Below are 111,761 nucleotides of genomic sequence, written 5' to 3'. Positions count from 1 at the left end.
GACGATGGGGGAGGCGGGTCGGAAGGTCAAGCGCAGATCCGGTCAATTGTGACCGGTCGCCGCGTTATTCGACGATGAGTTGCGTAACGTTCCAGCCTGCGCCCGGTCCCTGATGCAACACATCGGCAAGCCAAGGCAGAACCAGCCGCATTTCATCGGCAAGTGTGTAAGGCGGATTGACCAGAGTCATGCCGGACCCCAGCATTCTCGTGTCGGGGCCGCTCCTGCCGGTGCTCAGTTCCAGCGTCAGCACATCCCGCAGGCCCGCTTCGCTGAGGCTTGCGTGCATCCGGCGGATCTCCCGGACATCTTTCAGCGGGTACCAGAGCGCATAGGTCCCGCCCGGCCACTTCCTGAAGGCCCTGACCAGCGCATCGCCCATACGGTCGAACTCGTCCGTCACCTCAAAGGCCGGATCGATCAGAACCAGACCGCGTTTTTCCTTCGGCGGCAGAAAACCGGCCATGGCCAGCCAGCCGTCCAGATGGATCGTCTTGACCTGGTGGTCACCGGCAAACTGCTCCGAGAGGACCCTGAAATCCTCCGGATGGAGTTCCGTCAGCGTCAGACGGTCAGTCTTTCGCAGCAGCTGGCGTGCGACGACCGGGGAACCGGGATAATACTGGAGTTTGCCGTCCGGATTGAGGTCACGCACGACGCCGAGCCAGGGCCCCAGCAGGGCGGCGACAGGCTCCGGGGTATCCGCCGAGAGCACCTTGGCAATGCCCTGTTGCCACTCGCCGGTCTTCTGGGTTTCCACTGACGTCAGGTCGTACAGGCCGATGCCGGCATGGGTGTCCAGGACGCGGAAGGGCTTGTCCTTGCGCTGGAAATAAACGATGAGCCGGGACAGAACGATGTGTTTCAGGACATCGCCGATATTGCCGGCGTGATAGGCGTGGCGGTAGTTCACGATGCGATGCCGGACTGGGGTTCGGGCGCCCGCTTCAGGTAGACGACGGCCTTGTCGCCGTGGTCGGCGCGGCCGATCTCCTCAAATCCCAGCCGGTTGTGAAAACGCAGGGACCCCGGATTGGGCGGCCGTTCGTTGACTTCGCAGATGAAACTTCTGCCTGTTCCGGCGAACTTCCGGAACAGCGCGGCATAGAGCGCATCGCCGATCTGGCGGCCGCGCCTGTCCGCGTCCACGGAAATCCGGTCCGTGTAGGCAAAATGGGAAACGCGCTCGCTGAGCCAGCGATAATTGCGGCTGTCGTAGTCCAGTCCGTCGCCAAGGCACAGCAGGGAACCGGCCGGAACGCCATCGATTTCGGCAACAAGGCAGATCAGCGCGCCGTTGATGAGGTCCAGCAGTTCCTCGGCGGTGAGACCGTTCACGTTCGGAACAGCAGCGTTGTTGATTTGCAGAAGCCGGTCGAGATCGCCCGGCAGAAACGGACGGATGATCGGGGAGGAGGGAACGTCTGATGCCATCAAGTCACCTGGTAAAAACGGGTCATGTTCACCGTCGCGGTACGGCGCCTTATAGGCGGTGCGGAACTTCGTGAACAGTGTCCGCGCAGACATGCCTTAAATAAACAAGGGCGCAGCCGATGCCGCGCCCTGAAGTGAAGGGAAAAATCCTGCGTCACGAAGACAGTCCCGTCAGGGCCTATTCTCCGGCAGGCGAAGTGTCCGGCGCGTCGCTGCCGTCTTCCTCGAGAACCTGCAGGTTGACCGCCTTGGGTCCCTTGCCGCGCCGATCCGGCTCGGTCTCGAACGAGATGCGCTGGCCGCTGTCGAGCGAGGACAGTCCGGAGCGTTCCACGGCCGAAATGTGAACGAACACGTCGGTGTCGCCTTCTTCCGGCGTGATGAAGCCGAAGCCCTTGTCGGACTTGAAGAACTTCACAGTTCCGGACTGACGCGGACCGCGTTCCATCGGTGGCCCGTCCTGGCGCGGCTGGCGAAAGCCGTCGCCGCCTTCGCGCTGTCCATAGCCACCGCCGCCTTCACGGTTGCCGCCATATCCACCGCCGCCGCCGTAGCCGCCGCCTTCGCGGTTGCCGTATCCGCCGCCACCCTGACGATTGCCGCCATAGCCGCCACCGCCCGCGCGGTTGCCGCCGTAGCCACCGCCACCTTCGCGCTGTCCGTATCCGCCGCTGCCTTCACGGTTGCCACCGTATCCGCCGCCGCCTTCACGGTTGCCGCCGTATCCGCCGCCGCCTTCACGGTTGCCGCCGTATCCGCCACCGCCTTCACGGTTGGCGCCGTAGCCGCCACCGCCGTCACGGTTGCCGCCGTATCCGCCACCGCCTTGCCGGTTGGCGCCGTAGCCGCCACCGCCGTCACGATTTCCGCCGTAGCCACCGCCATTCCTGTCGTCGCGGCCGTGGCCGCCTCCGAACTCACCGCTTCGTCCACCCCGGTAGCCGCCGTCCCGGCCACCGCCAAAATCACCGCCGAAATCGCTTCCGCCAAAGTCACTGCCGAAGTCTTGCGGACCGCCAAACTCGCGCTTGCCGCCGCGCCGACCACGCGACCTCCGGTCCGAATCGCCATCGTGCATTACCAAATCACCTTAGTTTCTGTGCCGTGATGGCACATAACGACCAATCTCACCCGCCTTCTCAGTCGAGTCGCTTTCCTCATGCGCACGGTGTGCGCCTGATCAACATTCCAGGAGCGGGTTGAAACAAACTTGCCGCATCCCTCTCCAACCGCTGCCCCATCATCATAAGGTCGGAAAAGACGAAATCGCAAGAAAATCCTTGGGCCGCGCGCTAATTCGGGGCCTTTTGGGGAGGCCAGGTGCTTGACCAATTGGACAAGTCGGGTGCCGTACCGTCACATGTCGTTCTGGTGGCCTCCTCCAGAAGCACGAGGCCGGTGCCGTTCCAGACCCAACGGTTCCAGAGGCCGCATTCACCGACACCGGAGCCCTTGAAGTAGCTGATCAGCTGCTGATCGGCAGGGACCCACTTGGCGTTGTAGATCAGATCGGTTGCGACCGGCCCCTTCTCGGACATGCGCGCGACTTGGACCTGCCGGGCCGCGCCATCCTTGCCGGACAGCACCGCGACATAGGGGCTGTTGTAGGCCGTGGGCGCGCCGCACGGGATGATGTAGAGCGAGGCGTCCTCGGCCAGCGGCACCCTGACGGCATTGAGGCTGGTGAAGATGGTCGGATCGATCCGGGAACACAGGCGGTTGGCCGACCAGACCGCCGCGACTTCCGGTGGAAGCTGGTCGGCACTCATGAGAGCGATCGCATGGGGCGCATCCGTGGCAGGGTCAGTGCCGGGAGCGACGATGGCCGACAAGGTTCCGGTGCGGTTCTGGCGATTGTCGAGCCACAGCAGGCTTGCCTTGACGCCTTGCAGCGGGACGGGGATTGCGACCGGGTCGGCGTCCTTGGCGGCAGGCAAGTGGACCGTCAGTTCCCTGCCGGTGCGCATGGCCTCCAGAAGGGTCGTGGTGGCCGGGCCGGTCGGATACCAGAACCCTTCGCCGCCGAGCGGGCGGAAGCCGGCCGGTGTCTTGACGGCCGGCTGCATTTCCCGGAGCTGTTCGATGGGCAGCGCCTCGATGGCGGCGCCGTCAAGCTCGAACCGCAGGGTGCCTTCACTGGGAAGCGGCGTGTTGGTCGTCAGGCGGACGAGAGGCTGAGCTTCCGCCTGCCAGTCCCGGACGATGCGGAGATCGACCCAGACAGACTGACTGCGGGTGAAGGATGAGGAAAAGCAGACGCCGGTATTGCCGCAATCGACTGTCCACCCCTCGAAACTGGGCGCCGTCCTGCCCGGCTGCGCCATGACACCCGTGGCGGTCAGCAGAGCCGCTGCGGCGGAGATCAGCAGTGTCAACAGTCTTGGCGTCATAAGGTCCGGCTACCCGATTGTGTAAGGCATCTTCTCACAGGCCCATTCATCTTGTACGAAATGCACGCGGCAAGGTGAAGCCGCTAGTGAACAGAAACACGACACCGGGTGGCGTTGTCCCGTATTTGTTACAGTTTCGTGTAACGGGAACTGCTCCTGAAAGTTGCGACAAGGAGGCGGTCATGCCGCAAGAAAACGAGAATTCCGGCATGGCCGAGCCGGGCGACAGCGACTTTCCGCCGATCCAGGTGATGGTCATCGTGGTGTCCGCATTCCAGCAGAACTGTTCGCTGATCTGGGACCCGGCCACCCTGCGCGGCACGGTGGTCGATCCGGGCGGCGATATCGACCGGATTCTCGCAGCCATCGAGAAACAGGGTGTCACGGTCGAAAAGATTGTCCTGACCCACGGGCACATCGACCATGTCGGCGGGGCCGCCGATCTGGCCGAAGCACTGAAGGTGCCCGTGGAAGGCCCGCATGAAGCCGACCGGCCGCTGATCGAACGGGTTGCCGACCAGGCGGCGCAGTTCGGTGTCGATGGTGTGAGGCCGGTGACGCCCGACCGCTGGATGGTGGAAGGTGACACCGTCGAGATCGCCGGGCGCCAGTTCGACGTGCTGCATTGTCCCGGACATTCGCCCGGCCATCTGGTGTTCTTCGACAAGGAACTCAGGTTCGCGATTTCGGGAGATGTGCTGTTTGCCGGATCGATCGGCCGTACCGACCTGCCGGGCGCCGATCACGCCACGCTGATCCGCTCCATCAAGGAAAAACTGCTGCCGCTCGGCGATGACGTCTCGTTCCTGCCCGGTCACGGACAGGCCTCGTCGATCGGTCATGAACGCGAAACAAACCCGTTTCTGACATGAGGTCTACAACAGGGCTTGCAGATCCTCGATACGGTCGTTGACCAGCCAGCCGTAGTAGTTTTCCCGGGGCCAGGCCTGGCCGCTGCGCCGGAACCTGGCAGCCCGGCTCCAGGGATCGCCAAGATTGTAGAGCGTGGCCGTCAGGCCGGGATTTCCCGAGATATCGACCTTGCCGACGGACTTGTAGGCGGCGATGGCATCCTGGATGATCGCCGCCATGTAGTGCAGCGAGATGTTTGGATCCATGGTGGCCTTGTAGACCTCCCTGGGATTGGAGGCCTCCAGTTTCCGGTAGTTGCTCTGGCGGGCGACCCGGTCCGTCATTTTCAGCACCGTGAGCGGGCTCAATTGCCCGAGGCCGAAGCTCTGACCTGAAAACAGGGGCTGGAAGAATGCTTCGTTGAAATTCTTTTTCGGGAAGCGCGTGCCATCGACCTTGCGGCCCCGGAACTTGCTGTTCCAGACATTCTCGTAGCAGGACCAGCGCCGGTCGCTGCTCTTTTGAACGTGCTCCTTGCGGCAGCGGTCGAACTGGGGGCGCTCGATGAAGGTGTCGACATGCTCGCCGTCGAGTTCGAATTCAAAGCGGATACCTGCATAGGACAACGCCTTGACGTAATACGACTGGGCACTGTCGAGCGTGTCGTAATTGTAGGTGTGTTCCCCGACAATGGCGCCGATCAGGTGGATCGGCTCGATGCCGTACCGGGAAGCCACACGCTTGATGGATCCGAGCAGGCGCCGGTCACGTTTGAGAACCGCCAGGACCTTGTCGAACTTGGCATCGTAGGAGGATTTCGAGGCGGCGGTCCGGCGGGAAGAGGCGAAGGGAATCTTCGGCTGGGACCGGTACCGGTTGCCCTCGGGTACGGCCCGGACCGATTGCGCCAGCGCGTCGCCGATGAATGCGACCGGCAGCACGAGCGGGCCGGTCAGCATCGCGACAAGCAGACATGTGCTCGCCAGTCGGGCGGCGAAGCTAAGCTGAGGGGTCTTCGTGCACATCTTGACCGTTCTGCGTCTGCCATTGTTGTGTATGACGCGACGGGAACAAACCTTCGCGCCGACGAGCCATAGCTGTCCCCCACAGCCCGCCAATTGCCACCGAAATTCTTTCATCCTGCAAATTGCCCCCAGAAAAGACCACTGCCGCACTCAAGATGCAACAGGTTCCTTGCTGTAGCGCGGGGGCATCAACAAAGAAGTGATGACGGTCACAACCCTTGCGTTTGACCGGGGTCTTGCGACTTCAGGGTGCTGCTGGCCGGGCCCATGCGCAGACGCACCGCTTTTGGTACACCCATGAAGTCGTAAAAGGCGGTGTGCCCACGCAAGCCGCACAACTCACGCTGAATGCTTACGTGCCAGAGCGCTTCCCCCGCCAAGGCGAGCTGCTTCTGGTACGCGCCTGCGGCCGGACCCTCCGCCGTCTCGATCTCCTTCAGGCCCGCAAGTGCCCGTTCCAGCTTTCCGGTGAGCCTAGCAAGTGTCGATGCCTTCTCGTTCAGGATTTCCTGTTCCAGGGCAGCGGCAAGAGGGTCCGTGCCGGCGGATCCGGCGTTTGCGGGCGGTCGTAAGGTCATGGCGTGCTACCGGTCGTGACGGACATTTCCAAAAATCACACGGGGGTTCTGTTCAGGGCAAGGTCTTTTTCGAACACGATCAGCCCTACCAGCGCCAGAAGCTTGAGCAGGCAGGGTATGCCTGCGTAGGTGAGGCTCAGCCCCAAGGCGAGGCCGGGCGTGACCACGCCATCGGGCTGATAGCCGAACAGTCCGAGCAGGGGCAGGGCAAGGCCGGTTGCGAGCGCGAGAGCGGATTTCGACACGAAAGCCATGATCGAAAACAGACGTGAGGCTTCCCCCTGACGCCGGTCGGCTTCGATGTGATCGGCAAGGATCGCGGGGGGCAGCGCAAGATCGGCGCCCAGCGCGAGCCCGGACAACGCGCAGACCAGCGCATAGGCGATCAGATCCCCCTGCTGCAGAAATGCCGCTCCGCTGAAGGTGAGGATGGCGACGGCGAGGGAGATCTGCCAGGCTCGCACCTTGCCGAGCCCTCGTGCAAGGCGCGTCCACAGAGGCATCGAGAGAACGCCGGACAGGAAATATATCAGCAGAAACAGCCCTGTATATGCTTCGGCATCCAGGCGGTCCCTGATGAAAAACAGGACGAGCACCGCGGGAACAGCACTGGCGAAGGTGTTCAGGCCCGTGAGTGCGAAGAAAAGCCCGCGCCAGCGGTCCCGCAGAAGGGTCCACCAGCCCGTGCCGTCTCGTCCCGCTTCCGGTGGTGTGAGCGGGGCCGTGTGCATCCACCGGACAAGCACTCCGTAACAGATGGCCAGCACCGGGAGGTATCCGAGCGCAAGCCAGTGAAAGGCCCGTGCCGGACTGCCGCCGCTTGCCAGAACGGTCGGCAGGATGGCCGCGATCAGCAATCCGACTAGACCGAAGGCTTCCCGGCTGGCGGTCACACGGGTGCGATCGGCGGGCAGCGCCCGCCAGAGCCCGCCCAGCGCCTGGTAGTTGATCGAGACCACGGAGAAGCCTGTCGTGCAGACCAGGACCGATCCCGCGAACCAGAGCAGCGGCAGCGTGGCGGGAGGATGGAACAGCATCCAGAACCCCAGACCCAGCATCACCGCGCCAATCGCGAGGATTGCGGGGCGCCTGTCATGAAATCTGTCGCTGAGACTGCCGATGAGCGGATCCTGCAAGGCATCGATCAGGCGCAGGACCAGAAGGACGGATCCCAGCGCGGCGACCGGCTGCTGCAAGGTCACGGCATAAAAGTCGGGGGCGTGCAGATAGATCGGCAACCCGGCAAAGGCCAGGGGAAAGGCCATGACGCCATATGCGGCAAGGGTCGCTCGCGTGACCGGGCGCGCCGGTTGATCTGTCACGGAGCCTGCTCCGGGCCTGAGGCGGCCGTCACGCGCCGGCGCCGACCAGCTTTGCCCTCAGGCGCGGATTGCGTGTCGAATTGCCCAGCCAGATCGCAAAGAACTTTTTCGTGAAGGCCGGGTCGTTGATCGTGCCGAGTTTTCTTCTGCCGCTGTAAAAATCCGTGGCCCCGCCGGAGGTACGCACGCCGGTCAGCGACTGACCCCTGGAGACATTCGGCAAGATGAGCCGCAGTTGCTTCTCCCAGGAGGCCAGTTGCCCGCTGGTTGCGCCGCCCTGGCGGCGGATCTCCTTGATCGAGCTTTCGGTGATGTCCTCACCCTTGAAATTGCGCAGGTAAATCAGTTTCAGGGCAAACGGGTCGGCTGCGCGGTAGGTGCCGCCCGGCGCATAGAGTTCCGCGTCGAAGACCTTGAAGCCGAACATGGTCATGCGCCCCTTGCCGACAAGCTCGGCTGACGGCACGGCGCTAGCTACTGCTGCAAGATCGGCGCGCGCATCGGTCGCCGTGAGAGTGGCTGCGAGCAGCAGGCCGCAAAGCACTGCCCTCAGGGGTTTTCGAATGTCAGGCAAGTCGAAGCGGGGCATTTTCCAGTCATCCTCCGGTGGTGACACGACGGTCAGGTGCCACAAGACTACGCATGACGTTCGTTTCCGGATTGCAGGAAGGACGCTGCGCAGGAGGAAATGCCCGATTGCGACGGATTTCCCGCCGGACAACTCAACTGTCACGGGAGCGACTACCCGGAAATCGGGCAGATTGTCTCCGGCCCGCCGCATGAAAGTGCCGTTACGGCCACCGTCATGTTTTCTTCGATTTCGCGATGCATTATACTGTTGGGTGCCGCAGACCCTTTCGAGGCCGTTTCGCGCATGCTCTCGGGGGTGTGCGAACAGCAGCGCGAGGGGCGCGGCAAGCGTTCTCCAGTCAACTATCTTTGGTATTGGGCCAGTGGTCATGAGCAACACCGATCTGAAACCGCGACTGAAGCAGGCCACCAAGGTGCAGCGGCCGAAGCTGTACAAGGTGCTGCTGCTCAATGACGACTACACGCCGCGGGAATTCGTCGTTCTGGTGCTGAAGGCGGAGTTCGGACTTGATCTGGCACAGGCGGAGGTGGTCATGATGACCGCTCATCAGAAGGGCTTGTGCGTGGTCTCCGTCTATCCGAAGGATGTTGCCGAAACAAAGGCGACACGCGCGGTCGATGCCGCGGGCAAGCTTGGCTATCCGCTTCAATTCACCGTTGAGCCGGAATAGTCCGGTCACGCGGGGACAGGATCTCCCGCGATGCCGCTGGCATGAATTCTGCTGAAGCTGCAGTCAGATACTGCAGATTTCAGGAATTGTGCCGATATGGAACCCCGCGAGACACCTCTTGCTCCGAAACAGAACAGTGCCTTGCGCAAGGTGGTCGTGACCGGCGGCCTCGGCTTTATCGGCGCGCGCGTTTTCCGGCATCTCGCCCGGCTTGAGCAGGCCGGCGAAACGTGGATTCTTGACGGCTTTACCCGTGCCGCCGATTTTCGCCGCCTTGCCCCGGCCGGTGAAACCGGCGGACTGCCGGTCATGCGCGGCGACATCCGGTCCAGGCATGATGTCGCGGCGGCGCTTCAAGGCTGCGACACGGTCGTTCACCTTGCGGCGGAAACCGGCATGGCTGGCACCTCCGCCGAGCGGCAGCGCATGTTCGACGTGAATGTGGCCGGTACGGAAACTCTCCTGACCATCGCGCGGGAGCAGGGGGTGAAGCACTTCATTCACGTGAGTTCCAGCAAGGTCTACGGCCCCTCCACCAGAACCTTGAACGAGACCGCGCCGCTGAAGCCGGTGACCCCCTATGCGGTGTCGAAGGCCATGGCGGAGGAGGCGGTCATGCTGGCGGCACATGAGGGCTTGCGGGCAACAATCCTGCGCCCGGCGGATGCGGTCGGACCGGGGCAGCGACCGGACCAGCTGTTGCCCGGACTAGTCATGAATGCGTTGAAAGGCCAACGCCTGGCGATCGAAGGCGCGGGCGTCCGGGAGAGGGAATTTCTGCCGGTCGACGACCTTGCTGCGGCCATCGGCCGTGTCGCAACCAGCGAACCCGGCGATGAGACCCTGACAATATTGAATGTGGCGGGAAAAGAGCGGTTGAGTGCGCTTGAGATTGCCGGCCGCGTGTTCCGGGCAGTGGGGCGGACCACCGGTCTGCACCCTGTGCGTGACGGGTCCCCGACCGAAGCCGGTTGCCTGCTTGACGACAGCCGCATCCGCGCGCTCGGCTATCGTCAGCAAAGCTCGGTCGAGGCAGAGCTGCGCGCCATCTGCGATGGTTTGCGGGCCCGTGCCCGCCGGCTTCACGTCTCTCTCTGACCGGTTTCGATGCACCAAGGTCCCGGACGATGCGCCCGGGGCCTTGTCTCGACAGTCATGTCCGTCAATGCCTTTCGGCCAATCTAGTCGCGCAGTTTGACGATCTTGTCGTCGCCGCCGCCCGGTGCGTCGTCATCGGGGCCATCGTCGCCGTCGGCATCGATGTTCATCGGCTCGAATTCTCTCGGCAGCGGCTCGGTGATACCGAGTTCCACGGCAGGATCGACACCCAGGGTGATGCCGAGCTCTTCCGCCGGTCCCTTGCCTTCCATGGCCATCTGGTAGTTGGTGATGACCGACTTGAGTTGAACGATCTGCTCGTTGGCGGTGTCGACCTGGATCTTGTAGCGCTGCAGGCGCTTGTTTTCCTCGATGAGGTCTTCCAGGTTGTCGGCGAATTTCTGGTTCTGATTGCGCTGGTGGTTCAGGTCCGTCAGGGCTGAGTTGTAACGCAGGTTCAGTTCACGCAGCTTGGCGGTGGTCGCCATCAGCTCGTTGCGGTCCTTCTCGTGGTTCTTCTGAGCGCTGTCGAGCAGGTGTTCGATTTCCTGCATGCGCTTGATAAGGTCCCGGTTGCGCTCCTTGAGAGTGGAATTCTCGCGCGCCATCTCCTGCAATGACTGAGCGCCGATGCGGCGCTGTGAGGAGAGGTTCTCGATTTCAGCATTGAGCGCATAGACCTCGTTGTCGTGCTTGCGCTGTTCTTCCTCCAGCCGGGACTTGGCATAGGCCAGTTCCTGGTTGGTGACGTCCAGATGCGACTTGAGATCGATATTGTCGTTGCGGAACTCGCCGAGTTCGCGCTTGGCCGATTCCAGATCGCTGGAGGCCTGGTTGTTCTTGCGGACTTCGTCTTCCAGCAGCTTGGCGCTTTCGGACAGGTTCTGCTGAAGTTCCTTTTCCCGGTGCCGGACGGCTTCCAGATCGGAACCGAGGCCCTCGGCATGTTTCTCGAGAGTCTCGAACTTGGCCTTGAGGTCGTTGAGCTGACCGGACAAGTCGGAGACCTGGGAATTGGCTTCGACCAGCTTGGCGCTCTGGAGGCGGTATTCCTCGTTGACCTTCTTGTTGTTGTCGCGGATCGAGACGATGTCGTTGCGCGCCGTCTCCAGTGCGGTCCGGGTCTCGGTGGCGCGCTTGCGCAGGGAATGGACTTCCGCCTGGGCGTCTTCCAGCTGGGTGGTGAGCGTCTTCACCTTGTGATGGGCATCGAGCAGGTCGGTGGAGATCTTGGCGTTTTCCGACTTCAGCCGGACCTCGGTCTCGACGCTCGTGCGGGATGCTTCCAGGAATTCCGCCATCATGCGGATCGAGGTCTGGCTTTCCGCCGCGAAGGCTTCCATCTGCTCGAAGGTCTGATTGAGCCCGCCGACACGGGTCTTCAGACCGTCGAGCTGGTTCATCTTTTCCTGCATTCTCAGGGCGAACGGAGACAGATGCTCGACATTGCTCTGACCGGATGTCTCAATGGCGGCCTGGATGTCGGTGTCATCCGTGCCGGTCTCGACCTGCTGCTCCTGACTGTCGCCGGGGCGCGAGGTTTTCGAGAAAATGCCCATTCCTGTCTCCTGACTTCCTCACCGGAGCCGCCGGTGAGAGATACGCAATACGTTCATTCTTTTTTAACCCATAAGACGGGTGGGTTTCAACGACTCAGCGGGATTCTTGTCGAGAATACATTGTTAAGTGTTACCTTCAAAAGACAGATATCCCCGGTATTTTAACGGAATTGCGCCTATGGTTAACGGCGATGACCTGCCCTTGCCCGCGCGGTCCATACCGCCCGTGCGCCATTTCGACCCCAGCCCTCCGGAGCTCCGCATGCGTTCTTTCATTCCCGCCGCCCTGATCTGCCTCGTCCTTGCCGTGCCCGCCTCGGCCTACCAGCAATTCGTGACCTACCGGATCGCCGGCAAGGACATCCTTGCCATTGCGATGCTCGAGCATGTTGACGAGAATCCGGCCGGGTTGACGTTGAAGGTCGCCCCGGGCGGGGGCGCCGCGGATGAAATCCTGATCGAATCCGACGGCGGCCTCGATGATTGCAGGACCGAGCTGGAGTATATCGTGGGATCGGAGTCCGCCTATGCGGAGATCGTCATCGACATGAATGCCCGGACCATGAACGGCGTCATGGTGGTGCAATGCGCGACCTTTCACGGTCTGTTCGGCGACTGACAACCGGAAGGGCCGCTCACCGGGAACAGTCGATCTCAGCCGCCCATTTCGTCGATGGTCCAGTTGAGCGGCCAGCCTTCGGGCGGTCCGGTGACGCCGTCACAGCCGGATTTTTCCAGATATTCGACCAGAGTGTAATTGCCGCTTTCGGCCTCGACTTCGTGGCGTTCGAAGGCGCCGCAGTCGTAATTGGGCGAATAATAGGTGGTGCCGGTGACGTTGCCCGTGTCCGGATCATAGAAAAGATTGTTGACCAGCGCGTGGTTGGGCTGGTTGAAGCCCGGCGGGGTCTCGAATTCCTTCCATTCGTCGAGCGAGGGATCGAACGGGATGTGGATGGCCATGTAGTAAGGCACGTTGGCGTCGGCCATCTGGCAGGGCACGATCCAGGTCTCGACGTCGCCTTCGGCGAAATATTTCGCTCCGAACGCGGGCACGGTCTCCTCAAGCTGGCAGTCGAGCGTGCGGTAACCCATCATCTGGATGGAGTCCGGGATCTCGCTCACCGCATAAACCTGGCCGAGCGCGCCGCGGTCGATGCCGCTGTTGTTCAAGTCTTGCGAGGGCATGATCGGCGGCGGCAGGTCACTCTGCTGGGGCGCCGGGGGAACTGCCGGGGCAGCGGGTTGCGGTTTGGCCGGGCTTGCGGTCTGTGGGGCGGCCGCGATGCGCGTTTCCTGTTCCGCCGGCAGGCCGCCCCAGGCGACAATTGCGTCGAGGCGGCCGATGCGGCCCTGTTCCTCGTCAATTCTCAGAAGGGCGTGGGTGATCCCGGACAGCGACACCCGGTAGGTCAGCGTGCCGGTGGCGCCGCCGAACTCGATCTGGATGGCCGCCACCTCGCCCATGCGCAGCTTTTCCATCAGGTCACGGTCCGCGTCACCGCCGAAGGTCATCTCGTTGCCTTTGTAAACCTTGCTCACCGTGCCGAAATAGCCGTAGTTTTCCTCTTCGATGCTCTCTATCTCGATCCGTGCCGGCAGACCGGTCTGCAGCTTCGTTGCCGGATCGAAGGTCACATACACCTGGCTCTCCGCCTTGGCACCACGCTCGATCTTCAGCCGGAACGCCTCGCCGTTGGAGGCCTCGCCCGCTGTTTCGGCAATGCAGTAATTCTTGGCGTTGCAGGACACCGCCCAGTCGTCAAAGCCGGTTTTGCCGAGTTCCGCAGCCGCGTGACCGCAGGCCAGAGCGCTGACGAGCAACGTCAAGATAAAACGCATGATCGATATCTCCCCCGTGCGATGACCGGTAAACTCCATCGCCTGTCCATGGTTCAGGACCTTCGAAACCGGCCCCTGTCTGTCCCGAATGCTTCACGGCACCTTTGGCGGCGACGACCGGGAAGTCAATGGCTTCCTTTTGGGGGAGGGTCACCGGTTGGCGGGCCGGCCCAGGGGGCGGGCGGCGGAAGCGACCGGACCGCAGTTGCCTCGGCCTTGGCCGAGCGACGGGGATCCAAAGAAAGCGGCGGCGCGGGAATGCGGACCACAGGGCACTTCTGTCATTGACAATCTTCACCGGTCCATTTCATGTGGCCGCGGCGCTCCGAATGGGCGCAGGCGGCCGGACTTTCCGGTCCGCCCCGAGTTTCTTCAATCGATCGATTTTTCATGAGGCAGCCATGCGACTGACACCCCCGTCCTTTATCGTTTTCCTGATTTCCCTGGCACTGTTCGTCATTGCCGTCCTGCCGCTCGCCGGCATCGCCGTGCCCGCCGTCGGCGTGTCCACAATCTACCTCCTGATCGCGTCCTGGGCCGTGCTGGCGGCCGGCGTGCTGTTCAAGGGGATCTGAGGGGAAACGGAGTTCGCTTACGCTCACGCTGATGTGCTGGGTTCCGGGTCGGCGCGCAGCTTCGCTGCACTTGCCCGGAATGATGGTGGAGAGGCTGAAACACCTATCCCACCACCGTCATTCCGGGCGGTCTGCAGCGAAGCTGCATGGCCTGACCCGGAACCCAGCGCATCTGTCATGCCGAAGGCATGTCCAGATCCAGATTGCAAAACACCGCCGCACCCGAAATACTTGAGGCATGCCCGCCCATGTCACCATCCTCGCCTCACGCAGAAACGGCACGCTTTACATCGGTGTGACCACGGACCTGCCGCGGCGGATGTTCGAACATCAAAACGGCCTGATCTCTGGCTTCTCGACGACCCATGGCGTCACCCGCCTCGTCTACGCCGAGGAACACGCCCGCATCGAGGACGCGATCGCGCGGGAGAAGCGGCTGAAGACATGGAAGCGGGCGTGGAAGCTCGACCTCATCGAGGCGAGCAATCCGGACTGGCTGGACCTGACGGCGACAGGGCTGGCGTGAAGTGGAGTTCGCTGCGCTCACGCTGATCCGCTTGGTTCCGGCTCTGGCCATGCAGCTTTCGCTGCAGACCGTCCGGAATGACGGGTGGAGAGGGTTGCGCGAAAATCCAACCACCACTGCACTTGCCCTGTATGACGGTGGAGAGGCTGAAACACACCGCCAACCGCCGTCATTCCGGGCAAGTGCAGCGCAAGCTGCGCGCCGACCCGGAACCCAGCGGGTTCTTCCTGCCGAAGGCATGTCCGCTTTAACTCTTGTCTACTGCCCCGGCCGGGCCTTCGGCTTGACCAGTTTCAGCATGAGGAAGAGGCAAAGGATCGCCGTGACGACAGCCATCAGCGGCCCGACGGTTACAGCGATGCCCATGGCGATGCCGCCGTCCCTGTCCGGGCCGTCTATGGCGACGAAGATCGGATAGGCGACCACAAAGGCTGCGACATATCCGACGACGGCACCAATTATGGCACCCAGAATGGCCAGGATGGCGCGCATGAACTTTTCCAAAAAACTGGTATTCGGGGAAGGTTAGCCTGCGGCGGTAATGATTGAAAGTGGTCGCGGCCCTCTGCGTATTGGTCTCACACGACCGGCATGAGAACGCCGGTGGGCAACATGCTCTCTGGAGACAGTCGTTTCCAGAGCGACCGCTTCACTGCCCCGGCCGTCCACTCTTCTTCGGCCGGCCTCTTTGCCGCTTTTCTTCCGCCGGATCCTCATAGGACCCTGCGCCGATTTTTGCCCGCGCCACCGGCTTCGGATCGTCTGATCCCAATGGCACTTCCGTGCGGCCGACGGTCATCTCGTCGAGGGAATTTTTGCGCACCTTTGCGCTTGGAGCGGGCAGGGCGGTCTTGTCTTTTGCGGCCCGCGCCTTGTCCCGGGCGGTTTGTTTCTTCTTGCCCGACGCGCCTTCCTTGGTGCCGCCGGCGCCGAAGGCGCGGTCGCCGCGGTAGCCGCCGGTCTTGTCGTCGACGGCGGACTGGCGGGCCATGGCGTCGTCGGCAACCGCCAGTTCGGTCTGCTGCAGGCGCTTGATCTCGTCGCGCAGGCGCGCGGCGGTCTCGAAGTCGAGATCGGCGGCGGCGTCGCGCATCTTCTTTTCCAGGTCGGCGATATGGGCGGTGAGGTTGTGGCCGACGAGGGAGCCTTCCTCGGCGAAGCCGGCATCGACGGTGACATGGTCCTTCTCGTAGACGCTGTCGAGAATGTCGGCGATGTTGCTCTTGACGCTTTCCGGGGTGATGCCGTGCTCTTCGTTGTAGGCGAGCTGCTTCTCGCGGCGGCGGTTGGTTTCCGCGATCGCCCGGTCCATGGAGCCGGTCATGCGGTCGGCGTAGAGCACGACCTTGCCGTCGACGTTCCGGGCGGCGCGGCCGATGGTCTGGATCAGCGAGGTTTCGGAACGCAGGAAGCCTTCCTTGTCGGCATCGAGAATGGCGACCAGCGCGCATTCGGGAATGTCGAGGCCCTCGCGCAAAAGGTTGATGCCGACCAGCACGTCGAAGGCACCGAGGCGCAGGTCGCGCAGGATCTCGATGCGTTCCAGCGTGTCGATGTCGGAATGCATGTAGCGCACGCGCACGCCGTTCTCGTGCAGATATTCGGTCAGGTCCTCGGCCATGCGCTTGGTCAGGGTGGTCACCAGGGTGCGGTAGCCCTTCTGGGCCACCTCGCGGACTTCGCCGAGAAGATCGTCGACCTGGCTGGTGGCAGGACGGATTTCCACCGGCGGGTCGATCAGGCCGGTTGGCCGGATGACCTGTTCGGCGAAGACGCCACCGGACTGGTCGAGTTCCCAGGAGCCGGGGGTGGCGGAGACCGCGACCGATTGTGGCCGCATGGCGTTCCATTCCTCGAAGCGCAGCGGCCGGTTGTCCATGCAGGACGGCAGGCGGAAACCGTATTCGGCCAGCGTCGCCTTGCGGCGGAAATCGCCCCGGTACATGGCGCCGATCTGGGGAATGGTGACGTGGCTCTCGTCGGCGAAGACGATGGCGTTGTCGGGCAGATATTCAAACAGGGTGGGGGGCGGCTCGCCCGGCTTGCGGCCGGTGAGGTAGCGCGAATAGTTCTCGATGCCCTGGCAGGAGCCGGTCGCCTCCAGCATTTCAAGATCGAACATGGTGCGCTGTTCCAGCCGCTGAGCCTCCAGCAGGCGGCCGTGGGCGTTGAGCTCCTCCAGCCGGCCTTTCAGCTCGGCCTTGATCGACTTGGCAGCCTGGTTCAGGGTCGGTTTGGGCGTCACATAGTGCGAATTGGCGTAGATCTTGACGCTTTTCAGCTCACCGGACTTCTGGCCCGTGAGCGGGTCGAATTCGGTGATCGCCTCGATCTCGTCGCCGAACATGGAAATGCGCCAGGCGCGGTCCTCGTAGTGGGCCGGGAACAGTTCGATGGTGTCGCCGCGCACCCGGAAGGTGCCGCGCTGGAAGGCGGCGTCGTTGCGCTTGTACTGCAGGGCCACCAGGTCGGTGATGAGCTGGCGCTGGTCCATGCGCTCGCCGACCTCGATGGCGAAGGTCATGGCGGTGTAGGTCTCGACGGAGCCGATACCGTAGATGCAGGACACGGAGGCGACGATGATGACGTCGTCGCGCTCAAGCAGCGAGCGGGTGGCCGAGTGGCGCATCCGGTCGATCTGCTCGTTGATCGAGCTTTCCTTCTCGATATAGGTGTCCGTGCGCGGCACGTAGGCTTCCGGCTGGTAATAGTCGTAGTAGGACACGAAATACTCGACCGCGTTGTCCGGAAAGAACGACTTGAACTCGCCGTAGAGCTGGGCGGCCAGGGTCTTGTTGGGGGCCAGGATCAGCGCGGGGCGCTGGGTCCGGTCGATCACCTGGGCCATGGTGTAGGTCTTGCCCGAGCCGGTGACACCGAGCAGCACCTGGGTCTGTTCACCGCTGGTCATGCCCTCGACCAGGTCGGCGATGGCGGTCGGCTGATCGCCGCGCGGCTCGTAGGCCGATTTCAGGACGATCGGCACGCCGCCTTCCGACTTCTGCGGACGCTCCGGCCGGTGCGGCACCCACAATTCGCCGTTCTTGTGCAGCGGGTTGCCGCTTTCGATCAGCGCGGACAGCGCCTCCACGGTCGCGGTGGCGCCCTGGTTGCCGGTCAGCTCGCCGAACTTGCTTTCCTTCTTTTTCTTGTTGTCCTTCTTGTGCTGCTTGAGCTGCTTTTCGAGGCTTTCGGCCTCTTCCAGCGACATGTCGAGACCTGCGACCGGGTTCAGGCCCCCGGCCGCCCGCTCGCGGGCATTGTCGGCCTTGCCGATGGAGGTGCCGCGGGCCGACCTGGTGGGTTTGGGTTGCTTGGCACTCGCGGTTTTTTTGGCGCTCACGGCCGCGACGGGCTTCGCCCTGGCCTCCGCGGGGGCGGCCTGACCGGCCCCCCGGGTCTTGCCCTTGGCAAGCCCGAGGACAGGCTCTGCGCCGTCGCGCTTGCCTCCGCTTTGCTCCGGAGTTTCTTTTCCCCCAGCAACTTTTTTCGGTGCGGGCTTTTCGGCTTCCTCAGAAATCTCCGCCGCCCAATCGGAAATCGAGCCGGAAAGAGGCGTGCCGGACAGGGGCTTCTGCGGTGCTTCGCCGAAGCCTTGCGGGGAGATCGTGTCGTCGGAAAGGGTTTTGGTGGGGCGTTTGCTCATGCCCTGCAATATGGCTCGGTTGGACGCGTGAGAAAAGGGGCCGGTTGCGGCTTTGTTCCGGAAATGCGGACTTCCTGACGGTCTCCTGACAGGAGGGTGTCAGGAAGCGTGGCGTTCAAACCGGAGCGCCGGGTGTGCGGGATAGCGATCTGCCGTTGGAATGAGGGGGCGTTGCGCTCACTCCCCCCTCGGAAACCTCTGCCCCTCCTCGACCTCGTTTAAATCCATGTGGTTGCGCATGTAGCGTTCGGAGGCTTTTTGCAGGGGCTGGTAGTCCCAGGGGAAATAGGCGCCGTTGCGCAGGGCCTCGTAGACGATCCAGCGGCGGGCCTGGGACTGGCGGACCTCGGCGTCGTAGGCGGACAGGTCCCATTGGCGGCCGGCCAGTTCCGCGAAGCGGACGGCGGTTTGTGCATGGGCGGGGTCGGCGGCGAGATTGACCAGTTCGTTCGGATCGTCGGCCAGGTTGAAGAGAAGCGGCGGGTCGAGTTCGCAGTGGATGTATTTCCAATCGCCCTCGCGGATGCCGACCAGCGGCGCGTAGGACGCCTCGGCGGCGTATTCCATCAGCACGGGGACGGTGCGGGGTGCTCCCCGAGCCAGCGGCACGAGGCTTGTGCCGTCGGTCCAGGGCATGATGCCGCTCATGTCGATGCCGCCGAGGTCGCAGACGGTCGGCAGAACGTCGAGGGTGCTGACCGGTGTCGATATGTTCCCGGGAGCGAGGTCCCTGTCGGCGATCATCAGCGGCACGCGGGAGGCGCCTTCGAAGAAGCTCATCTTGAACCACAGGCCGCGCTCGCCGAGCATGTCGCCGTGGTCGGAAACGAACAGGATCGTGGTGTCGTCGGCCAAGTGCATGGCCTCGAGGGCATGCAGGATCTCGCCGATCTTGTCGTCGAGGTAGGAGATATTGGCGAAATAGGCGCGGCGGGACTTGCGGATGTCGTCCTCGGTGATGTCGAAACTGCGCCAGTCGTTGGCATCGAAAATGCGCTTCGAATGCGGGTCGTGATCTTCATAGGCCATTGCCGGCACGTCCGGCAGCAGGTGGTCGCAATCCTCGTAGAGATCCCAGTATTTCCGGCGCGCCACATACGGGTCGTGCGGGTGGGTGAAACTGACCGTCAGGCAGAACGGCCGGTCGACTTTGCCGCGGCCGTAATCATGGATCTTGCGCACGGCCTGAAAGGCAACGTCGTCGTCATATTCCATCTGGTTGGAAATCTCGGCGACACCCGCGCCGGTGACCGAGCCCATGTTGTGGTACCACCAGTCGATGCGCTCGCCCGGCTTGCGGTAGTCGGGCGTCCAGCCGAAATCGGCCGGGTAGATGTCGGTGGTCAGGCGCTCTTCCAGCCCGTGCATCTGGTCCGGACCGACGAAATGCATCTTTCCGGACAGGCAGGTGGTGTAGCCGGCGCGGCGCAGGTGATGGGCATAGGTGGGAATGTCGGAGGCGAATTCGGCGGCATTGTCATAGACGCCGGTGCGGCGGGGCAATTGTCCTGACATGAAACTGGCCCGGCCCGGTGCGCACAGCGGCGAGGCGGTGTAGGCGTTCTGGAAACGCACGGAGCGTTCAGCAAGTTTCTTCAGGTTGGGGGCATGCAGAAACTCCGCGGGACCGTCGGAAAACAGGGTTCCGTTCAACTGGTCCACCATCAGGATCAGGATGTTCTTGCGGTCCATGGTCAAATGGTCTTTCTCAGGTTCGGAAATCGGCGGAGCTGGCAAAGGACAATGATGCTGTTTTTTTGATTGATTGATCAATCAAAATCGACGCGGAGGCCGGGTCTTGCGGCAGTTTTCCGAAAGGGTGGCGCGAGTAGGGGCTGCAGGGAGACGGGAAAATACTGCTTGACCTGGAGTGCACTCCAACCCGTAAGTCAGGGAAATCGTCCTGTTCGGAGACACACATGCGTATCGGCGATCTTGCGGAAAAGTCGGGGCTTTCCACCGACACATTGCGGTATTACGAGAAGATAGGTCTCATCCCGCGCCCGCTCAGGGACAGCGGAGGGCGGCGGGTCTATGACCGGACCATTCTGCGCTGGATCGAATTTCTGGATCGCCTGAAGGCGACCGGAATGGGCATCCGGGACCGGCTGCGCTACGCCGAGTTGCGGTCATTGGGGGGCGCGTCGCTGGCCGAGCGCCGGAGAATGCTGGAAGACCATCGCAGGAAAGTCACCGCGGATATCGCACGGTTGACCGAAACGCTGGAAGTCCTGGACGACAAGGTTGATCTCTACAGAAGGATGGAGGCGGGTGAGCCCGTCGATCCGGCTTTCGAAAGCTGTGCCCGGACCGAACACGGCGCGCCGCCAAATCAGGACAGCATTCCCCATGACAGCAGCCCCCACGACAGCAGCACTGGAGCGCGGCCGCGCGCTGATAAAGGACCTTAATCCCGACCTCGAATCCATTCTCTCGGAGCGTTATGACGCGCTGCTCCCGGACTTCGCAGAGAGCCTCATTGAATGGGCCTATGGCCGCCACTATGCCCGGCCCGGGCTGGACCTGAAGACACGGCAATTGTGCACCATCGCGGCACTGACCGTCCTGGGCGGACAGACCGGGCCGCAATTGAAGGTCAATATCGAGCATACGCTGGCGGCGGGCGCGGCCCGCGCGGAAATCGTCGAGGCAATCTGGCAGATGGCGGTCTACGGCGGCTTGCCGGCGGCCATCAACGGGCTGAACGCGGCGCAGGAGGTGTTCGACAAGCTGGACGCGGCTGCGTGACGGCGAACTTTCAACCATCAGCGCCCCTGTTGAGTGACGTGCGGGGCTGAGTACCTCCCTCACGACCGTCGTTCCGGACAAGTGAGACGCAAGTCGAACGCAGATCCGGAAACCAGCGCATTATTCGCGCCACAGGCGTTAATTTCCTAAGCGATCACTGTAGAAAAGGCGTGCTCGCTCACGCTCGCGCTGATGCGCTGGATTCCGGGTTGCCGCGCAGCTTACGCTGCACTTGCCCGGAAGGACGCTGGAGGGGAGGTGTGATCGTCTCCCTGTCCACGGTGTCAGTCGCCTGATTGTGGCCGGTCTGAGTGTCCGAGATCCATCTCCGGCCAGAGCAAATCGCGCAGGCGTTGTTTCAGGACCTTGGCTTCCGGGAAACCGCCATCCTGTTTGCGGTCCCAGACCGGTTTGCCGTCGCAAGTGATGGTGAAAGTGCCTCCGGTTCCCGGGACGAGCGTGACGGCGCCGGTTTCTTCTGAAAAGGTGGAGAGAATTTCCTGGGCCATCCAGGCGGAGCGCAGCAGCCAATTGCATTGTCGGCAATATGTGATGATGATGTGGGGAACCGGAACGTCCGTCATGGCGCGCGTTCTCCTTCTTCGGACCATGTGATTTCTCCTGCTTGTGCCACAGTCTCCCACCGCAACACCAGACACCATGAGCGTGGATGTTCTCAAGGCGTTCAACGCCCACCCGGAGTTGGCGGCGATCTGCGGTGTGCTCGAAAAAGCCTTGCCGCAGAAAGGGCTTACCAATCGGGTCTACCGGCTGGAAGCCACGCGCGGTGTCTTCTTCCTGCGCTTGCCCAGACCTGAGAACGCGGGGCTGGTCGACAGGCAAGCGGAGGAGCAGAACCTCGCGCTGGCGGCGCAACTCGGGCTCGCCCCGCCGCCGCTTTTTGTCTTTCCGGGCGCAGGCATACTTCTGACCGCTGCCGTGGATGATGTGGCGTGCGCGCCGGAGGGTGTTCCGGGGCATCTTGGCGACATGCTCGCCAGACTTCACGGCTCCGGCGTGGCGTTCGCAGGGGTTCTCGAACCGGAAGACGTCTACCGGGCACAACGCGGTTTTCTGGATCCTGCGGTGGAACTCGCATCCGAGATCGCCCCCCTCGACCGGGCCATGCGGGATCTTGCCAGGGAGGCCGGCAAGGCCGGGACCATCCGGCGGGTGCCGGTGCATGGCGACCTTTCCCCGGGCAATTGCCTGTGGACGGGGGACCGGCTCTGGCTGATCGACTGGGAATATTCCGCGATGGCGGATCCGGCCTGGGACCTGGCCTATGCGATCCTGGAACACGGGTTCTCAGAGGCTCAGGAAGGCACGTTCCTGGATGCCTACAAGGACCGGCAGGCGCCGATGGGGCCGGTGCCCGGCGCAGGCCGGCTCGAAGCGATGAAAGCCAGATGCGATGCGGTTTCGGCGCTGTGGGCTTTGGAGCAGGTGGCGAGAGGCCGGGACGCGGGCCTCTTCCTGCCGTTCGCACGCAGCCGCAGGGACCGGGCACTCGCCCGGGTGCGCGGATTAATCTAGCTTTTGAAGCATATCCGGATCGGCCAGGCATTGCGCGTACCGGGTGTTCATCCGCTCCCGCAGCGACGCGGTGTCGGGGGCATCGTTGAGCGCGGTCCAGATGCCGTCGCTCTTGAGAGCGGCAACGGTACACCTGCACGCATTCGTGCAGAGGTCGGCGGTGCCGAGCGTGTCCTGGCAGGCAACGGAGCAATTGCGGACAAAGGCATTGGCGGCCCGGTCGACATCGCCCACCAGCAGTGTCGCGGCCCAGACGAGGCCATAGAGGGCGGGCTGGTGCAGCAGGTAAACCGACAGCGAATGGCGGCCGAGGAACCGGGTGGACCGGCCAGGGGGCCCCATTGCCCGGATCGCGGACAGCCTGTCCCAGATGCGCGCCGAGCGAAACAGGCTCGAGACGGCGACACCGGCCAGGGTGACGCCGGCCCAGGGCGCGAGCGGCACATAGTCGACGCTGCCGTATGCCGGGGTGCCAAGTCCCGTCCACAGCCAGAGCTGCCCGTCAAAACCGTCTGAAGCCGCCCACAGGGGCAGTGTTGAAACGACGGCCGCGGCCGCGACCGTGACCGGGAACGGCCAGCGCGTGAAGGGGAGGGCAAGTACGCTGGAAAGGGCGATGCAGTGCAGAATGCCGAAGCGGACATAGGTGTCGCCGAAGGTGAAGAACGTCGCCACGGAGACGGCGGCGGCGGCGGCCGCAATGACCGCCAGGCGGCGTCCGAAGGCGCGCCAGCGCACGCCCTTGTGGTGCGCAAGATCCAGGCTGACACCTGCCAGAAACAGGAAACTGCCCGCGATACACGCGGCAAGGATGCGCCAGCTACCGCCCTGTGCGACCGGCCAGTCGACAAAGCCGAACCAGGACAGGTCCCAGGACAGGTGATAGGCCGCCATGGCGACAACGGCGAGGCCGCGGGCAAGATCAAGCACGGCCAGACGCGTTGCGGGCATTCAGGAAACTTTCCGTATCAAGCCCGGCCAAACGCCGGGGAAAGATCCGCCGCGGGCCGGAACGCCTCTAGCTGCTGAAGGCGACAACCAGCGTGGTGATCAACGCCGAAGCCGCAACCATGGCGCCGACGAAGGGCCACGGTGACGGGCGATGGACGGAATAGGCATCCTGGTTCGCCGGGTCCTGCAGCATTGCCCTTAACTCCCTGGATCAGCGGATGGCCAACCGGGATCGGTCGTGCCTCCAAAGCCCGGCCAGACTGCGGCAAATGACGGGCAGCGGAAAGATGGTAAATCAATTCCTTACAGCTTTTCCCAAGGAAACCGTCAAGTTGTGGAGGAACCGCCAAAGTTTCGCGCCTTCGCTTGACCTTGGCGAAGCTGTTGAAAGCCCGCAAGAAACCGCCTGCTTTCAAAGATCGAGCGCGTCCAGCCCGGCTTCCAGATGATCGGGGAGAAGCGGCATGCCAAGCAGATATTTCGCTGTGGACCCGACCGCGCGTTCACGGGCCTGTTCCACCGCCTGGCCGAAATCCTCGGCGTCGAAGTCGCCGCGCCCGATCCAGGTAATGGCGACAAGTTCAGAGGCTTCGTCGACATTGAGGTCTTCGATCAGTTCGCGCAGCTCCTCGTCGGACAGGTCGTCGTTTTCCTCTTCCGCAAGACCGTCGTGGTTGTGACCCTCCTCCAGCGTGTCGGCGTCGAATTCAACGTCGCCTTCATGGCCGTCCTCGAAGGTGTCCTCGATGGAGGAGGCAACCGCCCGGGCCTTCTGCGCCAGCAGGCGGATCGTGTCCGCGGAAAGTGTGAGGTCGATGTCCATTGTTGCCTCCGACGAGCCTGTCTTATCTTTATCGATCCACTTTTGGCCGTTGGCAATGGTCATGGTGCGAATTCCCTCTGCGATGCGCCCGGTTCTGTTTGCAAGTTATCCCCGGTATCCCGGGTTGGTGAACGAGCTTTCAGTTAACTGCCGGGCTTGTGGCGGGCGTCCTCCGAAAGGGCCTTGCGAAGGACCGTCCCCGTTGCTTTACTTGCCCGACAGAGACATTCCTGTCCTTGACCGGGATCAACACCGGACGGCGTGAACGAATGAATGCGGTGCTGCACACGTGTTCTTCGGACCGGGCTACAATCAGGGCAGACAAGTTCCTGCCGGGGCGGACCGGGCAGTCGGGGCTCGGCATCCATGCTTCTCGCATGGAGCCGGGCCCCGGCGTTCTTGAGGGATAGCCAGAGGTGGATCGGCTTTCGGGGGAACTGCTGTCGCCGGTGCGGGCGCAGGGGACCGATCGCGAACCGCAGGGGCGGTTCGACTCTTTCCCGAATCAGGGATGGGGCGCCTGGGTCCGGGTTACGGGAACCGGCTGCTCCCTGGCATTGCCCGGCGCGTTTGCGCCGGTCAGAACCGCGGCGCCGACCAGGGCTGTCGCCAGCACGATGCCGAGAAAAATCGCCTGCAACAGGGGGCGGGCTTCATGCAGATCGCTGCGCCGGGGGGCGGACCTGGGTAGATTGGTGTTGTCGACACTGGACATGGTCAAATTCAGTCGCGTGGTTCTGGTGAAAGTTGAAGCGTTCCATCAGGGAACGCCGGTTTGATTGTCGGTATGACGACCTGTTTGGGTACCGGATGGATCCCGCAGGGGGCGCCGTTCGTCAGTCCGGCCTGCCGGTGGCGCCGGTCAATTGCTGGAACAGACGCTGGCCCAGCAGCCAGGTCAGTGACGCCATCACCGCAAAGGCCGCCAGCGGCATCGCCAGACGTGGCTCGAAAGCGGACATCAACATCAAGATGCTGACCGCGAGCATGAACATCAAAGCTTGTGGGAAGGTTGCGTGCCGCGTGGTGTGCGTCTGCGTCTCAGTCTTGCCGTGTGCCATCGGGGCCTCCATCCGCTTGAACGATCCCAATGTCGGTTGAAATTGCGCCGGCACGCGGACGCGAATTGGACCGGCGCCGTGTGTTTTCATGTCCATTTTGCGGCATTTGCGAAGGACTTGCAGTTGGCCGGGGGGCGGCACAAACTGTTGTGTGCGGGAGCAGGCGGCGAACTGCGCGGGCTTTCAATCCGGCAGACGAACGGTCAGTTCGAGCTCGATCTGGAAGTCCGGGTCTGCCAGAGCCGAGACGCCGACACCGGTGACAGACGGTTGCGCGCCGTCGAACATTTCCAGGACAGGAGAAAAGGCGAGGTCGAGCCTCTCCGGGGTCAGGTCGGTCACGAAACAGCGGGCAATGGCAATGTCCCGCGGTGTGGCGCCGAGCGCGTCGAGGGCGGCCTTCGCGTTTGCAGCGACAATCCCGGCCTGTTCGGCCAGGCCGGACGGGACAGGGTCTCCGCCGGGGCGCAAGGCGACCTGCCCGGAGACAAATGCGAGCCGACCGGCTTCGACGACGGAAATCTGGGAATAACCGATCGCGCCGGCGTCGGGCAGCGTCGGCGGGTTCAATCGGGTTATGGACTGTGTCATAAGAAATGCGTCCTTTGTAGCGTGTTGTGATACATTGGTATTAAAAATTACTACGTATGTAGAGGAAAAATGTCAAACAAGAAAGCCGCCCGCAGAGACAGCATTCTGGACGGGGTCATCGATCTTCTGGCGGAGCGGGGGCTCGAGGGTGTCACCCATCGCGCCGTCGACATGGCCGCGGGCCTGCCGCAGGGATCGACCTCCTACTATTATCCGAAGAAAGCGGCGCTCCTGGCGGCGGCGGCGCACCATCTGGCAGTTCTTCTGGAAAAAGACTGTGACGACCTTCAAGTCGGTTTTGCCGACAAGGTGGCGAAGGAGGGGATGGATGCGGCCGTCGCTTATGTCGCCGAGCAAATGGTCGATTACACCGACGCCTCGCGGCACCTGTTTCTGGCCCGGATGGAACTGACCATGGCAGCCGCGCGCCGGGAGGATCTCGCCGGTGTCGGCGATACCTTGACCGCCGCTGCCCGCAGGCCGATAGCGTTTTTCCTGAAGCTGATTTCCGAGGACGGCAAGGAGGCTCCTATCGAGACCTGCGCCGGGCTGATCGACGGCATATCGCTGATGTATGCCACAGGGCAGGGGCCGAAACCGACGACAGATCAGGTCGCATCGGTTTTCAGGTCGATATTGTAGTTTCACCCGCAACAAGCGGGCTCCTGTCTGGTGCGGGTGGCATCCGTGCAGTCGGGTATTCTTCGATGGATCTGCCGGGAAAACCTGCGCAAATTAAACTTTGGTAAAAATAACAGTAAAATATCTACAGAATTCAGTTGTGGCATACGTACAATTTGAAAAATCGCGCATTCAACCGCGATTTTACAATGCTGTTTCAGTGTTTGTTTTCTTTTTCTCTGGATACTCGCTCCAGGGAACCAGACAGCAACAAACCGGGCACGGCATGACAATCAACGCAGCGCAGAGTGCAACGGCTGAAACGCCGCGCGAACCCGTGACGCCGGAGGAAACACCACAACAGCCTGGTGAAATCCCGGCATTGTCGCTGGCAGGACTCCAGTTCTTCATTGCCGACATCAGCAAGAAGACCATTTTGTGGCATGAGGTCGGGTCGCAGAGCTTCAACAGCGAAGTGAAGGATCTGCAGGAAGCGCCTTCCAATGAAGCGTTGCGCCACCTGTCGCCGGAGGACCGCAAAACGATCCTGCGCCTTGTGCAAGGGGCGATCCGCGAGGGTCAGGCGGGACCGTTCGATGTCGGCGGGGGACCGGATCACCGCATCCCCGGGATCCCGATCGTCGCCTATCGCTACGAATTGCCGGATGGCCGCATCCTGGCCATCTGTTTTCCCTCCATCGGCGAGAATGACGACAATCCTGGCAATGTCGTGCTCGGTCTCGCGCCGATCCTGCAGCACTTCGTGGCTTCGTCCACGCGTGTGGTGCTGCTGGTCGACAATTTCGGCTACGTGCGTTTTGCGAGCGAAGGCTTCCTGAAGTGTTTCCAGGTCGAGTCCGCACGCATGATTCTCGGACGGAACATCGCTCATATCCAGAACCGTGTCGGCCGCACCATCGTGTCCCTGGCCCTGGCGGCACTGACGCGGCGCGCGAGCGCGAGCGGGCGGGGCAAGTATCTGCTGGCCTCGGGTGAAAGCGTGGAACTCAATTACGAGGCCATGTATTTCCGCATCGACGGAATGGTCGGCGGGGTTCTGTTCTCCGCGGGCCATCCCAGCGGCGACGTCGATTTCGCCCGGGTCTTCGAGGTGTGCAGCGCGCCCATGCTCGTGATCAACACGAAGTCGCGCATGATCATCGCGGCCAATGGCGCCGCCATGAAGACCTATCATCTGACATCCGAAGTCATCGACAGCAAACCAATCACGGAATCGCTGCTGCATCCGAGCAATTATGCGTCCCTGCTGGAATCTGCCAAGCAGGAATCAGATGTGCCGCTCTCAGTGCCGGTGACCACGCTCAACGGCCAGACCAAGAAGAAACGCTTCAAGTGCAGCCTGATCGACGGCGACAAGAAAGAACCGAAGCTGATACTGGAAACCCGGTCATAGTCGCAGACGTTTTTGAAACGGCCTCCCCGCTGCCCTCGGGTTCAGCGTGGAGTTTCCGCCGGCAGGCGCTTCAGCTCCAGGCGGACCCACATTTCGTCGTTCGGCCCGTTGCGTTCCAGACGCGGACCCGTGAAATTCAATCGCGAACCATAGGCGACAAATTCGGGTAGGGAGCCTTTGATCTCGACGGTCCGAACCTTCTTCTTGCCATACAGATAGTCCGCTTCGAGCCTGACCGTGAGTTTGTTGCCGGTGGAAACAAATCCGCGAAAGTTTGCGAAGGGATTCCTGTCGTCGTTCCGGGACGCGCCAGCGTAGTTTTTCCAGTCCAGCAGATAGAACTGGCCTTCCCGAAACCGCAGCCGCGCCGACGAAAGCAAGGTTCTCGAGTTTACCTGGTAAGGGTCTTCCGGATGGGGATTGAAGCGATGCACCTCCAAATCCCAGACACCGTCATAGACCTTTGGCGTTTCCTCAAAAACCTTGATCAGCTGAATCAGTGATTCCTGGTCTACGTATCCGGAGTCCTCGACCTTGGCGGCGATCTGGAATTCGCGCAGGGCCGAGCGGGACTTGTTGCCGAAAACACCGTCCGGTGTCCCCGCGTCATGCCCCAACATGGTCAAAGCGGTCTGGATCTTCGTATATCCGCCGATGTCGAGACCGAGACTTTGTTCGATCAATTCCGGGGAGGTGTTCGTGACCTCAAGGGGCGCCCCCGTTCTACTGGCTTCGTCGATGCGGTCCAGCAGGGTTTGCGTCGACAGCGAGAGTTCGGAACGCTGATCGGAAGAGGCTGACTGATCCGAGATCGTCTGCTGCTGCAAATCCTTCAACAGCTTGTCTGCAACATCGGATGCTACCGTCGTGGGAAAATGCTCGATGATGGCGCGGTAGCCGACGATCGTGTTTTTCTCCACAGCCCCCTTCAAGGCAAGCGCGGCGGCGGCTTCCTGTTCGACATCATTGTCATAGGTGATTACCGGGGCCACAAGCGCACTGTTGTGAAAGAAATAAAACTCGGATGTCATGGAGGCGACCACTTCCGGTCGCTGCCTGTTGCCGGTGAGGTCCAGGACGTCGCGTGTCACCCGCTTGAGCATTGTCGAGACTTCAAGATTGGGGGTCACGATGTGTTTTGCGAGCGAGATGGTGAACGGGGAGTTCCTGCTGTCTCCGTCGAGTGCGACCTCATTCGGTTTCGTGGCAAACGCGACCAGCGAATTCGCGGTTCGTTGCGGAGCGGCCAGACCGCGGCTGAGGCCAAGCGCCCGGGCCCTGCCGGCGAGTTTCTTTCGCAGGGTATCGGCGAAGGGATTGTTTCTGCAGGCATCGATGAAGACCAGGCTGAGCGGGACATGGGCTTCCATCATCCTGATGATCGCGTTCAGGTTCTTACCGCTCGTGACCACGTCCTGCTGATCGATGATTTCGGCGTCGGTTGCCAGAAGGTAATTCTCCTCCAGAAACTGCATGCCATGGCCAGCGTAGTAAAACATGCCCGTCGACGCCGACTGCAGTTCTGCCTCGAACTTTCTGAGTCCCTCGGTAAAGGACTCGAAAGTGGCATCCCTGATCAGATGCACGCTAAACCCGAGATCCGTCAGTTTGCTTGCAATCAGATTTGCGTCATTGATCGGATTTTCCAGTTGAGTGGCATGGTGATAGCTTGAATTGCCAATGACCAGGGCGACCCGGTCGCCTTTCGCGGCAGCCGTCAGTGGACTGAAGACAAGCGCAAGAACCAGAATGAAAAGCAGCGAAATTTTCTGCATGAAGCTCTCCAGGCAATGCTTGGATTCGAATGTGACCGGTTGGAAAAAAACGTCGGGCAGTCGATCATGAAGTTAATGAAGTTGCTGCGTCAAGGCTGGTCCTTCCCGGATCAATCGGCCGGTGCCGCCGAACGGTCTCCGAACCCGGCCGTGCGCCGGTGACGTCTGATCCCGGGCCGACGGGCATTATTTGTTCGCCGGTTCGACAGAATTACCCATTGGGCCTTGTCTTCCGCAGCGCACAGTTCTAGGGTCCGCGCGCTGTTATTCCCGTTTCCCCTGGAGGACATTATGGGCTTTCTTGCTGACGCATTGGCGCGTGTTCAACCATCTGCGACCATCGCCGTCACCAACAAGGCGCGCGAACTGAAAGCCGCAGGCCGTGACGTCATCGGCCTCGGCGCTGGCGAGCCGGACTTCGACACCCCCGACAACGTCAAGGCGGCCGCCATCGAGGCGATCAACGGCGGCAAGACCAAATACACCGCTGTCGACGGCATTCCGGAACTGAAGGCGGCCATTGTCGACAAGTTCAAGCGGGAAAACGGGCTGACCTACCAGACCAACCAGATCACAGTCGGTACCGGCGGCAAGCAGGTGCTCTACAACGCGCTGATCGCGACACTGAACCCCGGTGACGAGGTCATCATCCCGACTCCCTACTGGGTCAGCTATCCGGACATGGTGCTGCTGGCCGGGGGTGAGCCGGTGATCGTGGAAGCGGACAAGTCGACCTTCAAGATCACGCCGGAAGCGCTGGACGCGGCAATCACGCCGCGGACCAAATGGCTGATCTTCAACTCGCCGTCCAACCCGTCCGGTGCCGCCTATTCGGAAGACGAGCTGAAAGCGCTGTGCGCGGTGCTGGTCAAGCATCCGCAGGTCTGGATCATGACCGACGACATGTACGAGCATCTGGTCTATGACGACTTCAAGTTCACGACGCCGGCCCAGGTCGAGCCGTCGCTCTACGAGCGCACGCTGACGGTCAACGGCGTGTCCAAGGCCTATGCGATGACCGGCTGGCGGATCGGTTACGCGGGCGGCCCCGCGGAACTGATCAAGGCCATGGCCAAGGTGCAGTCCCAGTCGACCTCGAACCCGTGTTCGATCGCCCAGTGGGCCGCCATCGAGGCGCTGAACGGACCTCAGGACTTCATTCCGAAGAACAACGAGACCTTCAAGGGCCGGCGCGATCTGGTCGTGTCGATGCTCAACCAGGCGAGCGGCCTGACCTGCCCGGTTCCGGAAGGCGCGTTCTACGTGTTCCCGTCCTGCGCCGGGACCATCGGCAAGACCGCACCGTCGGGCAAGGTTCTCGAGAGCGACGAGGATTTCGTCTCGGAGCTTCTGGAAGCCGAAGGTGTTGCCGTGGTGCACGGCTCCGCGTTCGGTCTCGGCCCGAATTTCCGCATTTCCTATGCGACTTCGACCGAGGCCCTGGAAGAGGCCTGCACCCGCATCCAGCGCTTCTGCGGCAATCTGAAATAGGCAGCGGTTGCCGGAACGGATCGAGAAGGGCCGCGTTCGCGGCCCTTTTTTCGTCAGGGAAGCAGCTCATTTCGCGCCGCCGTGGACCTGAGCAGGAACGTTTCGCCATGACCGAAATTTAATCTGAAACCGCCGCGATTTTGACGCGATGAATGACCATATCCCACGAGGTCACAGACCCGGCCGCCGGCAATGAGGCCCGCGGCGGATCTGTACCTGATTGGGAGTTTCTCGAAATGCGTTTTCTGACATCAGTTGTTGCCGCCGCGCTGCTTGGTACCGCGGCACCTGCCCTGGCCGCCGGGGACAGCCCGAAGGTGGAAATCGGAACATTGCGTTGCCTTGTGGAAGGTGAACACAGCTTCATCGTCGGTTCTTCGGCCACGCTCGGCTGCAGCTTTGCGCCGGTTGATGGCGGTCCGGTGGAATATTACAACGGCAAGGTTCGCGAGTATGGGCTCGACATCGGCAAGACCGAAGAGGCGACCCTGGTCTGGGGTGTTCTGGCGCCGTCGGCCAACCGCAAGCCGGGGCTTCTCGCCGGAACCTACGGCGGGCTGACCGCCGGGGCGAGCGTCGGTGCCGGGATCAAGGCCAATGCCCTGCTTGGCGGGTTCGATCGCTCGATCGCACTCAATCCGTTCAGCCTGGAAAGCCAGACCGGCACCAACCTGACGCTTGGTGTCAGCAAGCTGACCCTTGAACAGATCAACTGACGCACAGGTCTCATGACCGGTCCGGCGTCAATTCCGCTCCCGGCAGGCTTCATTGCCCGCCGGGCACGGCGTCTGCGATGTGTCCGGCCGCGTGTTGAGCCGATTGATCTGATCGGTCCGATTCAGCTTGTTGGCGCCTTCGAGCTGCCGGCGCGTCGAGAAATCCGACTTCTGCTGGTTCAGGTTCTGGTTGAGCTGCTGCTGGGCGGAGGGCAACCGGTTCGGGCTGGAATTGGTCAAGCCACGCAAAGTGTTGTTTTGCGCGGTGGCCTGCCCGGCCAGCACAACCGGCAGCAGAGCGGTCAGTATGACCAGGGGGCGTCTCACCAAGGTTTCTCCATCCGGCTTGCCTGTTCCGTGAACCAGAGAAACTAGTGCGCAGCGCCTGCATTGCCACCCCCTTCTTGTCTCAACTGCCGCCGACGGGGCAAAGACAAATTTCCGGATTATTGCAAGGATCCTGACGGGTGACGGCAGGATTGCGTGAAAACTCGGGAGAGTCCCGGAATGCTGCGCTGCGGCGTAAGATTCCCTTGCGTTACTCGCGGCATTGGCGCGACCATGCAAGACCGCCCAGGGTCGAACGACCGACATCCGGGGTCCGGTGCGACCAGAAGCGCCTGACCGCCTGTCTTCGATCCCAACGGGGCGAGACGCGGCGGGCCTGCGTCCGTTGCATGGGGCCGTGCCGCGTTGTGTCGAGGATATCCTCGAACCAACGGGAGGCTCAACATGGCAATCAACACACATGAGAAGGACTCGTCAGCCGGCACCACGCCGCGCTGTATCGCCCTGGTCGGACCTTACGGCAGCGGCAAGACCAGCCTCCTGGAGGCGTTGCTGGCGCGCACGGACAAGGTGGCCCGACAGGGAACGGTCGCGGCCGGCAACACAGTCGGAGACGGCGCGCCGGAAGCTCGTGCGCATGGCATGAGCGTTGAACTGAATATCGCCGATACCGACTATCTCGGCGACAGGTTCGTCTTTGTGGACTGTCCGGGATCGGTCGAATTCCTGAGCGAAATGGACGGGGCCCTCAGCGGAGCGGATGTGGCCGTCGTCGTGGCGGAGGACGACGAGCGCAAGGTTCCCGCCTTGCAGCTTATCCTGAAAGCCCTTGAAGCCCGCGCCATTCCGCGGGTTTTGTTTTTGAACAAGATCGACAAGAGCACCCGCAGGGTGCGCGATGTCCTGAGCCTACTGCAGCCGGCGTCCGCCGTACCGCTGGTGCTCAGGCAGATCCCGATCTGGGAAGACGGTCAGGCTGCGGGCTTCATCGATCTTGCGCTGGAACGGGCCCATGTCTACCACGACAAGGAGCCGAGCAGCCGGATCGACATGTCCGACGAAGACAGGCTTCGGGAACATGAAGCCCGTTTCACCATGCTGGAGCATCTCGCCGATCATGACGACGATCTGATGGAGGCCCTGCTGGAGGACATCGCGCCCGACCGGGACCAGGTGTTCGCCGATCTTGTCAACGAGATGCGGGACGGTCTGATCTGCCCGGTGTTTTTCGGCTCCGCCGAGCATGGCAACGGCGTCGGCCGGCTGCTGAAGGCATTGCGCCACGAAGGGCCCGGCGTCGACCTGTTGGCGCGCCGGATTCTCGGCACCCGGAAACGCAAGGCGCTGCAGGTGGTCAAGACGCTGCATACGCAGCATGGCGGCAAGCTGTCGGTTGCGCGTGTTCTGGACGGGGAGGTGTGCGACGGCGACAGCCTGTTCCTGAACGGCGACAGCGACATCAAGGTGTCGGGTCTTTTTTCGGTTTTCGGCCAGCAGGCCATCAAGATCGCGACCGCGGGCAAGGGGGATCTGGTGGCCCTGGGCAGACTTGACGATGTGCAGACCGGCGATCTTCTGTGTTTCGAACCGGGCAGGACCTCCAGCCTCGAGGAGTTCGAACAGCGCTGTCCGGTCCTGGCAACGGCCATTTCCGCCTCGCAGCGCAAGGACGAGGTCCGTCTTTCCACCGCGCTTGCAAAGCTGGTGGAAGAAGACCGGTCGCTGACGGTCAGCCAGAACCAGACCACAGCCGAAACGCTTCTTTCAGGGCAGGGCGAGATGCATCTCAGGGTGGCGCAGGAGCGGCTCGCGGGCAAATACGGGATGGATATCGCCGAGCATGCGCCGCATGTCCCCTACGCGGAAACGATCAGGTCGAGCACAAAGGTGCGCGGCCGGCACAAGAAGCAGTCCGGCGGACATGGCCAGTTCGGGGATGTGGTTCTCGAGATCGGACCGCTGCCGCGCGGCGAGGGTGTCCAGTTCGCCGACACGATTTCCGGAGGCGTCGTTCCGAAACAGTATATCGCGTCTGTCAGGGACGGTGTCCTGGACGCCCTAAGGCAAGGACCGCTCGGATTTCCGGTGGTCGACATCGGGGTGTGTCTGACCGATGGATCCTATCATTCCGTCGACAGTTCCGACCAGGCGTTCAAGATGGCCGGGATCCAGGCGATCCGGGAAGGATTGCCGGATTGCAAACCGGTGCTGCTGGAACCGGTCCACAAGGTGGTGATCGCCTGTCCCAGCGACACGACGGCCAGGGTCAACGCCATCGTGTCCGCAAGGCGGGGTCAATTGCTGGGCTTCGACGCCCGGCCCGGCTGGCCCGGCTGGGACGAGGTTCAGGCCCTGATGCCGGAAGCGGAGATCGGCGACCTGATTGTCGAGCTGCGCTCGGCAACGGCCGGTGTGGCCAGTTACACGGCGCATTTCGACCACCTGTCCGAACTGTCCGGCAAGGCGGCGGCACTGGCCCTTCAGCGCTCGGGGAAACAGGCGGCGTGAGCCTGCCGGGACGACGGTCCGCTGCGCCGCCCTTTGCCGGTCACCAGGGCGTTATTTGCCATTGATGGACGTTTCCGGTTTCCTCCGGGACAAACGGGAGACTTGAGATGAATATTTTGAAACGGCGCAGCTGGGAACTCCCCGAACGTGAGGCAACCCCTGAGCACATCTTCCTGAACCGGCGGCAGATCCTGGCGGGCCTTGTCGGCGGTGGCGCATTGCTCGGCAGCGGTCTCGGCATGCGCCCGGCCTTCGCCGAAGACGATCCGAGTGCGGGGCTCTATCCGGTCCAGCGCAATCCGGCCTTCCAGCTCGACCGGGACCTGACGGCCGAAGACGTCGCTTCCAAGTACAACAATTTCTATGAGTTCGGCTCCCACAAGCAGATCTGGTCCGCAGCGCAGGATTTGAAAATCCGCCCCTGGACGGTGACGCTGGACGGGCTGATCGACAATCCGCAAACAATCGGCATCGACGATCTTCTGGCAAAAATGCCGCTCGAAGAACGTCTCTACCGGCATCGCTGCGTCGAGGCGTGGTCCATGGCCGTGCCCTGGTCCGGATTTGCGCTTGCGGATCTGGTCAGGCTCGCGGGTCCGCAGACCGGCGCGAAATACCTGCGCTTCGAAACGTTTCACGACCCATCCGTTGCAAGCGGGCAGAAACAGTCCTGGTATCCCTGGCCCTATGTGGAAGGACTGACGCTTGAGGAGGCCACCAACGAGCTGGCGTTCATGGCCACAGGTGTCTACGGCAAGCCGCTCGCCAACCAGTTCGGTGCTCCGGTGCGCCTGGTCAGCCCGTGGAAATACGGTTTCAAGTCGATCAAGTCGGTGGTGAGGATCACGTTCACCGATCAGCGGCCGGTGAGCTTCTGGGAAGAAATCCAGCCGAAGGAATACGGCTTCTGGGCCAATGTGAACCCGTCCGTGCCGCATCGGCGCTGGCCGCAGGCGTCGGAAAAGCTGCTGGGAACGGACGAGCGCCGCACGACACTGCTGTTCAACGGCTATGAAGAGCAGGTCGCCCATCTCTACAAGGGCATGAAAGGCGAGCTTCTCTACATGTAGGGAATGTCGCGGCCGCCATGCTGCACTGCGGTGCAGACAAAAAAAGAGCCGGGTCTCAAGAGACCCGGCAGTCTGTTTGATTCACTGAAAAACAGTAGAATCACCTTCCAGAGGGGAACAGCTGGTCTGGACATCACTGGGAGGAGGACGTGGTGCCCGTGTGACCAACAGTGATGCTTATATGCAGTGCACAAGTCGCATAAACAAGAGGCAGGGGTGGGTATCTGCTATGCGTTTAATGCAGATCATGACTTTCCAGTCACTTTATCAGATAAAATCTTCATATTTTCAATATCTTGGGGCGATCTTGCCGTGCCCGTCAAACCCGAAAAAAGTTTAACACCGGGTAAAAAAACAGTGGTTGGACGGGAGAAGAGCCCCTTTTCATGAAGGACGCATGTTTGGGCATGCCTAATTTCTGATCCGATTCCGATCCTTCCGACCGGAGAGCTCGCGCATGTCGCAATGAATTGAATTGAAGGAAATCGCGCGACAGCAATTGCACCGCGAATGTTGCCTCGGGCGCTTTCCCGGAACCGGTAATCGGTTTGAACGCGACAGGCCCTAATAGGTCCACTTTTCAGCGCTGGTCAGCAGAAATTCCCGGAATGCGGTAACGCGGGCCGTGTTCTTGAGTTCGGACGGATAGACGAAATAGGTGTCGAAGGAGGGCACCTTGTCTTCCTGTCCGGTCATGACCGGCACGAGGTTGGTGGCCATGTCGATGATGTAGTCCGGCAGCATGGCAATGCCGACCCCGGACAGCACCGCCCGCTTGATCGCGACGATGTTGTTGGCCTTCAGCACGGACCTGCGGGGGCTCGTTGCCGAGCGGCCTGCGGTCTCCAGCCAGTTCATGGACCGGAGATAGGCGGGCGCCTGCTCGCCGAAAGTGACAATGCGGTGATTGTCGAGATCGTCGATGGACTGGGGTGCGCCGAATCTCTGCAGGTATTCGGGTGCCGCATAGACGTGGAAATGCACGGTGAACAGCTTGCGCTGGATCAGGTCGGGCTGGGTCGGCTGGCGCAGGCGAATGGCGACGTCGGCCTCACGCATGCCCAGATCCAGTTCGTCGTCATCGAACAGCAGATGCAGGTCGACATCCGGATAAAGGTCGATGAAATTCTTGATCCGGGAGGTCAGCCATGTGGAGCCGAGACCGACCGTTGTGGTCACTCTCAATGCGCCCGATGGCTTTTCCTTGCTGTCTGTCAGACTGGACTGGACGGCTTCCAGCTTCATCAGAACGTCGCTGGCGGTGCGGTAAAGCAGTTCGCCCTGTTCCGTCAGAAGCAGGCCACGGGCATGGCGGTGGAACAGGGACACGCCCAGATCGTGTTCCAGGGCGCTGACCTGCCGGCTGACCGCGGACTGGCTCATGTGGAGCGCGTCGCCGGCATGTGTGAAACTGCCGGCCTGTGCGGCCGCATGAAAGATGCGCAACTTGTCCCAATCCATGCGTGCCCCTCCGCAGGACGATTTCCGCCGTGCGACCGTTGGCGGCCTTACTCGGCCGCCTGTTTTTCCGATGTCACTTCATGTTCGGCCAGAAACTTCTCCGCTTCAAGCGCAGCCATGCAGCCCATGCCGGCGGCCGTGACCGCCTGACGATAAATGTCGTCGGTGACGTCACCGGCCGCGAAGACGCCCGGGATCGTGGTTCTGGTGGAATCCGGCGCGGTTTCCAGGTAGCCGTTCGGCTTCAGCGTCAACTGATCCTTGAACAGTTCGACCGACGGTGCGTGTCCGATGGCGATGAACACACCATCTGTGGAAATCTCCTGAAGCGCGCCGGTTCTGGTGTTCTTCAACCGTACTCCGGTGACGGCCTTGGGCGTGCCACCGCCCAGAATCTCGTCGACCTGGGAGTCCCAGATGACCTCGATCTTCGGATTGCGGAACAGGCGCTCCTGCAGGATCTTCTCCGACCGCAGGCTGTCGCGCCGATGCACAAGCGTCACCTTTGAGGCAAGATTGGCGAGATAGAGCGCCTCCTCGACAGCGGTGTTGCCGCCGCCGACCACCACGACTTCCTTGTTGCGGTAGAAAAAACCGTCGCAGGTCGCGCAGGCCGAGACGCCCGCGCCCATGTAGTCCTGTTCGGACGCCAGGCCGAGCCAGCGGGCCTGGGCGCCGGTCGCGATCACCAGGGTGTCGGCGGTGAAGACCGTGCCGCTGTCGGCCTCCAGACGGAACGGACGACTGGAAAGGTCGGCCTTGACGATGGTGTCGTAGACAATCCGGGTGCCGACGTTTTCCGCCTGCTTCTGCATCTGTTCCATCAGCCACGGACCCATGATCGGGTCGGCGAAACCGGGATAGTTCTCGACATCGGTCGTGATTGTCAGCTGGCCGCCCGGCTGAATCCCGGCGACGAGGGTCGGTTCGATCATGGCACGAGCGGCATAGATCGCCGCGGTGTAGCCGGCCGGGCCGGAGCCGATGATCAGAAGTTTGCTGTGTTCCGTGCTCATGGGCGCACCCTTGTCCTGTCGTATGTACCGGTCATGACACCGGCAGTCGTTTCCCGGAATATCGTGCCTCCTTGCGAATGCACGATGTCCTGTCGTTTCAATGTCGATCCGCTTCCGGACGCTCATTCAGATCCGGCAAATCCGGATGAACGTCCGTGAGGCAATTCGCCTGTTCCTGTTGCCGCCGGAATGCCGCGTAGTCCGCAAGAATGCGCTCCGCGATGACGGGGGTGGCATCTATCGGCTCGTAGGTAGTGGTTTTCAGCGGGCCTGGGAAGGGGTGAATGGCACCAAGGCGCTGCAAATTTCCCAAAAACCGGTTGATCTTGTTGTGGCCGCCGTTCGGATGAAAGACATGAACAGGTTTTCCGGTCGCCACGGCTTCACCGATCATGTTGGTGGAATCGGCCGTTGCGACGATCGCATCCGCCCTGGCAAGGTAAAGTCCGAGCGGATTCGGCTTGGTGCCGTTCCAATAAAGATGGCCGCCCGACTTGGCGAGGCTGGCGAGGCCGTAGGCGAGGGCCGGTGGCGTGCGGCGTGACGCCGTGATCATCAGGCCCGCTGTTTCCTCCTCTGCCAGCCCGCGCAGGCCGTTCAGGAGCCGGAGCTGGTCATCCTCGGTGAACTTGTGGTGACGGCTGTCGCCGCCGACCAGTACCGCCACGCGCGGTTTCTTCAGCCGGTCGATTTCCGGCGCGGACAGGGAACGCAGGTCACGGAGCTTTTCCCTGGAAAACCGGTGCGGCGAGGTCGGGGTGACCAGGACATTGCGGCCTCGCAGGCTGTCGTGCTCGGGCACCCAGATCAGATCGGCCGCATTGGGGCCGGTGCGCGGGTCCTTCAGAAAGACGGTAAAGGTCCGGCCACCGGACCTGTGCCTGATCCGGCGCAGATATCCGGCCGCGCGCCGGCCCGAGGCAATGGCAATGTCCGGATAGGGGGGCGTGAGCGGACTGCCGGGACGGCTTTCCCATTCCCTGGGATCCGTCGGTCCGAACGGAAGCCACCAGGAAAATGGTGGCCGGGGCGCGACCTGCCGGATTTCACGGGCAAAGCCGAGCGCGTCGGCGACCCCGACGCATTGCGCCAGGTCTCCGGCCTTTCCATCTGTCACGATCCAGACGGTCGGCTGGGCGGTCTCCCGAGAAATCGGCATGTCCGGAGAACGTCCCCTGTCGTAATCTTTCGAAATCGTGCGCAATTTTGTTATAGTCTTGCACAACCGCGCAAAAAATCATAACTCGGCACCGGAAGCACACGTTAGCGCGGGACACTCTGATCCCGCAAGACGCAGACCGTTCCGGTGGCAATGATGTCCATCCCGGTCAAGTGTGAAGTTCGAAGGAGACTGGTTTGAAAGCGCGGCTCGATGCCATTGACTGGCAGATTCTGAAAGAATTGCAAGAGGACGGCCGGATGACCAACGTGGAGCTGGCCCGGCGGGTCGGCATTTCCGCGCCTCCCTGTCTTCGCCGCGTCCGGGCCCTGGAAGAGGCGGGGCTCATTCTGGGCTACCGCACCCTGCTCGATGAAAAACAGCTGGGTTACGATGTGACCGCTTTTGCCATGGTCGGGCTGCACAGCCAGACCGAAGCCGATCTGATTGCGTTCGAGCAGACGGTGCAGAGCTGGCCGCTGGTGCGCGAGAGCTACATGTTGTCCGGCGAGGTCGATTTCCTGCTGAAATGCGTGTCACCCGACCTGCAGACGTTCCAGAACTTCATCATCCGCGATCTGACCGCAGCAACAAATGTGGACAGCGTGCGCACCGCGCTGACGATCCGGCGCACCAAGGACGAACCGGTGGTGCCGATCGACTGACCGGTCCGGCGCGCACAAGGCCGCAGACGCTATGTGGGCATTTCTGTTCCCAGGCGGGTCTGAAGTTTCTTCAGCTTCCGGCGCAGACGGCCGAGGATGGAGATGTCCCGCAAGGCGGCGGCAGCCAGGGTGAACGCGACGGAAAGCAGCAGGCATGTGGTCAGGACAGCAATCGGCAGGGACTGCTCGTAGTGGTATGAGTTCAGTGCCTGATCGATCGGGTCCATCCCCGAATACAGACGGCCCCGGACGGTCTGCTTGAAGGCGCCGATCTCGATCGATCCCTGCTTCAGATAGCGCAGAGCATAGACCAGCAGCATCACGGTGGATGCCAGGACCACCAGAAACCCGAACATACGCGCACCGAATCGGAAGGCACTTTCCGCCCGGCTGGTCACAAGCCGCCTGAAGATCGCCCTCTCCCGGGCGTTCAGCCCGACATAGACGACCCACCGATAGACCCACAGGGGCACCGAGGCCACCAGAAGCCAGATCGCTATTGCATGAAAGACCATTCGATTGTTCTCCGCCACGCCGACCGTCAGATTAACGATCGACCGGGACACGTCAAAGGGAGAAATCGATTTCCGCCGCAGGCACGGCGCATGCGGCGGGAAAAGAGGCTGATCAGCCGAACTTGATTTCGACGATCTCGTAGGAGTGCGCGCCGCCCGGGGCGGCGACCTCGACACTGTCGCCGACGGACTTTCCGATCAGGGCGCGTGCGATCGGCGAGGAGATCGACACCTTGTTCTGTTTCACGTCCGACTCGACATCGCCGACGATCATGTACCGTTTTTCCTCTTCCGTATCCTCGTCGATGAGGGCCACGGTGGCACCGAACTTGACAAAATCACCGGACAGCTTGCTCACGTCGATCACTTCAGCGCGGGACAACTTGTCTTCCAGTTCGCCGATGCGGCCTTCGTTGAGGCTCTGGGCTTCCTTGGCCGCATGGTATTCGGCGTTTTCCGACAAGTCGCCATGTGCGCGTGCCTCAGCAATGGCATCAACGATGCGCGGACGCTCCACCCCGGTACGCTTCTTCAGTTCATCCTGAAGCATTTTGTAACCGGCGGAGGTCATCGGAACTTTTTCCATGGGTCTCAGACCTTCAGCTTATTGGGTCCTTATCTTGCTCTTCTTAAAGGACCGCGCATTAACAAAAACAAACCAAGCCGGGAAAGGCGCGCTTTCCCGGCCGGTCAATGAGTATATTAGCCTTAGCCGAAGTAGGATTGTAAAGGTCTTACTTCAAGGCTCCCCGCTTTGTGGGCGGCAATGCCTTTGGCCGCTGCAACGGACCCTGCAAGGGTCGTGTAAAACGGCACCTTGTTCAGGAGAGCTGCCCGGCGCATCGACCGGCTGTCGGAAATGGCCTGCGCGCCTTCGGTCGTGTTGAAGACAAGCTGGACGTCACCGTTCTTGATAGCATCGACGATATGCGGACGGCCTTCAAGGACCTTGTTTATCTTCTTCACCGGGATGCCCTGCTGCTCCAGGAATTTCTGGGTTCCGCTGGTTGCGATGATGCTGAAACCGGCCGTTTCCAGATTGCGCACCGCCTCGACAACACCGGCCTTGTCCTCGTCGCGCATGGAAACGAACACCGTTCCTTCACCGGGAACACCCGTGCCGCAACCGATCTGAGACTTGGCAAAGGCCTTGCCGAAGGCGGTGTCGAGACCCATGACCTCACCGGTTGACCGCATTTCCGGGCCGAGAATGGTGTCGACGCCGGGGAACCGGGCGAAGGGGAACACGGCCTCCTTCACGGCAATGTGGCTGAAGGCCTTTTCCGACAGGTTGAATGAGGCAAGGCTCTCGCCCGCCATGATTCGGCTGGCGATCTTGGCAACCGGAACACCGATGGTCTTGGCCACAAAGGGCACGGTCCGAGAGGCGCGCGGATTGACTTCCAGCACGTAGATCTCGCCGCCCCTGATGGCGTATTGCACATTCATCAGGCCGCCGACTTCCAGCGCGAGGGCGAGCGCGCTTGTCTGGCGCTTGAGTTCGGCCAGCACGTCGTCGCCGAGCGAGAAGGGCGGCAGCGAGCAGGCGCTGTCGCCGGAGTGGATACCGGCTTCCTCGATATGCTCCATGATGCCGCAGACGAAGACATCCTTGCCGTCGCACAGCGCATCGACATCGACCTCAATGGCTCCGTCCAGGTAGCGGTCGAACAGAAGCGGATTGGTGCCCAGAACAGTGTTGATCTGGCCGGTCTTGTCGTTGGGATATTTAGCCCTGACTTCCGCCGGGACCAGTTCCGGCAAGGTGCCGAGCAGATAGGAGTTGAGCGCCTCCTCGTCCCGGATGATCTGCATGGCGCGGCCGCCCAGAACATAGGACGGGCGGACAACCAGAGGCAGCCCCAGGCGGCTGGCAATAAGGCGGCCCTGCTCGACCGAGTAGGCGATGCCGTTTTCCGGCTGCTTCAGATCGAGCTTGACCAGCAGTTTCTGGAACCGGTCGCGGTCTTCTGCCAGATCGATCATGTCCGGTGACGTGCCCAGGATCGGAACGCCCGCCTTGACCAGTGTCTGGGCCAGTTTCAGCGGCGTCTGGCCGCCGAACTGGACGATGACCCCGTGCAAGGTGCCGTTTTGCTGTTCCTTGCGGATGATCTCCAGAACATCCTCGCCGGTCAGCGATTCAAAATAGAGCCGGTCCGAAGTGTCATAGTCCGTGGAGACGGTTTCCGGGTTGCAGTTGACCATGATGGTCTCGTAGCCGGCATCTTCCAGAGCGAAGGCGGCATGACAGCAGCAGTAGTCGAATTCGATGCCCTGGCCGATCCGGTTCGGACCGCCGCCCAGGATGACGACTTTCTTCCTGTCCGAGGGGTCAGCTTCACAGGCAGGCGCGCCCATGAACGGTGCTTCGTAGGTCGAGTACATATAGGCGGTCGGCGAGGCGAATTCGGCGGCGCAGGTATCGATGCGCTTGTAGACCGGATGAACATCAAGTTTCTGCCGCAGACCGAACACGTCGCTCTCCTCCATGCCGGCAAGGCTTGCCAGGCGCGTGTCGGAAAAGCCCATGGATTTCAGCTTGCGAAGATTGGCCGCATCCCCGGGCAGGCCGATGTTCCGCACCCTGGCTTCCATTGCCAGAATGTCGGCCATCTGTTCCAGGAACCAGGTGTTGATGCCGCTGGCCTGGTGGACGTCTGCAACGCTCATGCCGAGGCGCATGGCCTGGGCAACGCTCAGGAGCCGGGTGGGGGTCGCGATGGACACGGCGGCGCGCAGGGCGTTGCGGTCATCGCCCTGGTCGAGGCCCGGGATCTCGACTTCGTCCAGTCCGTTGAAGCCGGTTTCCAGCCCGCGCAGCGCTTTCTGAAGACTCTCGTTGAAAGTCCGGCCGATGGCCATGACTTCTCCGACCGATTTCATCGCGGTGGTCAGCGTGGCTTCGGAACCCGGGAATTTTTCGAATGCGAACCGGGGGATCTTGGTCACGACGTAGTCGATGGTCGGTTCGAAAGACGCCGGCGTCGCACCGCCGGTGATGTCGTTTTCCAGTTCGTCAAGCGTATAGCCGACCGCCAGTTTGGCGGCGATCTTGGCGATGGGGAAGCCGGTTGCCTTGGAGGCGAGGGCGGAGGAGCGCGACACGCGCGGGTTCATCTCGATGACAACGAGGCGGCCGGTATCCGGATCGACCGCGAACTGCACGTTGGAGCCGCCGGTCTCGACGCCGATCTCACGCAACACCGCGATCGAGGCGTCGCGCATGATCTGGTATTCCTTGTCCGTCAGCGTCAGCGCCGGAGCGACAGTGATGCTGTCGCCCGTGTGCACGCCCATCGGATCGACGTTCTCGATGGAACAGATGATGATGCAATTGTCCGCGGTGTCGCGGACAACTTCCATCTCGTATTCCTTCCAGCCCAGCAGACTTTCATCGATCAGTACCTGGCCGACCGGCGAGGCGTCGATGCCCGAGCGCACGATGGCCTCGTATTCCTCGCGATTGTAGGCAACACCGCCCCCCGTGCCGCCCAGAGTGAAGGCCGGCCGGATAATGGCGGGCAGTCCGATCTCGTCGATGGCGCGCATGGCCTCCAGATATCCCGCATTGCGGTCGTAGCCGGTGATGCGGCCGTTGTCGTCACGGATTGCGGGCGAGGAGGCGATGCAGGCGCGCGGGTTCTCAAGTCCGATGGTGTCCATGGCGGCCCGGAACTTTTCCCGGTCTTCCGCCTTTTCGATGACGTCGGCGCGGGCTCCGATCATTTCCACGCCGAATTTCTCCAGAACGCCCATCTCTTCAAGATCAAGCGCACAGTTCAGCGCAGTCTGGCCTCCCATCGTCGGGAGCAGCGCGTCCGGGCGCTCCTTTTCGATGATCTGGGCGACGAGCTCCGGGGTGATCGGCTCGATATAGGTGGCATCGGCGAGATCGGGATCCGTCATGATCGTCGCTGGGTTCGAGTTCACCAGAATGATGCGATAGCCTTCCTCGCGCAGTGCCTTGCAGGCCTGGGTGCCGGAATAATCGAATTCGCAGGCCTGGCCGATAACGATCGGACCGGCACCAATGATCAGGATGGAAGAGATATCTGTGCGTTTTGGCATCTCGGCTCGCAGCTCGCAGGGGCCAGTCCGGATAACGGCTTTCGTTATGCGGACCGACCCGGACTTGACGTGAATGACAGTGTTGGCTGAGCGCGTCTTATAGGGAAAAGCAGCGCGCTAGGAAACCCCGCCCGGGACGGAAGTAGACGTTTTCCGGGGCGGAAACACGACTTTATTCGAAGTCCTTGCTTTCCATGGGCAACGGAACCGTGACCTGACCGTCATAGTCTCCGATGCCGTGCGACAGCGCATAACAGGCCAGGCGGATGGATTTCGGAATTTCAACCGGACGGCCGTCGCGGTTGCCCTTCTCGTAATACTGGATCATGCGCTTCTTGAGCCCGAGCCGATCTGCCGCGTCTTTCTGCTTCAATCCGAGCGCGCGTCGCCAGTGGCGGAATTGTTGCGGGGTCATGCCTGACACCGCGTCTTTTGATTTCGAATCGGCCATTTTCGTCTTAATTCCGGAGTACCCTGATTTCATGCCGCCCTTTTTTGGCGCTGCACGTCCCACCCACGTGACAGAAATAACCTGGATGCCCAATTGTCAATCAGGAAGTGCACAATGTGCTCTTTATGTGCCGTCGAGCTGGCGGTGGCCGGCCGAGTCGGCGCTGCCTTTCCGGGAAGCGGTGCGCAGCCGGTACCGGCTGTTTTGCAGCCCAATGTCGTGCGATGGCGGGAAGGCTGCTACCGAATGCCACATGCGCGTCAATTTAACGGCAGTGATGTGGCAACGGGGCACATCTTGTGAATTGTAATAAATATCAGGGGTAAGATAAGGAAAGCTAAGTAGTTTTCCTGTGCCGGTTGTTGGAAGTTCAAGATAATTTGGGTGGGATTGGTCTATTGTGACGCAGTCTATTTATTGGTGCTAAATTATCGATAATTAATATTTATATGATTATGACGTATATTCGAAGCAATTAAACATTCGCAGTTTTGTGTTCTTGTTATCCGGATATGAGAAATAGTTTCCACAACACTGATTCTTTTGCGGAAAATCGCCAATATTTCTAATTTTCACGTAGATTTTAACTGTCAATCCGTTGTATTAAACTAGAGCTTAGTCTCCTGTGAGTTTGGTGTGGGGGCTTCCGAAGCGGTGAGCATTGCGTTTCAAGCTGAAGGAGCTGTTTTTTGCCGTGCTAGTGGGACCCGACGGACCGGAGGTGGGATCGCGACGTCGGGTAGCTCTGCAAGACCCAGCCGGGCTTGGAACAAAAAAGACAAGATCGGGCTTAGAAAATGAACAAAGCAGCTACCAAAATGGTCGTTATTCCGGACATAGCTGGTCCGACACAAGATGTGGTCATGGACGACCGCGCACTTGCGATTTCGGAAATGTCGGAAAGGTTCGAGGTGACCCTCCGCACCTTGCGCTTCTATGAGGAAAAAGGGCTTCTCAATCCCGTACGCAAGGGCGCGCGCCGTTTTTACGGTGAGCGGGATGTGTCGCGGATGCGGGTCATCCTGCAGGCAAAGAAGATCGGATTGACCCTAGCGGAGATCCGCAAGGTGATCAAACTGGTCGAAGGCAGCACCAAGCGCGACACACAGTACAAGGAACTCCAGGAGATCTGCCGGGCGCAGCAGGAACTCCTGCTCGAGCAGAAGCAGATGCTTGACGAGCAGATCGTCGAAGTTGGACAGATCCTGGGAACTTTCGACGATCTCGTCGGCTGAACCGGAGCGGCGCTTCCGTCAATCGATCAACCCGGCGTGTTCAGATGCGCCGGGTTTTCTTTTGAACGCGGACGGTAAATTGCGGTTTCCGGCCTGAAAACAGGCGCGCGATAGCGCGGACAAGCCTCCGCGGCTTGCCGTCGCGTGGCGCGGAGGCTTTGACGCGGCTTTCTTTTCGGCCCGACCGGGCCGAAACAACGCTCATTGGTTCAAAGGGCCGTGTCCGAAGGCAGCGGCCGACGGTCAGGCCCGCTGTTTCAGGATGCCGCGTCCTGGAGCGTTCTGGACGTGTCCATCAATCCGGTGAACCGCTTGAACAGGTAATTGCTGTCATGCGGTCCCGGAGACGCTTCGGGATGGTACTGGACGGAAAAGACCGGTTTGTCCTTCATGGCCAGTCCGCAATTGGAACCGTCGAACAGGGAGACGTGGGTCTGGGCCACGTTGTCCGGCAGACTGTCGGCGTCGACGGCGAAACCATGGTTCATCGAGGTGATCTCGACCTTGCCGGTCGTGTGGTCAAAGACGGGATGGTTCGCACCATGGTGTCCCTGGTGCATCTTGACCGTCTTGCCGCCAAGGGCCAGGGCCAGCATCTGGTGCCCGAGGCAAATTCCGAAGGTCGGAATGCCTTTCTCGACCACAGTGCGGATCGTGCTGACGGCATAGGCGCCGGTGGCGGCCGGATCGCCCGGTCCATTGGACAGAAAAACGCCGTCCGGATCGTGCGCCAGAACGTCCTGCGCCGTCGCCGTGGCCGGCAGCACGGTGACCTGGCAGCCGGCGTCGGTCAGCAGACGCAAGATATTGCGCTTGATACCATAGTCGATCGCAACCACCTTGTATGAGGCGTCGCTCGCTTCGCCGTAACCCTCGTTCCATTTCCACGTGGTCTGGGACCAGGGATGGGACTGGGTGGTCGAGGCGTCCTTCGCAAGGTCCATTCCGACCAGGCCGGGCCAGTTGGCCGCCGCCGCCTTCAGGCTGTCAACGTCGAACTGGCCGTCCGGAGCATGGGCGATGACGCCATTGGGTACGCCCTTTTCCCGGATCAGGGCGGTCAGGGCGCGGGTGTCGACGCCGCTGATGCCGATCAGGTTGCGGCTTTTCAGCCAGGCATCGAGATGTTTGGCCGCCCTGTAATTTGCCGGGTCGGTGATGGCCGCAGCCAGAACGACACCGCGGATGCCACTGTCCGCGGCCATGTTGACGGTCTCGAGGTCGTCGTCGTTGGTGCCGACATTGCCGATATGCGGAAATGTGAAGGTGATGATCTGTCCAGAATAGGAGGGGTCCGTGAGGATTTCCTGATAACCGGTCATGGCCGTATTAAAGCAAATCTCACCAACGGCTTGGCCCGTGGCGCCGAGGCCCTGTCCCTCGATAATGCTGCCGTCGGATAACACGAGCAGGGCGGTCGCCGGGGTCTCGGACCATGCGTCTGCTGTCGTCATGTCTTGTTTCCAGATCTTGTTGGTGACATCATGCACTGCAGGAAAGGCGTTCGCGGCAGGCCAGATGCCTGCAGGTGGCCGCCTGCATTCAGCGCGGGACTCTATGGGAAGCGGCTTGGATCGTCAATATTGATCCTCTGAAAAAAGATATCTAAAATTCAATAACTTAGCTGGATAGTGAGGCGGGCGTCGAGGCGCTTCATCCCTCAGCACGGCAGGGGTAGGGTGAACCATGCGCACAGAAATGCGCGACAGAATCAACGCGGCCTTGAAGGTGGCGCAGAACGATGGCGACAAGCGCCGATGCGCGACCCTGCGCCTTGTGCAGACCGCCGTCAAAGACCGTGAGGCTGCCGCCCGCGAAAACGGCAAGGACGGCGTCAAAGAAAACGAAGTGATTGACATCCTTCAGAAAATGATCCGCCAGCGCGAAATCTCGGCCGAAGAATTCGAAAGCGGTGGACAGCTTGATCTTGTCGAGCAGGAGCGGGCCGAACAGGACATCATCCGGGAATTCCTGCCGGTTCAGGTGAGCGGCGACGAAATGCGCTCGATCTGCGAGGAAACGGTCAAGGATATCGATGCCCAGGGCCTGCGCGACATCGGCCGCTGCATGAGCGAACTCAAGACCCGCTATCCGGGCAAGATGGACTTCGTGCAGGCGTCCTGCGTCGTCAAGGACATGCTGCGGACCGACGGCAACGACAAGCCGGAAGCCGCTTCACCGGAGAGCGGCGGCGACTAGGCCGTGCCCCGGCCCCGCCGGCCGCTTGTCAACAGCCTGTCCAGAGCGGTTCTCTTGATGCTCCGTGCCTCTGGCATCAGGCCGGAAGACACTCTATTTTGTCAGACCGTTCCGGCGCCGCCCCGTGGCCGCTGCCGGACCCTGATGTATCCACTGACCCCGGGCTGTTAGCGTTCCATGCGTTTCGAACCGCGCCTTCTAGATGAAATCCGCGCCCGGCTGACCCTGTCGGAGCTGGTCGGCCGCCGCGTGACCTGGGACCGGCGCAAGACGCAGCCGGGGCGGGGCGACTACTGGGCCTGTTGCCCGTTTCATCAGGAAAAGAGCCCGAGCTTTCACGTCGATGACCGGCGCAACCGCTACAAGTGCTTCGGCTGCGGGGCTTCGGGCGACCATTTCACCTTCGTGTGCGAGACCGAGGGGCTCAGTTTTCCCGAAGCCGTCGAGCGGCTGGCCGAAAATGCAGGCGTGGCGCTGCCCGCACCCGATCCGCAGGCCGCACGGCGCGAGACCCAACGGGCCGGGCTTGCGGAAATCTGCGAAATGGCCGCCCGGTTCTTCCAGGCCGAATATGCGGGACCGCGCGGCGAAGACGCCCGAGCCTATTGTGGCCGGCGGGGGCTGACGGCGGAAACCCTGTCGGAATTCCGGTTCGGGTTCGCGCCGGACAGCCGTACCGCGCTGAAATCCCATCTGGCTGCCCGCGACGTTTCCGAAGATCTGATGGTGGAGGCGGGTCTCGTCATCAGGCCGGAAGGCGGGCGACCCTGTTATGACCGGTTCCGGGGCCGGCTGATGATCCCCATCCAGGACGACCGTGGCCGTGTCGTCGCCTTCGGCGGGCGTACGCTGTCACCGGACGGACAGCCGAAATACCTGAATTCGCCTGAAACGCCCCTGTTTCACAAGGGCGTCATGCTGTTCAATGCGCACCGCGCGCGCGAACCGGCCTACAAGTCCGGGGAGGCGGTGGTTGTCGAGGGTTATCTCGACGCAATCGCTCTTTGGCAGGCCGGGGTCCAGCATGTGGTCGCCTCGCTCGGAACCGCCTTCACCGAGGATCAGGTGGTGCGCCTGTGGAAATTCGCGCCGGAACCGGTGATCTGCTTCGATGGCGATGCAGCCGGGGTCGCGGCGGCGCACCGGTCGATCGACCGGATCTTTCCGGTCCTGAAAAGCGGTTTTTCGTTCCAGTTCTGCTTTTTGCCGGACGGCATGGATCCGGACGACCTGATCAAACAGCGCGGGCTGGAGGGCTTCCAGGCGGAAACGGACCGTGCGCGGGCACTGTTCGATGTGGTCTGGGACCGGGAGATCTCTGCGTCGCGCCTGGACACGCCGGAGCGCAAGGCCGCGCTCGAAAAGCGCTTCGACGATCTGATCGGTACGATCCGGGATGAACGTGTGCGCCGACGCTATCAACTCGATCTGCGCTTCAAACTGTCCAACCTGTTCTTCGAGCAAGCCCGGCAGACCCGAAAAGGCGGGGGTAAGGCCGGGGAGACGGTGTCCGCGCTGGGCACGGGCAGGGAGCGGGTGGCCGCGAGCGATGATTTCGGAACGGAACGCCTCGTTCTGGGTTTGAGCATGCGCTATCCGCATATGCTCGACAGGAATTTCGAGCGGTTTTCCATGTTGCCGCTGACCAACGATCTGCATCGTCAGTTGCGCGATGTCCTGTGCCGGATCGTCGACGATCTCGAGGACACTCCGATTGCCGAACTGACCAGCACCTTCGACGGTCCGCTCAGGGACATCATGTCGGAAACCCGGCCGGAGAGCATGGGGCTGCAGGAACAGAACGGTTCCGAGTTCTCCGCGCTGATCCATCGCTTTCCCCTTCTGAAATCAAATCCGCCGGAGGATTTCGTCGAGGCGGCGTTCCTGCATTTCCTGGATGTCCTGGAACTCAATGCGCTGGATGAGGAATTATCGGCGGAACTGGCAAACGCGGACGAGCAACTCGATGAACATGCCTGGATGCGCATTCAGGCGCTGACACAGGATCTCGGCCGCCGGCGCGAGGAATGCGCGCGCGACGAGGCCGATCTTGCGGAACGTGCCAGAAAGATCCGGTCCGCACCGGCTGCCGTCGCAGCGGCGCAATAACGGAGCGCGCAGGAACCGCGCGTTGGTGTCGGCACTCCGTTGGCTGCGTGTCGGCAGATGCCGTCCATTCACCTGTTTTGGTGGCCAAGTGCCTTAAAAAAACACATTTTTCAATTGACCTGTGACGAATCACTCTTGCGAATCGCGCGTGTCGAGCTAAATAGAACGTTTGCAGCTTTCAAGCGCCGCAGCCTATGAGCCTGCTCGCGGCTATAGTCTTAAAACAGCTGCAACCCGTATGAATACCTCTTCCGCATTCGATCAGCGAATGCAGACATGAATGGCCGTATGCTGTGCCGATGCTGAAATCTGTCATTGTCGAAATGCGTACGGTTAATTGGGACTTAAGGGACACGGCTTACAAACCTATTCGCAATGATTCCTCTGGACGCCGCCGCTCGCATAGCTGGCGCGCTGAGGGCGAATTGAGTTGAAGTCGGAATATAGGCGCGGCGTGGCCGGACCGGCCACGAACTGGAGCACGATATGGTAGCCAAAGCGACACAAGCAGACGACACTCAGGAACAGAGCGCGGACGGCCCGGATGGTCCGCTGCTGGATTTGTCGGATGCCGCTGTCAAGAAGATGATCAAAGCCGCCAAGAAGCGCGGCTACGTCACCTATGACGAGTTGAACGAGGTGCTGCCGTCAGAGCAGGTGTCGTCGGAGAAAATCGAGGACACCATGTCAATGCTGTCCGATATGGGGATCAACGTGATCGATTCCGACGAAGCCGAAGACGGTCCTGAAGAAGTTGACGGCGGCGAACTGGTCACCGCTCCCAAGACGGCTGTTACCAAGACCACCACCACCAAGGAACCTGCGGATCGCACCGATGATCCGGTGCGCATGTATCTGCGCGAAATGGGCTCGGTGGAGCTGCTCTCCCGCGAGGGCGAGATCGCGATCGCCAAGCGGATCGAGGCCGGCCGGGAAGCCATGATCGCGGGCCTGTGCGAAAGCCCGCTGACGTTCCAGGCGATCATCATCTGGCGCGACGAGTTGAACGAAGCCCAGGTCCTGCTGCGCGACATCATCGACCTGGAAGCGACCTATGCCGGGCCGGACGCCAAGGCGGGGCCGGCTGTCGCCAATGACGACGTGGCACCGGGCGAGAGCGCGCCGGAGAAGACCGAAGGGGCGTCCGAGGAGACCCAGAACCAGGACGGCGAGAGCGAGGAGGACGATGACGACGACGAATTCGAATCCAACGTCTCCCTCTCCGCCATGGAAGCGGAACTGAAGCCGGGCGTTCTGGAAACCTTCGACAACATCGCCGACAACTACAAGAAGCTGCGCCGCCTGCAGGATCAGCTTGTTGAAAACAAGCTGGCCAACAAGACCCTGTCGCCGAGCCAGGAGCGCCGCTACAAGAAGCTGAAAGAAGACATCATCGTCGATGTCAAAAGCCTGTCGCTCAACCAGAACCGCATCGATGCGCTGGTGGCCCAGCTCTACGACATCAACAAGCGCCTGATGGGCTATGAAGGCCGCCTGCTGCGGCTGGCCGACAGCTACAACGTCGACCGTACCGACTTCCTCAAGCAGTATCAGGGGGCCGAGCTCGACCCGAACTGGCTGCGCAAGGTCGCCAATCTGTCCACGCGCGGCTGGAAGAACTTCATCGCCAAGGAAAAGGAGACCGTCCGCGAGCTGCGTCAGGAAATCCAGACGCTGGCGACGGAAACCGGCCTTGAGATCACCGAATTCCGCCGCATCGTCGCGATGGTGCAGAAGGGCGAGCGCGAGGCGCGCATCGCCAAGAAGGAAATGGTCGAGGCCAACCTGCGCCTGGTGATTTCCATTGCCAAGAAATACACCAACCGCGGCCTGCAGTTCCTGGACCTGATCCAGGAGGGCAACATCGGCCTGATGAAGGCGGTGGACAAGTTCGAATACCGGCGCGGTTACAAGTTCTCCACCTATGCCACATGGTGGATCCGGCAGGCGATCACCCGCTCGATCGCCGACCAGGCCCGGACCATCCGTATTCCGGTGCACATGATCGAGACGATCAACAAGATCGTGCGGACTTCGCGCCAGATGCTGCACGAGATCGGCCGCGAGCCGACTCCGGAAGAGCTGGCCGAAAAGCTGCAGATGCCGCTGGAAAAGGTCCGCAAGGTCCTGAAGATCGCCAAGGAGCCGATCTCGCTCGAAACGCCGATCGGCGACGAGGAGGATTCCCATCTCGGCGATTTCATCGAGGACAAGAACGCGGTGCTGCCGATCGACGCGGCGATCCAGTCGAATCTGCGCGAGACCACCACGCGCGTGCTGGCCTCGCTGACCCCGCGCGAGGAACGTGTTCTCAGGATGCGCTTCGGCATCGGCATGAACACCGACCACACGCTGGAAGAAGTCGGCCAGCAGTTCTCGGTCACCCGTGAGCGTATCCGCCAGATCGAGGCAAAGGCGCTTCGCAAGCTGAAGCACCCGAGCCGGTCGCGCAAGCTGCGTTCGTTCCTCGACAGCTGAGGACTGCCACGGAGCCCGACAGACACCCTTCAAGGAACCCGGCGGCGACGCCGGGTTTTTTGGTGCAGGATGCCGGAGTTGCGACCGCCGAAACCGAACCAGGGGCATTTTCTTGGCCATGATCGCCGATAGGGACCGACCGATGGACGGGGACGAACCCCAGGACCGGAAGGGATTCGGCTGGGGAATTGCGATTTCGCTGGTGTTGCATGCGCTGGCGGCGCTGATGTTGACCGGCGTCATATCGGGATATGTCTCGCAGCCGATTGAAGACACGGTCGAGGTGGAACTGGTGCCGCCACCCGAGCAAACGTCCCCGCCCGCCGTGCCCGAAGAGCCGGAACCCGAAGAACCGGACGTTCCCGAACCGGAGCAGGCCGAGCCGGCAGTCGCGCCTCCACCGCCACCTCCGGCCCCGCCGCCCGCACCGCAGCAGCCGGAGGAGGCCGCAACGCCGCCGGCGGATGTGCCCGTGCTGCAGCCGGTCGAGGAATTCGGCGAGGAGGACACCGGTCCGGTGGGCGAGGAAACGCCGCCGGAGGAGCCGGCCGAGGCGGAAGCGCCCGAAGAGCCGGTGGAGCCAGCAGAGCCGGTAGAGAACGAAGAACCGGCGGAGGCCGAAACAGCTCTGGAGACGGAGGCCGAGGTGGAGGCAGCGGAAGAGGCGGCCGCAGGCGAAGCTGATCCGGCTGACGCGGCCGATATCGATACGGCAGAGGCGCAGGAAGACACGGAGGCGGAGCCTGACCCGGTTCCTGTGCCGGAAGACGCGCCACAGGAGAGCGACACGGCGGACACGCCGGTGATCGACCCCGCTGAAGAGACGGAAGCGGCATCGGGCACGGAGGCCGAAACCGACATCGGTATCGCGGAGATTACGGCGCCCGAGGATTTTGGCGTGGTCGGGCCGATCGTCACCGAGGCGACGCCCGCTCCCAAGCCGGCCCGCGCGGCGCAGACGGCTCCGGCGGCGCGCCGCGAAACCGCCCGGACGGGAGCGTCAGGCCCGCCGGCGGGCATGCTGGCGGCAAGGCAGCTTTATTCGCGCGATATTCTGGACGCCCCGCAGGCGCGTACCGCGATGCGCGGCATGTCCGAGGGCCAGCGGCTGAACCTTCTGTGCATGACGGAGCTGCGAGCGCAGATCTCCTCGGTCAGCGCCCTGCCGCCGGAACTGCTGCCGAGATTTCGCCCGCCGCCGGGCAACGTGCTGCAACCGAAAACCGCCGCCTTCCGGAGCCTGGGCCGCTGGTTCGACGTCTCCTTCCGCTGCGAGACCGACAGCGGCGTGACCCGGGTGGAAAACTTTGCCTTCAAGATCGGGAACGAAATCCCCCAGAGCCAATGGCTGGAGCGGGGGCTGACGGGGTTTTGAGGGGCGCGCCACTGCCTTTCAAGCACCATGTGTTTTGATGCATTTGATGGTGCCGAACGGTTCACGCAGCGAGGCGGGTCACATGAGCCGAGACGCAGCATCGTGGCAAGCGCCGCTGCTATGAGCCATGTCTTTCGACATGGTCCCATGCGGCAAGACAAATGCAACGTGCGTTATCGTAGCGGCTGAAGCGATTCCACGACGATTTCAAACGCTCTTCGGTTGATGGCCCAGGCTTCGAAATTCGTCGAGCGCGCGGGGGAGAGAAGGATGGCGGAAACCGAGACGTCCGCCGAGCCGGCCCGCAGCAATGTCATCTCCAGGTCAAGGTGGCCACGTTTGGCGTCGACGCGCGCCAACTGGCTCGGAAGAGGTGTCGCTTCGACGGTTCCGAATGTCCCTGAATCTGGAACAATGCCAATTCCGTTTGCCGCCAGATTCTCAAGCGTCACTTTTTCCAGAGCCGGTGCATCGCCGGCAACGGAAGACGCGACAATGATGATTGTGCCGAGCGACGTGCCGTCCGCAAGGTTGTCCAACTGCAACGCCGCGCCGCCCTCCGGAGCATTTTGAGAAACCGTCTTCTGCCAGCTTTCCGGAACAGCGACCTGAAGCGGTTTCGTTCCATCGAGTTGTTGAAATGCGAAGGGTTCGGCAAAACGCTCATGTGTCGGATTGCTGAGCCTGAAGCCGGTCAAGGCACCGGAAAAGAGCATTTGCATCTGCCTCACCGTTTCGGGAGGCGTGGCAGGCGAGCGCGCTTCGAGCAGGAAAAGCCGGTTGCCGTCCTTGAATGTCGCGAGCCGGTGAAGCGTGACCTTGCCCTTGTTCGTACCGGTGGCGAGCACGTCGGCAAGCACACCATACGAGGACTTGCGCATCTGAATATCGAGTGCGCGAAGGCTCTGAGAGCGTAACCACCCGTCCAGCCAGTCGACTGGATTGACTTCGCGGGGCATCAGATTCCCCCACACAAGGAGTTCGACATTCTTGTCAGAACCATGAGAGGTCAGCAGGACCGTGAGGGGCATCTGATCCGTCGGGACCTTGTCTGCGACAGGGTAGGCTGTCCAGGTGTCCGGCAGGCGAATTGAAAAATCAAAAAGGGATTGAACAGTGTTGCGGTACTGGAAAATACCGTAGCCCTGCTGGAAGGCAGACGGGGGCGGAGTTTTGGCAATTTTCCGGTTGTCTTGCATTCGACCTTTGTCCGTTGGGCTAGAAGCCTGCGCTATCGCGATTTCGGTCCTTGTAGCGCTTGCCAATACTGAAATCGATAGAACCGCCAAGACCAGCGCCCGCGTCAATGCCGCCCGAGAGACCGGTATGTGCCCGGTCCGTTTCGGTATCATAAAAACCATATCCGCGCCCTTCTGCCCCAGCGGAATAGCCGGTAACGCCAACCTTTCCGCGCATGCCGATCGAGTAGTCCGTAAACGGGATCGGAATGTTGACTTCATTGACGACATCGCCGGCAAGGCCGTCAGCCGCCGCCTTTCCGCCGACCGCAATACCTGCGCGGCGGCCGTCATAGCCAACGAGTGCTTCTCCGGCGAGTTCCGCCTGTCCTGCTGCGCCCTGTACACCGGCTTCATACCACGGGTTGTTTTCGTCATCTCCGATGAAAAAACCCGCGCCGGCGGTTGCACCCGTTGCCTTGACACCCAGGGTGTGGCCTCCGCCATAGACGACGCCGAGTTCGTCCTTGGCCTGCAGCCTGAGCACATCGCCTTTCGTATATCCGCCGATATAGGGGAAAGCCTCGAAGAAGTGCCCGGAGACATCCCATTTTGCGAGACCGGTATCAAACTTGGCCATGAGGCGGCCGATCAGGCCTTCGCGTTCGATTTCAAGTGAGCCTTCAGCAAACAGGAACTTGCTCAGCTTGTCCGCAGATTCCGCGAGAGCGACGTCGAAGCCGTCCTTGTAGACCTGGCGTTGGGCCGCGAAGACAGCGGACAGAAATTCGGAAAGCAGATTCTTCAGAAGATCGAACAGACCGACCGGAGCCGCGCCGCCACCGCCCCCTCCCGCACCCTGCATCCCGATCAGGACCGTCGGGAAACCGGTGATGATGGCCCCGCCCTTGGCCGTCAGGTCGGTCATGCGGGCCGCCGGGCTGCCTTCGACGAGGACGTTCCAGGCACCGGTGATGATCGGGTCGCCGCCGGCCGGCGGGGGCGGGCCGACACACACGCACATGTCGCCGACACGGGCCTGGGGCATCTTGCCGGTCAGGACCGTATAGGCGCATTTCCACACGATGGGGGCGGGCACGCCCATGCACATCGGGCAGGTATGCATGTCGGACAGACGGGCAGCGGGAAATCGCATGAAAGAACCGAATTTTACAAAATATCCGGTTTGATCATCTTTAAGTCGTGCCGACCTGTCAATCTCGGATGTGCCGCCTCTCCCCGAAGAATCCTTGCCTTGTCGGGACTTTGACAGAGCTTTGTCCGCTTTGATGGAGCTTTGGTAAAATTCTCTATACCGCCTGAAGACTTGCCCCTTGCGGTGACGGGGGTGCGCGGGCACACTCGCGGCAGACGGTAATTTTGCCACTGCGAGGATCCATGACCAGCAAGCAGTCCCGGTTTCTGATCGACACGTATTTCGCCGCCTTCAACGCGGGCGACAGCCAGAAGATGGAGAGCCTGGTTGCCGAAGATCTTGTCCATGACGTCAACCAGGGCGAACGGCGGGTCGGCAAGGACAAGTTCTGGTCGTTCAACGTGCATATGAGCCGCTGCTACAAGGAACGGCTCAGCGAGATCGTGCTTCTGGTGACGGAGGACGGGACACGCGCCGCGGCCGAATTCATCGTCAACGGCACCTATATCGATACAGACAACGGTCTGCCGGAAGCTCATGGCCAGACCTACAAGCTTCCGGCGGGCAGTTTCTTCGAGATCCGTGACGGCCATATCGCCCGCATCACAACCTATTACAACCTTCAGAACTGGATCGACCAGGTGAAGGACGGAACCGGCGAACAGGTTGCCGAAGAGGCGTGACGCCTTGAAACCGCGCCCCTCCGCCGAGAGGTGTCAGGGCGTTCCATTGCTGTCGTAATCCGGAATTCTCCGTTCGATCCAGGCGTCGAGCCCTTCGCGGGTGTCGCGGGTCACCGCCATGCGCGCGAATTGCTCCTGTTCGATCTGAAGGCCCTCGGCGATGCCGGTGTTCAGGCCGCGGGTCACGGCGGTGAGGATACGCGCGGCGGCATGGCGTGAGTGCCGCTGAATGCGGCCGGCGAGTTCGAACGCCGCGTCCAGGACAGCCTCCGGCGGCACCACCTTGTTGACCAGTCCGAGTTCGAAGGCCCGCTGCGCCGTGAACGGATCGCCGGTGAGCAGCAGCTCGAGGGCCCGCTTGCGCCCGGCCAGCCGGGGCAGGCGCTGGGTGCCGCCGAAGGTGGGCGGAATGCCGATATTGATCTCGGGTTTCGCGAACATGGCAGTGTCGGCGGCGACGGCAAGATGCACCGCTTCCGCGATCTCGCAGCCACCGCCGTAGGCAAGGCCGTTGACGGCGGCGATGACCGGCTTGGGAAAGGCCTCCAGCCGCGCGGTCATGGCCTGTCCGCGGCGGCAGAACTTCCGGACGGCGATGTCGGCTCCGGCCGCGATGGTCGCGGAGAATTCGTGAATATCGCCGCCGGCGGAAAAGGCGCGCCGGCCGGCGCCGGTGATGACGACCGTATGGATGGCATCGTCCCGCTCCAGCTCCTCCAGATATTGCAGGATCAGATCGTTGGTCGCGTAATCGAGCGCGTTGAGCCTTTCCGGCCGGTTGAGCGTCAACAGCGCTGTTTTTCCCTGGCGGTCCAGCAGCACGGTGTTCGACATGGTCCGTCTCCCTTGTGTGATTTCCATATCCGGAGGCTAGCCGGGGCGGGCATTGAAGTATATTCACTGGTGAGTATACTTGTGGAATGACACGCTCTTCATCCACTGCCCGCGAGCGGATCCTGACGGCTGCGAACAAGCTGTTCTACGCGGAAGGTATCCGCGCGGTCAGCCTCGACGCGATCGCGGCGAAAGCCGGGATCACGAAGAAGACCGTCTATTATCATTTCAAGAGCAAGGATGACCTGATCGAGGCCTATCTGGTCTCCCGCGACCAACCCAATCTGGATCTGTTCCGAAGCTGGTTCGAGGAAGCGGATGGCGGATTGCCGGACAAGGTCCAGGCCATCTTCCGCAATCTTGCGGCGGCCGCGCGCCATCCGAAATGGAAAGGCTGTGGCTTCCTGCGCACGGCCGCCGAGCTTGCCGACATGCCCGGCCATCCGGCCATGAAGGTCGGCGCTGCCCACAAGAAGAAATTCGAGGCCTGGATGGCGGCGGAATTCGAAGCATCCGGCGTCGAGCGGTTCCAGGACCTTGCCCGTCATGTGGTGCTGCTGCTGGATGGCGCGTTTTCAACAATGCTCGTGCATCGGGACGCGGCCTACGCGGAGGCGGCCGGCACGGCGGCGAAGACGCTGGTGGCGGTGGCTGTCGGGACCATGAACCAGCGCGCCTGACTTTGCCACGCCCCTGACTTCATGTGCTCTTCGGGATGTCGGCTGCCAGGTTCTGCCGTTCAGCGGACGGGCATGCCCTTTGCCCGGAAACGCCGTTTCTGGGCAGCGATGCGGAACTGGGCGTTGGCGGCGCCGTAGCCCTTGTAGCCGCCACGGCGCTCGACCACCTCGAAGAAGAAGCCCTCGCCATAGGTGGGGCTGTAGAGCTGGAAATACTCGCCAGTGTCGTCCCGGTCATAGAGGATGCCGGAGGATTTCAACGCCTCCAGAAAACTCTCCTCAAGGCCGAACCGGGCGTCGAGGTCGTCGTAGTAGTTCGGGGAGATCTCGAGTGGCGCGAAACCGTTCCGCTTGAGCGCACTGACCGTCTGGAAGATGTCGCCGGTTTCAAAGGCGATGTGCTGGATGCCGGACCCGAAGCCTTCTGAAATGAAATGCCCGGCCAGGGTCCTGCGGTTTTCAGCGCCGTTGAGCGTGATCCGCAGGCTCTTCCAATCCTTTTGAAAACGATCAACTTGCCTGCTTTCATGAGCCTCATGACGGCAGGTTGACCCAAGCATCCGCGGTTGCCCGCGGTATCTCGTCGAAGGCATCGAAGGCGGTCTTCATTCGAACCGGATCGGCGCGCCGACCGGTAAACAGTTCAAAGGCCCGGACGGCCTGAAAGACCGCCATGCTGGATCCCGGCAGGACGCGGCAGCCGAGTTGCCGCGCGGCGGCCAGCAGCTCCGTTTCCAGGGGGAAATAGACAATGTCCGCGACCCACATGCCGGGCCGCAGGAATTCGAATGGAAACGGTGTGCCCGGAGTTTTTGCCATGCCGACGGGGCTGGCATTGACAATGCCGGACAGATCCAGGCCGGCGGCCTCGGCGACGGTGACGACAGGCGCAACCCTCAGGCCCGGGCGGTTTGCCTGAACCTGAGCAGCCAGTTGCTCGGCGCGGGCAGGGTCCAGGTCGAAAATTTTCAGATGCCGGGTGCCGCAGTCCGCCAACGCGTGGGCAACGGCAACACCCGCTCCTCCGGCGCCGAGCAGAAGCACCGTCTCCAGGGGAGCGTCCGGCATGTTCTGCCGGAGGCTTTCCGCAAATCCCCAGAGATCGGTGTTGTGGCCGATGCGTCTGCCGTCCCGGAACACGATGGTGTTGACCGATCCGACGGCGGCCGCATTGGGCGAGAGTTCATCAAGAAGGTCAATCACTCCCATCTTGAACGGGTAGGTGACGTTGAGACCGTTGAAGCCGGTCATTTCCGCCGCGTGCACAATGGTTTTCATGTTTTGGTCGTCCGCGGGAAGCAGGTCGACATCGATGATGCGATAGACGCTGCGCATCCCCTGGGCCGCCGCTTCCGCTATGTGCACTTCCGGCGTTCTCGATCGCGCTATACCGCGTCCGATCAATCCGGCCAGCAAAATGTCACTTGCGGTGCTCACCCAGGTTCCTCCCACGGATCCGGCCGCCAGCCGGGGTTCCCCTCTTCGCGGGGTTTTTATCCGGCTGCGGCTTCGTTATGGCGGCAAAAATGAACTAACCAGTTAATTCAGTCAAGAGGAATGTACCAGACAGTTAATTAAGGCTGGCACAAGGCGGCAGGCTGAGCTAGAAAAAGGCATGTCAATCAATGAGACTGTGGTGTCCGGGAAAAGTTCCGCGCGCGCCCGATGGAAGCAGGATCCGGAAGGCGTTCGGGCCAATATCCTGGCCGTGGCGCTGGAAGAGTTCGCGACCAACGGCCTGTCGGGTGCCCGGATGGACGAAATCGCCGCCAAGACGCGGTCGTCCAAACGCATGATCTACTATTATTTCGGGGATAAGGAGACCTTGTACCTGAAGGCGCTCGAGGCGGCCTACAAGAAGGTGCGCGAGGGCGAGGAACAACTGGACCTGGACCATTTGAGCCCGCGCGCGGCTCTGGCAAGACTGGTTGAATTCACCTTCGAGCATCACCGCAACAATCCGGCCTTCATCCGTCTGGTGATGATCGAAAACATTCACAATGGCCGCTACCTCGAGCAGTCAGAAGAGATCAAGAGCCTCAACGAGGCCGCCATCGCGCAGATCGAAGGGGTCTATTCCAAGGGGGTCACCGACGGCGTGTTCCGGGACGGGCTGGCGCCCTTGCGGATACACTGGCTGATTTCGGCAATGAGTTTCTTCAACGTTTCCAACGCGACGACCTTTTCCATGCTGTTCGGTCCGGAGCTGCAATCGGCGGCCGGACAGGACATCCTGAAAGCGGATGTTTCCGAAACCGTGCTGCGTTTCGTGGCTGCCTGACCCTTCAATCGTTTCCGATCCGCAGCCGCTGCCTGCGCTGCCTGCAAGCACCGGGCGTCGAAAGCCATTGACAGATCCAAAATCACTATATAACTAGAAATGTAGTTATATTGGATGAGGCTTTCATGGATCTGGAAATCGCGGCGCAAGGTTTTTCGGCGCTGGGCTCGGAAGCCCGACTGCAGGTGGTTCTGACGCTGGTCAAGGCAGGGCAGGGTGGTTTGACGGTCGGTGACATCCAGTCCCGGACGGGCATGGCGGCGTCGACCCTTGCCCATCACCTGAAGTTCCTCGCCGCCGCCGGACTGGTGAGGCAGGAAAAGGACGGCCGGTCGGTGATCAATCACGCCGCCTTCGATCACCTGGAAAACCTCGCCGGATACATCCTGAAGGAATGCTGCGCGGATGCAAACGGTTGCGCTGGGCCTAGCGAGCCAAGCGGGCCAAAACGGAAAAGTGAGTTCGTCGATGACTGATACCGTGAACGATCTGCGGAGTGCGGGCGCAGGTGGATCTGCTAGCTGCTGTGCCCCGAAAACATCCTGCTGCAGCACGCCGGCCTCGAAATGGTCCTGGACGCGTTTTCCGGGACGACGTGTCCTGCTGTCGACCTGGACCATCGTCCTCGGCGGCCCGCTGCTCGTGCTGCTGCTCGACCAGCCGCAATTCGTTCCCTTCGTGAGTTTCGCGATCAAGGCCTTTCTCGGCACGTTGCCCTATATCGCCTTCGCGGTGGCGCTGATTGCCTGGCTGAAGGCGGCGGGCGCGGAAGCCTATGTCGCCCGGGCGTTCGAGGGACGCGAAACCCAGGCGATCTTCCTTGCCGCGCTGTTCGGGGGGCTGGCGCCTTTCTGCTCCTGCGAAGTCATTCCCTTCATCGCCGGTCTTCTGGCCGTCGGCGCGCCCCTGTCGGCGATCATGGCGTTCTGGCTGTCTTCACCCCTGATCGACCCGCCGACCCTTCTGATCACCGCCGGCGCGCTCGGCTGGTCCTTTGCCATCGGCAAGGCGGTGTTTGCCGTCGCGCTCGGCCTGTTCGGCGGCTTTCTTGTGGCGATGCTGTTGCGCACGGGGGCCTTGTCCAATCCGGTGAAGATCGGATCCTCGGCCAGCGGCTGTGGCTGCGGGGCCTCGCCGCAGACCGGCCGTCCGGTGTGGCAGTTCTGGCGGGAAACGGAACGCACCGCAAAGTTCGGCTCCGAGCTCAGGGTCAACGCGCTGTTCCTGGTCAAGTGGCTGGCCCTGGCCTATGTGCTGGAAGCTGCCCTCGTTACCTACGTCCCGGCTGACCTGATCGCCGGTGTTGTCGGCGGCAACGGGCTTGGTGCCATCGTGATTTCCGCGCTGGTCGGCATGCCTGCCTATCTCAACAGCTACGTGGCGCCCCCACTCCTGGCCGGTCTTGTGGATCAGGGCATGAGTTCCGGCGCGGCGATGGCCTTCATGATCGCGGGTGCGGTCAGCTCGATCCCGGCGATGGCCGCGGTCTGGTCGCTGGTCAAGCCACAGGTGTTCGCGACCTATCTCGGACTGGGCTTTGTCGGCGCCGTGCTGTCCGGCCTGATCTTCCAGCTGGTTGTATGAGGACCTGAAGATGCGCTCCACTGTCGCTGTAACCGTCACCGTCGCCCCGCATGAAGAACGCGGTCGCAAGCTTCTGGTCCCGGTCGGACTGCCAACACCACACCGGATGACCGCCGGTTTCGAGGTCAGTGGCGGCCGCATGTCCCTGACCGGCGAAAGCACGACCGGTCAGATGGCTGCGCTCGTCGCTCCGCAGGGAGACGAAACGCTGGCGCTGCGGTACACCTACATGAGTGGCGGGCACGGGTATCCGGACGCGGTTTTCATGCCGCACCGGAACCGCTACACGCAGGCTGCAAGGGAGCTGGTCTTCGACGCGATCAACATTGCCGACGCACAGCCGGACGGCCATGCGGCCATCCAGGCGCTGGTCAATGCGGCCGCGGAGAAATTCCGCTATGCCCATCCTGACGTGCGCTTCAATGACGGCTGCGAGGAAGTGCCCTATCTTGCCTGCGGCCTGACGGAAGGGTCCTGCGTCGACATCAACACCTATCTGATCGCGTCCCTGCGTGCCGCCGGATACGAGGCGGGCTACATCACCGGCTACTTCTTTCCGCAGGAGAAAAACGGGTCCTGTGAGGACGGGCACTGCTGGGTGGTGACACGCCACAATGGCGTTGTTCTGGAATGGGATATCGCCCATCATCTCAAAATGGGCACGCGCGAGATCTGTTGCGGTCTCAACCCCAAGCCGGGCGACCGGGTGGCGGTCGCGCATTCCATGGGCCTCACCTTTCCCGCCGCCGGTATCGTGGGTGTGAAACTGATCAATGAACCGGCCTGGATAAGCCACGAAGGCAGGCTGGAAAAGGCCGAGGTCACGATCCGGCGGGAGGTCGTCGGCGAGACGGTTGCGTCAGCCTGACGGCTTTCGGTTTTCATCCCCCTTTGCGGCTGAACACCATTTTCTGGCCGGCGAGTTGTTGCTGGGGGCCGATCCACGCATAGGCGAGCAGGGCCGGTTCGGTCTTGGAAACGGTGATGCGGTGGGTGTGCTCCGGCGGGTTGAAGATCATCGAGCCCGGCGCGTAGACGCCCTGGTGATTTTCCGAAACCGCACCTGACAGGCAGATATAGCTTTCCGAAATGCCGCTGTGGGCATGCGCCGGGTAGGTGCAGCCGGGCGCGAACAGGACCAGCCCCAGAATGACCTCGGTGGTCAGGACAGGGCCGTTGGGGCCGCAGATTTCGGCATAGGCATAGGTCTTGTCGAGCCCGCGCGGGACCTTTTCATAGCCGTATTGCCAGATCAGATGGTCCTGAATGCTTTCCACAGCACGGATGAGCGGCGCGGTGCGCTCCTGGCGCCCCTCGTCCAGCGCGCGTTTGAGGTGGGCGCTGACCGGCTTTTGCGCCGGCGCGTCGAACCGGATTTCGGACTTGGACTTGCTGACCCGGCTGATGGCCTCGCGCACGGCGCGCTGGTGCGCGCGGATCTTGTCGCTGCCTCCGGAAGACAGAAAACGGTAGGCCTCATAGATTTCCCGCAGTAGATACCCCCAGTCGGGATAATCGGAGAGCCTCTTCTGCGCCAGCGTCTCCTGGCCCGGAGCGGTCGTGTTCAGCACGTGGTTTCCTCATATTCTGCGAGGGGCTTCACCAAGGTACGTCCAAGCGAAGGCGATACTTTCCTGCTTGCGGCAATCCAGGTCACAGAACCGGCATGCGCCGATTTGCCGGTGCCCCATCTGGCATCCCGTCTGGCATCCCGTCTTGCATCCTCGTATCGCGAGGATACTCTGCCGCTTCACGCAGCAGGACGACTCGCATGACAATACTTGTTGTTGGCGCCGGCATTGCCGGCCTATCCACCGCCTGGGCCCTGACCCGCCGGGGCGTTCCGGTCACGCTTGTCGAACAGGGGCCGGTGCCGAATCCGCTGTCGGCGTCCGGTGACCAGCACCGCATCATCCGGCGGGCCTATGGCGGCCGGGGCGGCTACCAGCGCCGGATCGGCGAAGCATACGCGGCCTGGGACGAGATGTGGGCCGATCTCGGTCACAGCCATCTCGTCGAGACCGGCTTCATGCTGTTGTCGCAACAGGCAGGTGACGGCGGAGATGTCTACCGGGACGGCTTGCGCGCAGGCGGGTATCCGCTGGAAGAGCTGACGCCGGAGGAAACCGCCGTGCGCTTTCCCTTTGTCGATCCGGCGACCATCCGCTACGGCGCCGTCAGCCCGGAAGGCGGCATTCTGCTGTGCCGGCGGATCGCTTCGCAGCTCAAGGACTGGCTGGTCGCCCGGGGGGCGGATGTGCGTGAAAACACAGAGGTCACGTCCGTCGATGCGGCGACGGGCTCGGTCTTGCTGGCAGACGGCGCGCGCCTGTCGGCGGACCATGTGATCGTGACAACGGGCGCCTGGACGCTCGGCCTGTTTCCGAAACTGGATGTCAGCCTGACCACCTACCGCACCGCCGTCGTTTACCTGACGCCGCCGGAGGATCTGCACGAAGCGTGGGAAAATGCACCGGCGATCCTGGATCCGGGTGGATCGATCGACGGCTACGTGCTGCCGCCGGTGGCCGGAACCGGGCTCAAGTTCGGCGCGGGGATCCACAAATACAAGTCGAAGCCCGATCAGGACCGGGTGCCGAAGCCGGGCGAAGGCGAGACCCTGCGCGATTACTTTTCGCCGCCGTTCGCGCGGATCGGGGACTACCGCGTCGATGACGTGGTGACCTGCGCCTACACCTTCACCGCCGACGAGCATTTCTTCGTCGAGACCCAGGACAGGGCGACCGTCGTCTCGGCCTGTTCGGGGCATGGCTACAAGTTCGGCGCGGCGGTCGGCCTCAAGCTGGCGGACGGTGTCATGAACAAGGACATGGAGACGGCGCGGACCTGGCTGGAAGCCCGGGACTGAGCAGGTCGCTACCAATAACGGGGATCATGAACGGGTATCAGGTATGGGGCGGCAACGAGACGAAGGCGTCCGGACACCGCTCATGCTCAGCCCGGCGGCAAATGCACTTCGAGCCATCCTGCCGGAAGAGGGAACTGGCGATGAAAGTCGATATCAGACGTTTGACCGGTGACGCCGTAAGGCATGCGCTCGACGAACTGGCCGCGCTGCGGATATCGGTGTTTCGGGCGTGGCCCTATCTGTATGAGGGAACCGCTGACTACGAGGCGAAATACCTGCAGCGCTATGCCGACACCGACGGTGCCGTGATCGTGGGGGCCTATGACGGGGCGAGGCTGGTCGGAGCGGCGACCGGTGCGCCGCTGGAAGGCGAGCTTGCGGCGTTCCGCCGGCCTCTCCAGGCGCGCGGGCTCGATCTGTCGAAGATCTTCTACATGGCGGAGTCGGTTCTGGATCCTGCCTGGCGCGGCCAGGGGATCGGTCATCGCTTTTTCGAGGAACGCGAAGACCATGCAAGCGCGCTGGGATTTGAAGAGGCGGTGTTCTGCGCGGTTGTCCGGCCCGGCGATCATCCGATGAAACCGGCGGATTACGCGCCGCTGGATCCGTTCTGGCGCAAGCGCGGCTATGACAAGCTCGACAAGGTGGTGGTCGCGTTTCCGTGGCTGGACGTCGGGGACAGCGAGGAAAGCGAAAAGCCGATGCAGGTGTGGCACCGGACGCTGTAGCACCCATGCCGGGGGGAACCGGCATGGGCGTTGGCGGTGCTGCCCGAGCCTATTTCAGCGACCAGCGGATGGTCACGGTGGCGGCGATGGTTTCCTCGCCTGCTTCCACCGGCACCGGACCGGACTTGGCCATCATGGCTTCCGCACGCATCATGACGGGACGGGGCATGTCGACACCGGACTCGGCTATGGAGACAATGCCGCCCAGTTCAACGCCCGCAGCCGCGGCAAAGACCCCGGCCTTGTGCCGCGCGTCCGCAACTGCGCCCTGGCGGGCTTCATCGAGCTTCTCACCCGGGTCGCTGACCTCGAAGCGAATGCCGTCCACCGCGTTGGCGCCGCTGTCGACCACAAGGGTCAGCAGATCGCCGAGCTTGGCGAGGTCGCGGACATTGACCTCGACACCGTTGCGAATTTCATAACCCTGAATTTCGGGCTGGCCCTCGGTTGCCTTGGAATGGTCGTAGCGCGGGTAGATGCCGAATCCTCTGGTCCGGATGTCCTTTGCCGCGATCCCCTGAGCCTTGATGGCCTCGATGACCCGGGCGACCGCGATGCTGTTTTCCGAGAGGGCTCCGGCCGCGTTCTTGCCGGTGGAGACCACGCTGGCGGTGATCACGGCCATGTCGGGCGCCACCGACACGGTGCCGCGGCCTTCCATGGTGAGGATGCCGGACAGAGACGCCGGGTCCTGGGCCAGGGCCGGGGCAGCACCCGCGAGCGCGGCCCCCAGAGCCGCGGCCAGGGCGGCGGTGCGCAGAAAGCGTGCGGGACGAAAACGACGGGATGTCATTGTGATCTTGTCCTTGATATCAAACCGAATTTCGATGTTGGGAGCATCTGCCGCGATTGCGGCGCGGTAATGACGAACGCGTTCATGCGGGGTTCATCGCGGCCGCGGCGCCGACGCCGGATGTCAGGGGCCGGTCAGGCTGTCTTCAACGAGGAAGGGGGCCGACTTCACCGGTCTGCGACAGCAATACGGCGACGGGCCGCGCGCCTTCGAAGCGGGCGCAGACGATCACGATCATCACGGTCAGCGGCACGCACAGAACCATGCCGACGATCCCCCAGATCGCGCCCCAGAAAGCCAGGGAGAGCATGATGACAAGGCCCGACAGGTTGAGATTGGACCCCATCAGCCGAGGTTCGATCAGGTTGCCGATAGTAAACTGGATCAGGCCGAGCCCGGAGGCGATGGCAATGAACGGACCCAGATTGTCGTAATAGACGAGCGCCAGCAGGCTCGGGAAGATCACGCCGATCAGGGAGCCGATCGTGGGAATGAAGTTGAGCAGGAAGGCGATGAAGCCGAACAGGGCCGCGTAGGGCAGGCCGATCGCGATCAGAACGAGACTGGTCAGCACGCCGGTGGCGATGGAAACGGAAGTCTTGATGGAAAAATAATGCATGATCGAGCGGTTGATTTCCGCGCGCATGGCAAAGGCGGAATCCGCGCGCTCGGGCGAGGAGAACAGACGTTCGAACTTGGCGTCGAAGGTCGACTGTTCCAGCACCAGAAACAGGACATAGATGAAGACGAGGCTGGCGGAGCCGGCAAGGGTGGTCACAAGGCTCGCCCCCGCGGTGACCATGCGCGGCACGACCGAGTCCGGAAACAGGTCCTTCATCTCAAGCGGGTCATTCAGGTCGAGATGAGAGGAAAACTGGCCGAACAGTTCCTCCAGGCGTTTCTGATAGGTAGGCGCGTCCAGGGCAAGCTGGGTCAGGTTGACCGTGACCACATCCAGCACCAGGGTCGCGGCGGCGAAGATCACCAGCAGTGCCAGCGAGAACGAGACATATCCGGGCAGGTGCCGGTGCCCGATCGGGATCGCCTGAATGAGATGGGCCAGCGAATTGATCATGTACCAGACGATCAGGGCGATGACGAAGGGCAGGATCAGCGAGCGTCCGACCACCAGAAGCCAGCCCACCAGGCACACAAGCAGCACGCTCAGCGTAACGGAAAGAAGCGGGGATCGCATGGCGGCTCCGGAGTTGGCGGGACAGGCGGCAATGGCTCCTTGGAGCGCCTGTCCTGTTTAGGTCGGTTCCGCTGACGGCGTAAAGCTGTTTGTTTCCGGGGGAGCGGGTTGCAACTGGGGCCGGGCGCCTGCCCGCGCGCAGGGCGCGCCGTCCGGTGCCACCGGCAAGGTGCCCTTTCCAGACCTTTTTGCACCCGCCTTTCCCCTCGTCGGCGCAAAGCACTTGCCCCTGAAAGTTGCCATGGTATAGGGAAGACGATGCAGGCGCCGCCACCGCGGCGATGCCTGCCGTGGGCCTGTAGCTCAACTGGTTAGAGCCGTCCGCTCATAACGGATTGGTTGGGGGTTCGAGTCCCTCCGGGCCCACCATTTTCCTTCAAGTCGATGCCTGAGCCAGTAATGTGGCCCAGGCTCTCGTCGAGGTTTCGTTCAGCCGGTCTCGCTAGGCGACCGGGCTGCCCTCCATCACATTCTGGTAGACGGCGGCGATGTCCTCCGAAGCGGCTTTCTTCGGATGCAGTTCATCGGTCCAGCGCCCCTTGACGACATTGCGCACATCCACGACCGTCACGTTGCTGATGTTGCGCGCGACGTCATCGAGCATGCCGTAGAAGCGGTCGACCAGATAGGCCAGAATGCCGTCGACAAGGGCCCTGTCGCTGCCGATGTCGAAATTCCGTTTGAGGAACGGAGTGCCAAGCCAGGGACCGTCCGCCTGTGCGACCGGATAGTCGTAGCCGTGCACCAGCATCACCGTTCTGGGTGACCTTACCTTGACGTATTGGGCGATTTCCAGATACCCGGACTTCAGCTTCCCGAGCGCGGCGTCAACCCTGTCGAGGTTCAGGTATTTTTCCGGATCGGAGGACCCACCGCCGTCGGCCTTGGTTTTCAGAAGTCTGGTCAGGGCGCCGCCGCCCAGAACATCGACGCCGCCACCTGAAAAAATGAAGAAATCATTGATGCCGGAATCGATGTGCACCTTGAAGGTCTTTTCCTGCAGCATCTGCTCGAAGGTGTCGCCCGGGCACGCGGTGCTCGACGTCCGGTAGCGCTCTTCCAGGACATCGAAGAAGGTCTTGTTGTAACCGAGCGCATGGGAAAATTCGATCAGGATATTGATCCAGGAATCTCCGTCCGCGCAGATCTTGATGTCACTCTGCGCGGAGCGGGCTTCCAGACTGTCCTGCTTTGCCAGAAGCGAGAGTTTGTCAGAAAACTCCGAGCAGTTCACCTGGGCGCCACTCGCTCCGAATATGCGATAGACCAGGCAAAGGTCCGGGTCCTTTTCAAATCTGCGGCTGCCGATGGCGGATGCGGTTATACTCTCCTGTTTCATTTTCAGTCTCCTTGAGGTTTTCCATTTTCGGGTTGTGGCGATGGGGTCACGTACGGGCCGGCTTATTTCTTTTGGGCGGCCTAAATGAGCTTGAGTACGGCCGAGATCGATCCGAGCAGCTTGGTCGCAGTGACAAGGCCGTTGGTGAAGTCGTCACGGTCCTGCCTGATCGCGTTGAGCCCGTTTCTGGCGCGAGTGAGGTCTCCGGTAAGTTCGGCGTAGGTCGCATTTGCCGGGACGCCCAGAAGGGCGAAATATTCTTCCTCCACACGGCGCAGTTCGGCGTCGATCCGGTCGATCTGTGCCGGGGTCCGTCCGTTGCTTCTGCTCAGCCAGAGGTCGGAAATGCAGTTTCTGAGCTTTTTTGCAGCTGCCTTGTTGCTGGGCATTGGTAGGGTCCTTCCCGTGTCTTCAGTTGGTCAGCAGGACTTGCTTCAGGGCGCTGAAATCGGCGATGGCCTGATTGAAGCCGGCGAGCGCCGCTTCGAAATCACCCTCGGACTCGACCAGTTTCTGGTGTGTCGCGACGATCTGACCGACAAGATTGACGGCCTTGTTGACGGTCTTTACCTGCGCCCGGTAGGTGCGGTAGTCCCTGTCGAACCGGGTGAAGAGGTCGTAGGCACCGGCCCCGTTCGACGCACGCACCTGGGTGAGGACACAGCGCGCGCTGCCATTCCAGGCCGAGACAAGACGCTTCAGATGTGCTTCGATCTGCTTGTAATCCTGACCGATCCTGCGGGCGCCCCTGAGGATCGAAAGATCGGTCGCGGTCATGATCTCTTTCATCTTTTTCCGTCTGCGAAGTTCGGAAACATTCACGACGGCGTTGACCAGAACCTTGGCGACGGGGCCGACGACGGTGGCCGCGCCCGGGCTGAACGGCCCTATGGCCGCAACAGTGGAGACCTGATCGGAAAAACCGTTGGCGGCCGCGCGCAGGTCGGCAAGGCCTTCGGGCCCGGCGACACCGGCGAGTGCCCGGGAATAGGCCTCGAGCGCGCGGACGAACTTTACCTGTTCCCGGATGGTTTCAAGGGTGCTGTTCGACGGTTTTGAGGCGAGACTGTAGGAACCGGCCTGCAAATACCTGCAGGCGTTGCGGTTGACGGCGATCTTGAGCAGGAGTTCGTTCTGCAACTGGTCGGGTATCGCCACCGCCGCGGAAGCCCTGGTTGCCGCCTTGCCGAAGGCCTCGACGTCCGATGTCGCCGGCGACAGGGCGCATCCCGCAAGGCCGCCAAGTAGCGGCAGCAATAGAATTGGCAAGAGCTTCCGGAGCCAATGCCCGGGGGCAAGTGATGACAACATGACTGTTCCTTTCTTGCAGGGCAGCCACGGCTGCCGGGCGGTCCGAAGGTGCGGGCCTTGCAGTCTCTGGGGAACCCGGGCGGCTGCCGGTGCGGTCAGCGGCGGAGAGCGCTATCCGCCGGGTGGCTGGTCGCTCTCCGCGCCGGATGCTGCAATCAACTGCCGGCAGGGAGGAACCGGGCCGTTTTCAGGCTGGATTGCAGATGCAACGGAATGGATCGGGACTGTCCCGGCCCGACCGCGCAGGAGGCGCGCCGAGCCGGGGCAGGGACCGCTCAGGCGGCTTTTCTCGCGCGGGCACTGCGTTTGGTTCCGTGACGCCAGGCATCAACCGCATTGGTCGAGACGCCTGCCAGCGTCAGGACGCCGGCGAGCGAATACTGCGCGCCATCGAATTCGTAGCGGAACCTGTTGTGACCGTTCGACGAAATCAGGACACGGTGGCCGTTGACGAGCGTGTCGGTGATCTCGACTTCGTTGCCGAAGAGATACCCGGCGTAGAAGGGGGTGAAGGTGGTGGAGCGGAGAATGATTTCCACATACTCGTCTCCACCGGCTTCCTGCATCTGAAGCATCAGATCCAGCGTTTCCGGATTGTTTTCCGGCTTTTCGCCTTCGCCGAGCCAGTTGCCCGAGATCCTGGCCGTCATCAGGGAGCCGACCGGGTAATAGAGCTCGAGAATTTCAGAGATGACGAAACCGACATCCTCCGATTTTTCCCAGGGCTTGACCTTCGGCCCCCATTCCGCGACGTCCCGATTGAATTGAACTGTACCAGCCATCTGCTTTCTCCTTGCGTTTTGTGACGAGTGAAACTGCTCAACCGGAATTGAGCTGCGACACGGAGAAATGCTTGAGGAAGTCGTGTTCTTCCGTATCGACATTTTGATTATGAATGTAAAAATTATGTTTGTGGTGTTAGAAAAACGTGAAAATGTGTGATTTTTACTTTAATTTATTGTTATTTTTCTAATTTAATTAATTTTTGTTCGGGTAATATTTTCCGTTACATAAAAGTACGCGATTTTTTTCAAATATTTATCTTGTAAAATGTGTTTTGGGGCCGTTGGATTCTTTGAGAAAGCGCCTCTGAAGCGAGAGAGGCCATCGACTGGCTGCTCCACCATAGCCTTCGCCATCCTCGAGGATCAGCTCTTCGGGTGTGAAGCCGCAGGCTTCGGAAACGCATGTGTGGGCGGGGTAGTTCGGGGCGCTGCGCGTCCCGTCGGGGACGACGTGCCGCCCATGTCCTTTTAAGAAAAGCATCTGAACCTCCAAGGTGAACCGCTCGTCTGATCGAGCGGTTCATCTTGGGTCATGTGGTGTCAGCGGGGCGTCTCCCAGCCGTTAACAAAGTGTAAAAATTTCAGAAAACGGCGCTTCGGGAAGTCACTTGCATTATCGCCTGAGGTACGGCCATTTGCGGCCATTCAACAACTTGCATTCGTAAGTATCTTCCGGGTCGCCAATCTTGAGTGGGGGGCCGCCCCGGCGCATTGCGAGATCGGGGTTCGCCTCCAGCACTTGTTTGGCGGGAGAGGGATTGGCCTTTGGCGGTTGTCTGCTGTGTCTATTTTTACACAAAAAGCCTTCTATCGCTTTCTTGGCCGTCCCCTGTGGGGTCTTGGCCAGGTAGTCCGCGATGAGCCGTCCCACGATCGGTACCGCGACACTGGTGCCGTTCATGACCTGCGTACTGCCGCTAAGTCCCCCCGTTCCGACAAGCCCGCGATGGACGCGGGACCGGTCGGCCGCGGCCGCAGCCCTGACGCTGCGCATACCCTCGTGGGGTGCTCCTGAATAGAGGGCCGGCATATTGTCATCGTAAAGGCGTACACCGCTGACCCGCAGCATGTTGTGCGCTGTGGCGATGCCGCTGATAGCGCCATACCGGGAAACACCGGCTCCCGGTTCGAGTGGATGAATATGCTCGGTCAGTTCATCCTGCCGCTGCCACTCAGGTGTCCAGTCCGTCAGTTCCAGATAGGATTGACGACCGGGACGCCGGAACAGGGGTGGGGAATCGTCACGCTGGATCCAGGCTTCCAGATATTCGCCTGGCGCCAGGTGGGTATGAGCCGTCACCCGCCAAACGCCCGGGGGAATATGGACCTTGTCATCGGAAACCGGGTAGGTTGGGGCAAGGGCGATCAGGATCCGGGCCTTGGCATATTGGTCAGGTTCGTCGGGATGCAGCCGTTTGTTGTCATCGGCATTGTCCGCGTCCAGGGTGTCCAGAGTAACCTGGGCAAGGATATTACCATTTTCATCAATGAGTTCCCGGCCCTGGTCCTCACCGGGTTTCGCCAGATCAAATGGAAGCGTCAGGATCAATTCTTTGCCACCGAACGGTGGCTGTAATTTCAGGTGCAGTATTGTGTCGGGCGCAGTCGCTTGAACCGAAGACGATTCGGGTGGCTTGGGGACCCAGATTTCCAGATAATTGGGAGACTTGTCCTGTGGTTGTGTGATCCAATTCAGGTCCAGACAGGTTGGGCCGTCTTTTTCCGCATGGCGATGGGCGTGACCCTCGAGAAGATGACGGTTTCCGGTCGGCATGGGCACGATCAGAGGTCCGAGCTCGGTGTCCTCATCAAGCAATGTCACCATCTGGTCGACAAATCGCTCGAACAGGTGCTCGCCATTGTGGGGGCCGCCGGCGAGGCCGTAGCTGAAGTTGACCACAAGCGGCACTTTCCGGTCATCACCCTCGTGACCCGCGCCCTTCCGGATTTCCTTTGCCACCAGACGGGCCCGGTCGACGATGTATTGCAGTCCGAGCATCGCGAACAGTGTGTAGAGCACCCCGGAGCTTTCCTCCGTCACCCTGCGGTGCAGTTGAACGGACACGATGCGGCGATCCTCGGGATTCGTGCCTTCGTTTTCATCAGGCGGACGCCGGTTTCCATGGACGTCCGTCGTGTATCTTTTCTCATCGGAGGGATAGCCGGCCAGGCGATCGAGCACGAAGGTGCCATGACTGAAACTCTTGCTCAACGTTGTCGCCTCCGCCTTCGCGGGATCAACCAGCCCGAGAGCACGCAGGATTTCTTCTTCAGTATCGTATTGCTTGCTGAGCGCCGTGAGCTGCGGCCCTGTCAGTTCCCGGCCGAACATCACGGGCGAAGCTTTTTCCGCCAAACCGTCCTGGTGCCAGGCAAAGTCGACCCGAGAATTTCCCTTCGGATCGAAAAACCGCTCGTGAGAGATGTTGATGCCGTCATCAATCACACCAACGATCACGGCCTTGTTCTTGTCGATACCGAGATCTTTCAGGTCCGGCTTCGGAGCAATCGGTTCGAATGTCTTGGGAACCATGTCTTCGTCCATTGGGGCGAGCTGGACGTAGCTTTCAACTGCCTCTTCTAGAGGTATTATTGCTGTGAGGTTACCAAGGAAATATTCTCTGAGAGTTTCAAAATCATAGCGGCCCAACTTGAATTCGTAATCGGCACCGTCAGGCTTCCAGATCGTCTCGTCAGGTGCATCTGCTGCGAGGACAGAGGTATTCTTGACTTCAGTTGGGCCGTCAGAACCTGTCCGTGAAAAGAATAGAAACCTAGGGTTCCCCGGATCTTTAGAGAAACGTTCGAGATCAATACTTGTTTGCCCGGCTCTCAGCAGCCATCTCGAGTAAGGATCAATTTTTCCGTTAGGTCTGGGAGCTTTTTCCCATTTGTATTTAGTCATCGTTTCTACTCACCTCCAGCTGTCTTAGCGCCACTCCTGGCGTGCCAAATCCCAGAGATGCGCCAGCTGCGGAATGCTGTGGCGAACCGTGACGTCGCTGGGGCCGAAGCGGACGAGGAGGCCGTCAAGCCTTTCCCCGTTGCAGAAATATTTCCGTATGAAAAAGTCCGTTGTCTTGCCGCGTGCGAGTTCGGCCCTGATTTTGGCCTCGCCATCGCCATCAGCTTCCCCTTCTTTCTTGCCAAAGTCGGTGTCGAAGACAAAAGGCTTGATCTTCCTTGAGACCGGATCATCACACTCCTGATCGGCGATCGCCCGGGCCTCGAAATACTCGCCAAGGCACAGGCCAAGAGCCGCGCCTGAGATGCTGTCGACCGGAAAATGCAGGCCGGCAACGGTGCGGTTCACGGCAACCCGTTCCGCCTGCAGCATCAGCATGCGTTCATACCGGTTTTCTGGCGCGTCTTTTTTCTTGCCTGTCTGATTGTTCGAGACCTTGGCCAGAACCATGGCCATGGCAGTGGCCTCTGTGGCATGGCCGGAGGGCAGCGCACCGTGACCCGGCATGGGGATTGCTGGCTGGATCTCGGCCGAATAAAGATCCGGACGCTTGCAGGCCAGCGCCATCTTCACGTTCTGAACCACGGCGGTTGCAAAGCGCTGGGCGATGCCCATCAGTTCCAGCGTGTAGCGCGTCCGGTCCGGGTGCAGGGACAGGATCACGCCAAGATAGTGATCCGGATAGCCGGTCTGGTTGACGATTTCCGGCAAGCGGTCCTCACGCAGATCCGCATAAGACCAGACGAGCTCTGTCTGGCCGGTGAAGAACGCTTCACTCGGCCTCTTGATCGTTGCCAGGGTCTGAACGCCGCCCGCTCCTGAAGCGTAGCGGGATTCATCACGATGCGAGATATTCACGGCAACGGGTTCCGATGGCAGGACGACCTTGAGTTCTTTGTCCTCCGGCGGTTGTTTTTCGTTCTTCAACGATATGCATTCAGTGTCAGGCACCGATTGGCCTGCGGGTCTGTCCACGGTGATGCGCAGGCCGCTCATCAATTCGCAGTGGACGACGGTCGACCGTGCCCAGTCGGGCCACCAAAGCGTGTCATTCGGATCATCGGCGCCAAGATGCCTGACGCAGTCATTCGTGGCCCACTTCGAGCGCGGTCCGACGATAGCGTCGCGGGCATTGACGACACTCTGTGCCATATAGCCAGAGAATTGGCGTCCGCCAGCGGCTGCCACCGTGCCCGAGGTGCCGCTCGTTCCCGACGTCCCGCTTGTGCCTGACGTTCCACTTGTACCGGAAGTTCCACTTGTACCGGAAGTGCCGCTCGTACCGCCTGCAAAACTCATTTTTTCGCTCCTGATTTGACTACTCAGCTATCGTTTTGGAATGCCGCTGTTTTCGAGCGCATGCGCCCATTCTCTGCCCAACTCCAACTCTCCCGCCGGGTGTGCAGACAAATAGTTCTCGATGGTTGAACCTGGATACAATTTCAGGAGTTCCGCAGCGGCTTTGCGAGCTTCATCGAGGCGCCGTAGCCCATGAAGAGCAACGATTTTTGTTCGCAGGGCCGATGCGTGATGCCGATTGAGTTTCAGCGAATAGTCGGCAAGTTCCAACGCTTTCTGAAAACTTCGGTTGGACAAATGCGCCGTCCCTGAAAGGTTCGAGTACAAGTACCCGCCAGGATCGAGGGGGGTCAGAAGCCGTCCCCGGTCGGTGAAGGCGACCGCTTCGCGGCCGGCCCCCTCAAACGCGAAGGCCGTCCCCTTCCAGAACCAGGCCAGGGCGTTGTTTTCGTCCACTGCCAGGACATCATCGAACGTCAGGCGCGCGCGCGCGTAATCGCGTTCGAGCTGGTAGGAGACCACGCCATCCATGATCCGGGAAAAACTGCAATCCGGATTTGCTTCCAAGGCGCGCTGAACCATCAACCGAGCGGCATTCTTGTCCTCGGCGATGTCCGTGCTCCAACCCTGGGCGAGGAAGAGGACGTACCATTGCGCCAGCCAGGCATAGGGAAGCGAACAGGGGCCGAAACGGTCGATAATGCTTTCAAGATATTGGTGGGATCTCAAAACGCTCGCAAGATCCTGCCTGTGCATCAGGGAAATTGCCGACATCAGGAACATGTGGGCATCGAGATCCTCGAAGGAGCGCGTGGCAACGCTCCTGATGGCTCCCTTGAACAGGGAATCGACGACATAAGACGCAATGTCCTGCAGAACATCGGCGCCGCCATGAAGCCAGTCCAGTCTGGTTCTTTCAAAGCGCTGCGCGTTGACGATTACGCCCGAGCCGCTGTCTGTGAATTCAAGATCCAGGGTGAGGGTGTTTCCGGAAGAGCGCAGGAAGCCGGTGACCAGATAATCGACGCAATAAGTCTCACGCAGGCGTTTCAGATCCGCGTCAACAAATCCGGGCATCCGGCAGGAAAGATGAGAAATGACGTCGATGCCATGAGCGCGTGCTATCTGGCGCGACAGGTCACCCGCGATCATGTCACCGAAGGTCGCCTCGACGGTGTCGGCCGTGCAATGCGCAAAAGGCAGGATCGCGATCGCCGGACGCAGCTTCAACGGCCTGAATTCAGTTTTGCCCGATTGACCGCCGCTCGGCCGGGCAGGCACCGCTGCGCGGAGGCCGGTGTTGTCGTCGTCTTCCAGTCCCGCAACAAGGCGCTGGCGTTGTTCGGTCAGCCAAGATTCAAATCCGTCGGCGCCAGCCAGATCGAGCCCTTCCAGCAAGGCGCCATCCAGCGGTGAACCGAGAAACTCCAGAGCGTCCAGATTCATCCAGACATCCTGATTGTTGGACTCCACAACTTCGGAAAAGACACTGCCCAGGATGCGCTTCAGTTTCGCAAGGGATTGCCGGAGGCTGGCCCTGCCGTGCTGCTCTCCGGATCTGGGCCACAGCATGTCCTGCAACCAGGCACGTGTGCGCCGCCCGTTGGGAGCACTGGCCAGCAGCGCCACCAGAGCGGCTGTCTTTCCAGTGAGTGGAAGAACATCATCCGGTTGCGGGTATGAGCAGGTAAATGCTCCATACATCCGTATGAATACTTTTTGCTTACTCAAGATGCTGCCCCCTTCGCTTTTTAGTAAAACCTGAGGATCTATTTAAATCTAGAGGCGAGTTCCCGATTCACGTTTTTTTAACGCCGTCCGGTACGCGAACACTTGTAGAGTTTCAAGGAGTTGGAAGGAGTTTGGAAATGCAGGATGATCGCAATTGGATCGTGCTAGATGGCACCCCGGTTCAAATCAGAAATCTCGTCGATTTGAATGCGCACTGGCCCCTCATACGGGAGCGTTTGCAGAGCGCGATAAAGAACGAGGAAATCGCCGACCCCAATCTTCGCAACATGATCGAATGGCTTGTCGTGTTGGGTGAGAAGACCTTGTTCCGGATTGAGTAATGTCACATTCAATGTGAGAAAACTGATCTGTGTTGAGAATTAAGTATTTGTAATATATATATTTTCTGATTTTCTTGTGATTTTGGTTCCGTTTTGCATACCCCGAGCAAGTCAGCGCCTGACAGTCCGTCTGGCCTGTGACTTGCCGGGCTTTTCATCCCATCGATTACCAGTTTCCCGAGTGCCGTCCGTCACAGGCGCTTGCACCGGGGATGTCATAACCTCCCGGAAGCGGAGGACATGAGGGTGCTCCGCCAGAGAGGCAACGCGCCCGGACCGGGACGCAGGCGCCGGATGGGAGAACATTATGGTTGATATCGCGTGCAGGGCCGGGATCCTGCTGCCGGGAAACCCGATCCCCGGATCCGTTTCAAGGGCGCGCGCGCCGGGAGCCGGGTGTCTTCCGGGCCGGTATGAACCGGCTCCAAGGGATTGACGACCGTCGCACTGTACTGACGCCATTCTTTGACGGCCGGACGATTTCCGGTCAATTTCGCACTTAATTTGCCATGATCGGGCGAAACTCCCCTTCGACCGACAGCGATCCAAGCACATGCCGACAAGACTGGAGCTTTCCGTGACCGAGACACTGACGACAGAGACCCGTGAGACCCTGCCCACCGGACCGAGCGAACATCATGCGGGCACGACACGCATTCTGCACTGGGCGGTGGCCTTGCTGGTGCTGCTGACCTGGCCGATGGGCCTGATGATCGGCTTTGCCAAGAAAGAAGTCGTGATGAACTTCTACCTTCTGCACGAGAGTCTCGGCTTTCTGGTGCTCTGGCTGATGCTGGTCAGGGTCGGCAACAAGCTGGTGGCCCGATCACCGGAGGCCGAAGGTCCGGCGATCGAGCGGTTCGCCGCTTCCAGCGTGCACGGCCTGCTCTATGCCTTCCTGATCATCATGCCGGTGTCGGGTTTTCTGGCGACGAACGCGCACGGCTTTCCGCTGAAATGGTTCGGTCTTGTCGAGGTCTGGAGCCCGATGGGCAAGAGCCCGGACATTGCCTGGACCCTGTCGGCGATCCATGAGTGGAGTGCTTGGATCCTGTTGGCACTGTTCGGCCTTCACATCGGCGCCGTGCTCTTTCATCACGTGATCCGCAGGGACAGGACGCTGTTCCGGATCCTTTGAAAGTAGCGCAAATCTCCGTGGGCCCGCCGGCCCAGGTCGGTATCGGACCGGTCAGACCCGAGCTGCGGCTTCGGTCTCTCCGGCCGTCCACAAGCCGACCTGCAACTCCTGCCGGCGGCCCCGGATGCCAACTGTTTCCAGTCGCGGAGGGGTCATTTGCGTGCCTGTGACGGTTTCGGTTGCCGTGATCAGATCCGCGGACACCACCACACTGGCGAAGTGGTTCCTGGAGACTTCCAGCAGCCGGCTTGCCACGTTGACGCAATCGCCGGTCGCAGCGATCTGTTGCTGGCTGTCGTGGCCCAGACGCGACAGAACCACCTGTCCAATGTGGGCACCGACCCGGACCTGGCTGATGTCGGCTGCGCGGCCTGAATTCAGGAGCCACGCCGAAATGTCACGTTCTAGCTGAAACGCGCAGCGCAGCGCTCTGAGGGGGTCCTGCCGGTCCGCTTCCGGAACACCGAAACCGAGCATGGCACCGTCGCCCATGAAATCGAGCACAAGTCCTTCGTGCGCGCTGACCACATTGACGACAATCGTGTGGAATTCCTTCAGAAAATCCCGGGTCTTCGAGGCGCCCAGACTTTCGCTGAGGCGGGTATAGCCGGACAGGTCGACAAACAGGATGGCCGCCGTCTGCTCTTGCGGAATTTCTAGGAAAGAAGGGTCTTCGGCAATCCGCCGCGCCAGCCGGGGCGACTGGAACCGGCTGAGGGCTTCCTGCGCGCGGTGATCGCGCCGCGACTGGATACGGTCGGCGATCTGACGGGTGATGATGAGGCCAATGACGGGCGGCAGGCTGGCCGCGAAGGGCAGGGCGCCGTTCAGCCAGGTTCCGTTGGAGAACAGGACGGTACAGACGGCCAGCCACCCGGTCAGCAGAAGCAGATAAAACACCGAGGCCGGTGCCAGGGGCAGCGCGATGACCGCAAGCATGCCGAGAAGCGTGATGATGAAGGCGGCGACGCCATCCAGTATCCGGGTCTGCGTATCGCGAACCAGGGGCGTGCCGTCCATGAGATTGGCGATCCCGGTCGCCTGGACCTCGACGCCGGGCATCACCGGATCAAACGGGGTGGAGAACCTGTCGCCGACCGCCGTCGCGCTCACGCCCAGGACGACCATCCGGCCATCCAGAACAGCGGCCGCGGGAACCTCGGCGCCGGCGTCAGGCAGGAGAAGGTCCCCGGCGCTCACGGTCGCGATGGTACCGCTCGGTCCGTAGTAATTGAGCGCGAGATGCCAGCCGAGGTCCAGCGGGATGGTGCGTGTTCCGAACCGCAGGCCGCTGCCGGTGATGGTGGCTGGTTCGCCCTGAAACATCCCCGCCGCGTGGAGCCCGAAGGAGGGCTGCAGGCCTCCTTCGGCCAGAAACAGCATAGGAATATGCCTCGGAGTGCCGCCGGTATCGGTGACGATATTGGCCAGGCCGACGGCGGCGACGTCGGCTATTGCAGGCGCTGGAGACAGCATTGTCCTGACCACGGGGACAATGCTCGCGGCCTCCTGCATCTGTGCGGCACCGGCAATCACCGTCGGAAGGGTGCCGATGGCCCGGCCCAGCGACCTGTCGTCTTCGGCCCGGGACGATCCGAACAAAAGAATATCGACGGCCAGCGCCCGGGCACCGGCCTGAGCGATCCGGGTGACCAGCTCCGCCAGCCGGTCCCTCGGCAGGGGATAGGGGCCGACGGCGTCGAGTGTCTCGTCGTCGATCGCCACGATGACGACATCGCCGGGCGGCGGGCGCGGTCCGGTCAGGGAAATCCTGAGATCCAGCAACACGGTTTCGAAGCGGTCGATGACGCTGGCGGTCCCCGAGAGATGGGCACCGGCGAGGGACCCCGCCCAGAACATCCCGATCCCCAGGGCAAGCACGACAATTGCGACCGGCAAGACGGGTTTCATCTCCCGAAACGCTGCAGAAGATTTTCTACGCGTTCAGCCGGCCAGCGCCGCGTGACCAGCGGTTCGCCGGGGACGACGTCCACACCAAGACCGGGCGTCAGGACGACTTCCTCGGAGCTGCCGGCATGGGACACGCTCACCTCGCCGCGGCGGACAAAAACCGCTGTCATGGTCGTGGTGACGTCGACCACATAAACGGTCCCTCGAACCGCCGCGATCGCATGCGGTGTCCGGATCTGGAACGGGCCGCTGCCCGGCGTGACCTCGATGTAAAGTCCGTCCGAAGAGAGCTCGGCGTCTGTGGGCCGTTCGTCAGCCGTCCGCTCGGTTATGCCCAGGGCTGTCGCAGCCTCGGCTTCCAGAGTGATCCCGCCGGCACACTGATAGACTATCCGCGCCGGATCCTGGAGTTCGGTTCTGGCGCAATCGCTGAGGGTCTGCGCCGCCAGAGATTGCGAGGCCAGGACCGTCAGCAGGGAGCACATTGTGAAAACTACAAGTTTTTTCATCGTCCGATTCCCAATTTGAGCTTTTCAAGCGCCCTCAAGTTCCCTCATACATCAGTTTCACGGGTAGATAGGATGTGACCGTTGTCACTAGCGTTGTGCTGCTCGAAAACACGGGACGAGAAGATCATGAGCGTCGACGGCGACTTCAAGAAAGAGAAATTGCTGAGCAAGAGTTTCATCTTCGATGCGCTCGACAGCAAGACGCAACAGGAGCTGGCCAACTTTTCCTACATAAAACGCTTTGCCGCCGGGGACATCATATTCACCATGGGATTGCCCGGCCAGAGCATGATGGCGATCGCGGAAGGCTCGGTTCGCGTATCCATGTTCACGCCCAGCGACCGGGAAGTGACGCTGAACGACCTGACGGTCGGCGATGTCTTCGGAGAGATCGCCCTGCTGGACGGCCAGGAACGCTCCGCCAGCGTGACGGCGCTGACAAATTGCACGCTTGTGGTTCTTGAACGCCGGGCGCTTCTCGACATCCTGCAGCACAATCCCGAATTCTCGATCAAGCTGATCGAACTGCTGTGCCAGCGGGTGCGCCGTTCGGACGAACGCATGATCGAGATCGCATTTCTCGATCTTCCGGCCCGCCTTGCCAAGCTGCTGCTGCGGCTGTCGACCGCCGCGCCAGCAACCGCCGACAAACCCTTGTCCAAGCTGTCGCAGTCCCAATCCGAACTCGCCGGCATGATTGGAAATTCCCGGGAAAACGTGAATCGCTGTCTGAAGAAATGGCAGAAGGCGGACGTGATCGATCTTCAGGGCGGATGGCTGATCCTCAAGGACCGGTCGCGGCTGGAGGCACTGGCACACGGAGAGTAGAGCGGTCCTGTTTTCCGCGCGTCAGATTGTTGCCGCAGTCCGCTGGTCTTGTCAGCATGCTGTCTGAAGGGTGCCGCGCGTCACAGGTGCGGCCCCGGGTTCCTTCCTAGGGTATCGGTCATCGGCGGACGAAACGTCGCCGACCAACAACCGAGAAGGAAACCGGACATGCTCCGCAAGACTGTTCTGAGAACCGCCACACTGGCTGTCATGGCCGCGACCGCCGCCATGACGGGTACGACCGCCGTATCCGCAGGCGGATACGGCAATTCCTACAAGAACAATTCCGGATACGCCAGGACGACTGCCAATCGTCCGTTTGCCCATATTCGAGACCGCGTCTGGCGCCAGCATGCCGACTGGTGCCACACCCGGTTCAAGACCTACAATACCTTCGACAACACCTACCAGCCATACAGCGGCCCGCGTCAACAGTGCTGGTCTCCCTATATCGCCCGGTAGGCGGTGGGCGGCAGATGAATACATCTCGAAGAGGCTGGCCCCAAACGGCGGTTTTCCCCCGGAAGACGGCGTTGGAGCCCGCCCGGGCGCAGAAAGGGGGCTTCGCCGATATGCCCGCCGGGAGGCCGCGCCTCATTCGGTAGAAGCGGGAGAGCGGCAACCGGGTTTGCCGCAGGCACCCATGGTTGATTTCATTGTTGCCCGGGGGGTAGTAAAAGACAATGATATCAGTGGTCTCGAACAGGCCTGAACCCGCCCATGGATGCCGACCTGACAATATCCCTTCTGGGGCAGATGCGTGTGCTTGTCGCCGGCAGCGAAGCTGTGCTGCCGGCCTCGAGGAAGGCGCGCGCATTGCTCGCTTTTCTGGTTGCGACCGGACGGCCGCACCGGCGTGAGCGTCTGTGCGAACTGTTCTGGGATCTGCCCGATGATCCGAAGGCTTCGCTCAGGTGGGCACTCAGCAAGCTCAGGCGGGCTATCGGGTCTCCCGAGGAGAGCCACATCGTCGCGGACCGTGAGCGGGTGTTCTTCGATCCGGGCGGCGTCCGCATCGACATTCAGGACATACGTTCTGCACTTCTGGACCCGGAACGGGACATTCCTCTGGGGACGCTGGAGCACATGGTCCGCCAGTTGGACGACAGTTTCCTGGACGGGCTGGACGATGCCGGAGACGAAGCGTTCAACGCCTGGCTCGCCGCGGAGCGGGCGGATGTGGACAGCGGCCGCGTCGAGCTTCTGAAGCGGATACTCGCCCATCCGGACACGGCGCCGCTGGCTGCCGGTAAATGGCTTGCGCTGCTCAGATCGATCGATCCCTATACGGCGGATGCGCTCGAACAGCGCACCGTCTCGCGTCCCATCGCCCAATCCTCAGAGATGTCGTCTTATCTGCCGGGAAAAGCGGGAAAAAACGGAGTTCTGGAACGGCTGGCGCGCGCCCGGGCGCATGCGGTCCGGGCGCAGAAGATAGGTTTTTGCGATGTCCCGGATGGCACAAGGATCGCCCATGCAACGATTGGTACCGGACCGCCCATTCTGAAGGCGGCGAATTGGCTGACGCATCTCGAATTCGACTGGGCCAGCCCGATCTGGGGGCAGTGTTTCGCGGACATTGCCGGGAACAGGTCCTTCATCCGCTATGATGAACGGGGCTGCGGGCTGTCGGACTGGGAGGTTCAGGATCTCAGCTTCGAGGCTTTCGTTGAGGATCTGGAGGCGGTTGCCGACACGCTGGGTCTGCAGCGCTTTCCGCTGATCGGAATTTCACAGGGCTGCGCGGTATCGATCGAATACGCAGCCCGGCATCCGGACCGGGTCAGCGGTCTCATCCTGATCAGCGGATATGCGGCCGGGTGGCGGCTGCTGGCGACGCCGGAGGAACAGGCGCGAAGGGATGCCGTCATCAAACTGACGGAACTTGGCTGGGGAACCGACAACCCGGCCTATCGTCATATTTTCTCGCAGACCTTCATGCCGGATGCGGCGCCTGCGGATCTGGACTGGTTCGATGAATTCCAGCGACGGTCGACCTCGCCGGCCAACGCCGCCCGCTTTCAGGAGGCGTTCGGACATATCGACGTACGTGACCGCCTGGCGCATGTCGACGTGCCAACCATCGTGTTTCATTCCAGGGAAGATCAGCGTATTCCGCTGGAACTCGGGCAGGCCCTGGCGGCCGGGATCCCGAATGCGGAATTCGTTCCCCTGGACAGCCGGAACCACATTCTGGTCGACCGGGAGCCCGCCCTGGACGTCTGCACAAGGAAGATCCGCGGTTTCTTGAAGAAACACGGGATCTGACCGTCATCGCATCCGGATAGGCCCGGCATCCGGAAGAAACAATGGCGGCAGCGCCCCCCTATCCCGGCGATCTTTTCTGACCGACGAACCTGCCGGCACCATCAGGAGGCGGCAGATGCCTGTGAGCCAAGGCGTATGCCGCGAGTTTTTCCGCGACCGCCGGGGCCGGCGGGCAACTCGCGCGGGTGGTCAGATCGACATGGAGCAACAGGGTCTCCATGGTTGCCGCAGGAGCGCCGTCGCCGTTTGCCAGGACATGAAACAGTTTCATCTTCTTGCCTTCGCCTTCAAGCACCTGGGTGGTGATCGTCAGGCGCTCGCCGGCCTTGAGCTCGTCGAGATAGCGCAGATGGTTCTCGACGGTGAAGTAGCTCTTGCCCGAGGCGATATAGTCCGCGTCCGCTCCGATCATCTCCATGAACCTGTCGGTGGCGGCGGCTCCGGCCTCCAGATAGTGGGCCTCGTTCATGTGACCGTTGTAGTCGGTCCAGCTTTGCGGGATCCGGCGGTCGCCTGTCACCGGCAGATCTTCGGCTTCGCGATGGGGCAAGGCCTGCTCATGCCGGGACACAATATCGCCCGCGCCGCTGCCGTTCTTCTTGAGCGCGCGCATCATGCCGACCAGATTGTCGTCCCGGAGCCGTTCGAGATCCCGGATGGAGAGGTGTCCCGACTGGGCATCGGACTGGCCGGCGATCAGATCGACGAGCTCCCCGGTGAAGTCCGGTACATCCGTCAGCTTCGTCCAGGACCATTGCAGCGCCGGGCCGAACTGGGCCATGAAATGTTTCATGCCGGCTTCGCCACCGGCGATACGGTAGGTCTCGAAGAGGCCCATCTGCGCCCAACGCAAGCCGAAGCCCATGCGGATGGCCTCGTCGATTTCCTCCGTGGTGGCGATACCGTCCCGGACCAGCCAGAGGCTCTCCCGCCAGACGGCCTCCAGCAGCCGATCGGCGATGTGGGCGTCGATCTCCTTGCGCACGATCAGCGGGTACATGCCGATAGAGCGCAGGATACCGGCGGCACGGTCCGTTTCCACGCCGTCACCGACCAGTTCTACCAGCGGCAACAGATAGACCGGATTGAAGGGATGGGCGACGATGGCACGCGCGCCTTTTTCACTGAGTTCGGAGGGTTTGAAACCCGATGTCGACGACCCGATGACGGCCGTTTCCGGGGCCAGTTCGCTCAGGCTGCCCAGCACATTGTGCTTCAGGTCCAGCCTTTCGGGCACGCTTTCCTGGATCCAGTGCGCTTCGGCGGCCGCCTCGCCGAGATCCTCCGTGAAGGTGAGGGTTCCTTCTTCTGGCAGGCAGCGGTCATAGAGCGCCGGCAGGCTGCGCCGCGCGTTGGCGAGAACCTCGTTGATCTTGCGGGATGCTTCCGGGTCGGGGTCGTACACGGCAACATCCCAGCCGTTCAGGAGAAAGCGGGCGGCCCAGCCACCACCGATCACGCCGCCGCCGATGATTGCCGCCTTCATGCCGGTGTCCTCCTGGTCAGGCCGAGTTTCGCCCGGACGGCGTCAGGACCCAGGATCTTCGCCCCCATGCCACCGATTATTCCAGCGGCCTTTTCGACCAGTTGGGCGTTGGTGGCCAGAACGCCCTTCTCCAGGAACAGATTGTCTTCCAGACCGACGCGCACATTGCCTCCGGCGAGCACGGCGGCAGTGGCATAGGGCATCTGGTCCCGGCCAAGACTGAAGGCGGACCAGGTCCAGTCTTCCGGAATGGCGTTGACCATTGCCAGGAAGGTGTTGAGGTCGCTGGGCGCGCCCCAGGGTATCCCCATGCAGAGCTGGACCAGGGCCGGGGCAGCGAGGGTGCCTTCCTCGACCAGTTGTTTTGCGAACCAGAGATGGCCTGTGTCGAAGGCTTCTATCTCGGGCTTCACGCCGAGGTCGCTCATCATCGCACCCATGGCCCGCAGCATGCCCGGCGTGTTGGTCATGACATAGTCCGCCTCTGCGAAATTCATGGTGCCGCAATCGAGCGTGCAGATTTCCGGGCGGCATTCGCGGATATGGGCCATGCGTTCGGCCGCACCGATCATGTCGGTGGCTTGCTCATTGACCGGGAGAGGTTTGTCAGTCGACCCGAAGACGATGTCGCCGCCCATGCCGGCGGTGAGGTTCAGGATCACATCCACATCCGCGGCGCGGATCCTGTCGGTTACCTCCCGGTAGAGATCCAGCCGCCGCGACGGCGCGCCGGTTTCCGGATCACGGACATGACAATGGACGATCGCGGCGCCCGCTTTCGCGGCATCGATCGCACTGTCGGCGATCTGCTTCGGGCTGCGCGGGACGTGCGGAGACCTGTCCTGGGTCGCGCCCGACCCGGTCACGGCGCAGGTGATGAAGACCTCGCGGTTCATTTGTAGCGGCATCTTTTTCTCCTGGAGCATCTTGCGTTCCGTTGAACGAACAATGCTCGAACACTTTTGAATCGATCAACTTTTGGCTGTCCAATCGAACCCGATTGAACAGCCGTCGATCTAGCGACCTTTCCAGACCGGGTCGCGCTTGTCCGCGAAGGCGCGGGCGCCTTCTTTCTGGTCATCGGAGCGGTAGAGCGTTTCGACGGTCTGAAACTGGCTTCCGGTGATGCGGTTCATGGCGTCCTGGAACTTCATGTCTTCGGCCTCCCGGACGATTTCCTTGATCGCCGCATAGACGAGCGGCGGGCCGGAGGCGAGCTGATCCGCCAGCTTCCAGGCCTGGGATATCAGATCTTCTGCCGGATGAATGTGATTGATCAGGCCCCAGCGGGCGGCTTCCTCCGCGTCGAACCAGCGGCCGGTCAGGAGCATCTCCATGGCGATGTGATAGGGAATGCGCTTCGGCAGCTTGAGGCTGGCTGCGTCGGCCACGGTGCCGGAGCGGATTTCCGGCATGGCGAATGTGGCGTGATCGGCAGCCAGGATGATGTCTGCGGACAGGGCCAGTTCCAGACCGCCGCCGCAGCAGATGCCGTTGACGGCGGCAATGACGGGTTTGTTGAGGCCGCGCAGTTCCTGGAGACCGCCGAAACCGCCTTTGCCGTAATCGCCGTCTACGGCATCACCGGCCGCGGCGGCCTTGAGGTCCCAGCCCGGACAGAAGAACTTTTCGCCGGCGCCGGTGACAATGGCCACGCGCATGTCCGGATCGTCGCGGAACTCCGTGAAGATCTCCCCCATGATCCGGCTGGTGGCAAGGTCGATGGCATTGGCCTTTGGCCGGTCCAGCGTGACCGCAAGGATGTGGCCGCGCCGTTCGGTCTTGACGGGGCTTTCCATCAGTATTCTCCCATTATGAGCAATGCGTCCGCAGCAACGGCAAAATCCGCGCCGCAGAGGAGCGGGTTGATCTCGATTTCCGCTACCGGTGCGGTGAGGACGATATCCTGAACCGCAAGCACCGCAGCAACGATCGCTTCCAGGTCGCAGGGTGCGCTGCCGCGGTATCCGGCAAGAACACGGCCGATTTTCAAGCCGGCGAGTGCGCGCCGGATGTCGGTCGCGTCAACCGGCAGGATCAGCGAGCAGCTGTCCTGAAGAAGTTCCGTCAGCACGCCCCCGGCGGCCAGGGTCAGGACATAGCCATGAGCGGGATCCGGAACGATTCCGATCAGGAGTTCGGCCAGCGTGCCGGTGACCATTTCCTCCACCAGAAAAGCCGGCGCGGGCAAGGCCAATGCCGCTGCGGTTACCTCGAAGGCGGAGTTCAGATTGAGCGCGACGGCACCCGCCTCGGACTTGTGGGCAAGGCCCGTACCCTTGAGGACCACCGGAAATCCGAGTTCCTGAGCCATGCGCGCCGCCTCTTGCGGACTTGCGGCGGCGTGGCTTGCCGGGATCTTCAGGCCGTGTTCCCCCAGGATTGCCTTGGCCTCCTGTTCGCTCCGCAATCGGGGTGCGTCGACGGGACCGGGGCTGCGGATGTGAGCCGATGAAACGGGTTTCGACAGCAGGGCGGCCGCCTCGATTGCGGTGATCGCGGTGTCGAGGCCGCACAGGGGAACGATACCGCGCGACATGAGATCGGCGGCGACGGTTTCCGGCATCGCCTCCGGCAGGGTGCTCAGGATTGCCATCGGCTTGCCGGATGTCGTTCTTGCGCATTCGACCGCATCGATCACTTTCAACCATGCGCCCGGATCGCAGCGATCCATGCGGGGAATGTCCAGAATGACGATCCCCAGGTTGGCAGGGCCCTGCATCATGGCCGAAAAGCAGCGGCTCATGGCCGGGACGTCACCCCAGATGTAGGTGTGATAGTCGAGCGGATTGGCGAGCGCCACCTTGGGGCCGAGAGCGCCGGCGAGAGCTTCCTTCTGGCCAGCATCGAGAGGCGGGAAGGCGACCCGGCGGCCATGGGCGGTGTCGGCGATCAGGCTGGCCTCGCCGCCCGAGCAGGACATGGAAACGATGTCCGCGCCGGCCAATGGACCGCTGACATGCAGCAGTTTCAGCGTCTCAAGAAGCGCGGGAAGGCTGTTGACCCGGGCAATGCCCAGGCGTTCGAACAGGGCGTCCGATCCGGCAGCGCTTCCGGCGAGTGCCGCGGTATGGGAGATCGCGGCAGTCCTGGCAGCCTCCGACCGGCCCACCTTGAGCGCAACGACAGGCTTGCCCCGGCATCTGGCCTCCCGGGCAAAAGCCTCGAAGGCGGAGAGATCATCGAGCCCTTCGATGTGCAGTCCGATGGCCGTTACACGGTCGTCGTCGAGAAGCGCGCCGGCGATGGCCGAGAGACCTGTCTGGGCCTGGTTGCCGACAGTCAGAACGTAGGCGAGCGGAAGTCCGCGTGCCTGCATGGTCAGATTGAGGGCAATGTTCGAGGACTGGGACACGATCGCCACTCCGCGAGAGACCGGCGTCAGGCCATGCTGGTCCGGCCAGAGCGCCGCACCGTCGAGGGCATTGAGGAAGCCGTAGCAGTTGGGGCCGAGCAGGGGCATGTCTCCGGCGGCCCTCACCAAAGTCTCCTGCAGGTCCGCGCCGTCTCCAAGCTCGCGGGAGGCCTCGCGGAAACCGGAGGCAAAGCACACGGCGCCGCCGGCCCCGAGACGGTTGAGAGCCCCGACCACATCGACTGTCGCGTGGCGGTTGACACCGACAAAGACGGCATCGGGCGCGGATGGCAGGTCATCGAGCGCGGACCAGGCCGGACAGCCACCAATTTCAGGACGGTTCGGGTGAACAGGCCAGAGCGCACCGACAAAACCGGCCTTGCGGCATTCCCGGACAACGTTTTCGCACCAGGTGCCGCCACCGATCACGGCTATGGACGCGGGCCGCAGCAGGCGTTCCAGGGATCGCATGGTCAGGCTCCGAGCGGGCGGAGGAGATCGCGACTGATGATGTGGCGCTGAATCTCGCTGGTACCGTCCCAGATCCGCTCCACGCGCGCATCCCGCCAGAAACGCTCGATCGGAAAATCGTCCATCAGGCCCATGCCGCCATGGATCTGCAATGTCGCGTCGGTGACGCGGGCCAGCATTTCGGTGGCATAGAGCTTCGCGCTGGCGATCTCGCGGTTGGCGGGCAGGCCCTGATCCAGCCGCCAGGCCCCGGCCAGCGTGAGCCAGTCGGCCGCATCGATCTCGGTGATCATGTCGGCGATCTGGAAGCTGACACCCTGAAACCGGGCGATGGGCTGACCGAACTGGCTGCGCTCGGCGGCAAAGGAAAGCGCATGATCGAAACAGCGGCGGGCACGGCCAACGCTCATGGCGGCGACCGTCAGGCGGGTGGCGTAGAGCCAGTCGTTCATCACGTCGAAGCCGCGGTCGACCTCGCCGAGGACCTGATCGCCGGCCAGACGGCACTTGTCGAAATAAAGGATGTAGTTCTTGTAGCCGCGGTGGCTGACGGACCTGTAGCCCTCCCGGACCTCGAAGCCCGGTGTGTCGCGATCAACCAGGAAGCACGTGATCCGTTTCTTCGGGCCCTTGGGAGTGTCGTCGACACCGGTGGCGGCAAAGACAATGAAGAAATCCGCGTGCTCGGCTCCGGAGATGAAGTGTTTGGACCCGGTCATGAGCCAGTCGCCGCCGTCGCGGACCGCCTGGCATTTCATGCCGCGCACGTCAGATCCGGCGTCCGGTTCGGTGATCGCAAGAGCATCCATTTTTTCGCCGCGCACGGCGGGAAGCAGGTAGCGCTCGCGCTGGGCGCCCTCACAAGCCATCAGGATGTTTTGCGGACGGCCGAAAAAATGGGTGAGGGCCATGGAGCCGCGTCCGAGTTCCCGCTCCACCAGAGTGAAATCCTGGTGGCTGAGACCGGCGCCGCCAACCTCCTCCGGAAAGTTGCAGGCATAAAACCCGAGGTCGATGCATTTGCGTTTGATCTCGTCGCCGAGGTCGTCGGGCACCTGACCCGTTTTCTCCACTTGGTCCTCATGCGGATAGATCTCGTTTTCGACGAAGGACCGCACGGTGGCGACGATCATCTCCTGTTCTTCGCTCAGACCGAACTGCATCGGGATCTCCTGTTGTCTCAGCGCTTGCAGAGTGAGACAAAGGCGCAGCGGCTATCATGCAGTTTTGGTAAAAAATCATGCAGATCTCACAGAAATCGTCCTCAGTCCGGAAAATCTGCGTTCTGCTGTTCGAGAGTTTCTCGAACCATTGCCTTGCAAACGCGGTCGAACCTTTCCGGGCCGCAAATACGATCGCACGGCAGAAGCTCTATTCCTGGCAGCATGTCAGTCCGGATGGCGGCACGGTCACCTCGTCCAGCGGCCTGCCGGTCGCAACGGCGTCCTGGAACGACGCGATGCCGGGAGGCGACTTTCTGTTCGTCATGCCAAGTTACGGCTATCGCGATCATGGCGATGCGAAGGTGATGCAGGTTCTGAGAGCGGCGCGCCGGCGCTTCACGACGCTTGCCGGCCTGGATACCGGTGCCTGGCTGTTGGCTGCCGCGGGTCTGCTGGACGGTCGTAAGGCGACCATTCACTGGGATGAATTCACCCAGTTCGCGGAGCGGTTTCCCGAGGTCGAGGCCGTGAACAGGCGGTTCGTTCTGGAAGCTGATCTTTGCACCTGCGGCGGGGCCTCGACAGCGATTGAACTGGCGCTGGAACTGATCAAACGGCATCACAGCGCGCTGTTCGCGCTGGAGGTCGCTGCGCTGTTCATGCATGGGGACCGGCAGGAGGCGTATGATCCCTATCAGCGCCTGTCCGCGGGGTCGCTCGTGCGCGGTGCCACCGCACTGATGCGGCGAACGATCGAGGCGCCGTTGCCGATCGGCGATCTTGCCGGGCGACTGGGTGTCGACCAGCGCACCCTGGAAAGCCGTTTCCGGAGCGAATTGAAGATGACGCCACTTGGCGTCTACAAGGCTCTGAGGCTGCGGGAAGCTCGCCGGTTCGTCGAGTTGACCGGCCTTGGAATCGCAGAAATAGCCCAGCGATGCGGGTACCGGAATTCGAGCGCCATGACCCGGGCTTACAGGCAGGAATTCGGTCATCCGCCGCGGGGGCACCGGCGCATTCCGCATTGAGGCGAAGGCAAAACGAGAAAGACCGCGCAAGACGCGCGGCCCTTTCTGGTACGATGGATGCCTAGTTTTGCACGCGGCCGATCTTTGCGGTGCCGTTGTAATCGCCCGGTCCCGCCGGCGCGATCCGCGGTGCATTGGTGACCGTGCCGGAATAGGCGGTGCGGCTGGCGGCGAGTTCGCCGATCGTTGCCCGGTACTCGCCATTGTGACTGCCGAGGGCCGGCAGGATGAGGAGGTTGCCGCTGCGTGCATCGGCAAGCGCCTTTGCGTTGGCAGGCTGCTGCTGACGGACCGACAACGGTTTCTCACCGTTTCTGTCACCACGGAATTCGTCGGGGTCCACCGCCAGTGCGGTCCCGGCAAATGTGCCCGAGACAAGGGCGGCGGTCATCAGGGTCGACAGAAATTTTTTGGTCATACGCATGTTCAAGCTCCAGTGCGGGTTTGCGTTCATGAACACGTCCACCCGTTTGCAAAGGCGTCCGGTGTTCATGACAGGATCAACGATGCGCAGGCGGATCGGTTGCGGACGCTCCGGTAATAAAGCGGACACAAAAAGCTTACCTGCCGTGACTGATTTCGGTTCTGAGTTCCGGTCGATGGCGTGTGGTCGGCGATGTCCGTCTCCAATCGGCCGGTTTTCCGGTTCGGTAACCGGTCCGTGACTTTCCGGTGTTTTCCGGTGTCTGGCCGCGGGCACATTTTCAAGTTCCGATGACATCATCTTGAAGTGCCTGAAAACGGCTCCGGGCATCGTTACATCCAGGGCGTGGCCTCCAGAAAAGGATGATGGCATGACCTGCCCGCAAGACTGTTTCGCTGCTGATCTGAAATCCGAAATCCCGCATGTCAGCCGCTATGCCCGGTCGCTGACACGGTGCACGGAGACGGCGGACGATCTCCTGCAGACAGCGCTTGAGCGCGCGTTGCGGCACCGGAGCAGTTTCCGGACAGGTACGGAACTCCGCCGCTGGCTGTTCACCATTGTCCGCAATGCCTATCGGGACGATCAGCGGCAGCGCGCACGGCGCGGCGAACATCTGCCGATCGAGGACTGGTATCTGGAAACGCAGACGTGCCCGGCCCAGGAAAAGTACCTCGAACTTGGTGACGTGACCCGGTCGATCCGGAGTTTGCGCAAGGAGGACCGCGACGTCCTGGAACTCCGTGTTTTCTCGGGTCTGTCCACCGGCCAGATCGCGGCGCGCATGGGGGTTGCCGTTGGCACGGTGAAGAGCAGGCTGTCGCGCGCCAGACAGCTCATAGCGGCTTAGGTCACGGTGTCCGATTGCCTTTTCCGACGCTGGACCTCCATGGCAGCGGTGTTCAGGCCGCCACCAGAACCGTGACGCCGGCGCGGCGGCCCTCCAGCCGCTCGTCGCGGTAGTCCGACCAGTTTTCGTCAGCCGTGTCTTCTTCCGCCGCCTGTTCGTTCATGGGGAAGGCGGCGGCGAGAACGGCGCCGGTCACATCGTTGCACCAGCCTTCCGCCGGGTTGAATTCCAGCACCGCCTGCACTTCTTCGAACTGACCGGCCTGGACGTCCTCGATGATCCGGGCCAGGTTCATGGCCTCCAGGTCAATCTCCGGGGTGTAGTAGCAGTTCCCAAGTTCACAAATGACCGAATAGAACGGCATGTCGAGGTTCAAAGCCATACAAACTCTCCCAAAATAGACAGTCATGCTTATACGCAAAAAGCGTATAAATCAATATGCGTATCTTTTCTGTATGCCGAAAACGTATTTTTAGGGGCCGGCCGGGCGGAGTCATGATGCGCGCAGGGGCGGCGCGCGGGCGCTTGTGCCGCCGTCTTCTCTAGACGATCTGGCGAATGACGCTCAGGACCTTTGCTATGATGCGCACTTCGGTTGCTTCCTCGTCATGCTCGCCGAAGATCAGCGGTTCCTGAAACCTGGGATCGTCGGATTCAGGGTGCAGCTCGATCATGCCATCGCGGCGCATGATGCGCTTTGCCGTGCGCTCGATGGTGTGGCCGCCGTCGCGCGAGCGCTCGACGACAACGAGATCGCCGGATTTGACCTCGATGCCGGCCTCGGCGAAGTCCAGACACAGGACGAAATCGCCGTTGCGGGCAATGCGATTCAGGCTTTCGCCATTGATTTCCAGCAGGTACTGGCTTTCGCTCGGATAGCGCAAATCACCCGCTATGCTGGTCTGCCTGACCGCGTCCGTCTCAAAAAGACCCGCTTCCATCCATAGCCCGGCCGCAACCTGTCCCTTGAGGTCCAGGGCGGTTGCCGCCCGTGAGGGGGCGCTGGCTGCTTCCAGGTCCGTGAGCGTGTCGGGAGCAAGGGTCAGAACGTCTTCACGAGCGACAGGCGGGGTGCCCCTGCCGACAAGAACCGGCAGCAGTTTGGCGACAAAATCCGCCGGCAGAGCCGGCTTGTGATAGTCCGGGCTGAAATACCTCTGGATCGACGACGCATTCTGATAGCCCATGGCCCGGGCGATCGCGCGGATCGACAATCCGCTGCGGTCTTTCAGGGTCGCGAGTTGTGCCGAGACAACGGAATGTTCGTCCGTATCCATGGTTTCAGGTGCTCTGGCTGATGTCGGTGCGTATGTTTTATCATCATTTTTATACGCAGTCCACCTTGACGTGCGTACGCAATAAACGTACAAAACAAATAGTCGAAGTTTACAGCGTGGGAGCCGTCATGAAAGCCGAACCGAGCCCTCAAACCAGGGGTGCCCCACAAGCGGGCGGCCTCGAGCGTAAAGCTGATCGCTCTGAAACGTCTTCGCCGGTCGGCAGGGCAGCTCCGGAGGGCCGGGCATGAAAGATATCAGCGAAGAAATCGAAGAAGCCCGGAGCAAGGTCGCCTATTGCCGGATCCGGGCCGAACGGCCCGGGTCACGGCTGGAAGACGATTACGCGCTGGAAAAAGCGCGAACCAGACTGCTGACACTGGAGTTGCGGCAGCTCAAGCGGGACCAGGCCCCGCGTCATCAGGCCGGCAACGGACCCGTCCCCAAGTCGCGGGAGGTCAGATCGTTCGAGACGAAAAGAGCAGGAACAAAAAGTGAACAGAAATTCGGATCGGCGCGGGAACGCGCCGAGGATGCTTTCGCCAGGCTGCGACACGGCCGTACGGAAAAAAGAGGAGCGGTTTGATGGCATCGGGAGGTCTGGTCGACAGGATTGCCGCCGAATTCGGTGTGCATTTCATCAGTCACACCCGGCGGAGCGAGGGGCGGCATCAGTCCAAGGCGCGGCGGACGTGCCAGACCTTGCTCAAAAAACACGGGCCGGAACATTTGCGGCTGGTGTTCGGATTGATCAATACGGGTGAAAACCGGGGAAACTGGTCCGCGCCCTGTTTCACCTCCGTCTCCTGGCTGGTGCTGAGCAAGCCTGACTGGGTCGAACGCCGGGGGTTTCTCGATCAATTCGACAAGATCGACCTGCGCGCTTTGCTCGATGTCGCGAAGCAACTCAACCCGGCCGCTCCAACGCTCACGATGTCCGTTCTCCTGTCCTACGAACTCGACAAAGGCATGGGAGCCGGATCGCAGAGACGGGCGGCTTGACCCTTTCCGTTCGCGTGGTCCTGAAGGCCGGCAGTTCCGGGACCGGGATACAGCCTGCCGGCCGCAGCAAGCCTTGCGGTTTTCCGACAGTCCAAAAGGAGCCCGATTGATGAGTGATGCGGCACAAATGGTGATGGAGCGGCTGATCGAGGCCGTCGAAGTGATCGCGGCGACGGGGAAAGGAGACGGCCCCCGATCCGTTCTGGCGGCCTGGCCCGATTATCGGCGCAAGCTGACCAGGCGTCGCCGGACCTATCCGCCCAGGACGATCAGCCGGGCGGAGGAGGCGATCACCTGGTTTTCCCTGGTCGAAGATCATGACGCCCGCCGTGCCCTGCAATTTGAGGTCATGTGCAAGGCGGGCGCCGGTGTCTTTTCGAAGGTCTGCGAGAAATATGGCTGGAAACGGTCGACGGTGACGAGCCGGAACCGGGTTGTTCTGGCAAGGATTGCCAGGAGCGTCACGAGAGACACCGGTCCGGTGTGACCGGCCGCCTGGCAGGCAGCGGGTCTGTTTGTCGTTTCGCTCAAAACCCCTTTGCGGTTGAGGTGCGTCTGAATTACAACTTCTTGAGAAGAAACACGAACTGGCCAGCCTTGACCGCACTTGGGAGATCTTCATGACTGATATGCAGGCGCTGACAATCCGGGATTTTGAAATGCTGAAGGATACGGCATTTGAAGTCCGTTCGCTTGACGCGGATCTTCAGCTTTCCCTTGTCGAGGTGAAGCCGTTGGGGTCGGGTGAGCGCGGCGGCGGGGCGTTCTCGGTCCTCTGGCTTGGGCCGCACGAGCCGCAACTGGAGCAGTCGACCTACAAGCTCTATCAGCAGGATCTCGGCGAACAGGAGATCTTTCTGGTTCCGGTCGCCGAAAAAGACGCCGGGATCCAGTATGAGGCGGTGTTCACCTGAGCAAATCCTCGGCGCCGACGGCGCAAGGAAGAACAAGCAGGTCGTAGACGCCCTTGTCCTCGCGGGTTTCGAATCCGAGCCGCTGATAGAGCCGCATTGCCGGGTTTTCCTTCTCGACGTGAATGCTGAGCGCCTTGCCGGCGGCGGCGGCCTCTTCGGCCAGGTCTTCCAGGATGGCCTTGCCGATCCCTTGCCCGCGGACCTCGGGAACAAGAGCGATGTCGATGATGCGGTGTTCCGTGGTCCAGCGTTCCAGATAGAGACGTCCGAGCGGTGTGCCTTCCCGCTCGACGATCAGCCAGAGCGCGGCCGGAAAATGAGCCTGGTAATGCTGGTGCTGCGCCTTGAACTGCATGTCGATGAAGGCCTGCTTTTCAGCTTCTGACCAGGGTGTTCTGGCCAGTTCGATTTCCCGCGTGGACCTATACAGCGCTGCCAGAAAGGGCAGGTCGCCGTCCTCGCGCACGGGCCGGTAGGCAATTCCCTTCCGGCTGGCCCGCGCGCGCAGAGGCAAATCCAGGACTGTGGAGTCGAGTGGCAAATTCATGCAAACCGGTCCGTCAGTGTGGATTGGGCGTGATGTCCTGCGTCAGGGCAATCGTGGACAACGGAGTGATGTTCAGGCCGCGCCAGACCGCAGACCAGTGCCCAATGGACAGCTGGTCCACATAGGTTGCCTTGCCGGAGCTGCTGTCCAGGGCGAAAAGACTGAGATTGGCGTCCGCATTCGGTTGCAGGACAAGTCTGCTGTCGTTCGTCACATGGGCAATGATCTGCATTGCAGACCAGGACCGGTCCGAATGTCCGGTCTGATAGGCGCCGTAGACAGGGCTGTCCGGGCCGGAGCCGACCTGCGCCGCGAGATACAGGCCGTCGTTGGAGGACACGGCCACGGTCATGGTGTGAACCGGCTCGCTGAAAGAAGCGAAGAGACACCATTCCGAAAACGAAGTGGAGCTGACTTCGTCCTGGGTCTTCATGTAGATTTTGCTGCCGATACGCGCGAAGACATGAACGATCGCGTTGCCGTCGAGGCAGGTGACCAGCTGTTCGAACCCGGTCAGGCCGCCTCTGATGTCTTGCCAGCCTTCCCATTTTTCCGGGAGGAACGGGTGATCGCTGGACTGGAAATTCATATAGGGAACCGCGTCACTGTCCATGCCGAACATGATGATGCGGCCGTCGGCATTCTGAACAGGGGACAGGGTGGCCAGGACCCCTGGAATCTGCTGCCAGTCCGACCAGGGTTGTTCAGGCGGAACTTCGACCGGAACGGTGATTTCTATCGGCGTTTCGCTGCCGGGCGGAGTCACCGTGATGGTTTCCTGTATGATCCTGTTGACGTTCTGGAATTTCCACCAGAGGTGATTGGACGAACCAGAACTGGTCGCGAAGATGTTCTGGCGACCGGTGAGACCGTTGATCAGCGCCGTCTCAACAAATCCGGCGACACCGTCCGGCTTGCCGAGGTTCTCGGCGACAGCAAACCGGTTCGACGCATTGGGTTCGTCGCTTTCGTGCAGGTAAACCAGGTCTTTCGACTTCGCGTCCTGGGCAAGCAAGGCGACATAGCCGTCCTGCGTCACCGATGCTGCAAGATGTCCGGTTGAAAAAGTGGCCTCGGTCAGGCGGGTAAAGTACGAATAAAACGGGCCATTTTCACTTTGCTGATCCTTGTATTCCAGTTCACCGTTCGGGGTGACCGCAGCCAGGAATATCCGAAAGTAGCTTGGCGCGGTTTGAACGGTTCCCTCGAACATTTCGGGGATTGCTTCTTCGACTGACATTTGATGTGTCCTTCCGCTTAACTTGGCAGCTTTGCCAGGTCAAAAATCTGAGTGCATTCGAAAAAGGCCGTTGCCGCTAGCTGCGTGAGGGGTAGAGCCCCAGGAGCGCGATGATGAAATTCATTGCCAGGTAGGGCTGGACATTGTCGTGCGCCTGGCCGCCACCTGTGGTGGACAGTGCCTCGAAGGCCATGTCGACGAGGTTCGACGCCGTGTCCGAATGGTACGCCCGGTCGGAGCCTGAACGCCCGAAAGAAGTCGTTACCGCCGGTATGGCAATTCCGCCACTGGTGCTGCTTGCCCGAACCGTATGGCTGTGGGAGGGGATTTGCGCTTCAGTGAGCGTGACCGTCTCGGCGCCGACCCTTTCACCAAGGCGGCGCGATGTCAGCCCCGGACCGCGGCCCGGGTGCATGGGCGCGCGCCCCTGCAGATTCGGCAAAGCGGTCGTGGTGCGCCCGTCCCCGCCATAGGTGGTCCCGATCAGGGAGAAGAGCGCGGTGTTCTGGGCAATCGGCAACAGTTGCCCGTCGCAGAAAGCCCAGCCACGCGGTGCAAAATTGCCTGCGAAAATTCGAATTTCTGCAATAAAAGGTTCTGACATGTCCGCCTCCTAGTGCCGGCTCGGATAAATACCGAAGAGCGCGATGATAAAGTTCACGCAAAGGGTCGGCATCAGGTTGGTGTGGGAAAGCGCCCCACCGGTATCGGTGACCATGTTCGATGCCATCGAGACATCCTGCCCGACAGCCGCGTAGAGATTGACCCCGACGCCTTCCGCAGTTACCCGGCCCTGCGGGGCAAGACTGTCGGCCTCGGCTGTATTTGCATTGAAATCGTGTGAATGACTGGCGAGTTGGTTGGTCGTCAGGGTCTCTCTTTCGCTGCCGGCCCTGGATCCGAGCCGTCTGGGGCTCAGTCCCGGTCCGGTGCCGGCGTGAAGGGGAATACGTCCCCTGAGGTCCGGCAGGCCGAACGTGGTCCTGCCGTCCCCGCCATAAGTGGTTCCCAGGAGGGAAAAGAGGGCGTCGTTCTGCGAAACCGCCAGAAGCTGGCCATCGCAGAAGGCCCATGCGCGGGGGGCGAAATTTCCGGCGAACATACGGATTTCACCGACGAAAGGTTCAGACATCCAGTGTCCTCCGGCGTCAATTACGTGAGGGAAACAGCCCCTGCAGGGCGATGCAGAAATTGAGTGTCTGGTAAGGCTGCATGTTGTTGTGTGCCTGCCCCCCGCCTGCGTTCGTGACCGTTCCGGACCGCAGGGCCGTTGTTGAGGCAGCTTGCGGCTCACGATACGGAAGATCGGCTCCGACTTCCGCAGCGAACAAAGTGCCTTCCGGCGACCTGTCGTTGCCCGCGGCCGAGACAGCCTTCACCGTGTGGGTGTGGGCGGCGATCTGTGCGGCGACGAGGGTTACAGTTTCGGCTCCGCCCTTCTGGCCGAGCGTATATCCGTCGCCCTTGTGAATGGGGGTACGGCTGCGCAAATCGGGAAGGGCGAAGGACGTTCGGCCGTCCCCGCCATATGTTGTTCCCAGCAGGGAATAGAGCGACTGATTCTGGTTGATAGGCAGGATCTGGCCATCCGTGAAGGCCCAGCCGCGCGGTGGGAAATTGAATCCGACCATGCGGACTTCGGCAAGAAAAGGCTCTGACATGTTCCTCCCCAATTGCTCCCCTCAAGGAACCTCAATAGCTTTGATCGTTTCGGAATATTTCGGAGTAGAATCTTAGGTTGTATGTTTCCGGCATGTTTCTGCGTATTTTCACAACCATCACATACATTTCCAAATTCATGCAATCAAAAAAAATTCGAACGCAAAGTGGGGCCATCCGGAACCCCGGGTGGCTCGGGCGACTAAAAAACAGCCAATTTTCCGGCAGTAGTTTCCTATAAAAACGTAGGGTCATCAGGAAGGTATTGGAATTACTGATGAAAATTTAGTCGAAAATTCGAGGTGAGGTGGAGATGTCAAGGCCGAGGAGTGGCTTTGCCGCCAGAAGGGCTGTGTGGCTGTCAGGGTACACCTAAATTTTATCTTTGAGAGAATTACGTGTAAAAAATTACTAATGATTGCTTTCCAAAAAATCTCGTTTTAGTTGTGGGAGTCAGGTGGCTCCGGTTGTGTGGCGCAAACATGCGTGCAAGTGCGGCTGGAGGCGCAAGCTTCAGGGGAAGTGGAAATTTCAGGGGGGGAATGTGATTTCCGGCGCTAGGCAGCTTGTTCCAAGCAGTTTTATTGATTTGGTAACGGGCCGCGGGCTCGTTTCCGGCTTTGTTCGTTCTTTTCTGGTTGTGTTGCTGGCCGTGTTCGCATTCGGTGCAGTCGACGTTCAAAGCGCGAAGGCGGCCTGGGACGATTGTTCCGGCCTGACGGTTACAACCGGCGGCGACCTGACGCTCGACGTGACTGCCGACACCTGCTCGCTGACAAATACCTTCCCGGGCACGAACAACTACATCAACTTCAATGCTGGAAGCGGTTCTTCGGTTACGATTGACCTCATCGGTATCGACGATCCTGCCGGAGATTTTACATCCGTCTCCATCGTTCATGATGGGGGCACCGACAACATTGCCGACGGTTCGAGCTTTGGCCAGGCAAACGACTTCAGCAGCACCTACAACTGCTCCAGCGGCTGTACCGTCTCGGGAAACTATAGTGCCGCGCCGATTAGCGGGGCGTTTTCGGTTACGTATACCCAGAACGCAGGTTCCGGCGCGCTTGCCGCCCCCACATCGCCCGAGATTTCCGTTTCCGCCAATATCGGTGGAGCGGTTGCCGATGGCGGCACAAACGCGCAGGGCAGCCAGACTGCAGGGTCGGCTGTCACGGTAACCTACACGGTGACCAACTCGGGAACGGGCGACCTGACCATCGCAACAGCGACGAGTTCGTCTCCGAGCAATGTCACGGTCAATTCTATCGGAGCACCAGGTTCGACAACGGTCACGAACGGCGGCGGCACGACGACATTCGCGGTGCAGTATACGCCGACACTGGCAGGGGCGTTTTCCTTCGACCTGTCGTTCGTGAATGATGATGCCGACGAGAATCCGTTCAACTTCACGGTCAGCGGAACGGCGACCGGTACGCCCGAAATTTCGGTTTCCGCCGATATCGGCGGGGCTGTTTCCGATGGTGGCACAAACGCGCAGGGCACTCAGACCGCCGGATCGGCAACGACGGTGACCTATACGGTGACCAACACGGGAACGGACGACCTGACCATCGCAACAGCGACGAGTTCGTCTCCGAGCAATGTCACGGTCAATTCCATCGGGGCTCCCGGCTCAACGACGATCACGGGCGGCGGCGGGACAACGACGTTTGCCGTGCAATACACACCGACCCTTGCGGGTGCGTTCTCCTTCGGACTGTCGTTCGTCAATGATGACGGCGACGAGAATCCGTTCAACTTCACGGTCAGCGGGACCGCCACCGGAGCGCCGGAGATTTCCGTTTCGGCCGATATCGGCGGGGCGGTTACCGATGGTGGCACCAATGCGCAGGGCACTCAAACCGCAGGATCGGCGGTCACGGTGACCTACACGGTGACCAACTCCGGAACGGACGATCTGACGATCGCAACGGCGACGAGTTCGTCTCCCAGCAATGTGACGGTCAATTCCATCGGTGCTCCCGGCTCGACAACGGTGGCGAGCAGCGGCGGAACAACGACGTTTGCCGTGCAATACACGCCGACCCTGGCGGGCGCATTCTCCTTCGGACTGTCGTTCGTCAACGATGATGCCGATGAGAATCCGTTCAACTTCACGGTCAGCGGAACGGCGACCGGTACGCCCGAGATTTCCGTTTCCGCCGATATCGGCGGGGCTGTTGCCGACGGCGGCACAAACGCACAGGGATCTCAGGCCGCAGGATCGGCAACGACGGTGACTTACACGGTGACCAACACGGGAACGGACGACCTGACCATCGCAACAGCGACGAGTTCGTCTCCAAGCAATGTCACGGTCAATTCCATCGGTGCTCCCGGCTCGACGACGATCACGGGCGGCGGGGGGACAACGACGTTTGCCGTGCAATACACACCGACCCTGGCAGGGGCCTTTTCCTTCGGGTTGTCGTTCGTCAATGACGATGCCGACGAGAATCCGTTCAACTTCACGGTGAGCGGAACGGGCACCGGTGCGCCGGAGATTTCCGTTTCCGGGAATATCGGCGGATCGGTCACCGATGGCGGCACCAGCGCGCAGGGCACCCAGACAGCCGGGTCCGCAACGACGGTGACCTACACGGTGACCAATACCGGAACGGGGGATCTGACGCTGGCGACGGCGACCAGTTCCGCGCCGAGCAACGTCACGGTCAATTCCATCGGAGCGCCAGGCTCGACAACGGTGACGGGCGGCGGCGGGACGACGACATTCGCAGTGCAGTATACGCCGACTCTCGCAGGGGCCTTTTCCTTCGGGCTGTCGTTCGTCAACAATGACGGCGACGAGAACCCGTTCAACTTCACCGTCAGCGGAACGGGCACCGGGACGCCGGAGATTTCCGTTTCGGCCGATATCGGCGGCGCGGTTGCTGACGGTGGCACCAATGCGCAGGGGACGCAGGCTGTCGCTTCCGCAACAACGGTGACCTACACGGTGACCAACTCCGGTACGGACGATCTGACGATCGCGACCGCGACCAGTTCGGCGCCGAGCAATGTCACGGTCAATTCCATCGGGGCTCCCGGCTCGACGACGGTAACAGGCGGCGGGGGGACAACGACCTTCCAGGTGCAATACACGCCGACAGCGGTTGGAGCCTTTTCCTTCGGACTGTCGTTCGTCAATGATGATGCCGACGAGAATCCGTACAATTTCACGGTGAGCGGAACGGCGACCGGTACACCGGAGATCTCCGTTTCCGCGGATATCGGAGGCGCGGTTGCCGATGGCGGCACCAACGCACAGGGCACCCAGACTGCCGGATCGGCGGTCACGGTAACCTATACTGTGACCAACTCCGGCACGGACGATCTGACGCTGGCGACGGCGACCAGTTCCGCGCTGAGCAATGTTGCCGTCGATACCATCGGGGCGCCCGGCTCGACGACCGTGACGAGCGGCGGCGGGACGACGACGTTCCAGGTGCAATATACGCCGACCGTGGCGGGGGCCTTTTCCTTCGGGCTGTCATTCGTCAACAATGACGCTGACGAGAACCCGTACAATTTCACGGTCAGTGGAACGGCCACCGGGACGCCCGAGATTTCCGTTTCCGCGGATATCGGCGGAGCGGTTACCGACGGCGGCACCAATGCGCAGGGATCTCAGGCCGCCGGATCGGCGGTCACGGTGACCTATACGGTGACCAACTCCGGCACGGACGATCTGACGCTGGCGACGGCGACCAGCTCCGCGCAAAGCAATGTGGCGGTCGATTCCGTCACTGCTCCTGGCTCAACGACCGTGACGACCGGCGGGGGCACGACGACGTTTCAGGTGCAATACACGCCAAATTCGGCGGGCGCCTTCTCTTTCGGCCTGTCCCTTGTCAACAATGACGCCGACGAGAACCCGTTCAATTTCACCGTCAGCGGTACAGCCAGCAGCGGGGGCTCCAACCTGGCGGTCACGTCCGGCTCCAGGCAGGCCACCGAAGTCGAAATGCAGTTCGACGAGGTGCTGGTGGCGAGCGTTACGGATGACAGCGGCAACGGCGTTGCAGGGGTGGATGTGACCTTCACCGCGCCGTCAACGGGCGCGTCGCTGACATTCTCCGGCACCGGGACGAATACAATTACAGTGACAACCGCGTCGGATGGAACGGCGACAAGTTCGGCGATGACGGCCAATTCGACGGCATCGCCCTATCAGGGGGGCGGATCGCTCACGTCTTACAACGTCACCGCCAGCGCCTCCGGGCTGACCAGTGTCTCCTTCTCGCTCACCAACGACCGGGATTCGGAAGCCGATATCCAGAAGACCAAGGAAGTCATCGCCTCTTTCGTGACCAATCGGGCCAATGCAATCGTCTCCGGACAACCGGATATCGTCTCGCGCCTGACAGGTGGCCCCTTCGGTCAACAATCCGGGCAAAACGGATTCAATTTCGACGTCACCCCATATTCCAGGTCCGGCAATTTCCAGTTCTCCCTCAGGGCGTTCGTGGATTCCCTCCGTGCTGGAGGTGAAGGCCAGGCGAGTGATCAGGCAGGCAGTCCAACGCCGGCTGGTCCCGAGAGATACGCCGCTTTCGATCATTTCTCCACGTCTGACACCATGAGCTACACGGCCGTCGGGCCGCAGCCGCAAACACAGGACACACTTGCGATCCTGAGCGGTACCAACGGAGAGGGGGCAGGTGATGGCGCCCGCGAGGCCGAACCGATATCGGGTTGGGATTTCTGGGCGCAGGGCACATACGCCGTGACCGAGAACAACAACAGCGACAGCCAGACCGGCCTGTTCTTTGCCGGGATTGACTACCGCTACAAGGACCGGGCCGTCTTCGGCCTGATGGGCCAACTCGATATTACGGACGAGAGCAATGACGCGGCAAATACATCGGCGGACGGGATGGGCTGGATGGCCGGGCCCTATGTCGCGTTGCGCGTGCACCAGAATTTCTATCTGGACGGTTTGCTGACCTACGGTCAGTCTTACAACACCGTCAACGCGCTCGGCCTGTTCGAGGACGACTTCAAGACGCAGAGGTTCCTGCTGCAAGGCGGACTGACGGGAGATTTCAAGCTCAGCGACACCGTCAAGGTCAGCCCATTCGCGCGGGTCACCTATTATTACGAAGAGCAGGAAAGCTATACCGACACGCTCGGCCGCCTGATCCCGTCGCAGGATTTCGATCTGGGCCGGCTGGAATTCGGTCCCAAGGTTTCCTGGGACCTGGTGTTGGACGACCGGATGCTGTTCTCGCCCTATCTGACGCTGTCCGGGATTTACGATTTCAACAAGCTGCAGGATTCCAGTCCGACCGATGCCACACTGGCTTCATCGGATGAAGACCTGCGCGCGCGCCTTGAAGCGGGTGCCGGGTTGCTCGTTCCGGGACGCAACATCCAGATTTCGGGTGAGGGCTTCTACGATGGCATCGGGGCGGCAAACTTCAGTTCCTTCGGCGTGACGCTGAATGTGAAGGTGCCGTTCTGAGCGAACCGGCCGGCTCGAGCAGAAGAAAGGTCCTCCGGGCGCTCAATCTGCCAGGCCGACGATCCTTCTGATCCAAACGAGGTTTCCTGAAGCCTTTGTCTAAACAAGGGTTTCAGGAAAGTGCGCGTGCTGGACAGGGTCGTCAAAAGGGGCTTAAAACAGGCCCTATCAAGTCATCGTGGAGACATGCGGCCTGGTGCCTGTCGCGTTCAGATGAATTCAGGATACCGCCCGAACGCATTTGCACAGCAAACGCTGCCTCCGGCGCTTTCCTGAACTCAGACACCGTTTAGACGCGACGCGCACCAGAGCGCAGGCATGCCCGGATGCCACGACAACCAATCCGATTCCGATCCCGTTTTTACCTGAAATCCAGATGGAGGAAGGCAGGCATGGCCATGCCGGACGAGGCGGCGGCCGCGCTGAAGTGGCCAACGCGCGAGGCACGACAGGCGGCGTGCGCGGAGTTCTGTGCGCATCTCGCTGCCGGATTTTCGGTCGACAGTTTCCCCGGTGCGGACCGGACGACCCTGCGCTATTTCACCGAACAGTTTCCTGAGGATTTTCCTCCCGGAAAGCTTGAGGAAGCCGCAAGGCTCGGGTTGCTGGAATGGGAAAGGATCGGCAAGGAAGGGGTGACGGGCGCGCTTTCGAAATTCAATGCCAGTGCCTGGTCCCTGGCGATGAAACGCCATGCCGGCTGGCAGGACCGGCCGGAAAGCGGGGGTGCAGGCCTTGCAGGCAGGCTGGACAAGACCGGGAGAGTCGCGGCTTTCAAGCCACGCAGCTCGGAGGAGATCGCTTTGGGGGTGATGGCCTTGCTGACTTCAAAGGACCTGTCATCTGCCGAGGATTTGCCGAAAGCAAAGGATATTCCAAAGGATGGCAACCGCCCTCGAGACATTGATTGAGCACATCGACAGCATGGCGGCGCCGGAACGTGTCGCGCTTCAAAAGCAACTGGATGAGGCCGGTGTCCTTGAACAGTTCTCGGTGTGGCGTCCACAGCCGGGGCCGCAGACAGAGGGCTATTTTTCCGAGGCCGACCTGACGCTTTACGGCGGGGCCGCCGGGGGCGGCAAGACGGACCTGATTGCCGGGCTGGCGCTGTTTGCCCACCACAAGGCGGCGATCTTCCGGCAATCCCTGAAGTCTCTGAAGGGGCTGATCGAGCGCATGAATACCCTGATGCGCGCGGCGGACATGGGCAGGATTTCCGGCAATCCCCCTCGATGGACCGGCCCCGACGAGCGCATGATCGAGTTCGGGCATCTGGGTCTTCCGGGCTCGGAAGAAGACTGGCAGGGTCGGGACCATGACCTGAAGGCTTTCGACGAAGGCGCGCAGATGGATCCGCGCAAGATCATCTTCGTTCTCGGCTGGCTGCGCTCGACCCGCACGGACCAGCACTGCCGGGGGCTGATCGCAACCAATCCGCCGATCGGAGGGCAGGGCGATTTCCTAAGCGACTGGTTCGCGCCGTGGCTGGACCCGCTTCATCCCCGCTACCGTCAGGCCGCACCCGGGGAATTGCTCTGGGCCGTGTTCGTCGACGATGGCGATGCTATCCGGACGGTCTGGGTGGACGGGCCGGCGCCTGTCGAGATCGAGGGCGAATTGCGGACGCCGAAGAGCCGGACTTTCATACCGGCGCGGCGCCGGGACAACAGGTTTCTGGGCGCCGATTATGACGCGCAACTCGACCAGATGCCCGAGCCGATGCGCACGGCGCTCAAAACCGGCGATTTCCTGGCGGCACGTCAGGATCACGACTGGCAGGTGATTCCGTCGGACTGGGTCGAGCTGGCCTTTCAGCGTTTTGATCAGGGCGTGGATGCAGACCGGCCGATGGATGTGCTTGCCGTCGATGTCGCCCAGGGGGGCAAGGACAAGACGGTTCTTCAACCGCTGCACGGAAGACGCTTTGCACAGAACATCGTTCGCAAGGGTACCGATACAAAGGACGGCTCGGATGTCGGCTCCCTCATTATCCGGGAACGGCGGGACAGCGCGCTGATCGTTGTGGACTGCACCGGAGGCTGGGGCGGGGACACGGTCGGGTTTCTCAAAAGGGAAAACGGTATTCCGGTTGAGAAATGCGTGTTTTCAGCACAATCGGGAGAATGCGCCAAGGACAGCCGGATCCCCTTCTACAATTTACGGGCGCAGCTCTACTGGCGGCTGAGAGAGGCGCTGCATCCCAAGAGCGGCGCGGGTCTGGCCATCAAGCGGTCAGCGTCCGTCAAGGCGCAACTGACCGCTCATCGCTGGAAGATGAAAAACGGCAGGATCCTGATCGAAAGCAAGGAAGACATCAAGGAACGGCTCGGATCGTCCCCGGATGAAGCCGATGCCATGGTGGAGGCGTGGGGATGGACGGAAAAGGCTGCCCTGACGAAAATCCAGAAGACGGAGACCCGGCACCAGATGAGGCCTATGGCCGATCCGCTCGACGGGTTCTGATCAAGCGCCTGTGCGTTCGCGATGCCAGTTTCATTGCCGCCAACATGCGCCGGCAGGATTTCCGGGAAATCGCCTGTCTCTGGGAGACCTGGGACACTCGGGCGCTGGGGATCTGCGCGGTTGAAACGGCCGTTCCTGGCATGGTGTGGTCGATCTGGTACGAGGGGCAACCGGCAGCCGCCTTCGGTTTCAGCAGGGCCTCGGCCTTCGATCCGGATCACTGGCAGGCCTGGGCCTTCGGTACGGACCGGTTCAAACGCTGCGTACCGCGGATGACCCTGCAATTTGTCGAACTGCGCCCGCGCATCGAACGCGATTGCCGACGGCTGCAGGTCATCACACACAAGGACCATGATATCGCGCATGGCTGGATCGAGGCTCTCGGGGCAACGCGGGAAGGCCTGTTGCGATCGTATGGCCGGGGCGGGGAGGACTTTTACGTTTACGCCTGGGTGCGGCAGGAGGCCGATCGCCGGTCAGGGAGCGCGCCAGGCCCGGTTCCGGTTGACCCGGGTCTGAAGTGACATCTTCAGCGATTGGCGGGAGACAAAGACAGCGGGCTTTCTCAGGCCATTTGACGCGCGGCGCCGGTGAGGAACCGGGCGCGGTATTCGGTCGGGCGCAATCCAAGCCGGCTGCGAAAATGGTGGCGCAGCGCGTGGGCGCTGCCGAAGCCGACCAGGACGGCGATCGTCTCCACGTCATCGTGTCCGGAAACCAGGAGATCCTTGGCGGCCTCTACCCGTTCTCCGGCGAGCCAGTCACCGGGTGCCTGGCCGGTCGCTTCCGTGAACCGTCTCTGAAAGGTGCGCGGGCTCATGTGACAGAGCGCGGCCATGGCGGAAATGGTCCAGGCCTCAGCGAGGCGATTTCTGACCTGTTCAAGAACCGAAGCAACTTCGCCGCCTTCGCGCCTGGCAACCGGCCGTTCGAGAAACTGCGCCTGACCGCCGTTGCGGTGCGCGGCGACGACCAGACGTCTCGCGACGGAGTTTGCTTTTTCCGGCCCGTAGTCCTGCCGGATAATTTCCAGCATCAGGTCAATCCCGGCCGCGCTGCCGGCGGATGTGAGGATCCGGTTCTCCTGACGATAGAGTGAGGTTTCGTCCACCGTGATTTCGCGATGACGGACACGCAGCTTGTCCGCGTAGCGCCAGTGTGTGGTGGCTGCCCGGCCGTCGAGCAGACCGGTTGCAGCCAGGACAAAGGCACCTGAGCAGATCGACACGAGCCTGGCTCCGCGCCGGTGGGCGCGGCGCAGTCTTTCGGTCAGCGCTTCAGGCACGGCGGCATCTGCGCCCCGCCAGCCAGGAACAACGATGATATCGGCTTGGTCGATGCGATCGGCTCCGTGATCGGCAGCGATCTGAAGACCGCCCTGGGCCCGCAAGGGACCATCGTCAATGGCGCAACTGAGAAAGCGGTACCAGTCCGATCCGAATTCGGGGCGGGCAAGGCCGAAAATCTCGCAGGCAATCCCGAACTCGAAAGTGCACAGACCGTCGTAGACCAGAACCGCCACAAGGGGGCCTGAAAGCAGAGGCGGTTCAGCGGGAAAGGGAGGTGCGATCCATTCTGGCATGATTTATACGTATAATGTCTTTTGCGTCAATTGCCAAGAATGGTCCCGAGCGGTCACAAGGAAGGGGAAAGGAGTTTCTCATGTCCAACAATGTTACCGCCGTTCCCGCCGCGCCGAGCGATCTCGCCAGAGAGCATTTTGCGGCCGAGTTCAGGTTCGAGACCGATTGCTGGGACGTGCATGACGCGCTGGCCAGGGATCCCGGGTTCGTGCTGCTGGATGTCAGAAGCCCGGCACTCTTCGAAAAGGGACATGTTCCCGGTGCCGTGAACATGCCTCACGGCAAGATCATCCGTTCGAAGATGGCAAACTGGCCGGAAGATACGCTGTTCGTGACCTATTGCGCCGGGCCGCATTGCAACGGCGCGGCCCGCGGCGCGTTGCGCCTCGCCGAACTCGGACGCCCGGTGAAAATCATGGCGGGCGGGATCACCGGCTGGCTGGACGAGGGGTTCGAGCTTGCAACGGGCAGCGAAGACCCCGGGTGACGGCCCGTACGCGAGGCCCGTGGGGCTGAAGAAAGCCGCCGCGCCGGTCCGGACCGGCGCGGGTGTACTTTCCATCTTCTGCCAACCCCAGTTGACATTGGAACATTTGGTGAACAAAATGGACCAGTCGTGCAGTGTAAGGTTTGCCGCATCGGGCTTCCGGATCAGAAAGGCTCAAATGACCGTTTTCGTCCTGACGCCGTTTGTCGTCATCTACCGCATAATCCTGAACTTCAATCTGTTCCGGAAGGATGCATACGGGGCGTTGAACATCGTTTCACTGACGCTGATCATGGCATCCAGCCTGTTCTTTCTTTATTGCGTCTTCGACGGGATGTTCATCAGAAGCGAATTCCTGTTCTTTCTTTTTATAGCGGCTCCCTGGGCGATCGGCGGCCTTCTGATTGCCGATCTGGCTGCCAGCCTGGTTCAGGTCGTACGTGCCTTCAGGTCGGATTTCGGATTGCAGTTCAAGATTTTGAGATGCGTTTCGCTGCTGCTGTTCGTTGCCGTCGTGGGCCTTGCGTATTGGGCCGCGATCGCATCGGCTCCGATCTGAGCCACGGCAAGGCCGTACCGGTCCGCTGAACGCGCTGATCCAGGTGCGGGCTGCGTGTCACCCGAGCGATGACGCGCCCAATATGCATCCAAGTCCGAAGGTCCGGCTTCCCGACTTCTTCGCCATTGAACGGGCGGGGCATGGCAAAAAGTGAGCTTTCCATGGAAACGATTGAACTGCGCATTTCAGAAGCCCCTTTCGGGCATGGCCATCTTTTCATCATCTACACCAACCGCACGGGCGAGGAATATGTTGTTCGCGGCGGTCCCGGGGTCCTGTCGTGGTGGCCAGAATACTGCTGCGCAGAAAAAAGCTGTTGCCGCCCACTTTTGTCGCCGGCCTGGAAAAAGAGCTCCGAAATCCGGATCCGGACGAAGTCCTTAAGGGGCAGGAAGCCCTGACGGACCTGTTTCGGATCGACCCGGTAGGCGCAGATCGTAAAAAGGTAAACTGGAGTGTCCGGAGGAAGCCATTGGCAAAATCCCGATACCTTTTCCGCAGCATCAAAGACATACTCGATAACTATTCGCGGTGCCTAGGTATGCAGAAGCCAAAGATGCCCCGGCGCGATAGGTTGAACCAGAGCCTAGGTGTTGACCGACATCAGGTGGCGCAAACCATCGAATGGCATCACCCGAAACATTTATAGTCCCTGGGAGCATTCCTGCCAGCTTGGAAGAAGAGGTCTTTCCCACCCCTGCCGAGCCATTGATGATTACGACATGTGTCAATTCTAATTTCCGCTGAGTGACGTTGCTATCTGCATCATGCTGAGGGAGCTTCGCCGCTAAGACAAGCTGGAAACCAGTTCAATAACGGGACCATCTTGTTTGATGGGGATGGCGCAACAGCGACCTGTCAGATTGGACCTGTCGCGGTTTGATGCCGCCCCTTTGATAGCATTTACTGCAACAAAGGAGACAAGCTATGGGACTGAAACG

Annotated in this window: 106 protein-coding genes, 1 tRNA gene and 1 pseudogene; 47 read left to right on the top strand and 61 right to left on the bottom strand. The window is 61.4% G+C overall.

Translation table 11 applies throughout. The features are described 5' to 3' along the window. Window positions 1-64 precede the first annotated feature (64 nt). The 4 genes from rlmJ to WNZ15_RS23005 all read right to left on the bottom strand — a co-directional run bounded on the left by rlmJ (window position 65) and on the right by WNZ15_RS23005 (window position 3,824). Window positions 65-913: a 23S rRNA (adenine(2030)-N(6))-methyltransferase RlmJ gene (gene rlmJ, locus WNZ15_RS23020; RefSeq protein WP_342895375.1), complete on the bottom strand. Its 849-nt coding sequence runs from the start codon at window positions 911-913 to the stop codon at window positions 65-67. Beyond that, on the bottom strand, window positions 910-1,434 hold the full coding sequence (locus WNZ15_RS23015) for a GNAT family N-acetyltransferase (protein ID WP_342895374.1): 525 nt from the start codon (window positions 1,432-1,434) through the stop codon (window positions 910-912). The genes rlmJ and WNZ15_RS23015 overlap by 4 nt, the downstream gene beginning before the upstream one ends. A gap of 178 nt (window positions 1,435-1,612) precedes the next feature. After that, a complete protein-coding gene (locus WNZ15_RS23010) occupies window positions 1,613-2,512 on the bottom strand; it encodes a cold-shock protein (RefSeq protein ID WP_342895373.1) in 900 nt (299 codons plus the stop codon). A 214-nt stretch (window positions 2,513-2,726) separates the two neighbouring features. After that, a complete protein-coding gene (locus tag WNZ15_RS23005; protein WP_342895372.1) occupies window positions 2,727-3,824 on the bottom strand; it encodes a DUF1176 domain-containing protein in 1,098 nt (365 codons plus the stop codon). A 209-nt stretch (window positions 3,825-4,033) separates the two neighbouring features. Between WNZ15_RS23005 and WNZ15_RS23000 the strand changes: the two genes are divergently transcribed. After that, window positions 4,034-4,696 (top strand): MBL fold metallo-hydrolase, encoded by a 663-nt coding sequence (locus WNZ15_RS23000; RefSeq protein WP_342895519.1) that lies wholly within the window; start codon window positions 4,034-4,036, stop codon window positions 4,694-4,696. A 3-nt stretch (window positions 4,697-4,699) separates the two neighbouring features. Here WNZ15_RS23000 and WNZ15_RS22995 read toward each other — a convergent pair whose 3' ends face one another. The 4 genes from WNZ15_RS22995 to WNZ15_RS22980 form a co-directional block, all read right to left on the bottom strand. After that, window positions 4,700-5,635, bottom strand: coding sequence for a DUF1402 family protein (locus tag WNZ15_RS22995; protein ID WP_342895518.1), 936 nt, complete (start codon window positions 5,633-5,635; stop codon window positions 4,700-4,702). Between the two features lie 275 nt (window positions 5,636-5,910). Beyond that, window positions 5,911-6,279, bottom strand: a complete 369-nt coding sequence (locus WNZ15_RS22990; RefSeq protein WP_342895371.1) for a DUF6665 family protein — start codon at window positions 6,277-6,279, stop codon at window positions 5,911-5,913. Window positions 6,280-6,314: 35 nt separating this feature from the next. Next, complete coding sequence (locus tag WNZ15_RS22985; protein ID WP_342895370.1) at window positions 6,315-7,601, bottom strand: MFS transporter; 1,287 nt, start codon at window positions 7,599-7,601, stop codon at window positions 6,315-6,317. A 28-nt stretch (window positions 7,602-7,629) separates the two neighbouring features. Continuing rightward, the gene (locus tag WNZ15_RS22980) at window positions 7,630-8,190 is read right to left on the bottom strand and encodes a chalcone isomerase family protein (protein WP_342895369.1); all 561 of its coding nucleotides are present in this window, start codon (window positions 8,188-8,190) and stop codon (window positions 7,630-7,632) included. A gap of 370 nt (window positions 8,191-8,560) precedes the next feature. On the opposite strand from WNZ15_RS22980, the gene clpS reads away from it, so the two are divergent. Together clpS and WNZ15_RS22970 are read left to right on the top strand one after the other, a co-directional pair. Continuing rightward, window positions 8,561-8,863 (top strand): ATP-dependent Clp protease adapter ClpS, encoded by a 303-nt coding sequence (gene clpS, locus WNZ15_RS22975; protein WP_342895368.1) that lies wholly within the window; start codon window positions 8,561-8,563, stop codon window positions 8,861-8,863. A 96-nt stretch (window positions 8,864-8,959) separates the two neighbouring features. Continuing rightward, window positions 8,960-9,961, top strand: a complete 1,002-nt coding sequence (locus WNZ15_RS22970) for an NAD-dependent epimerase/dehydratase family protein (protein ID WP_342895367.1) — start codon at window positions 8,960-8,962, stop codon at window positions 9,959-9,961. An 83-nt stretch (window positions 9,962-10,044) separates the two neighbouring features. Here WNZ15_RS22970 and WNZ15_RS22965 read toward each other — a convergent pair whose 3' ends face one another. Then, the gene (locus WNZ15_RS22965; protein WP_342895366.1) at window positions 10,045-11,520 is read right to left on the bottom strand and encodes a hypothetical protein; all 1,476 of its coding nucleotides are present in this window, start codon (window positions 11,518-11,520) and stop codon (window positions 10,045-10,047) included. Between the two features lie 262 nt (window positions 11,521-11,782). Here WNZ15_RS22965 and WNZ15_RS22960 point away from each other — a divergent pair, with 262 nt between their 5' ends. Next, window positions 11,783-12,139 carry a hypothetical protein gene (locus WNZ15_RS22960; protein WP_342895365.1) on the top strand — a complete coding sequence of 119 codons (357 nt, stop codon included), beginning with the start codon at window positions 11,783-11,785 and terminating at the stop codon, window positions 12,137-12,139. A 35-nt stretch (window positions 12,140-12,174) separates the two neighbouring features. Here the strand turns inward: WNZ15_RS22960 and WNZ15_RS22955 are convergent, their stop codons facing one another. After that, window positions 12,175-13,362, bottom strand: a complete 1,188-nt coding sequence (locus tag WNZ15_RS22955; RefSeq protein ID WP_342895364.1) for a DUF1176 domain-containing protein — start codon at window positions 13,360-13,362, stop codon at window positions 12,175-12,177. Between the two features lie 401 nt (window positions 13,363-13,763). On the opposite strand from WNZ15_RS22955, the gene WNZ15_RS22950 reads away from it, so the two are divergent. Continuing rightward, on the top strand, window positions 13,764-13,937 hold the full coding sequence (locus tag WNZ15_RS22950; protein ID WP_342895363.1) for a hypothetical protein: 174 nt from the start codon (window positions 13,764-13,766) through the stop codon (window positions 13,935-13,937). A gap of 238 nt (window positions 13,938-14,175) precedes the next feature. Beyond that, entirely contained in the window at window positions 14,176-14,463 is a 288-nt protein-coding gene (locus tag WNZ15_RS22945; RefSeq protein WP_342895362.1) for a GIY-YIG nuclease family protein, read from the top strand. A 258-nt stretch (window positions 14,464-14,721) separates the two neighbouring features. On the opposite strand, the gene WNZ15_RS22940 is transcribed toward WNZ15_RS22945, so the two are convergent. From WNZ15_RS22940 to betC, 3 genes are all read right to left on the bottom strand, one after another. Then, entirely contained in the window at window positions 14,722-14,955 is a 234-nt protein-coding gene (locus WNZ15_RS22940; RefSeq protein ID WP_342895361.1) for a hypothetical protein, read from the bottom strand. A 157-nt stretch (window positions 14,956-15,112) separates the two neighbouring features. Next, window positions 15,113-18,109, bottom strand: coding sequence for an excinuclease ABC subunit UvrB (gene uvrB / locus WNZ15_RS22935; protein ID WP_342895360.1), 2,997 nt, complete (start codon window positions 18,107-18,109; stop codon window positions 15,113-15,115). A gap of 177 nt (window positions 18,110-18,286) precedes the next feature. Then, window positions 18,287-19,801 carry a choline-sulfatase gene (gene betC, locus WNZ15_RS22930; protein WP_342895359.1) on the bottom strand — a complete coding sequence of 505 codons (1,515 nt, stop codon included), beginning with the start codon at window positions 19,799-19,801 and terminating at the stop codon, window positions 18,287-18,289. A gap of 227 nt (window positions 19,802-20,028) precedes the next feature. On the opposite strand from betC, the gene WNZ15_RS22925 reads away from it, so the two are divergent. Both WNZ15_RS22925 and WNZ15_RS22920 read left to right on the top strand, forming a co-directional pair. After that, window positions 20,029-20,520 (top strand): MerR family transcriptional regulator, encoded by a 492-nt coding sequence (locus WNZ15_RS22925; protein WP_342895358.1) that lies wholly within the window; start codon window positions 20,029-20,031, stop codon window positions 20,518-20,520. Beyond that, window positions 20,459-20,857: a carboxymuconolactone decarboxylase family protein gene (locus WNZ15_RS22920; RefSeq protein ID WP_342895357.1), complete on the top strand. Its 399-nt coding sequence runs from the start codon at window positions 20,459-20,461 to the stop codon at window positions 20,855-20,857. The genes WNZ15_RS22925 and WNZ15_RS22920 overlap by 62 nt, the downstream gene beginning before the upstream one ends. 284 nt (window positions 20,858-21,141) lie before the next feature. On the opposite strand, the gene WNZ15_RS22915 is transcribed toward WNZ15_RS22920, so the two are convergent. After that, on the bottom strand, window positions 21,142-21,441 hold the full coding sequence (locus WNZ15_RS22915) for a SelT/SelW/SelH family protein (RefSeq protein ID WP_342895356.1): 300 nt from the start codon (window positions 21,439-21,441) through the stop codon (window positions 21,142-21,144). Between the two features lie 76 nt (window positions 21,442-21,517). On the opposite strand from WNZ15_RS22915, the gene WNZ15_RS22910 reads away from it, so the two are divergent. Beyond that, window positions 21,518-22,393, top strand: coding sequence for a phosphotransferase (locus WNZ15_RS22910; protein ID WP_342895355.1), 876 nt, complete (start codon window positions 21,518-21,520; stop codon window positions 22,391-22,393). Here the strand turns inward: WNZ15_RS22910 and WNZ15_RS22905 are convergent. The 6 genes from WNZ15_RS22905 to WNZ15_RS22880 form a co-directional block, all read right to left on the bottom strand. After that, window positions 22,385-23,344, bottom strand: a complete 960-nt coding sequence (locus WNZ15_RS22905; protein ID WP_342895354.1) for a heparan-alpha-glucosaminide N-acetyltransferase — start codon at window positions 23,342-23,344, stop codon at window positions 22,385-22,387. The two genes, WNZ15_RS22910 and WNZ15_RS22905, sit on opposite strands and share 9 nt — an antisense overlap. 67 nt (window positions 23,345-23,411) lie before the next feature. Next, complete coding sequence (locus WNZ15_RS22900; RefSeq protein WP_342895353.1) at window positions 23,412-23,537, bottom strand: hypothetical protein; 126 nt, start codon at window positions 23,535-23,537, stop codon at window positions 23,412-23,414. A gap of 219 nt (window positions 23,538-23,756) precedes the next feature. Then, on the bottom strand, window positions 23,757-24,167 hold the full coding sequence (locus tag WNZ15_RS22895) for a DUF3775 domain-containing protein (protein ID WP_342895352.1): 411 nt from the start codon (window positions 24,165-24,167) through the stop codon (window positions 23,757-23,759). 505 nt (window positions 24,168-24,672) lie between these two features. Continuing rightward, on the bottom strand, window positions 24,673-24,882 hold the full coding sequence (locus WNZ15_RS22890) for a hypothetical protein (RefSeq protein WP_342895351.1): 210 nt from the start codon (window positions 24,880-24,882) through the stop codon (window positions 24,673-24,675). A 121-nt stretch (window positions 24,883-25,003) separates the two neighbouring features. Beyond that, window positions 25,004-25,324, bottom strand: a complete 321-nt coding sequence (locus tag WNZ15_RS22885) for a hypothetical protein (RefSeq protein WP_342895350.1) — start codon at window positions 25,322-25,324, stop codon at window positions 25,004-25,006. A gap of 87 nt (window positions 25,325-25,411) precedes the next feature. Then, window positions 25,412-25,819, bottom strand: coding sequence for a RidA family protein (locus WNZ15_RS22880; RefSeq protein WP_342895349.1), 408 nt, complete (start codon window positions 25,817-25,819; stop codon window positions 25,412-25,414). Window positions 25,820-25,888: 69 nt separating this feature from the next. On the opposite strand from WNZ15_RS22880, the gene WNZ15_RS22875 reads away from it, so the two are divergent. Continuing rightward, entirely contained in the window at window positions 25,889-26,461 is a 573-nt protein-coding gene (locus WNZ15_RS22875; RefSeq protein ID WP_342895348.1) for a TetR family transcriptional regulator, read from the top strand. A 265-nt stretch (window positions 26,462-26,726) separates the two neighbouring features. Next, window positions 26,727-27,854: a hypothetical protein gene (locus WNZ15_RS22870; RefSeq protein ID WP_342895347.1), complete on the top strand. Its 1,128-nt coding sequence runs from the start codon at window positions 26,727-26,729 to the stop codon at window positions 27,852-27,854. Window positions 27,855-27,895: 41 nt separating this feature from the next. Here WNZ15_RS22870 and WNZ15_RS22865 read toward each other — a convergent pair whose 3' ends face one another. Continuing rightward, complete coding sequence (locus WNZ15_RS22865) at window positions 27,896-29,629, bottom strand: caspase family protein (RefSeq protein WP_342895346.1); 1,734 nt, start codon at window positions 29,627-29,629, stop codon at window positions 27,896-27,898. A 291-nt stretch (window positions 29,630-29,920) separates the two neighbouring features. Here WNZ15_RS22865 and WNZ15_RS22860 point away from each other — a divergent pair, with 291 nt between their 5' ends. Next, on the top strand, window positions 29,921-31,120 hold the full coding sequence (locus WNZ15_RS22860) for a pyridoxal phosphate-dependent aminotransferase (protein WP_342895345.1): 1,200 nt from the start codon (window positions 29,921-29,923) through the stop codon (window positions 31,118-31,120). Between the two features lie 236 nt (window positions 31,121-31,356). Continuing rightward, window positions 31,357-31,836 (top strand): DUF992 domain-containing protein, encoded by a 480-nt coding sequence (locus WNZ15_RS22855; protein WP_342895344.1) that lies wholly within the window; start codon window positions 31,357-31,359, stop codon window positions 31,834-31,836. A gap of 27 nt (window positions 31,837-31,863) precedes the next feature. Here WNZ15_RS22855 and WNZ15_RS22850 read toward each other — a convergent pair whose 3' ends face one another. Next, window positions 31,864-32,166: a hypothetical protein gene (locus WNZ15_RS22850; RefSeq protein WP_342895343.1), complete on the bottom strand. Its 303-nt coding sequence runs from the start codon at window positions 32,164-32,166 to the stop codon at window positions 31,864-31,866. 402 nt (window positions 32,167-32,568) lie between these two features. Between WNZ15_RS22850 and WNZ15_RS22845 the strand changes: the two genes are divergently transcribed. Together WNZ15_RS22845 and msrP are read left to right on the top strand one after the other, a co-directional pair. Continuing rightward, the gene (locus WNZ15_RS22845) at window positions 32,569-34,632 is read left to right on the top strand and encodes an elongation factor G (protein ID WP_342895342.1); all 2,064 of its coding nucleotides are present in this window, start codon (window positions 32,569-32,571) and stop codon (window positions 34,630-34,632) included. Between the two features lie 107 nt (window positions 34,633-34,739). Then, complete coding sequence (gene msrP / locus WNZ15_RS22840) at window positions 34,740-35,702, top strand: protein-methionine-sulfoxide reductase catalytic subunit MsrP (protein WP_342895341.1); 963 nt, start codon at window positions 34,740-34,742, stop codon at window positions 35,700-35,702. Window positions 35,703-36,266: 564 nt separating this feature from the next. Here the strand turns inward: msrP and WNZ15_RS22835 are convergent. The 3 genes from WNZ15_RS22835 to WNZ15_RS22825 form a co-directional block, all read right to left on the bottom strand. Next, window positions 36,267-37,163 (bottom strand): LysR family transcriptional regulator, encoded by an 897-nt coding sequence (locus tag WNZ15_RS22835; RefSeq protein ID WP_342895340.1) that lies wholly within the window; start codon window positions 37,161-37,163, stop codon window positions 36,267-36,269. A gap of 47 nt (window positions 37,164-37,210) precedes the next feature. Next, complete coding sequence (gene trxB, locus WNZ15_RS22830; protein ID WP_342895339.1) at window positions 37,211-38,179, bottom strand: thioredoxin-disulfide reductase; 969 nt, start codon at window positions 38,177-38,179, stop codon at window positions 37,211-37,213. Window positions 38,180-38,276: 97 nt separating this feature from the next. Continuing rightward, a complete protein-coding gene (locus WNZ15_RS22825) occupies window positions 38,277-39,338 on the bottom strand; it encodes a mitochondrial fission ELM1 family protein (protein WP_342895338.1) in 1,062 nt (353 codons plus the stop codon). 197 nt (window positions 39,339-39,535) lie between these two features. Here WNZ15_RS22825 and WNZ15_RS22820 point away from each other — a divergent pair, with 197 nt between their 5' ends. Then, a complete protein-coding gene (locus WNZ15_RS22820) occupies window positions 39,536-40,003 on the top strand; it encodes an Lrp/AsnC family transcriptional regulator (RefSeq protein ID WP_342895337.1) in 468 nt (155 codons plus the stop codon). A 29-nt stretch (window positions 40,004-40,032) separates the two neighbouring features. On the opposite strand, the gene WNZ15_RS22815 is transcribed toward WNZ15_RS22820, so the two are convergent. The 4 genes from WNZ15_RS22815 to WNZ15_RS22800 form a co-directional block, all read right to left on the bottom strand. Then, window positions 40,033-40,518, bottom strand: a complete 486-nt coding sequence (locus WNZ15_RS22815; protein WP_342895336.1) for a hypothetical protein — start codon at window positions 40,516-40,518, stop codon at window positions 40,033-40,035. Window positions 40,519-40,630: 112 nt separating this feature from the next. Beyond that, window positions 40,631-41,104, bottom strand: coding sequence for a transcription elongation factor GreA (greA, locus tag WNZ15_RS22810; RefSeq protein WP_342895335.1), 474 nt, complete (start codon window positions 41,102-41,104; stop codon window positions 40,631-40,633). A 122-nt stretch (window positions 41,105-41,226) separates the two neighbouring features. After that, window positions 41,227-44,589, bottom strand: coding sequence for a carbamoyl-phosphate synthase large subunit (gene carB / locus WNZ15_RS22805; RefSeq protein WP_342895334.1), 3,363 nt, complete (start codon window positions 44,587-44,589; stop codon window positions 41,227-41,229). Window positions 44,590-44,761: 172 nt separating this feature from the next. Continuing rightward, the gene (locus WNZ15_RS22800; protein ID WP_342895333.1) at window positions 44,762-45,004 is read right to left on the bottom strand and encodes a helix-turn-helix transcriptional regulator; all 243 of its coding nucleotides are present in this window, start codon (window positions 45,002-45,004) and stop codon (window positions 44,762-44,764) included. An 833-nt stretch (window positions 45,005-45,837) separates the two neighbouring features. Between WNZ15_RS22800 and WNZ15_RS22795 the strand changes: the two genes are divergently transcribed. Beyond that, window positions 45,838-46,275, top strand: coding sequence for a MerR family transcriptional regulator (locus WNZ15_RS22795; RefSeq protein WP_342895332.1), 438 nt, complete (start codon window positions 45,838-45,840; stop codon window positions 46,273-46,275). A gap of 257 nt (window positions 46,276-46,532) precedes the next feature. Here the strand turns inward: WNZ15_RS22795 and carA are convergent, their stop codons facing one another. Further along, window positions 46,533-47,729, bottom strand: coding sequence for a glutamine-hydrolyzing carbamoyl-phosphate synthase small subunit (gene carA, locus WNZ15_RS22790; protein WP_342895331.1), 1,197 nt, complete (start codon window positions 47,727-47,729; stop codon window positions 46,533-46,535). A 244-nt stretch (window positions 47,730-47,973) separates the two neighbouring features. On the opposite strand from carA, the gene WNZ15_RS22785 reads away from it, so the two are divergent. The 4 genes from WNZ15_RS22785 to WNZ15_RS22770 all read left to right on the top strand — a co-directional run bounded on the left by WNZ15_RS22785 (window position 47,974) and on the right by WNZ15_RS22770 (window position 54,436). After that, window positions 47,974-48,474 carry a GatB/YqeY domain-containing protein gene (locus WNZ15_RS22785; RefSeq protein ID WP_342895330.1) on the top strand — a complete coding sequence of 167 codons (501 nt, stop codon included), beginning with the start codon at window positions 47,974-47,976 and terminating at the stop codon, window positions 48,472-48,474. A gap of 177 nt (window positions 48,475-48,651) precedes the next feature. Beyond that, entirely contained in the window at window positions 48,652-50,583 is a 1,932-nt protein-coding gene (gene dnaG / locus WNZ15_RS22780; protein ID WP_342895329.1) for a DNA primase, read from the top strand. Between the two features lie 486 nt (window positions 50,584-51,069). Next, a complete protein-coding gene (rpoD, locus tag WNZ15_RS22775) occupies window positions 51,070-53,061 on the top strand; it encodes an RNA polymerase sigma factor RpoD (RefSeq protein WP_342895328.1) in 1,992 nt (663 codons plus the stop codon). Between the two features lie 142 nt (window positions 53,062-53,203). Then, window positions 53,204-54,436, top strand: a complete 1,233-nt coding sequence (locus WNZ15_RS22770) for a DUF930 domain-containing protein (protein ID WP_342895327.1) — start codon at window positions 53,204-53,206, stop codon at window positions 54,434-54,436. Window positions 54,437-54,609: 173 nt separating this feature from the next. Here the strand turns inward: WNZ15_RS22770 and WNZ15_RS22765 are convergent, their stop codons facing one another. After that, the gene (locus WNZ15_RS22765) at window positions 54,610-55,635 is read right to left on the bottom strand and encodes a hypothetical protein (RefSeq protein ID WP_342895326.1); all 1,026 of its coding nucleotides are present in this window, start codon (window positions 55,633-55,635) and stop codon (window positions 54,610-54,612) included. Window positions 55,636-55,654: 19 nt separating this feature from the next. Further along, a complete protein-coding gene (locus tag WNZ15_RS22760) occupies window positions 55,655-56,770 on the bottom strand; it encodes a PAAR domain-containing protein (RefSeq protein ID WP_342895325.1) in 1,116 nt (371 codons plus the stop codon). A gap of 242 nt (window positions 56,771-57,012) precedes the next feature. On the opposite strand from WNZ15_RS22760, the gene WNZ15_RS22755 reads away from it, so the two are divergent. After that, window positions 57,013-57,453 carry a ketosteroid isomerase-related protein gene (locus tag WNZ15_RS22755; protein ID WP_342895324.1) on the top strand — a complete coding sequence of 147 codons (441 nt, stop codon included), beginning with the start codon at window positions 57,013-57,015 and terminating at the stop codon, window positions 57,451-57,453. A gap of 33 nt (window positions 57,454-57,486) precedes the next feature. On the opposite strand, the gene WNZ15_RS22750 is transcribed toward WNZ15_RS22755, so the two are convergent. Next, window positions 57,487-58,287, bottom strand: coding sequence for a crotonase/enoyl-CoA hydratase family protein (locus tag WNZ15_RS22750; RefSeq protein ID WP_342895323.1), 801 nt, complete (start codon window positions 58,285-58,287; stop codon window positions 57,487-57,489). Window positions 58,288-58,373: 86 nt separating this feature from the next. On the opposite strand from WNZ15_RS22750, the gene WNZ15_RS22745 reads away from it, so the two are divergent. Next, a complete protein-coding gene (locus tag WNZ15_RS22745; protein ID WP_342895322.1) occupies window positions 58,374-58,967 on the top strand; it encodes a helix-turn-helix domain-containing protein in 594 nt (197 codons plus the stop codon). Between the two features lie 59 nt (window positions 58,968-59,026). Here WNZ15_RS22745 and WNZ15_RS22740 read toward each other — a convergent pair. Beyond that, window positions 59,027-59,449 (bottom strand): annotated as a pseudogene (locus WNZ15_RS22740) (3-keto-5-aminohexanoate cleavage protein); the annotation flags it as partial. Between the two features lie 52 nt (window positions 59,450-59,501). Then, window positions 59,502-60,404, bottom strand: a complete 903-nt coding sequence (locus WNZ15_RS22735) for a shikimate dehydrogenase (protein ID WP_342895321.1) — start codon at window positions 60,402-60,404, stop codon at window positions 59,502-59,504. A 178-nt stretch (window positions 60,405-60,582) separates the two neighbouring features. On the opposite strand from WNZ15_RS22735, the gene WNZ15_RS22730 reads away from it, so the two are divergent. The 4 genes from WNZ15_RS22730 (at window position 60,583) to WNZ15_RS22715 (ending at window position 63,700) form a co-directional block, all read left to right on the top strand. Then, window positions 60,583-61,248 (top strand): TetR/AcrR family transcriptional regulator, encoded by a 666-nt coding sequence (locus WNZ15_RS22730; protein WP_342895320.1) that lies wholly within the window; start codon window positions 60,583-60,585, stop codon window positions 61,246-61,248. A gap of 125 nt (window positions 61,249-61,373) precedes the next feature. Beyond that, entirely contained in the window at window positions 61,374-61,724 is a 351-nt protein-coding gene (locus WNZ15_RS22725; protein ID WP_342895319.1) for a metalloregulator ArsR/SmtB family transcription factor, read from the top strand. Next, complete coding sequence (locus WNZ15_RS22720; RefSeq protein WP_342895318.1) at window positions 61,717-62,832, top strand: permease; 1,116 nt, start codon at window positions 61,717-61,719, stop codon at window positions 62,830-62,832. Before WNZ15_RS22725 ends, WNZ15_RS22720 begins: the two co-directional genes overlap by 8 nt. Window positions 62,833-62,842: 10 nt before the next feature. Beyond that, on the top strand, window positions 62,843-63,700 hold the full coding sequence (locus WNZ15_RS22715) for a transglutaminase-like domain-containing protein (RefSeq protein WP_342895317.1): 858 nt from the start codon (window positions 62,843-62,845) through the stop codon (window positions 63,698-63,700). 13 nt (window positions 63,701-63,713) lie between these two features. Here WNZ15_RS22715 and WNZ15_RS22710 read toward each other — a convergent pair whose 3' ends face one another. Further along, on the bottom strand, window positions 63,714-64,403 hold the full coding sequence (locus WNZ15_RS22710) for a dimethylsulfonioproprionate lyase family protein (protein ID WP_342895316.1): 690 nt from the start codon (window positions 64,401-64,403) through the stop codon (window positions 63,714-63,716). A gap of 200 nt (window positions 64,404-64,603) precedes the next feature. On the opposite strand from WNZ15_RS22710, the gene WNZ15_RS22705 reads away from it, so the two are divergent. Both WNZ15_RS22705 and WNZ15_RS22700 read left to right on the top strand, forming a co-directional pair. Then, the gene (locus WNZ15_RS22705) at window positions 64,604-65,701 is read left to right on the top strand and encodes an FAD-dependent oxidoreductase (protein ID WP_342895315.1); all 1,098 of its coding nucleotides are present in this window, start codon (window positions 64,604-64,606) and stop codon (window positions 65,699-65,701) included. A gap of 140 nt (window positions 65,702-65,841) precedes the next feature. Then, window positions 65,842-66,429, top strand: coding sequence for a GNAT family N-acetyltransferase (locus tag WNZ15_RS22700; protein ID WP_342895314.1), 588 nt, complete (start codon window positions 65,842-65,844; stop codon window positions 66,427-66,429). A gap of 49 nt (window positions 66,430-66,478) precedes the next feature. On the opposite strand, the gene WNZ15_RS22695 is transcribed toward WNZ15_RS22700, so the two are convergent. Continuing rightward, window positions 66,479-67,222 carry an SIMPL domain-containing protein gene (locus WNZ15_RS22695; RefSeq protein ID WP_342895313.1) on the bottom strand — a complete coding sequence of 248 codons (744 nt, stop codon included), beginning with the start codon at window positions 67,220-67,222 and terminating at the stop codon, window positions 66,479-66,481. 145 nt (window positions 67,223-67,367) lie between these two features. Further along, window positions 67,368-68,417, bottom strand: a complete 1,050-nt coding sequence (locus WNZ15_RS22690) for an AI-2E family transporter (protein WP_342895312.1) — start codon at window positions 68,415-68,417, stop codon at window positions 67,368-67,370. Between the two features lie 292 nt (window positions 68,418-68,709). On the opposite strand from WNZ15_RS22690, the gene WNZ15_RS22685 reads away from it, so the two are divergent. Continuing rightward, a tRNA-Ile gene (locus tag WNZ15_RS22685) sits at window positions 68,710-68,786 on the top strand. 73 nt (window positions 68,787-68,859) lie between these two features. Here WNZ15_RS22685 and WNZ15_RS22680 read toward each other — a convergent pair. The 7 genes from WNZ15_RS22680 to WNZ15_RS22650 form a co-directional block, all read right to left on the bottom strand. Next, window positions 68,860-69,756: a hypothetical protein gene (locus WNZ15_RS22680; protein WP_342895311.1), complete on the bottom strand. Its 897-nt coding sequence runs from the start codon at window positions 69,754-69,756 to the stop codon at window positions 68,860-68,862. A gap of 80 nt (window positions 69,757-69,836) precedes the next feature. Then, window positions 69,837-70,145, bottom strand: coding sequence for a hypothetical protein (locus WNZ15_RS22675; RefSeq protein WP_342895310.1), 309 nt, complete (start codon window positions 70,143-70,145; stop codon window positions 69,837-69,839). A gap of 22 nt (window positions 70,146-70,167) precedes the next feature. Continuing rightward, the gene (locus WNZ15_RS22670) at window positions 70,168-71,067 is read right to left on the bottom strand and encodes a hypothetical protein (protein WP_342895309.1); all 900 of its coding nucleotides are present in this window, start codon (window positions 71,065-71,067) and stop codon (window positions 70,168-70,170) included. Between the two features lie 275 nt (window positions 71,068-71,342). Next, complete coding sequence (locus WNZ15_RS22665) at window positions 71,343-71,849, bottom strand: hypothetical protein (protein ID WP_342895308.1); 507 nt, start codon at window positions 71,847-71,849, stop codon at window positions 71,343-71,345. 616 nt (window positions 71,850-72,465) lie between these two features. Continuing rightward, window positions 72,466-74,757: a hypothetical protein gene (locus WNZ15_RS22660; protein WP_342895307.1), complete on the bottom strand. Its 2,292-nt coding sequence runs from the start codon at window positions 74,755-74,757 to the stop codon at window positions 72,466-72,468. 24 nt (window positions 74,758-74,781) lie between these two features. Next, the gene (locus WNZ15_RS22655) at window positions 74,782-76,116 is read right to left on the bottom strand and encodes a phosphatase PAP2 family protein (RefSeq protein WP_342895306.1); all 1,335 of its coding nucleotides are present in this window, start codon (window positions 76,114-76,116) and stop codon (window positions 74,782-74,784) included. 27 nt (window positions 76,117-76,143) lie between these two features. Beyond that, on the bottom strand, window positions 76,144-77,745 hold the full coding sequence (locus WNZ15_RS22650) for a tetratricopeptide repeat protein (RefSeq protein ID WP_342895305.1): 1,602 nt from the start codon (window positions 77,743-77,745) through the stop codon (window positions 76,144-76,146). A 239-nt stretch (window positions 77,746-77,984) separates the two neighbouring features. Here WNZ15_RS22650 and WNZ15_RS22645 point away from each other — a divergent pair, with 239 nt between their 5' ends. Together WNZ15_RS22645 and WNZ15_RS22640 are read left to right on the top strand one after the other, a co-directional pair. Beyond that, window positions 77,985-78,188 carry a hypothetical protein gene (locus WNZ15_RS22645; RefSeq protein ID WP_342895304.1) on the top strand — a complete coding sequence of 68 codons (204 nt, stop codon included), beginning with the start codon at window positions 77,985-77,987 and terminating at the stop codon, window positions 78,186-78,188. A gap of 577 nt (window positions 78,189-78,765) precedes the next feature. Continuing rightward, window positions 78,766-79,326, top strand: a complete 561-nt coding sequence (locus tag WNZ15_RS22640; protein WP_342895303.1) for a cytochrome b — start codon at window positions 78,766-78,768, stop codon at window positions 79,324-79,326. A gap of 51 nt (window positions 79,327-79,377) precedes the next feature. On the opposite strand, the gene WNZ15_RS22635 is transcribed toward WNZ15_RS22640, so the two are convergent. Together WNZ15_RS22635 and WNZ15_RS22630 are read right to left on the bottom strand one after the other, a co-directional pair. After that, window positions 79,378-81,225 (bottom strand): adenylate/guanylate cyclase domain-containing protein, encoded by a 1,848-nt coding sequence (locus WNZ15_RS22635; protein ID WP_342895302.1) that lies wholly within the window; start codon window positions 81,223-81,225, stop codon window positions 79,378-79,380. A gap of 8 nt (window positions 81,226-81,233) precedes the next feature. Then, a complete protein-coding gene (locus tag WNZ15_RS22630) occupies window positions 81,234-81,746 on the bottom strand; it encodes a FecR domain-containing protein (RefSeq protein WP_342895301.1) in 513 nt (170 codons plus the stop codon). A gap of 126 nt (window positions 81,747-81,872) precedes the next feature. Between WNZ15_RS22630 and WNZ15_RS22625 the strand changes: the two genes are divergently transcribed. The 3 genes from WNZ15_RS22625 (at window position 81,873) to WNZ15_RS22615 (ending at window position 84,842) form a co-directional block, all read left to right on the top strand. After that, window positions 81,873-82,574, top strand: a complete 702-nt coding sequence (locus tag WNZ15_RS22625) for a Crp/Fnr family transcriptional regulator (RefSeq protein WP_342895300.1) — start codon at window positions 81,873-81,875, stop codon at window positions 82,572-82,574. 168 nt (window positions 82,575-82,742) lie between these two features. Continuing rightward, complete coding sequence (locus WNZ15_RS22620; protein WP_342895299.1) at window positions 82,743-83,036, top strand: BA14K family protein; 294 nt, start codon at window positions 82,743-82,745, stop codon at window positions 83,034-83,036. A 258-nt stretch (window positions 83,037-83,294) separates the two neighbouring features. After that, entirely contained in the window at window positions 83,295-84,842 is a 1,548-nt protein-coding gene (locus WNZ15_RS22615; protein ID WP_342895298.1) for an alpha/beta fold hydrolase, read from the top strand. A gap of 58 nt (window positions 84,843-84,900) precedes the next feature. Here WNZ15_RS22615 and WNZ15_RS22610 read toward each other — a convergent pair whose 3' ends face one another. From WNZ15_RS22610 to WNZ15_RS22590, 5 genes are all read right to left on the bottom strand, one after another. Continuing rightward, the gene (locus tag WNZ15_RS22610) at window positions 84,901-86,328 is read right to left on the bottom strand and encodes a carnitine 3-dehydrogenase (RefSeq protein ID WP_342895297.1); all 1,428 of its coding nucleotides are present in this window, start codon (window positions 86,326-86,328) and stop codon (window positions 84,901-84,903) included. Beyond that, window positions 86,325-87,236 (bottom strand): 3-keto-5-aminohexanoate cleavage protein, encoded by a 912-nt coding sequence (locus WNZ15_RS22605; protein WP_342895296.1) that lies wholly within the window; start codon window positions 87,234-87,236, stop codon window positions 86,325-86,327. The genes WNZ15_RS22610 and WNZ15_RS22605 overlap by 4 nt, the downstream gene beginning before the upstream one ends. Before the next feature lie 108 nt (window positions 87,237-87,344). After that, window positions 87,345-88,127 carry a carnitinyl-CoA dehydratase gene (locus WNZ15_RS22600; protein ID WP_342895295.1) on the bottom strand — a complete coding sequence of 261 codons (783 nt, stop codon included), beginning with the start codon at window positions 88,125-88,127 and terminating at the stop codon, window positions 87,345-87,347. Then, entirely contained in the window at window positions 88,127-90,160 is a 2,034-nt protein-coding gene (locus WNZ15_RS22595) for an acetate--CoA ligase family protein (RefSeq protein WP_342895517.1), read from the bottom strand. The genes WNZ15_RS22600 and WNZ15_RS22595 overlap by 1 nt, the downstream gene beginning before the upstream one ends. After that, on the bottom strand, window positions 90,157-91,317 hold the full coding sequence (locus WNZ15_RS22590; protein ID WP_342895294.1) for an acyl-CoA dehydrogenase family protein: 1,161 nt from the start codon (window positions 91,315-91,317) through the stop codon (window positions 90,157-90,159). The genes WNZ15_RS22595 and WNZ15_RS22590 overlap by 4 nt, the downstream gene beginning before the upstream one ends. 77 nt (window positions 91,318-91,394) lie before the next feature. Between WNZ15_RS22590 and WNZ15_RS22585 the strand changes: the two genes are divergently transcribed. After that, window positions 91,395-92,345, top strand: a complete 951-nt coding sequence (locus WNZ15_RS22585) for a helix-turn-helix domain-containing protein (RefSeq protein ID WP_342895293.1) — start codon at window positions 91,395-91,397, stop codon at window positions 92,343-92,345. A 61-nt stretch (window positions 92,346-92,406) separates the two neighbouring features. On the opposite strand, the gene WNZ15_RS22580 is transcribed toward WNZ15_RS22585, so the two are convergent. Continuing rightward, entirely contained in the window at window positions 92,407-92,769 is a 363-nt protein-coding gene (locus WNZ15_RS22580; RefSeq protein ID WP_342895292.1) for a hypothetical protein, read from the bottom strand. A gap of 370 nt (window positions 92,770-93,139) precedes the next feature. Here WNZ15_RS22580 and WNZ15_RS22575 point away from each other — a divergent pair, with 370 nt between their 5' ends. Beyond that, complete coding sequence (locus WNZ15_RS22575) at window positions 93,140-93,619, top strand: RNA polymerase sigma factor (protein ID WP_342895291.1); 480 nt, start codon at window positions 93,140-93,142, stop codon at window positions 93,617-93,619. A 52-nt stretch (window positions 93,620-93,671) separates the two neighbouring features. Here WNZ15_RS22575 and WNZ15_RS22570 read toward each other — a convergent pair whose 3' ends face one another. Continuing rightward, window positions 93,672-94,001 carry a hypothetical protein gene (locus tag WNZ15_RS22570; protein WP_342895290.1) on the bottom strand — a complete coding sequence of 110 codons (330 nt, stop codon included), beginning with the start codon at window positions 93,999-94,001 and terminating at the stop codon, window positions 93,672-93,674. A 160-nt stretch (window positions 94,002-94,161) separates the two neighbouring features. Beyond that, window positions 94,162-94,896: a S24 family peptidase gene (locus tag WNZ15_RS22565; RefSeq protein WP_342895289.1), complete on the bottom strand. Its 735-nt coding sequence runs from the start codon at window positions 94,894-94,896 to the stop codon at window positions 94,162-94,164. A gap of 247 nt (window positions 94,897-95,143) precedes the next feature. Between WNZ15_RS22565 and WNZ15_RS22560 the strand changes: the two genes are divergently transcribed. The 4 genes from WNZ15_RS22560 (at window position 95,144) to WNZ15_RS22545 (ending at window position 96,812) form a co-directional block, all read left to right on the top strand. Further along, complete coding sequence (locus WNZ15_RS22560) at window positions 95,144-95,482, top strand: hypothetical protein (RefSeq protein WP_342895288.1); 339 nt, start codon at window positions 95,144-95,146, stop codon at window positions 95,480-95,482. After that, window positions 95,482-95,898 carry a hypothetical protein gene (locus WNZ15_RS22555; RefSeq protein WP_342895287.1) on the top strand — a complete coding sequence of 139 codons (417 nt, stop codon included), beginning with the start codon at window positions 95,482-95,484 and terminating at the stop codon, window positions 95,896-95,898. The genes WNZ15_RS22560 and WNZ15_RS22555 overlap by 1 nt, the downstream gene beginning before the upstream one ends. A gap of 109 nt (window positions 95,899-96,007) precedes the next feature. Then, window positions 96,008-96,385, top strand: coding sequence for a hypothetical protein (locus WNZ15_RS22550; protein ID WP_342895286.1), 378 nt, complete (start codon window positions 96,008-96,010; stop codon window positions 96,383-96,385). A gap of 133 nt (window positions 96,386-96,518) precedes the next feature. Further along, a complete protein-coding gene (locus tag WNZ15_RS22545; RefSeq protein WP_342895285.1) occupies window positions 96,519-96,812 on the top strand; it encodes a hypothetical protein in 294 nt (97 codons plus the stop codon). Here the strand turns inward: WNZ15_RS22545 and WNZ15_RS22540 are convergent. The 5 genes from WNZ15_RS22540 to WNZ15_RS22520 form a co-directional block, all read right to left on the bottom strand. Further along, on the bottom strand, window positions 96,805-97,359 hold the full coding sequence (locus WNZ15_RS22540; protein ID WP_342895284.1) for a GNAT family N-acetyltransferase: 555 nt from the start codon (window positions 97,357-97,359) through the stop codon (window positions 96,805-96,807). The genes WNZ15_RS22545 and WNZ15_RS22540 overlap by 8 nt on opposite strands. A 13-nt stretch (window positions 97,360-97,372) precedes the next feature. Further along, window positions 97,373-98,599, bottom strand: coding sequence for a hypothetical protein (locus WNZ15_RS22535; protein ID WP_342895283.1), 1,227 nt, complete (start codon window positions 98,597-98,599; stop codon window positions 97,373-97,375). Between the two features lie 76 nt (window positions 98,600-98,675). Beyond that, the gene (locus WNZ15_RS22530) at window positions 98,676-99,203 is read right to left on the bottom strand and encodes a tail fiber protein (protein ID WP_342895282.1); all 528 of its coding nucleotides are present in this window, start codon (window positions 99,201-99,203) and stop codon (window positions 98,676-98,678) included. 9 nt (window positions 99,204-99,212) lie between these two features. After that, window positions 99,213-99,731, bottom strand: a complete 519-nt coding sequence (locus tag WNZ15_RS22525; protein WP_342895281.1) for a tail fiber protein — start codon at window positions 99,729-99,731, stop codon at window positions 99,213-99,215. Window positions 99,732-99,747: 16 nt separating this feature from the next. Further along, the gene (locus WNZ15_RS22520; RefSeq protein ID WP_342895280.1) at window positions 99,748-100,260 is read right to left on the bottom strand and encodes a tail fiber protein; all 513 of its coding nucleotides are present in this window, start codon (window positions 100,258-100,260) and stop codon (window positions 99,748-99,750) included. Between the two features lie 650 nt (window positions 100,261-100,910). Here WNZ15_RS22520 and WNZ15_RS22515 point away from each other — a divergent pair. From WNZ15_RS22515 to WNZ15_RS22500, 4 genes are all read left to right on the top strand, one after another. Further along, the gene (locus WNZ15_RS22515; protein WP_342895279.1) at window positions 100,911-105,728 is read left to right on the top strand and encodes a choice-of-anchor D domain-containing protein; all 4,818 of its coding nucleotides are present in this window, start codon (window positions 100,911-100,913) and stop codon (window positions 105,726-105,728) included. Window positions 105,729-106,120: 392 nt separating this feature from the next. Further along, window positions 106,121-106,639, top strand: a complete 519-nt coding sequence (locus WNZ15_RS22510) for a hypothetical protein (RefSeq protein WP_342895278.1) — start codon at window positions 106,121-106,123, stop codon at window positions 106,637-106,639. Further along, window positions 106,611-108,191: a hypothetical protein gene (locus WNZ15_RS22505; RefSeq protein ID WP_342895277.1), complete on the top strand. Its 1,581-nt coding sequence runs from the start codon at window positions 106,611-106,613 to the stop codon at window positions 108,189-108,191. Before WNZ15_RS22510 ends, WNZ15_RS22505 begins: the two co-directional genes overlap by 29 nt. After that, window positions 108,101-108,715: a hypothetical protein gene (locus WNZ15_RS22500; protein WP_342895276.1), complete on the top strand. Its 615-nt coding sequence runs from the start codon at window positions 108,101-108,103 to the stop codon at window positions 108,713-108,715. Before WNZ15_RS22505 ends, WNZ15_RS22500 begins: the two co-directional genes overlap by 91 nt. A 41-nt stretch (window positions 108,716-108,756) precedes the next feature. Here the strand turns inward: WNZ15_RS22500 and ftrA are convergent, their stop codons facing one another. Beyond that, window positions 108,757-109,773, bottom strand: a complete 1,017-nt coding sequence (gene ftrA / locus WNZ15_RS22495; protein WP_342895275.1) for a transcriptional regulator FtrA — start codon at window positions 109,771-109,773, stop codon at window positions 108,757-108,759. Window positions 109,774-109,853: 80 nt separating this feature from the next. Here ftrA and WNZ15_RS22490 point away from each other — a divergent pair, with 80 nt between their 5' ends. Together WNZ15_RS22490 and WNZ15_RS22485 are read left to right on the top strand one after the other, a co-directional pair. Continuing rightward, a complete protein-coding gene (locus WNZ15_RS22490; RefSeq protein WP_342895274.1) occupies window positions 109,854-110,261 on the top strand; it encodes a rhodanese-like domain-containing protein in 408 nt (135 codons plus the stop codon). A gap of 178 nt (window positions 110,262-110,439) precedes the next feature. Beyond that, complete coding sequence (locus tag WNZ15_RS22485) at window positions 110,440-110,820, top strand: hypothetical protein (RefSeq protein ID WP_342895273.1); 381 nt, start codon at window positions 110,440-110,442, stop codon at window positions 110,818-110,820. The last annotated feature ends 941 nt before the right edge of the window (window positions 110,821-111,761 follow it).

Source organism: Roseibium sp. AS2 (genome assembly GCF_038900065.1).
Lineage (GTDB): Bacteria > Pseudomonadota > Alphaproteobacteria > Rhizobiales > Stappiaceae > Roseibium.
The sequence above is the reverse complement of the archived record's forward strand: the minus strand, read 5'-3'. Positions and strand labels throughout refer to the sequence as shown.

Bases quoted from the DNA above. Each gene is read 5' to 3' on its own strand.
- trxB (WP_342895339.1), bottom strand. From the start codon at position 38,179: ATGAGCACGGAACACAGCAAACTTCTGATCATCGGCTCCGGCCCGGCC.
- WNZ15_RS22730 (WP_342895320.1), top strand. From the start codon at position 60,583: ATGTCAATCAATGAGACTGTGGTGTCCGGGAAAAGTTCCGCGCGCGCC.
- WNZ15_RS22645 (WP_342895304.1), top strand. From the start codon at position 77,985: ATGCAGGATGATCGCAATTGGATCGTGCTAGATGGCACCCCGGTTCAA.
- WNZ15_RS22670 (WP_342895309.1), bottom strand. From the start codon at position 71,067: ATGTTGTCATCACTTGCCCCCGGGCATTGGCTCCGGAAGCTCTTGCCA.
- WNZ15_RS22725 (WP_342895319.1), top strand. From the start codon at position 61,374: ATGGATCTGGAAATCGCGGCGCAAGGTTTTTCGGCGCTGGGCTCGGAA.
- WNZ15_RS22585 (WP_342895293.1), top strand. From the start codon at position 91,395: ATGCAGATCTCACAGAAATCGTCCTCAGTCCGGAAAATCTGCGTTCTG.
- WNZ15_RS22875 (WP_342895348.1), top strand. From the start codon at position 25,889: ATGTCAAACAAGAAAGCCGCCCGCAGAGACAGCATTCTGGACGGGGTC.
- WNZ15_RS22890 (WP_342895351.1), bottom strand. From the start codon at position 24,882: ATGTCCAGTGTCGACAACACCAATCTACCCAGGTCCGCCCCCCGGCGC.
- WNZ15_RS22825 (WP_342895338.1), bottom strand. From the start codon at position 39,338: ATGCCGATTTCTCGGGAGACCGCCCAGCCGACCGTCTGGATCGTGACA.
- WNZ15_RS22605 (WP_342895296.1), bottom strand. From the start codon at position 87,236: ATGCCGCTACAAATGAACCGCGAGGTCTTCATCACCTGCGCCGTGACC.
- WNZ15_RS22870 (WP_342895347.1), top strand. From the start codon at position 26,727: ATGACAATCAACGCAGCGCAGAGTGCAACGGCTGAAACGCCGCGCGAA.
- WNZ15_RS22655 (WP_342895306.1), bottom strand. From the start codon at position 76,116: ATGAGTTTTGCAGGCGGTACGAGCGGCACTTCCGGTACAAGTGGAACT.
- WNZ15_RS22915 (WP_342895356.1), bottom strand. From the start codon at position 21,441: ATGACGGACGTTCCGGTTCCCCACATCATCATCACATATTGCCGACAA.
- WNZ15_RS22545 (WP_342895285.1), top strand. From the start codon at position 96,519: ATGACTGATATGCAGGCGCTGACAATCCGGGATTTTGAAATGCTGAAG.
- WNZ15_RS22555 (WP_342895287.1), top strand. From the start codon at position 95,482: ATGGCATCGGGAGGTCTGGTCGACAGGATTGCCGCCGAATTCGGTGTG.
- WNZ15_RS22760 (WP_342895325.1), bottom strand. From the start codon at position 56,770: ATGCGATTTCCCGCTGCCCGTCTGTCCGACATGCATACCTGCCCGATG.
- uvrB (WP_342895360.1), bottom strand. From the start codon at position 18,109: ATGAGCAAACGCCCCACCAAAACCCTTTCCGACGACACGATCTCCCCG.
- WNZ15_RS22590 (WP_342895294.1), bottom strand. From the start codon at position 91,317: ATGCAGTTCGGTCTGAGCGAAGAACAGGAGATGATCGTCGCCACCGTG.
- WNZ15_RS22675 (WP_342895310.1), bottom strand. From the start codon at position 70,145: ATGCCCAGCAACAAGGCAGCTGCAAAAAAGCTCAGAAACTGCATTTCC.
- WNZ15_RS22560 (WP_342895288.1), top strand. From the start codon at position 95,144: ATGAAAGATATCAGCGAAGAAATCGAAGAAGCCCGGAGCAAGGTCGCC.
- WNZ15_RS22990 (WP_342895371.1), bottom strand. From the start codon at position 6,279: ATGACCTTACGACCGCCCGCAAACGCCGGATCCGCCGGCACGGACCCT.
- WNZ15_RS23010 (WP_342895373.1), bottom strand. From the start codon at position 2,512: ATGCACGATGGCGATTCGGACCGGAGGTCGCGTGGTCGGCGCGGCGGC.
- WNZ15_RS22695 (WP_342895313.1), bottom strand. From the start codon at position 67,222: ATGACATCCCGTCGTTTTCGTCCCGCACGCTTTCTGCGCACCGCCGCC.
- WNZ15_RS22540 (WP_342895284.1), bottom strand. From the start codon at position 97,359: ATGAATTTGCCACTCGACTCCACAGTCCTGGATTTGCCTCTGCGCGCG.
- WNZ15_RS22855 (WP_342895344.1), top strand. From the start codon at position 31,357: ATGCGTTTTCTGACATCAGTTGTTGCCGCCGCGCTGCTTGGTACCGCG.
- WNZ15_RS22550 (WP_342895286.1), top strand. From the start codon at position 96,008: ATGAGTGATGCGGCACAAATGGTGATGGAGCGGCTGATCGAGGCCGTC.
- WNZ15_RS22995 (WP_342895518.1), bottom strand. From the start codon at position 5,635: ATGCTGACCGGCCCGCTCGTGCTGCCGGTCGCATTCATCGGCGACGCG.
- WNZ15_RS22750 (WP_342895323.1), bottom strand. From the start codon at position 58,287: ATGTCGAACACCGTGCTGCTGGACCGCCAGGGAAAAACAGCGCTGTTG.
- WNZ15_RS22700 (WP_342895314.1), top strand. From the start codon at position 65,842: ATGAAAGTCGATATCAGACGTTTGACCGGTGACGCCGTAAGGCATGCG.
- ftrA (WP_342895275.1), bottom strand. From the start codon at position 109,773: ATGCCAGAATGGATCGCACCTCCCTTTCCCGCTGAACCGCCTCTGCTT.
- carB (WP_342895334.1), bottom strand. From the start codon at position 44,589: ATGCCAAAACGCACAGATATCTCTTCCATCCTGATCATTGGTGCCGGT.
- WNZ15_RS22660 (WP_342895307.1), bottom strand. From the start codon at position 74,757: ATGACTAAATACAAATGGGAAAAAGCTCCCAGACCTAACGGAAAAATT.
- WNZ15_RS22520 (WP_342895280.1), bottom strand. From the start codon at position 100,260: ATGTCAGAGCCTTTTCTTGCCGAAGTCCGCATGGTCGGATTCAATTTC.
- WNZ15_RS22955 (WP_342895364.1), bottom strand. From the start codon at position 13,362: ATGCGTTTTATCTTGACGTTGCTCGTCAGCGCTCTGGCCTGCGGTCAC.
- WNZ15_RS22800 (WP_342895333.1), bottom strand. From the start codon at position 45,004: ATGACCCCGCAACAATTCCGCCACTGGCGACGCGCGCTCGGATTGAAG.
- WNZ15_RS22665 (WP_342895308.1), bottom strand. From the start codon at position 71,849: ATGGCTGGTACAGTTCAATTCAATCGGGACGTCGCGGAATGGGGGCCG.
- WNZ15_RS22720 (WP_342895318.1), top strand. From the start codon at position 61,717: ATGACTGATACCGTGAACGATCTGCGGAGTGCGGGCGCAGGTGGATCT.
- WNZ15_RS22835 (WP_342895340.1), bottom strand. From the start codon at position 37,163: ATGGATTGGGACAAGTTGCGCATCTTTCATGCGGCCGCACAGGCCGGC.
- WNZ15_RS22795 (WP_342895332.1), top strand. From the start codon at position 45,838: ATGAACAAAGCAGCTACCAAAATGGTCGTTATTCCGGACATAGCTGGT.
- dnaG (WP_342895329.1), top strand. From the start codon at position 48,652: ATGCGTTTCGAACCGCGCCTTCTAGATGAAATCCGCGCCCGGCTGACC.
- WNZ15_RS22575 (WP_342895291.1), top strand. From the start codon at position 93,140: ATGACCTGCCCGCAAGACTGTTTCGCTGCTGATCTGAAATCCGAAATC.
- WNZ15_RS23005 (WP_342895372.1), bottom strand. From the start codon at position 3,824: ATGACGCCAAGACTGTTGACACTGCTGATCTCCGCCGCAGCGGCTCTG.
- WNZ15_RS22600 (WP_342895295.1), bottom strand. From the start codon at position 88,127: ATGGAAAGCCCCGTCAAGACCGAACGGCGCGGCCACATCCTTGCGGTC.
- WNZ15_RS22500 (WP_342895276.1), top strand. From the start codon at position 108,101: ATGGACGGAAAAGGCTGCCCTGACGAAAATCCAGAAGACGGAGACCCG.
- WNZ15_RS22525 (WP_342895281.1), bottom strand. From the start codon at position 99,731: ATGTCTGAACCTTTCGTCGGTGAAATCCGTATGTTCGCCGGAAATTTC.
- WNZ15_RS22570 (WP_342895290.1), bottom strand. From the start codon at position 94,001: ATGGCTTTGAACCTCGACATGCCGTTCTATTCGGTCATTTGTGAACTT.
- clpS (WP_342895368.1), top strand. From the start codon at position 8,561: ATGAGCAACACCGATCTGAAACCGCGACTGAAGCAGGCCACCAAGGTG.
- WNZ15_RS22745 (WP_342895322.1), top strand. From the start codon at position 58,374: ATGACACGCTCTTCATCCACTGCCCGCGAGCGGATCCTGACGGCTGCG.
- WNZ15_RS22980 (WP_342895369.1), bottom strand. From the start codon at position 8,190: ATGCCCCGCTTCGACTTGCCTGACATTCGAAAACCCCTGAGGGCAGTG.
- WNZ15_RS22960 (WP_342895365.1), top strand. From the start codon at position 11,783: ATGCGTTCTTTCATTCCCGCCGCCCTGATCTGCCTCGTCCTTGCCGTG.
- WNZ15_RS22950 (WP_342895363.1), top strand. From the start codon at position 13,764: ATGCGACTGACACCCCCGTCCTTTATCGTTTTCCTGATTTCCCTGGCA.
- WNZ15_RS22895 (WP_342895352.1), bottom strand. From the start codon at position 24,167: ATGGACATCGACCTCACACTTTCCGCGGACACGATCCGCCTGCTGGCG.
- WNZ15_RS22845 (WP_342895342.1), top strand. From the start codon at position 32,569: ATGGCAATCAACACACATGAGAAGGACTCGTCAGCCGGCACCACGCCG.
- WNZ15_RS23015 (WP_342895374.1), bottom strand. From the start codon at position 1,434: ATGGCATCAGACGTTCCCTCCTCCCCGATCATCCGTCCGTTTCTGCCG.
- WNZ15_RS22900 (WP_342895353.1), bottom strand. From the start codon at position 23,537: ATGCTGCAGGACCCGGCGAACCAGGATGCCTATTCCGTCCATCGCCCG.
- WNZ15_RS22925 (WP_342895358.1), top strand. From the start codon at position 20,029: ATGCGTATCGGCGATCTTGCGGAAAAGTCGGGGCTTTCCACCGACACA.
- WNZ15_RS22880 (WP_342895349.1), bottom strand. From the start codon at position 25,819: ATGACACAGTCCATAACCCGATTGAACCCGCCGACGCTGCCCGACGCC.
- WNZ15_RS22505 (WP_342895277.1), top strand. From the start codon at position 106,611: ATGGCAACCGCCCTCGAGACATTGATTGAGCACATCGACAGCATGGCG.
- betC (WP_342895359.1), bottom strand. From the start codon at position 19,801: ATGGACCGCAAGAACATCCTGATCCTGATGGTGGACCAGTTGAACGGA.
- WNZ15_RS22610 (WP_342895297.1), bottom strand. From the start codon at position 86,328: ATGAAGGCGGCAATCATCGGCGGCGGCGTGATCGGTGGTGGCTGGGCC.
- WNZ15_RS23000 (WP_342895519.1), top strand. From the start codon at position 4,034: ATGGCCGAGCCGGGCGACAGCGACTTTCCGCCGATCCAGGTGATGGTC.
- WNZ15_RS22690 (WP_342895312.1), bottom strand. From the start codon at position 68,417: ATGCGATCCCCGCTTCTTTCCGTTACGCTGAGCGTGCTGCTTGTGTGC.
- carA (WP_342895331.1), bottom strand. From the start codon at position 47,729: ATGACGACAGCAGACGCATGGTCCGAGACCCCGGCGACCGCCCTGCTC.
- WNZ15_RS22815 (WP_342895336.1), bottom strand. From the start codon at position 40,518: ATGGTCTTTCATGCAATAGCGATCTGGCTTCTGGTGGCCTCGGTGCCC.
- WNZ15_RS22625 (WP_342895300.1), top strand. From the start codon at position 81,873: ATGAGCGTCGACGGCGACTTCAAGAAAGAGAAATTGCTGAGCAAGAGT.
- WNZ15_RS22945 (WP_342895362.1), top strand. From the start codon at position 14,176: ATGCCCGCCCATGTCACCATCCTCGCCTCACGCAGAAACGGCACGCTT.
- WNZ15_RS22765 (WP_342895326.1), bottom strand. From the start codon at position 55,635: ATGCAAGACAACCGGAAAATTGCCAAAACTCCGCCCCCGTCTGCCTTC.
- WNZ15_RS22965 (WP_342895366.1), bottom strand. From the start codon at position 11,520: ATGGGCATTTTCTCGAAAACCTCGCGCCCCGGCGACAGTCAGGAGCAG.
- WNZ15_RS22885 (WP_342895350.1), bottom strand. From the start codon at position 25,324: ATGGACATGAAAACACACGGCGCCGGTCCAATTCGCGTCCGCGTGCCG.
- WNZ15_RS22490 (WP_342895274.1), top strand. From the start codon at position 109,854: ATGTCCAACAATGTTACCGCCGTTCCCGCCGCGCCGAGCGATCTCGCC.
- rpoD (WP_342895328.1), top strand. From the start codon at position 51,070: ATGGTAGCCAAAGCGACACAAGCAGACGACACTCAGGAACAGAGCGCG.
- WNZ15_RS22620 (WP_342895299.1), top strand. From the start codon at position 82,743: ATGCTCCGCAAGACTGTTCTGAGAACCGCCACACTGGCTGTCATGGCC.
- WNZ15_RS22680 (WP_342895311.1), bottom strand. From the start codon at position 69,756: ATGAAACAGGAGAGTATAACCGCATCCGCCATCGGCAGCCGCAGATTT.
- WNZ15_RS22860 (WP_342895345.1), top strand. From the start codon at position 29,921: ATGGGCTTTCTTGCTGACGCATTGGCGCGTGTTCAACCATCTGCGACC.
- WNZ15_RS22910 (WP_342895355.1), top strand. From the start codon at position 21,518: ATGAGCGTGGATGTTCTCAAGGCGTTCAACGCCCACCCGGAGTTGGCG.
- msrP (WP_342895341.1), top strand. From the start codon at position 34,740: ATGAATATTTTGAAACGGCGCAGCTGGGAACTCCCCGAACGTGAGGCA.
- WNZ15_RS22940 (WP_342895361.1), bottom strand. From the start codon at position 14,955: ATGCGCGCCATCCTGGCCATTCTGGGTGCCATAATTGGTGCCGTCGTC.
- WNZ15_RS22905 (WP_342895354.1), bottom strand. From the start codon at position 23,344: ATGCCCGCAACGCGTCTGGCCGTGCTTGATCTTGCCCGCGGCCTCGCC.
- WNZ15_RS22705 (WP_342895315.1), top strand. From the start codon at position 64,604: ATGACAATACTTGTTGTTGGCGCCGGCATTGCCGGCCTATCCACCGCC.
- WNZ15_RS22530 (WP_342895282.1), bottom strand. From the start codon at position 99,203: ATGTCAGAACCTTTTATTGCAGAAATTCGAATTTTCGCAGGCAATTTT.
- WNZ15_RS22715 (WP_342895317.1), top strand. From the start codon at position 62,843: ATGCGCTCCACTGTCGCTGTAACCGTCACCGTCGCCCCGCATGAAGAA.
- greA (WP_342895335.1), bottom strand. From the start codon at position 41,104: ATGGAAAAAGTTCCGATGACCTCCGCCGGTTACAAAATGCTTCAGGAT.
- WNZ15_RS22755 (WP_342895324.1), top strand. From the start codon at position 57,013: ATGACCAGCAAGCAGTCCCGGTTTCTGATCGACACGTATTTCGCCGCC.
- WNZ15_RS22785 (WP_342895330.1), top strand. From the start codon at position 47,974: ATGCGCGACAGAATCAACGCGGCCTTGAAGGTGGCGCAGAACGATGGC.
- WNZ15_RS22615 (WP_342895298.1), top strand. From the start codon at position 83,295: ATGGATGCCGACCTGACAATATCCCTTCTGGGGCAGATGCGTGTGCTT.
- WNZ15_RS22970 (WP_342895367.1), top strand. From the start codon at position 8,960: ATGGAACCCCGCGAGACACCTCTTGCTCCGAAACAGAACAGTGCCTTG.
- WNZ15_RS22580 (WP_342895292.1), bottom strand. From the start codon at position 92,769: ATGCGTATGACCAAAAAATTTCTGTCGACCCTGATGACCGCCGCCCTT.
- WNZ15_RS22510 (WP_342895278.1), top strand. From the start codon at position 106,121: ATGGCCATGCCGGACGAGGCGGCGGCCGCGCTGAAGTGGCCAACGCGC.
- WNZ15_RS22630 (WP_342895301.1), bottom strand. From the start codon at position 81,746: ATGAAAAAACTTGTAGTTTTCACAATGTGCTCCCTGCTGACGGTCCTG.
- WNZ15_RS22770 (WP_342895327.1), top strand. From the start codon at position 53,204: ATGGACGGGGACGAACCCCAGGACCGGAAGGGATTCGGCTGGGGAATT.
- WNZ15_RS22920 (WP_342895357.1), top strand. From the start codon at position 20,459: ATGACAGCAGCCCCCACGACAGCAGCACTGGAGCGCGGCCGCGCGCTG.
- WNZ15_RS22535 (WP_342895283.1), bottom strand. From the start codon at position 98,599: ATGTCAGTCGAAGAAGCAATCCCCGAAATGTTCGAGGGAACCGTTCAA.
- WNZ15_RS22485 (WP_342895273.1), top strand. From the start codon at position 110,440: ATGACCGTTTTCGTCCTGACGCCGTTTGTCGTCATCTACCGCATAATC.
- WNZ15_RS22565 (WP_342895289.1), bottom strand. From the start codon at position 94,896: ATGGATACGGACGAACATTCCGTTGTCTCGGCACAACTCGCGACCCTG.
- WNZ15_RS22865 (WP_342895346.1), bottom strand. From the start codon at position 29,629: ATGCAGAAAATTTCGCTGCTTTTCATTCTGGTTCTTGCGCTTGTCTTC.